99 protein-coding genes, 3 tRNA genes, 1 pseudogene and 2 riboswitches (2 of these 105 running past the window's edge) are annotated in these 115343 nt (G+C 37.4%); of the genes and pseudogenes, 50 read left to right on the top strand and 53 right to left on the bottom strand.

The annotated features are described in order from the left end of the window. The 19 genes from BW964_RS11110 to BW964_RS11020 form a co-directional block, all read right to left on the bottom strand. On the bottom strand, positions 1-186 hold the beginning of the coding sequence (locus tag BW964_RS11110; RefSeq protein WP_076507184.1) for an NAD-dependent epimerase/dehydratase family protein. Its footprint begins 483 nt before the window's first position; 186 of the gene's 669 nt are visible here — the first part of the coding sequence; its start codon is at positions 184-186; its stop codon lies beyond the left edge, outside the window. Between the two features lie 85 nt (positions 187-271). After that, positions 272-1198, bottom strand: coding sequence for a glycosyltransferase (locus BW964_RS11105; RefSeq protein WP_076507182.1), 927 nt, complete (start codon positions 1196-1198; stop codon positions 272-274). A 14-nt stretch (positions 1199-1212) separates the two neighbouring features. Next, positions 1213-2079, bottom strand: a complete 867-nt coding sequence (locus BW964_RS11100) for a glycosyltransferase family 2 protein (protein WP_076507180.1) — start codon at positions 2077-2079, stop codon at positions 1213-1215. After that, complete coding sequence (locus BW964_RS11095; RefSeq protein ID WP_076507178.1) at positions 2079-2933, bottom strand: glycosyltransferase family 2 protein; 855 nt, start codon at positions 2931-2933, stop codon at positions 2079-2081. Before BW964_RS11095 ends, BW964_RS11100 begins: the two co-directional genes overlap by 1 nt. Further along, positions 2926-4050 (bottom strand): glycosyltransferase WbsX family protein, encoded by a 1125-nt coding sequence (locus BW964_RS11090; RefSeq protein ID WP_076507176.1) that lies wholly within the window; start codon positions 4048-4050, stop codon positions 2926-2928. The genes BW964_RS11095 and BW964_RS11090 overlap by 8 nt, the downstream gene beginning before the upstream one ends. A gap of 3 nt (positions 4051-4053) precedes the next feature. Beyond that, positions 4054-4668 carry a DapH/DapD/GlmU-related protein gene (locus BW964_RS22885; RefSeq protein ID WP_076507174.1) on the bottom strand — a complete coding sequence of 205 codons (615 nt, stop codon included), beginning with the start codon at positions 4666-4668 and terminating at the stop codon, positions 4054-4056. A 12-nt stretch (positions 4669-4680) separates the two neighbouring features. Then, positions 4681-5832 carry a dTDP-4-amino-4,6-dideoxygalactose transaminase gene (rffA, locus tag BW964_RS11080; RefSeq protein WP_076507172.1) on the bottom strand — a complete coding sequence of 384 codons (1152 nt, stop codon included), beginning with the start codon at positions 5830-5832 and terminating at the stop codon, positions 4681-4683. Between the two features lie 66 nt (positions 5833-5898). Further along, positions 5899-6531, bottom strand: a complete 633-nt coding sequence (locus BW964_RS11075; RefSeq protein WP_076507170.1) for an acetyltransferase — start codon at positions 6529-6531, stop codon at positions 5899-5901. Positions 6532-6584: 53 nt separating this feature from the next. After that, positions 6585-7730, bottom strand: coding sequence for an ATP-grasp domain-containing protein (locus tag BW964_RS11070; protein ID WP_076507168.1), 1146 nt, complete (start codon positions 7728-7730; stop codon positions 6585-6587). Between the two features lie 3 nt (positions 7731-7733). After that, positions 7734-9056, bottom strand: a complete 1323-nt coding sequence (locus tag BW964_RS11065) for a glycosyltransferase (RefSeq protein WP_076507166.1) — start codon at positions 9054-9056, stop codon at positions 7734-7736. Continuing rightward, positions 9056-10291, bottom strand: a complete 1236-nt coding sequence (locus BW964_RS11060; RefSeq protein WP_076507165.1) for an ABC transporter ATP-binding protein — start codon at positions 10289-10291, stop codon at positions 9056-9058. Before BW964_RS11060 ends, BW964_RS11065 begins: the two co-directional genes overlap by 1 nt. 40 nt (positions 10292-10331) lie before the next feature. Continuing rightward, on the bottom strand, positions 10332-11180 hold the full coding sequence (locus BW964_RS11055) for an ABC transporter permease (protein WP_076507163.1): 849 nt from the start codon (positions 11178-11180) through the stop codon (positions 10332-10334). Positions 11181-11426: 246 nt separating this feature from the next. Continuing rightward, on the bottom strand, positions 11427-12527 hold the full coding sequence (locus tag BW964_RS11050) for a DegT/DnrJ/EryC1/StrS family aminotransferase (protein ID WP_076507162.1): 1101 nt from the start codon (positions 12525-12527) through the stop codon (positions 11427-11429). Continuing rightward, the gene (locus BW964_RS11045; protein WP_076507160.1) at positions 12520-13299 is read right to left on the bottom strand and encodes an acyltransferase; all 780 of its coding nucleotides are present in this window, start codon (positions 13297-13299) and stop codon (positions 12520-12522) included. The genes BW964_RS11050 and BW964_RS11045 overlap by 8 nt, the downstream gene beginning before the upstream one ends. A 32-nt stretch (positions 13300-13331) precedes the next feature. Next, on the bottom strand, positions 13332-13745 hold the full coding sequence (locus BW964_RS11040; protein WP_076507158.1) for a sugar 3,4-ketoisomerase: 414 nt from the start codon (positions 13743-13745) through the stop codon (positions 13332-13334). A gap of 200 nt (positions 13746-13945) precedes the next feature. After that, positions 13946-14809 (bottom strand): glucose-1-phosphate thymidylyltransferase RfbA, encoded by an 864-nt coding sequence (gene rfbA, locus BW964_RS11035; RefSeq protein ID WP_076507156.1) that lies wholly within the window; start codon positions 14807-14809, stop codon positions 13946-13948. A 3-nt stretch (positions 14810-14812) separates the two neighbouring features. Further along, complete coding sequence (locus BW964_RS11030; protein WP_076507909.1) at positions 14813-15265, bottom strand: hypothetical protein; 453 nt, start codon at positions 15263-15265, stop codon at positions 14813-14815. A 7-nt stretch (positions 15266-15272) separates the two neighbouring features. After that, positions 15273-16352, bottom strand: a complete 1080-nt coding sequence (rfbB, locus tag BW964_RS11025; RefSeq protein ID WP_076507154.1) for a dTDP-glucose 4,6-dehydratase — start codon at positions 16350-16352, stop codon at positions 15273-15275. A gap of 3 nt (positions 16353-16355) precedes the next feature. Then, on the bottom strand, positions 16356-17675 hold the full coding sequence (locus BW964_RS11020; protein WP_076507152.1) for a UDP-glucose dehydrogenase family protein: 1320 nt from the start codon (positions 17673-17675) through the stop codon (positions 16356-16358). Between the two features lie 514 nt (positions 17676-18189). Between BW964_RS11020 and rimP the strand changes: the two genes are divergently transcribed. From rimP to pckA, 11 genes are all read left to right on the top strand, one after another. After that, entirely contained in the window at positions 18190-18657 is a 468-nt protein-coding gene (rimP, locus tag BW964_RS11015; protein WP_076507150.1) for a ribosome assembly cofactor RimP, read from the top strand. A gap of 15 nt (positions 18658-18672) precedes the next feature. Further along, positions 18673-19908, top strand: a complete 1236-nt coding sequence (gene nusA / locus BW964_RS11010; RefSeq protein ID WP_073330266.1) for a transcription termination factor NusA — start codon at positions 18673-18675, stop codon at positions 19906-19908. A 79-nt stretch (positions 19909-19987) separates the two neighbouring features. Beyond that, positions 19988-22963 carry a translation initiation factor IF-2 gene (gene infB, locus BW964_RS11005; RefSeq protein ID WP_076507149.1) on the top strand — a complete coding sequence of 992 codons (2976 nt, stop codon included), beginning with the start codon at positions 19988-19990 and terminating at the stop codon, positions 22961-22963. Between the two features lie 629 nt (positions 22964-23592). After that, positions 23593-26391 carry a SusC/RagA family TonB-linked outer membrane protein gene (locus tag BW964_RS11000; RefSeq protein WP_076507147.1) on the top strand — a complete coding sequence of 933 codons (2799 nt, stop codon included), beginning with the start codon at positions 23593-23595 and terminating at the stop codon, positions 26389-26391. Between the two features lie 12 nt (positions 26392-26403). Next, complete coding sequence (locus BW964_RS10995) at positions 26404-27855, top strand: RagB/SusD family nutrient uptake outer membrane protein (protein WP_076507146.1); 1452 nt, start codon at positions 26404-26406, stop codon at positions 27853-27855. Between the two features lie 136 nt (positions 27856-27991). Continuing rightward, positions 27992-29929: a putative porin gene (locus tag BW964_RS10990; RefSeq protein WP_076507144.1), complete on the top strand. Its 1938-nt coding sequence runs from the start codon at positions 27992-27994 to the stop codon at positions 29927-29929. A 13-nt stretch (positions 29930-29942) separates the two neighbouring features. Continuing rightward, positions 29943-31529 carry a bacillithiol biosynthesis cysteine-adding enzyme BshC gene (gene bshC, locus BW964_RS10985; RefSeq protein ID WP_076507142.1) on the top strand — a complete coding sequence of 529 codons (1587 nt, stop codon included), beginning with the start codon at positions 29943-29945 and terminating at the stop codon, positions 31527-31529. Between the two features lie 38 nt (positions 31530-31567). Beyond that, entirely contained in the window at positions 31568-33502 is a 1935-nt protein-coding gene (locus tag BW964_RS10980) for a LysM peptidoglycan-binding domain-containing protein (protein ID WP_076507140.1), read from the top strand. A 70-nt stretch (positions 33503-33572) separates the two neighbouring features. Then, positions 33573-34448, top strand: coding sequence for an ACP S-malonyltransferase (fabD, locus tag BW964_RS10975; RefSeq protein ID WP_076507138.1), 876 nt, complete (start codon positions 33573-33575; stop codon positions 34446-34448). Between the two features lie 10 nt (positions 34449-34458). After that, complete coding sequence (locus BW964_RS10970; protein ID WP_076507137.1) at positions 34459-35364, top strand: GYDIA family GHMP kinase; 906 nt, start codon at positions 34459-34461, stop codon at positions 35362-35364. A gap of 127 nt (positions 35365-35491) precedes the next feature. Continuing rightward, positions 35492-37108, top strand: coding sequence for a phosphoenolpyruvate carboxykinase (ATP) (gene pckA / locus BW964_RS10965; RefSeq protein WP_076507135.1), 1617 nt, complete (start codon positions 35492-35494; stop codon positions 37106-37108). 103 nt (positions 37109-37211) lie between these two features. Here the strand turns inward: pckA and BW964_RS10960 are convergent, their stop codons facing one another. After that, complete coding sequence (locus tag BW964_RS10960; protein ID WP_076507134.1) at positions 37212-37622, bottom strand: type II 3-dehydroquinate dehydratase; 411 nt, start codon at positions 37620-37622, stop codon at positions 37212-37214. A 486-nt stretch (positions 37623-38108) separates the two neighbouring features. Between BW964_RS10960 and BW964_RS10955 the strand changes: the two genes are divergently transcribed. From BW964_RS10955 to BW964_RS10925, 6 genes are all read left to right on the top strand, one after another. After that, positions 38109-38603 (top strand): hypothetical protein, encoded by a 495-nt coding sequence (locus BW964_RS10955; protein WP_167369806.1) that lies wholly within the window; start codon positions 38109-38111, stop codon positions 38601-38603. Positions 38604-38709: 106 nt separating this feature from the next. Then, positions 38710-39966, top strand: coding sequence for a hypothetical protein (locus BW964_RS10950; protein WP_076507130.1), 1257 nt, complete (start codon positions 38710-38712; stop codon positions 39964-39966). Positions 39967-40068: 102 nt separating this feature from the next. Beyond that, positions 40069-40503 carry a transposase gene (locus BW964_RS10945; RefSeq protein ID WP_076507129.1) on the top strand — a complete coding sequence of 145 codons (435 nt, stop codon included), beginning with the start codon at positions 40069-40071 and terminating at the stop codon, positions 40501-40503. A 195-nt stretch (positions 40504-40698) separates the two neighbouring features. Beyond that, entirely contained in the window at positions 40699-41025 is a 327-nt protein-coding gene (locus tag BW964_RS10935) for a transposase (protein WP_076507127.1), read from the top strand. Positions 41026-41309: 284 nt separating this feature from the next. Further along, a riboswitch (SAM riboswitch) is annotated at positions 41310-41407 on the top strand. Between the two features lie 83 nt (positions 41408-41490). Further along, positions 41491-44424 (top strand): SusC/RagA family TonB-linked outer membrane protein, encoded by a 2934-nt coding sequence (locus BW964_RS10930; protein ID WP_076507126.1) that lies wholly within the window; start codon positions 41491-41493, stop codon positions 44422-44424. A gap of 19 nt (positions 44425-44443) precedes the next feature. After that, the gene (locus tag BW964_RS10925; protein ID WP_076507124.1) at positions 44444-45937 is read left to right on the top strand and encodes a RagB/SusD family nutrient uptake outer membrane protein; all 1494 of its coding nucleotides are present in this window, start codon (positions 44444-44446) and stop codon (positions 45935-45937) included. 62 nt (positions 45938-45999) lie between these two features. Here BW964_RS10925 and BW964_RS10920 read toward each other — a convergent pair whose 3' ends face one another. From BW964_RS10920 to BW964_RS10895, 6 genes are all read right to left on the bottom strand, one after another. Next, positions 46000-46599: a hypothetical protein gene (locus BW964_RS10920; RefSeq protein ID WP_076507123.1), complete on the bottom strand. Its 600-nt coding sequence runs from the start codon at positions 46597-46599 to the stop codon at positions 46000-46002. A 366-nt stretch (positions 46600-46965) separates the two neighbouring features. Continuing rightward, positions 46966-47604 carry a hypothetical protein gene (locus BW964_RS10915; protein ID WP_076507121.1) on the bottom strand — a complete coding sequence of 213 codons (639 nt, stop codon included), beginning with the start codon at positions 47602-47604 and terminating at the stop codon, positions 46966-46968. After that, positions 47601-48509: a hypothetical protein gene (locus BW964_RS10910; RefSeq protein ID WP_167369805.1), complete on the bottom strand. Its 909-nt coding sequence runs from the start codon at positions 48507-48509 to the stop codon at positions 47601-47603. Before BW964_RS10910 ends, BW964_RS10915 begins: the two co-directional genes overlap by 4 nt. 54 nt (positions 48510-48563) lie before the next feature. Continuing rightward, on the bottom strand, positions 48564-49136 hold the full coding sequence (locus tag BW964_RS10905) for an SEL1-like repeat protein (RefSeq protein WP_123912001.1): 573 nt from the start codon (positions 49134-49136) through the stop codon (positions 48564-48566). Beyond that, complete coding sequence (locus BW964_RS10900) at positions 49085-50092, bottom strand: hypothetical protein (RefSeq protein WP_076507116.1); 1008 nt, start codon at positions 50090-50092, stop codon at positions 49085-49087. Before BW964_RS10900 ends, BW964_RS10905 begins: the two co-directional genes overlap by 52 nt. 148 nt (positions 50093-50240) lie before the next feature. Further along, complete coding sequence (locus BW964_RS10895) at positions 50241-50756, bottom strand: hypothetical protein (protein WP_076507115.1); 516 nt, start codon at positions 50754-50756, stop codon at positions 50241-50243. A gap of 222 nt (positions 50757-50978) precedes the next feature. Here BW964_RS10895 and BW964_RS22540 point away from each other — a divergent pair, with 222 nt between their 5' ends. Continuing rightward, positions 50979-51134 carry a hypothetical protein gene (locus tag BW964_RS22540; RefSeq protein ID WP_165789201.1) on the top strand — a complete coding sequence of 52 codons (156 nt, stop codon included), beginning with the start codon at positions 50979-50981 and terminating at the stop codon, positions 51132-51134. A gap of 38 nt (positions 51135-51172) precedes the next feature. On the opposite strand, the gene BW964_RS10885 is transcribed toward BW964_RS22540, so the two are convergent. From BW964_RS10885 to BW964_RS10860, 6 genes are all read right to left on the bottom strand, one after another. Then, positions 51173-51559, bottom strand: a complete 387-nt coding sequence (locus BW964_RS10885) for a hypothetical protein (protein WP_076507112.1) — start codon at positions 51557-51559, stop codon at positions 51173-51175. A 1-nt stretch (position 51560) separates the two neighbouring features. Next, positions 51561-56093: an RHS repeat domain-containing protein gene (locus BW964_RS10880; RefSeq protein ID WP_076507110.1), complete on the bottom strand. Its 4533-nt coding sequence runs from the start codon at positions 56091-56093 to the stop codon at positions 51561-51563. Positions 56094-56105: 12 nt separating this feature from the next. Continuing rightward, positions 56106-58136, bottom strand: a complete 2031-nt coding sequence (locus tag BW964_RS10875; protein WP_084175807.1) for a SpvB/TcaC N-terminal domain-containing protein — start codon at positions 58134-58136, stop codon at positions 56106-56108. A 104-nt stretch (positions 58137-58240) separates the two neighbouring features. Beyond that, positions 58241-58711, bottom strand: a complete 471-nt coding sequence (locus BW964_RS10870) for a hypothetical protein (RefSeq protein ID WP_076507107.1) — start codon at positions 58709-58711, stop codon at positions 58241-58243. A 6-nt stretch (positions 58712-58717) separates the two neighbouring features. After that, the gene (locus BW964_RS10865; RefSeq protein WP_076507105.1) at positions 58718-59518 is read right to left on the bottom strand and encodes a cell wall anchor protein; all 801 of its coding nucleotides are present in this window, start codon (positions 59516-59518) and stop codon (positions 58718-58720) included. Between the two features lie 501 nt (positions 59519-60019). After that, positions 60020-60493: a hypothetical protein gene (locus BW964_RS10860; protein WP_076507103.1), complete on the bottom strand. Its 474-nt coding sequence runs from the start codon at positions 60491-60493 to the stop codon at positions 60020-60022. Between the two features lie 134 nt (positions 60494-60627). On the opposite strand from BW964_RS10860, the gene BW964_RS10855 reads away from it, so the two are divergent. The 19 genes from BW964_RS10855 to BW964_RS10765 all read left to right on the top strand — a co-directional run bounded on the left by BW964_RS10855 (position 60628) and on the right by BW964_RS10765 (position 84737). Continuing rightward, positions 60628-60951 carry a DUF6660 family protein gene (locus BW964_RS10855; protein WP_034723892.1) on the top strand — a complete coding sequence of 108 codons (324 nt, stop codon included), beginning with the start codon at positions 60628-60630 and terminating at the stop codon, positions 60949-60951. Between the two features lie 134 nt (positions 60952-61085). Then, positions 61086-65447, top strand: coding sequence for a CusA/CzcA family heavy metal efflux RND transporter (locus BW964_RS10850; protein WP_076507102.1), 4362 nt, complete (start codon positions 61086-61088; stop codon positions 65445-65447). A gap of 1 nt (position 65448) precedes the next feature. Then, positions 65449-66711, top strand: a complete 1263-nt coding sequence (locus BW964_RS10845) for an efflux RND transporter periplasmic adaptor subunit (RefSeq protein ID WP_076507100.1) — start codon at positions 65449-65451, stop codon at positions 66709-66711. 130 nt (positions 66712-66841) lie between these two features. After that, positions 66842-67723 (top strand): bestrophin family protein, encoded by an 882-nt coding sequence (locus BW964_RS10840; protein ID WP_076507905.1) that lies wholly within the window; start codon positions 66842-66844, stop codon positions 67721-67723. Positions 67724-67745: 22 nt separating this feature from the next. After that, the gene (locus BW964_RS10835; RefSeq protein WP_076507098.1) at positions 67746-68642 is read left to right on the top strand and encodes a cation diffusion facilitator family transporter; all 897 of its coding nucleotides are present in this window, start codon (positions 67746-67748) and stop codon (positions 68640-68642) included. A 15-nt stretch (positions 68643-68657) separates the two neighbouring features. After that, positions 68658-69077 carry a Fur family transcriptional regulator gene (locus tag BW964_RS10830; RefSeq protein WP_076507097.1) on the top strand — a complete coding sequence of 140 codons (420 nt, stop codon included), beginning with the start codon at positions 68658-68660 and terminating at the stop codon, positions 69075-69077. Positions 69078-69121: 44 nt separating this feature from the next. Next, entirely contained in the window at positions 69122-71083 is a 1962-nt protein-coding gene (locus BW964_RS10825; RefSeq protein ID WP_076507095.1) for a heavy metal translocating P-type ATPase, read from the top strand. Between the two features lie 405 nt (positions 71084-71488). Then, entirely contained in the window at positions 71489-71851 is a 363-nt protein-coding gene (locus BW964_RS10820; protein ID WP_076507094.1) for a hypothetical protein, read from the top strand. A 139-nt stretch (positions 71852-71990) separates the two neighbouring features. After that, positions 71991-72266, top strand: a complete 276-nt coding sequence (locus BW964_RS10815) for a YHS domain-containing protein (protein ID WP_076507092.1) — start codon at positions 71991-71993, stop codon at positions 72264-72266. Further along, entirely contained in the window at positions 72253-72936 is a 684-nt protein-coding gene (locus tag BW964_RS10810) for an SCO family protein (protein WP_076507091.1), read from the top strand. The genes BW964_RS10815 and BW964_RS10810 overlap by 14 nt, the downstream gene beginning before the upstream one ends. A 307-nt stretch (positions 72937-73243) precedes the next feature. Next, positions 73244-73918, top strand: coding sequence for a superoxide dismutase (locus BW964_RS10805; RefSeq protein WP_076507089.1), 675 nt, complete (start codon positions 73244-73246; stop codon positions 73916-73918). A gap of 2 nt (positions 73919-73920) precedes the next feature. Beyond that, positions 73921-74289, top strand: a complete 369-nt coding sequence (locus BW964_RS10800) for a hypothetical protein (RefSeq protein ID WP_084175804.1) — start codon at positions 73921-73923, stop codon at positions 74287-74289. Positions 74290-74699: 410 nt separating this feature from the next. Beyond that, a complete protein-coding gene (locus BW964_RS10795) occupies positions 74700-75527 on the top strand; it encodes an MbnP family protein (protein WP_084175801.1) in 828 nt (275 codons plus the stop codon). Further along, positions 75520-76566: a cytochrome-c peroxidase gene (locus BW964_RS10790; RefSeq protein WP_076507086.1), complete on the top strand. Its 1047-nt coding sequence runs from the start codon at positions 75520-75522 to the stop codon at positions 76564-76566. Before BW964_RS10795 ends, BW964_RS10790 begins: the two co-directional genes overlap by 8 nt. 11 nt (positions 76567-76577) lie before the next feature. Further along, entirely contained in the window at positions 76578-77519 is a 942-nt protein-coding gene (locus BW964_RS10785; RefSeq protein WP_076507902.1) for a transporter, read from the top strand. 236 nt (positions 77520-77755) lie between these two features. Beyond that, positions 77756-77940, top strand: a riboswitch (cobalamin riboswitch). A 109-nt stretch (positions 77941-78049) separates the two neighbouring features. Beyond that, complete coding sequence (locus tag BW964_RS10780; RefSeq protein ID WP_084175794.1) at positions 78050-80080, top strand: TonB-dependent receptor plug domain-containing protein; 2031 nt, start codon at positions 78050-78052, stop codon at positions 80078-80080. Further along, positions 80077-81210 (top strand): YncE family protein, encoded by a 1134-nt coding sequence (locus BW964_RS10775; RefSeq protein WP_076507085.1) that lies wholly within the window; start codon positions 80077-80079, stop codon positions 81208-81210. Before BW964_RS10780 ends, BW964_RS10775 begins: the two co-directional genes overlap by 4 nt. 14 nt (positions 81211-81224) lie before the next feature. Continuing rightward, entirely contained in the window at positions 81225-82433 is a 1209-nt protein-coding gene (locus BW964_RS10770) for a cell surface protein (RefSeq protein ID WP_084175791.1), read from the top strand. A 24-nt stretch (positions 82434-82457) separates the two neighbouring features. Further along, the gene (locus tag BW964_RS10765) at positions 82458-84737 is read left to right on the top strand and encodes a DUF5074 domain-containing protein (RefSeq protein ID WP_076507081.1); all 2280 of its coding nucleotides are present in this window, start codon (positions 82458-82460) and stop codon (positions 84735-84737) included. Positions 84738-84864: 127 nt separating this feature from the next. Here BW964_RS10765 and BW964_RS10760 read toward each other — a convergent pair whose 3' ends face one another. From BW964_RS10760 to BW964_RS10720, 9 genes are all read right to left on the bottom strand, one after another. Further along, a complete protein-coding gene (locus BW964_RS10760; RefSeq protein WP_076507080.1) occupies positions 84865-85638 on the bottom strand; it encodes a T9SS type A sorting domain-containing protein in 774 nt (257 codons plus the stop codon). Between the two features lie 190 nt (positions 85639-85828). After that, a complete protein-coding gene (locus BW964_RS10755) occupies positions 85829-87034 on the bottom strand; it encodes an MFS transporter (protein ID WP_076507078.1) in 1206 nt (401 codons plus the stop codon). Positions 87035-87089: 55 nt separating this feature from the next. Continuing rightward, entirely contained in the window at positions 87090-87746 is a 657-nt protein-coding gene (locus tag BW964_RS10750; RefSeq protein ID WP_076507076.1) for a FadR/GntR family transcriptional regulator, read from the bottom strand. Positions 87747-87919: 173 nt separating this feature from the next. Then, a tRNA-Glu gene (locus BW964_RS10745) sits at positions 87920-87991 on the bottom strand. 102 nt (positions 87992-88093) lie between these two features. Continuing rightward, positions 88094-88165, bottom strand: a tRNA-Glu gene (locus BW964_RS10740). Positions 88166-88175: 10 nt separating this feature from the next. After that, entirely contained in the window at positions 88176-88430 is a 255-nt protein-coding gene (gene rpsT / locus BW964_RS10735; protein ID WP_073330148.1) for a 30S ribosomal protein S20, read from the bottom strand. Positions 88431-88497: 67 nt separating this feature from the next. Then, positions 88498-88818 carry a hypothetical protein gene (locus BW964_RS10730; protein WP_047454243.1) on the bottom strand — a complete coding sequence of 107 codons (321 nt, stop codon included), beginning with the start codon at positions 88816-88818 and terminating at the stop codon, positions 88498-88500. Between the two features lie 11 nt (positions 88819-88829). After that, positions 88830-88904 (bottom strand) — tRNA-Glu (locus BW964_RS10725). A 58-nt stretch (positions 88905-88962) separates the two neighbouring features. Further along, positions 88963-90252 carry an N-acetylmuramoyl-L-alanine amidase family protein gene (locus tag BW964_RS10720; protein WP_076507075.1) on the bottom strand — a complete coding sequence of 430 codons (1290 nt, stop codon included), beginning with the start codon at positions 90250-90252 and terminating at the stop codon, positions 88963-88965. 53 nt (positions 90253-90305) lie between these two features. Between BW964_RS10720 and BW964_RS10715 the strand changes: the two genes are divergently transcribed. From BW964_RS10715 to BW964_RS10705, 3 genes are all read left to right on the top strand, one after another. Continuing rightward, the gene (locus BW964_RS10715) at positions 90306-92891 is read left to right on the top strand and encodes a putative LPS assembly protein LptD (protein ID WP_076507073.1); all 2586 of its coding nucleotides are present in this window, start codon (positions 90306-90308) and stop codon (positions 92889-92891) included. 139 nt (positions 92892-93030) lie between these two features. Beyond that, entirely contained in the window at positions 93031-93411 is a 381-nt protein-coding gene (locus BW964_RS10710; protein WP_076507072.1) for a RidA family protein, read from the top strand. Next, positions 93411-93866, top strand: a complete 456-nt coding sequence (locus BW964_RS10705; RefSeq protein WP_076507070.1) for a hypothetical protein — start codon at positions 93411-93413, stop codon at positions 93864-93866. The genes BW964_RS10710 and BW964_RS10705 overlap by 1 nt, the downstream gene beginning before the upstream one ends. A gap of 60 nt (positions 93867-93926) precedes the next feature. Here the strand turns inward: BW964_RS10705 and BW964_RS10700 are convergent, their stop codons facing one another. Further along, positions 93927-95456: a trypsin-like peptidase domain-containing protein gene (locus BW964_RS10700; RefSeq protein WP_076507068.1), complete on the bottom strand. Its 1530-nt coding sequence runs from the start codon at positions 95454-95456 to the stop codon at positions 93927-93929. Positions 95457-95866: 410 nt separating this feature from the next. On the opposite strand from BW964_RS10700, the gene trhO reads away from it, so the two are divergent. Beyond that, entirely contained in the window at positions 95867-97237 is a 1371-nt protein-coding gene (gene trhO, locus BW964_RS10695) for an oxygen-dependent tRNA uridine(34) hydroxylase TrhO (protein WP_076507067.1), read from the top strand. A 56-nt stretch (positions 97238-97293) separates the two neighbouring features. Continuing rightward, positions 97294-97869, top strand: coding sequence for a 5-formyltetrahydrofolate cyclo-ligase (locus BW964_RS10690; protein WP_076507897.1), 576 nt, complete (start codon positions 97294-97296; stop codon positions 97867-97869). Here the strand turns inward: BW964_RS10690 and BW964_RS10685 are convergent. Together BW964_RS10685 and BW964_RS10680 are read right to left on the bottom strand one after the other, a co-directional pair. Continuing rightward, positions 97818-98399, bottom strand: coding sequence for a hypothetical protein (locus BW964_RS10685; protein WP_084175785.1), 582 nt, complete (start codon positions 98397-98399; stop codon positions 97818-97820). The two genes, BW964_RS10690 and BW964_RS10685, sit on opposite strands and share 52 nt — an antisense overlap. Beyond that, complete coding sequence (locus tag BW964_RS10680; protein ID WP_076507065.1) at positions 98383-99564, bottom strand: hypothetical protein; 1182 nt, start codon at positions 99562-99564, stop codon at positions 98383-98385. Before BW964_RS10680 ends, BW964_RS10685 begins: the two co-directional genes overlap by 17 nt. Positions 99565-99747: 183 nt before the next feature. On the opposite strand from BW964_RS10680, the gene BW964_RS10675 reads away from it, so the two are divergent. Continuing rightward, a complete protein-coding gene (locus tag BW964_RS10675; protein WP_076507063.1) occupies positions 99748-100089 on the top strand; it encodes a hypothetical protein in 342 nt (113 codons plus the stop codon). Positions 100090-100202: 113 nt separating this feature from the next. On the opposite strand, the gene BW964_RS10670 is transcribed toward BW964_RS10675, so the two are convergent. From BW964_RS10670 to BW964_RS10630, 9 genes and pseudogenes are all read right to left on the bottom strand, one after another. After that, positions 100203-100970 carry a TrmH family RNA methyltransferase gene (locus BW964_RS10670; RefSeq protein ID WP_076507062.1) on the bottom strand — a complete coding sequence of 256 codons (768 nt, stop codon included), beginning with the start codon at positions 100968-100970 and terminating at the stop codon, positions 100203-100205. A 91-nt stretch (positions 100971-101061) separates the two neighbouring features. After that, complete coding sequence (locus BW964_RS10665) at positions 101062-101487, bottom strand: hypothetical protein (protein ID WP_076507060.1); 426 nt, start codon at positions 101485-101487, stop codon at positions 101062-101064. 4 nt (positions 101488-101491) lie between these two features. Then, entirely contained in the window at positions 101492-102994 is a 1503-nt protein-coding gene (gene rmuC, locus BW964_RS10660; RefSeq protein ID WP_394333900.1) for a DNA recombination protein RmuC, read from the bottom strand. Between the two features lie 97 nt (positions 102995-103091). Next, the gene (locus tag BW964_RS10655) at positions 103092-103847 is read right to left on the bottom strand and encodes a DUF5995 family protein (RefSeq protein WP_076507059.1); all 756 of its coding nucleotides are present in this window, start codon (positions 103845-103847) and stop codon (positions 103092-103094) included. A gap of 131 nt (positions 103848-103978) precedes the next feature. Then, positions 103979-104215, bottom strand: a complete 237-nt coding sequence (locus BW964_RS22350; RefSeq protein WP_123912004.1) for a hypothetical protein — start codon at positions 104213-104215, stop codon at positions 103979-103981. A 153-nt stretch (positions 104216-104368) separates the two neighbouring features. Then, positions 104369-104771: pseudogene (locus BW964_RS10645) on the bottom strand (isochorismatase family protein). Between the two features lie 153 nt (positions 104772-104924). Beyond that, entirely contained in the window at positions 104925-105395 is a 471-nt protein-coding gene (locus tag BW964_RS10640; protein WP_076507055.1) for a YciI family protein, read from the bottom strand. Positions 105396-105453: 58 nt separating this feature from the next. Then, a complete protein-coding gene (gene pncB, locus BW964_RS10635; RefSeq protein ID WP_076507053.1) occupies positions 105454-106632 on the bottom strand; it encodes a nicotinate phosphoribosyltransferase in 1179 nt (392 codons plus the stop codon). A 93-nt stretch (positions 106633-106725) separates the two neighbouring features. After that, positions 106726-107202: a Dps family protein gene (locus BW964_RS10630; protein WP_073330098.1), complete on the bottom strand. Its 477-nt coding sequence runs from the start codon at positions 107200-107202 to the stop codon at positions 106726-106728. Positions 107203-107651: 449 nt separating this feature from the next. Between BW964_RS10630 and rpsL the strand changes: the two genes are divergently transcribed. The 7 genes from rpsL to BW964_RS10595 all read left to right on the top strand — a co-directional run. Next, positions 107652-108065 carry a 30S ribosomal protein S12 gene (gene rpsL, locus BW964_RS10625; RefSeq protein WP_027383325.1) on the top strand — a complete coding sequence of 138 codons (414 nt, stop codon included), beginning with the start codon at positions 107652-107654 and terminating at the stop codon, positions 108063-108065. 23 nt (positions 108066-108088) lie between these two features. Next, positions 108089-108565 carry a 30S ribosomal protein S7 gene (gene rpsG / locus BW964_RS10620; RefSeq protein ID WP_028122161.1) on the top strand — a complete coding sequence of 159 codons (477 nt, stop codon included), beginning with the start codon at positions 108089-108091 and terminating at the stop codon, positions 108563-108565. 6 nt (positions 108566-108571) lie between these two features. Continuing rightward, positions 108572-110689, top strand: coding sequence for an elongation factor G (gene fusA / locus BW964_RS10615; protein ID WP_076507052.1), 2118 nt, complete (start codon positions 108572-108574; stop codon positions 110687-110689). A 17-nt stretch (positions 110690-110706) separates the two neighbouring features. Continuing rightward, positions 110707-111012, top strand: coding sequence for a 30S ribosomal protein S10 (gene rpsJ / locus BW964_RS10610; protein ID WP_002661363.1), 306 nt, complete (start codon positions 110707-110709; stop codon positions 111010-111012). Between the two features lie 329 nt (positions 111013-111341). Beyond that, on the top strand, positions 111342-113603 hold the full coding sequence (locus BW964_RS10605) for a TonB-dependent siderophore receptor (protein ID WP_076507894.1): 2262 nt from the start codon (positions 111342-111344) through the stop codon (positions 113601-113603). 18 nt (positions 113604-113621) lie between these two features. Further along, positions 113622-114239: a hypothetical protein gene (locus BW964_RS10600; protein WP_076507050.1), complete on the top strand. Its 618-nt coding sequence runs from the start codon at positions 113622-113624 to the stop codon at positions 114237-114239. 96 nt (positions 114240-114335) lie between these two features. Next, positions 114336-115343, top strand: the 5' portion of a protein-coding gene (locus BW964_RS10595) for a PepSY-associated TM helix domain-containing protein (protein WP_076507048.1). Its footprint extends 186 nt past the window's final position; the window shows 1008 of its 1194 coding nt (coding positions 1-1008); its start codon is at positions 114336-114338; its stop codon lies off the right edge, out of view.

Below are 115343 nucleotides of genomic sequence, written 5' to 3'. Positions count from 1 at the left end.
TGTAGAAAAATAGATCAGCTTTTTTTCTATATTGTCTGCAAGTACGCTTTTCAGAAGAGAAAATTCTCTTTCAAATTCTGAAGGTCTTGTTTCCAGCGAATTGGAGACTCCTGAAGCAAAGAAGACTATATTGTCTGTATCATAAGATTTTACAGCGTTGGCTATAATACCATTTCCAATAATCATGTTTTAAGTGTTTTCATTAATTGTGTCTTATAAAATTGTTGAACTCATTTCTTCATGATTGAAATGTAAACTCAACGGTTTTGTTTTATTTCAGGTAATCAAATATATGAAAATAGTATTTCATTTTTATTTGGTTGATCAGACGATCCAAAAGAGGGAGCTTTTTAAGATAGTCTTTGTATTTTTGATGACAGTATCGTATGTAATCTGCATCGAGTGTTGTATTTAAATTCAATCCTGAGATTACCTTTTTTACAAAAGGATATCTTTGGAATATTCTGAAAAGATCTTCCCGCGATAAGTTTTTTACTTCTGAAGGATTAAATTCGGAGAATGCTTTATATCCAATACTCTGTTTAGGATGGATGCGGTATTCGCCTAAAACGGATCTTTCTATCCGGAGTGAATTTTGATCAGCAGCAAGCAGCAGCAGCTCATAGTCATGGATGATTACAGAATTTACTCTTTTCAGAGGTAAATGGCTTTTAAGAAATACATTTCGAATGGCCATGCTCATTCCTGGAAATACATTTCCTTCATATAAAAGTCGCTTCAGGATATCCTCGGGTTTTGTAAAATGATCGGGATCAAAGGATTCCATATGCCAGTAAACCATTTCTTCGGAACTTTCAAGAGATGCTCCGAAAAGCTTGATGCTATGACATATTATGTTGGTGTTTTTGTCATTGATGAAGATTTCAGTAATCGCTTCGGTTTTATTGCTATACCAGCGATCATCCTGATCACATAAAAAAACAATATCCCCCGAACATAGACTCATTGCTTTTTCAAAATTACCAACATATCCTAAGTTTTCGGGGTTTCGATACACTTTAATGATCTCCGGATATCTTTCTGCATATTTTGAAAGAAGTTCTAAGGTACCGTCCGTAGAGCCGTCATCACATATGACGATTTCAGATACCGGCCTGGTCTGGTTCAGAATACTGTCCAGTTGTTCAGAAATATAAGTGTGGCCGTTATAGGTACAAAGTGCTACGGATGAGGTCATAAAGTATTGGTTTCTCAGTTTTTTTTCTGAAAAAGATGGTAATAATATTTTTTAAGGGCGAGATAGCTGGATACTACTTTGCCACCTGTCGCTTTATTGAATTCATGCTTAAGTTGTGAAAGCTGGGTTGTATGAACTTCGATCATGTGGTAGGCAAGTCTGTCGTGAAGCTGATCCCCGTATAATTTTTTCAATATAGGAAGTACCTTGGTTCTTTGACTGATCACTTTATACGCATCGGAAGACAAACTTTTTTTATTATCTTCTTTCCGGTAATGGGCGAGAGGTTCATCAACCAGACGGACTTCCGGATTATTTTTGGTAATGTAGATCCACATCAACCAGTCTTCATTAATACTTAAAGTCGTATCAAAGAGGAATCCCTCAAGAAGTTTCCTGGAAATTAAAGCACAATGTATAGGGATGGTGAATTTAAGGTTCCATCCGAATACGATATTTTCGAATGAGACAAAAGCCTTTTCAATGCGGTTGTACCCCTCATAATGAGTGTTGTTCTTATAGATTGTGAACTGGCTGATGATGAGAGGATATTCTTTATCGCCAGCAAGACTTTTGGTAAACTTTTCACGATCTATGGTATCATCAGAGTCCAGGAACTGAATATAGTCTCCTGAAGATTTTTCAAGTCCTGCATTTCTTGCGGAAGATATCCCGCCATTTTCTTTATAAATATACCGAAAGCGAGGGTCTTTTTTGATCCATTTTTCAGCTGTTTTTTCAGTGTCATCAGTGGAGCCGTCGTTCACGATGATACATTCCCAGTTTGGATAGGTTTGTTCCAGCACCGATTGCAGGCATTCATCTAAAAACTGTTCCTGATTATAACAGGCAACGATGACAGAGATTACTGTAGTACTCATTACAGATATTTATAAAATTTACAGAAACCTAGCTTATAGCCTAATTTTACCCACCGTGAATTTTTTATTTCTTTTTTTAGATTCGTATGGTGTGTTAATTCCTTATTGTATACTTTTCTACGGACAAAACTTTCCAAAAACAATTCTTCAATACTGATATTTCTCCGTTCAGACATTTTAATTAATGCCAGCCAATGCCAGAAATAGGCCTGGTCTTCGCTTTTATTGGATATTCCACCTTTATGGACTCTATAAAGATAAAGATTTTCATCAATGTATTTTACCGGAGCTACTTCACACATTTTCATGTACCAATCTTTGTCTTCCGCAATTTTCAGGGAAATATCGATGCCTGACGTTTTCTGGTAGATTGATTTTTTTAAGGTGGCAAAACTCGTGATTTCAGCATTGAAATTCAGATATTTTTCATCTAAAGCCGTAATTTGAGCTGCTTTATGAACTCTAACTTCGTTCAGCTGATCATCACAGTACACAAAATTTGAGTAGACTAAACCTACTTCCGGATTTTGCATATGTGCATTAAATACAATTTCCAGGGCACTGCTTATCAATACATCATCAGGATCCAGAAATCCGCAAATTTCAGACGTGCTTAATTCTATCAGCCTTCTTTTTGTGTATCCTATTCCTTTATTACTTTCGTTCGTATAAATTGTAAACCGGGAATCATTTTTTGTGATATTTCTGATAACTTCCAGTGAATCATCCGTTGATGCATCATCTAAAATAATAGCTTCCCATTCTACAAGAGTTTGCTTAATAAGGCTGTCAAAGCAATCTTTGAAAAAACGTCCGTTATTATAATTAGCGATTAAAACCGTTATTTTAGTCATTGCCGTTTTCTTTTGATACTATTTTTTTCAGGGCTTCCAGATATCCGTATCCATTTTTTCTGTCTGGTTCCAGGATATTTCCTTCTGCCCATTCATTCCACGATTTTACCACTAAAAATTTTTGTGAATAATTTTTATCTTTTAGGAAGTTGACTGCTTTTTCTACCTGTTTTTCGAAAAGGGCAGGGCTGTTGTTGCCTAAAATAATTCCACGATTTCCGCTTCTTGGTGTGTTGTCCCAATTGGAAATAAGACATGGAAAGGTATCTACATCTGTTTCATCAAAATGAAGATCGTTGATCACATCCGGTGCATTCTGAATATCAACAGGTTTTTTGAAATCAACAGTTTTAAGTCCTAATATTCCTTTTAATCTGTTGGTGTAATATTGTTTTGCTGAAATATAAGGTTTCTGATTCATATAAGGACGCCATGCTCTTAAAAAGGCATTTGATATCTTCGCCTGATATCTTAGTTCTTTATAGCCATGATCATCTTCTGTTTTATTACTGGCTATGAGATAAAGGCCATCAAAACCATTCTCTTTCGCAAGGTCAGTGAATTTTTCAAGATATTCCGGTGATTTTTCATTGATGTTGATAGGGTCATACACCACTAATACCGGCTTATTGTCTACTTTTATGTATCTTTTGTCCTTAAAAAAAGGAAGGAGGTAGTTGAAATGAGAGATCAGATCTTCATCCGTAGGATATACCTGTTCTGCCAGGATTTTATTTTCTAAACCATGCCAGACTCCGGACCATGTTTCATTAGCCCAGCAAAAGCAGAAAGGGAAATCGGGTTTTCCGGATTCCAGTACTTCGTTGGCAATACGTTCAAGCAGTTGTTTTCCATTTCCAAACCAGTAATGGTAATAAATAAAACCGTGTACCCCATAATCCCGTGCCATCTGAGCCTGCTGCTCCCTTACTTCAGGAACCCGCAGGTCATAGTATCCCAGATCTCCCGGGCAGATGGGTTGTTCATGTCCTTCAAATAAAGGCTTGGCCTTACCTACATTAGTCCATTCTGTAAATCCCTTTCCCCACCATTCGTCATTTTCAGGAATAGGATGGTATTGCGGAAGGTAAAATGCAAGTGTTTTTATCTGTTTCATAAATTATTTTTCTAGTGTTTTTATCAATCTGGCAGGTATTCCTGCAATAACAGAGTTTCTGGGAAAACTTTTATTAACCACGGAGTTAGCCCCTATAATAGAGTTCTCACCAATCGTAACGCCGGGTAATATACAGACTCCTTCTCCAATCCAGACATTGTCTTCGATAATAACAGGGCCTTTGGAAGAAAGAGGTCTTTCTGCGGGTACAATGTCCAGGTCTTCAGCACTGATGTTTCCATGATAATGGTCTGAAATATAGATTCTGCTCGCCATCAGTACATTATTGCCGATGATGATCTTATCAATAGCTCCGATATGAACATCAGAATTGAAATTCACATTATTACCGATCCGAATCTCCGGTTGGAAAGCTTTTCCCTGAAAATGATCCCAGGCCTCAAGTCTCAGATTGAATAATGCACTGAAGTTGTCTCCGATGCTTATATATTGAGGGTTTTTGATCCAGAATAGGTCGGGAAGACTTGATTGTTTCCCGAAATTTTTGAAATAATTTTTCCCCCACTCGTTGTTCTGCTGCTGCTTGTACTTTTTGTAAGCATCAGAATGCAAAACTCCGAATAAAAACTTAATGATATATTTTTTTATAAAGCTCATAGGTCTTATTTATTATTTTTCCAATAATGAATAATACTCATGGATCATGCTGTTGATGTTTTTCTGCTCCGCTTCTTCAAGTTCAAAATAGAAAGGCAGTCTCAGCAGGCAATCTGTAAAATGATCTGAATTAGGAATGTCTATAGGAGCGTTGTCTTTCAGGAAGAATTCACTTTTATTCAAGCTTAGATAATGGAAGACAGGGTGGATGTCTTTTGTTTTTAAATATTGGATCAGATTCGATCTTTCCTCATAGTTTCTACACGTAATATAGAACATATGGGCATTATTGGTTGCAAAAGCAGGGATTTCAGGGATTTTTATAAATCCTTTTTCCTGTAATGGTAAAAGGTTTCTGTAATATTCTTTCCAGATCCTGATTCTTTTTTCCTGAATGGCACCAAGGTTTTCAAGCTGTGCATATAAAAAGGCAGAAAGTATTTCTGAAGGAAGGAAGGATGATCCAAGATCTACCCAACCGTATTTATTGACTTCACCTCTGAAAAATGCACTTCTGTTTGTGCCTTTTTCACGAATGATTTCAGCTCGAACGTTGTATTCAGGATTGTTGATGACCAGCATTCCACCTTCTCCGCAAATAATATTTTTAGTTTCATGAAAGGAGAAAGCAGCGAAATCTCCAATAGATCCTAATGCTTTTTTTGTACCATCGGAAAAAGTATAGTAGCTGTCGATAGCCTGTGCTGCATCTTCCACTACAAAAAGATGATGTTTTTTAGCCAGCTCCATTATTTTTTCCATATCACAGGCAATACCGGCATAGTGAACCGGAACGATAACCTTTGTTTTTTCTGTAATATGTTTTTCTATTTCTGCCGGATCAATATTCGGATTGTCAGGATATGAATCTACAAAAACGATTTTAGCGCCACGCAAAACAAAAGCATTGGCAGACGAAACGAAGGTGTAACTGGGAACAATCACTTCATCACCTTCCTGAATATTACAAAGTATAGCTGCCATTTCCAGGGCATCGGTACATGAGGTGGTAAGCAGTACTTTTTGAAAGCCAAAGTTTTCTTCAAAAAAGGTATGGCATTTCTTAGTGAAAATTCCGTCACCTGAAATTTTACCGCTTTTTACCGCTTCCTCTATATACTTTAGCTCGTTTCCTACTATAAATGGCTTATTGAATGGGATCATAGTGTTTTAAATTTTGAATCTTACTTATCAATTTTTAAGATATGGCAATATAAAAATACATTTATTTTATCGTACATACCTTACCGGATTGCCTACATACAATCCTGGTGTATCAATATTTTTAATGACTACGCCACCGCCGCCTATCTGGGTTTGGGAAGCTATGGTGATATTATCTATAACGGTAGAATTAATACCAATAATACACTGTTCTTTAATTTTTACAAAACCTGCAATAGCGACAGAAGGTGATAAGAAAGAATGCTTTCCTATAACGGAATCATGAGCCACTGTACAGGAAATATTCATCAGTACATTGTCTTCAATACGAACGTTCTGATCAATGACGCAGCCGGGATAAATAACAGATCCCTGCCCGATGGCGGCAGAAGAATCCCTGTAGCACGAAGAATGAATAAAGGTATGAAAAGGAATCTTTCCGTCAAGTTTCTGAAACAGTTCTTTTTTCGCATCCATATGTTTATATCCAATAGCGATTAAGATGGCATCGAATTCATTTTGCTGATATTTTGTGATCACATCATCATTCCCGCCAATCACCGGAATATGATCTATCATGGTATTTACTGGCTGAAATTCATCAAAGAAAGCCACCACTTTATCGCCGGAATCATGATGAATATGATACGCAATCTGCTGGCCTAGATGGCCGGAACCTATGATGGCAATTCGTTTCATAATTGGGTCTGTTTTTATACGATGCAGAATTTTTTTATTTGATCACAGAATGTTTATTTCTCCAGAATTACTTTATGGTCAGACTTATAAATTAAATAACCGGATCTGTCGTTACTTGAATGGGCTGGTTTGAGATGATCTGATAAAAGTTCTCTTTTTACAATATAGTGTTCTTCTTTATCACTGCTGATGACAGGAAGAAGAAACTCCGTTTCTTTTGATAAAAAATAAACTCCTGAAAAGGCTGTTGACTGTATGCTCTCCGGCAGTATATACTGATCCAGTGCGATATCCAATACAGCTTGCATATAGTCCAACCCCGTAGATAAAGGAACAAGATCAGAGCCAATAAAATCACCGCCCATACGGCTTCCTATTTCTATAGGATACACCTTTCCCTGATCTGTAATCATAAGTTCTATATGGGAAGCTCCGTTTTCAACGTGTGTCGCCTTTAAAATACTGTAGCTGATCTCATGGATTTTATTCTTGATTTCTGCAGAAAATGCACTTGGCTGGTGATGGGCTAACTCTACAAAGTAGGGTTCCCTGGTTATTTCCTTATCTGTAATGGTAATAATCCTATGGTCTCCTTTAAAGCTAACGGTTTCTACGCTCACTTCTTTCCCTGCAACAAACTCTTCAACGACGCATGTTTTAGAAAAAGATGCACTGACGGCATTTTCTATTGCTTTTTTACATTCTTCAAGGGAAGACGCTTTTATAACCCCTAAGCTTCCTGATCTGTCAGATGGCTTAATGATCACAGGATAAATCAATGATTCGAAGTCTTCTGGCTTAAATTCAGAAACTGTGATGGACTTAGGAGATTCAATTCCATTCTCTTCAAAGCATTTCCTCATTAAAGATTTATTGGTGGTCAGTAATGAACATTCAATACTGTTTCCTGACAGTTTTAAATGGTTGGCTACATAGGATATTGTAGGAATACATATGTCTGTAGCTATTGTAAGGATACCGTGTATTCCGATTTTTTCGCATTCGGCAAGAATAAGCTCTTTTTCCAATACGGAAATGTCATAGAAGTAATCAGCAATATCTTTACAAACTGCGCGTCCGTCGTCCCATGCAAAACAATGAACTTCCAATCCGTTTTCCTTGGCCTTCTGAACAAGAGGCAACTGAAGGTAGCTGGCTCCCAGTATTGCAATTTTTTTATTATAGGATTTTTTGATCATATTCTATTCTAAAATTTTGGTAAAAATGTTTTCAGCATATTCATAGGAAGAAAACTCCTGCACCTGCCGTACTGCATTTTTTGAAAAAGCAGCATACTGGTCTTTGTTCAGTTCAAATATTTTTTGAATTCCCTCCGCCAGTTTTCGGCTGTCTTTCATTGGTATTTTATACCCGTTGTAATCATCGATGACCATATTGGTAACAACTCCCGTATCAAAACCTATAACAGGTGTTCCGCAGGCTAATGCTTCCGAAACCATCATAGGGCCGGAATCTTCAATAGATGTATTGATATAAACGTCTGTGGCCTGATACAGTAATGACAACAATCTGTAATCTTTTATATAATCTATTTTTTGCTTTTTAAAATGGATCCTGTCAAACTCTTCGTTGATACTATTGGAAACGACCAAAATGCATATTCTTTTTTTCAGCTCCTCAGGAAGTTGCCGATCAAGCACTTCCAATGCTTCAATAAGATATTTGAAGCCTTTTCTTGGGTCTTCCATATTCTGTGCTCCGGTAAGGATATAAAAATGGTCTTCAGATAAAGAAAAAACAGCTTTGGCTATATTTTTATTTTTATCATTCAGAAGGGTAGTATCTATTAAACTATTGACATTGTATATAATTTCCTGATCTCTGTAAATTTTTGATTTTTTAGCCTGTTCTAAAGTTAAACCGGATCCGGCGATAATCTGAAAAAAAGCCTTTTGGGCATTATCATATTTTCGCTGTAAATTATCTTTAGCTACCAACTTTTGAGATTCTTCGGGAATAGCAGGGCAATGATCACAATTGTTGACATAGCCTTCACAGCCCCATGAAAAATGACATCCCCCTGTGAAATGGTTCATATCCACGGTGATATTATACATTTTGGCTTGTGTAGCTGTATAAATATTGAAAAGATCTGTACTGTTAAGAAAATCAATAGTCATTCCCGTAAAAATATATTCAGGTATGAATCCTACTGATTTCAACAGACTGTCTACATGAATGTTTTCTGTAATTTCATCTTTACTTAGAAAAGAATATTTACCATCCGTGATCAGTTTTTTCTTAGCTGGCAGGTGAGGTTTTGACTGTGTGAGGCTTGCTTTTATTTTTCGAACAACTTTCTCTATAAAAGAACGCTTTTCAGGAGGTGGAACATTTTGTACATGAATGTATGGTTTTATAAAATCATCAGTTTTTGTTTTGTTTCTGACACATAGCACTACTTCATGTCCCATATTCTTTAAAATATGAGCTACTTTGTACATCGCCTCATATGCGCCATTTACATCCCCTGTCGATAAAACTAATATTTTTTTTTTCATCATTACATCCAAATTACAGGAGGATGAATTATCCCATTATCCGTATCTCCTGCAAGAAAGTTTTCATGTCCTGTTTCAATGATATTAATCTGTATGCCTCCTTTTATATAATCATAAAGTTCTACTCCGGGAGTGTCCAAAGCGACAGAGAGGATATAGGTATTAGGAATCAGTCTGTTTCCTTCAATCTGTAAGGACAGACTGTTTTCGTGCAGGTCTTCAAATCTTTTTCTTGTAATAAAGATTACATTTTCAAACTTGTCCAGTATGGCAATATTAATACGGACTCCCTTGTCAACACTCCTGTTGATGTAGTCTATCGTAATATTGATATCATCCATATGGCTGAACTCTGTCGTTTCAATATGTTTATTATTCGAAATTTTAATATTATGAATTTGAGCCTTTTTACTTAAATCTTCAATGTATTTGAATTCAGAATTGGGAGATAGCTCATTGATGATGTAGTTCTCCATTATTTTATTTACTCCTCCCTGATCTACAATATTGCCATGCTTCATGAGAATCCCGGTATTGCATAATTGCTTGACGGCGGCCATATTGTGGCTTACAAATAAGATTGTACGTCCTTCTCCTTTGGTAACATCGCCCATTTTTCCAAGACATTTTTTCTGAAAATCGGCATCGCCCACTGCTAACACTTCATCAACAATCAGGATCTCTGATTCCAGATGCGCAGCGACAGCAAATGCGAGACGAACATACATTCCGGAGGAATATCTTTTTACCGGAGTGTCTATATACCTTTCAACCCCCGAAAAAGCAACGATCTCATCAAATTTTCGTGTAATCTCTTTTCGGGTCATTCCGAGAATCGCTCCGTTGAGGTAAACATTTTCACGACCTGTCATCTCAGGATGAAAGCCGGTGCCGACCTCCAGTAGAGAAGCAATTCTTCCGTTGGTATAAATTTTTCCTGTGGTAGGTTTTGTTATTTTGCTTAAGATTTTAAGTAAAGTAGATTTTCCGGCTCCATTTCGGCCAATGATTCCTACTGCACTGCCTTGCTCAATTTCGAAATTGATATCACTAAGGGACCACACGTATTCGGAGTTTCCTTTCGTTGTTCTGTCATTGGTTTCACCGATTTTTAAATACGGGTCTTCCTTACCTCTTACTTTGTGCCAAAACCTGTTCAAGTCATGAGAAAGGGTACCTGTTCCCACTTGTCCCAGACGGTATTGTTTTGATATATTGTCTGCTTTTATAGCCAGCATATTTTTAATTGGAATTTAAAATTAATAAAGATTGCAAATGTTATACAGTGTCCATAAAGGTTTTTTCAACCTTATTGAAAACCACGATTCCGATCATCAGAAGAATCATAATGAGTACTGAGCTAATCCCTAGCATTACCGGTGAAAAATCTCCAACACCAAGCCATGCGTATTTAAAACATTCAAAAATACCTGTCAGGGGATTATAATAAGCCAAACTTTTAAAAATTCCCTTTAGTGCTGATACAGGATAGATTACGGGAGTCGAATACATATACAGACTGACTCCGAACCCTAATAGCATACTTAGGTCTTTATATTTTGTAGTAAGTGAAGAAAAAATCATTCCGACTCCCAAGGCGAAAAAAGCCATAAGGATGATGAGAAAAGGAGTTGCCAAGATCCAGATATTAGGGTGTACGGCTCCTTTACTGAAATAATATACCCAGCACACCAGAAATAGGAGGAATTGTACTCCAAATCGCATAAGATTGGACAGTACGATAGACAAAGGAGTTACAAGTCGTGGGAAATAGACTTTTCCAAAGATCGCGGCGTTTCCTGAAAAGGTAGAAGATGTGGCAAGAAGCGATGTTGAAAAATAATTCCATAGAGTGACGCCGGCAAGATAAAATAAAATGGGAGGCGCCCCGTCTGTAGGAAGTTTGGCAATCCTGCCGAATACCACCAGGTAAACGATTGTTGTAAATATGGGATTGATAAAAAACCATATAGGTCCCAGAATTGTCTGTTTGAAACTTGAAACAAAGTCTCGTTTTACAAACATATAAATAAGGTCCTTATATTTCCAAACCTCTTTAAGTTTCAGATCAAACAGAGAATGGCTCTCTTCAATCGTTTCTGTCCACTTTTGTTGTGGTTCATTCATTTGTGTAAGTTTATGCAAATTTAAAATATTTAATTTTTATTCAACCTTCCTTAATAGTGAATAATAATTCATATAAAGTGAAAAACATTGACTAATATAATAATATTTGTTATTATAGGCAAAAACTATTGACCATAAAGCCAATAGTTTTTAAAATTTACAATATTATATATTTATTTACAGTCCATTTTTTACATGGCTGTTTTTTTATAACTGAAATGGGAGTTTAAGTACACCTTATCTGAACTAATAACCATTGACCGCTTTAATAATAGTCTGGATTTCTTCTTCTTCTAAAACCGATGAAATAGGAAGGCTCAGTACTTCATCATGCATTTTTTCAGTAATAGGGAAGGAAAGGTGGCTATATTCCTTATAGGCTTCCTGCTTATGTGGCGGGATTGGATAATGGATAATGGTATGGATTCCTTTTTCCGTTAAATAAGACTGCAGTTCATCCCTTTTTTCAGTTCTTATTACAAAAACGTGCCATACATGTTCGTTTTCATCCGCTGGGTTTTCAGGGAGAATGATCTTGGGATTATTGATTTCTGAGATAAATCTTTTAGCAATTTCTCTTCTGGTTCCGTTTTCGTGTCCAATGTATTTTAGTTTTACATCTAAGACAGCGGCCTGAATTTCATCCAGCCTGGAATTTAACCCTTTATAAATGTTGACATATTTCTGATTTGATCCGTAATTGGCTATTGCACGGATGGTTTCAAATAGTTTTTTATCATTGGTCGTGACCGCTCCTGCATCGCCTAAAGCACCAAGGTTTTTACCGGGATAAAAACTGAATCCCGCAGCATCACCTAGATTTCCTGATTTTATACCCTTCCATTCTGCTCCGATAGCCTGTGCGTTATCTTCTACAAGTTTTAGTTGATGCTTTTGCGCAAGATCTTTAAGCTCTTCAGAAAAAACGATTCTTCCCTGAAGGTGGACGATGAGGATTGCTTTTGTTTTTGAAGTTATTTTTTCTTCAATTTTTGTAATGTCGATATTGTAAGTATTGACATCAGGCTCTACAAATACAGGAATCAGCCCATTATCAGATAAAGCCAGAACTGAAGCAATATATGTATTGGCCGGAACAAGAACTTCATCTCCGGCTTTCATGATCCCTAATTCAATATAAGCGCGGAAAATAAGACGTAAAGCATCCAGACCGTTGGCTACCCCTAAGGCATATTCCGAACCGATATATGAGGCCAGATTGGTTTCAAAGTTTTTAAGTTCATCACCCAAAAGATACCAGCCACTTCTGAAAACACTTAAAAGTTTGTCTTCAATTTCTTCCTGATGTTTAAGATTTATTTTTTTTAGATCTAAAAAGTTAATCATTTTCGTAACCGTTTTTTAATTTCCAATTTTCAAAACCTTCCTTTTCCCAAGGCATATTTCTTGAAAAGCTATAAGGCCATGGATAGTGAGACTTCTCTGCATTTCTTGATTTAAGTTCTCTTACATCCTTGATTTTTTTTGCAGGATTTCCAATAATTAAAGAATAATCATCATATTTACCGCCTACAAGAGACTGAGCACCGACCAGACAATGCTTTCCGATTTCTGCAGCTGGCAGAAGAACGGTACCTACCGCAATTTGCGAAAAATCTCCTACAGTAGGACCTACACAGGTATCTGAAGGCGGGGTAGGGTCATTTGTGAAAACAGCGTAAGGATAAATGAAAACAAAATTTCCTATTTTAGACTGTTGTCCTATGTGCACATTGCTGTGCAACCAGCAATTGTTTCCAAATTCTACATATCCCTGAATATCGGAAACAGTTCCAATTCTGCAGTTGTTTCCAAATTTTGAATGCTCTCTTATGGTTACACGATGTCCCGTAGAAAAATTTTCTCCAAAAACAGAGCCTGCATAAATAATACTGTGGCTTCTGATAAAAGCGCCTTCTTTTAAAACCGTCTCAGGATTTTCGTAACTGCTGGTAAAATAATAATCATTTACGGGTTCTCCTATCACGCAGTCGTTACAGATGATAGAATTATCACCGATGATCACATTATCATATATAACAGTGTTGTCGCCTATTCTGACATTTTTGCCTATTGTGGCTTTTTCACTAATATATACATTCCTATTATTGAATTTCATATATCTTTTGGTTATTATGATTTCTGACTTCTTTATTTTTTGTCTGTGGTTTTTTTAAATTCTTCATAGTCTCTGAAATAGTCTTCCTCATTATATATTTCTGAGGCCAGACATAGCAACACCGCGTTGTGTGAAAATTGAATGTCTCGCCATACGAGTTTTGGAATATATAAGCCTTTTGTGGGATGATCTAACGTAAAAGTTTCCTTTTTGCCATTTTCGTCTTCCGTATTAAAGATAATGGTTCCTGAAACAGCAAATATCATCTGTTGCAGTTCTTTATGCGCGTGGCCGCCTCTCGTTACATCATGAGGCGTATAGTAAGTCCAGTAGACTCGCTGTATCTCAAAAGGAACATTCTTTTGAGTCTCGGCTATCGTAATATAGCCTAGCTGCGATGATCCTATCTTATCAAATGTAACGATTTGTGGTGTGTTGTATTCCATTAATGTTTCTAAAGTTCTTTAAAGTCTTCAAAGTTAATTATAAAATTACTATTGAAAGAAGCTTGTTATTATTATATAACTTTATATAAAAGCCAACGGTAAATTATGTACTTCAGATTAAAATAGAGGACTAGAAGTGGTTGCATTAAAAAACTATTGGCCATAAAGCCAATAGTTGTTGAAATTATAATAATATATTGTTATTTACTAACGAGCTGCTTAAGGTATTCACCATAACCACTTTTTCCATATTTTTCAGCAGTTTCAAGCAGTTTTTCTTCGTTGATAAATTTGTTTCTGAAGGCGATTTCTTCTATACACCCGATCTTGAAACCCTGTCTTTTTTCAATAACGCTTACAAATTCAGAAGCATCATTCAGAGAGTCAAAAGTTCCCGTGTCAAGCCAAGCTGTGCCTCTGTCCAGGACACCTACTTCAAGCTTTCCTTTGCTTAAATACACATTATTAACATCCGTGATTTCAAGCTCTCCTCGTACAGAAGGTTGAATGTTTTTTGCGATCTCCACGACCTCATTGTCATAAAAATAAAGACCTGGAACGGCATAGTTCGATTTTGGCTGTAAAGGTTTCTCTTCAATAGAAATAGCTTTAAAGTCATGATCAAATTCTACAACACCATATCTTTCCGGATCAGAAACGTGGTAGGCAAAAACTACACCACCGTCAGGATTGGTTTTGTTTTTCAGTAAGGTACCCATTTCAGAACCGTAGAATATATTATCTCCTAAAACCAGGGCAACAGGATCATTGCCGATGAATGACTCTCCTAAAATGAAAGCCTGAGCAAGCCCGTCTGGATTTGGCTGTACAACATACTCTATGTTGCATCCAATCTGAGATCCGTCACCTAAAAGCTTAATAAACCCTGGTTGGTCGTGAGGTGTTGTGATGATCAGAATATCTTTGATCCCTGCCAGCAATAGCGTTGATAGGGGATAATAGATCATAGGTTTGTCATAAACAGGCATGAGCTGCTTGCTTACTGCGATTGTAAGAGGATAAAGTCTCGTTCCGGATCCACCGGCTAATATGATTCCTTTCATCGTTTATTTTTTTATGTTTTCTATAGCGTAATCGATCTGATTTTTGATATTTAGATCAATAGTGGGATTCATTAAAAGAGTAGAATTATTTGGCGATAGTTGGCCTCCTATATTCTTATGAAAATTAATCAGTTCCTTCAAATGTTCTTCTGAAATGAATGAAAAAGAACTGTATAAAGAACTTTTAAACCCTTCAAAATCAAAGTTTCTTATAATAGAACGGGCCTGTTCTTTGGTCAGCAATTCCTTGGGAGGATCTACATTATAGTCAAACATTTTAAGTTCAATATATCCTTTGGCATAATTCATAAGCGCTTCTTCATACCTGGAAACTTCTATAAACTGGTCGATAAGGCTTTTTTGAGCTAAATTAGCTGCAGCCGGAGGTGGTGGAGCTACCTGAGCGACTGCCAGAGTAGAAAATAGTATAGAAAGCAATAGAAGAAAACGCTTCATGATTCCGTTAATTATATTGATTTTCGTAGTATTTCTGGTAGTCACCGCTAGTTACATTCTCTAGCCATTCTTTGTTTTCAAGATACCAGTCAATAGTTTCTCCTAGGCCTTCTTCAAAAGTCACCGATGGTTTCCATCCTAAATTCTTATTGAGCTTGTCTGCATCTATAGCATAACGTTTATCATGTCCGGGTCTGTCCTTTACGAAGGTGATCAGTTTTTCAGAATACCCCTCAGGTTTCCCCAGTTTTGCATCCATTTGCTTAATCAATTCTTTCACAAGGTCAATATTCTGCCATTCGTTGAAACCTCCGATATTGTAGGTTTCTCCTGTTTTTGCTTCATTAAATATCTGATGGATTGCTCTTGCGTGATCTATGACATATAGCCAGTCTCTTGTGTATTTTCCGTCACCATAGATAGGCAGGGGCTTTTCGTTGATGATATTTGAAATACAAAGTGGGATCAGTTTTTCAGGAAAGTGATTGGGGCCATAGTTATTGGAGCAGTTAGAGACAATAAATGGCATTCCATAGGTATTTCCATATGCTCTTACCAAATGGTCAGAAGCTGCCTTTGAAGCTGAATATGGAGATTGTGGGTCGTATGCGGTTGTTTCCAAAAAGAATCCGGTTTCACCCAAGCTTCCGTAAACCTCGTCAGTAGAAACATGATAGAATAAATTATTTCTCTTTTCGTCAGGAAACCTTCCGTGGGTATGATCCTGATTGAGTGTCCAGAATTCTTTACATAAATTAAGAAGATTGGCGGTTCCGTTTACATTGGTATTAATGAATGCCATAGGATCTGTAATACTTCTATCTACATGGCTTTCTGCTGCTAGGTGGACTACCGCGTCAGGATTATATTTTTCGAATACTTTTCTTAATTCTTCAGGTTTTGTAATATCTGCTTTTTCGAAAACATAATTGGGCTCATTTTCAATGTCCTTAAGGTTTTCAAGGTTCCCGGCATAAGTAAGAGAATCAAGATTGATGATGGTAGTCTCGGGGTTATTTTTTACAAATTCTCTAACGACATGAGATCCAATGAATCCTGCCCCTCCGGTAATGATTATATTTTTCATCTGTTATTTTCTATTTTCTATTGTTTTTCTTCCTATACTTTTATAATAGAATCCATTTTGTTCCGGAGTTTCCAGAGGATACATATTTCTTCCGTCAAAAATGACTTTATTTTTCATTTTTTTAGCCATCAGTTCAAAATTAGGGTTTTTAAACTCTGGCCATTCTGTAGCGATGAACAGGGCGTCTGCATCTTCAAGCGCATCATACATTCCTTTTGCGTAATGTATTTTGTCACCAAGAAGTTTTTTCACATTACTTTCTGCTACCGCATCGTACGCAGCAATTTTTGCGCCCTTTTCTAATAAAAGTGCAATATTGTCCAAAGAAGATGCTTCGCGAATGTCATCTGTGTTCGCTTTAAAAGCTAATCCCCACATGGCGATTTTCTTTCCACTGATGTTTCCTCCAAAGTATTTCTCAATCTCTGAAACCAGAATTACTTTTTGAGTCGTATTGACTCTTTCTGTAGCCTCAAGGATCAGGAAATTGAAATCTTCTTGTATTCCTGATTTGATAAGAGCTTTTACATCTTTAGGGAAACAGCTTCCTCCGTATCCGATTCCTGGGAAAAGAAATCGCTGCCCTATTCTGTCATCACTTCCCATCCCAAGTCTTACCTTGTCAACGTCCGCGCCTACTTTTTCACAGTAATTGGCAATCTCATTCATGAAAGTGATTTTTACAGCCAGGAATGAATTGGATGCATATTTTGTAAGTTCTGATGATTTTTCATCCATAAAGATGATCGGGATTCCTGTATTGGTAAAGGGCTGATAGATCTGAGCCATGATGCTTTTTGCTTTTTCGGAGCTTGCGCCAACTACCACTCTTGAAGGATTCATAGAGTCTTCCACAGCAAAACCTTCTCTTAAAAATTCTGGGTTGGAAACGACATCGAAAGGGATATTTGTTTTCGAAGCGATTACCTCTCTCACTCGGTCTGCGGTTCCTACGGGAACAGTACTCTTATTGACAATGACTTTATAGTCGGTCATCATTGCTCCAATATCATTCGCAACCTGAATGACATACGAAAGATCTGCAGAGCCATCTTCACCCGGAGGCGTTGGTAATGCCAAATAAATAACCTCGCTTTTGTCTAAAGCTTCCTTAAGGTTGGTCGTGAAAAATAACCTTTCAGACTGAATGTTTCTTAAAAACATTTCTTCAAGATTCGGCTCATAGATGGGAACAATGCCGTTTTTCATACCTTCTACTTTCTTTTCATCAATATCAACACAGTAAACTGAATTGCCAAGTTCTGCCAGGGTAGTACCTGTAACCAGCCCTACATAACCTGTTCCTACAATTGTTATATTCAAAATGTATGTTTTTAAATTTTAGGACAAAAATAATAAAAATACTTTCACCTGCTTCTTTAATTTGCTTTAACCTGAGTTAGGGCTAAGGGACAAAATTCTAAATGTGAGATTTCAGACATCAGATATGAGACTTTAAACTAAGGCTGAGATTAAGATTTAGAAAGTTAAATAGTCAATTTTGCTTCGTAGTGAATGATGAATTTGGTGTTAATTTTAGGCATCAGATTTTAGGATGAGGTGAAAATTCAGACTGAGATTAAGATGGTTATTAGACAACAATCAAACGCTCTCATTTCCAAAATAAGCGCCTCGAAACCATCAAGCCCGGAATCTCTCCGACTTTCAAGCGCGAACCCGGGAGCTTTAATCAAAATTTTAAGGTATTTACTTGATACCTAAGTAGATTTTGCTTTTTTAGAAAAAATGCGTATATTTGCAGAGGATTTACAGGAAAAAATGAAAAGGCTTCGGAAGAAAGCCTTTTTTCGTACTGGTAAATCAAGATATTTAATGTATGGAGTTTAGAAAAAGAATCGAAGAATTATTAAACGAATTCCTTGATACCAGAGAGGATTTATTTCTTGTGGATCTTAAGTTTTCTGCAGGAGATGATATTACGGTGATCTTGGATGGAGATAATGGGGTGACTCTTCAGGACTGCCTTGATGCAAGCCGTGCTATAGAGTTCAATATGGATCGTGAAGAGCATGATTTCAGCCTTCAGGTAATGTCTTCAGGATTAAGCGAGCCGCTATCGGCTCCCAGACAATTCAGAAAAAATTTAGGAAGAGAAATTGAAGTATTGCTGAATGATTCTTCCGAAATTGAAGGCGAGCTGACAAAAGTGGATGATGAAAAGATCACACTTATTTTACGCTACCGGAAACCGAAAGATATCGGAAAAGGGAAAGTGGATGTGGAGGAGGAAAAAGAAATTCCTTACTCTGAGATAAAAAAGGCGTTAGTAGTAATTAAATTTTAAAAGAAAAAAGAATAGATGGATAATATAGCGTTGATTGAATCCTTTGGTGATTTTAAAGACGAAAAGGGGATCAGTAAAATTGATCTTATGGCGATTATTGAAGATTCACTGAAGACTCTTTTGAGAAAAAGATTTGATTCAGATGATCATTTTGATGTCATTGTGAACCCTGATAAAGGAGATTTTCAGATATTTTTAAATAAAACGATTGTAGAGGACGAGATGTCTGAAGATGATGATCTGGAAATCGAACTTTCTGAAGCGAAGAAAATTGATCCTACTTTTGAAGTAGGGGAAGATTTTACCATGGAGATTCCTGTTGCCCAATTGGGGAGAAGAAATATCCTTACTTTAAAGCAAATCCTGGCTACAAAACTTCAGGAGCATAATAATGCAATGCTTTATGAGCAGTTTAGAGATAAAATCGGAGAAATCGTTATTGGAGAAATTCACCACATCCGTCACAAACATGTGATCTTACTGGATGACGAGGAGAATGAATTTATTTTACCAAAAGAAAACCAGATTCCGTCCGACTTCTTTAAAAAAGGTGAAAATATCAGAGCTATTGTTGAAACAGTAGATTTTAAAGGCTCAAAGCCACAAATTATTATTTCCAGAACTGCCCCTAAATTCCTAGAGAAGTTATTAGAGCTGGAAATTCCTGAGATCCAGGACGGAACCATTATGCTTAAGAAAGTAGTGAGGATTCCTGGTGAAAAGGCGAAGATCGCAGTAGATGCTTACGATGACAGAATAGATCCTGTAGGAGCCTGTGTGGGGGTAAAGGGATCCAGAATTCATGGAGTTGTAAGAGAGTTGAGAAATGAAAACATCGATGTTATTCAGTGGTCTAAAAACCCTGAAATTTTGGTTAAGAGAGCTTTAGGAAATGTGACTATCAATAAAATTGATATCAACGAGGATTCAAACTATGCTTTAGTTTATACACCAGTTGAAGAGATTTCTAAAGTTATTGGAAAACAAGGGCAGAATATCAGACTGGCTTCTTGGTTGACAGGATATGAAATTGATGTGTATAGAGAAGCTAGCGAGGATGACGATGTTGATTTGAGAGAATTTAACGACGACATCGAGCAGTGGATTTTGGATGAATTTAAGAAAGTAGGTCTTACTACTGCGAAATCAGTACTGGATAAGGATACTGAAAGTCTTTTAAATATGGTAGATCTTGAAGAGGAAACTATCGAAGATGTGAAGCGTATTCTAAAAGAAGAATTTGAAGATTAAGATTTTTAATAAATTTTAATAAACAGTAAAAAAGAAATACTTTAATTTTAAGAATTAAAAAAAATAGTAAATAATATAGATGCCAAAAATAAGATTAAATAAAGCGGTTAAGGAATTCAACATTTCGATGTCTAGATTGGTAGAGTTTTTACAGTCAAAGGATTTCGAGGTTGAAAACAATCCTAACGCTCAATTAGAAGAAGCGGCATATTCTGCATTGGAGGCTGAGTTTGCCAAAGACGGTGAACAACGAAAAGCTTCCCATGAGGTGGTGATCACCAAAGTTCCGGAAGAAAAACTGGAAATTGAGGAAAAGAAAACCCCTGAAGTAATAAGAGCTAAAGCAAATAAACCAGAAACTAAGATTTTAGGTAAAATAGATCTTGAACCTAAAGCCCCTGAAGTTGAAGAGGTACCCGTTGCACCAATACCAGTACCAGTACCGGAGCCTGTAGTGGCTAAGGTTGAAGAAAAGAAAGAAGAAGTTGTGGCTGAACCGGAAGTAAAAGCTGCTCCTGAAAAGCAGGAATTTAAAGTTCTGGATAAAATTGACCTGTCCCAAATAGAATCTAGAAATAGACCTGTAAAAAAAGATAAACCCAAAATGGAGGAGAAAAAAGAAGAGGAAAAACCGGCACAACCTGTGAAAGAAACTCCAAAGCAGCCCGAGCCTGCTGCTGAAAAGAAGGCAGAGCCTCAAAAACCAGCTGAGCCTGAATCTCAGGAACCTCAGAAAATAGAAACTGTTTATCAGAAACTTGATGGTCCTAAGATCGTTGGTGAAAAGATAGACTTAACGCAATTTGCACCAAAACCTGGTTCAGGCGCTAAAAAGAAAAGAAAGAGAATTGAAAAGCCCGGAGGTCCAAACCAACAGGGTCAAGGGAATAATCAAAACTCTGGAAATAATAACAATAACCAGGGAGGACAAAACCGTCCACAAGGTCAGGGAGGTCCGGGAGGAAACCGTCCACCGGGACAAAGTGGTCCGGGAGGTAACCGTCCGCCAGGGCAAGGAGGTCCCGGAGGTAACCGTTTTGGAAACAACCAGGGAAATCGTCCACCAGGTCAAGGAGGAGGATTCAAGAAAGGTCCGGGCGGAAACAATAACACCAACAGACCTGGGCAAAGAACAATGCCTGTTGAACTTACTGACGAGCAGGTTAAAAACCAGATCAAGGAAACCCTTGAAAAGCTTACCAACAAAGGAGGTAAGTCTAAATCTGCAAAACACAGAAAGGACAAGAGAACTTACCGTAGAGAACAGGATGAACGTCAGCAAGAAATTGATGCTCAGGACAGAACATTAAAGGTAACTGAATTCATCACAGTAGGTGAATTGGCGAGTTTAATGAACGTTTCTCCAACGGAAGTTATTTCTGCTTGTTTCTCACTGGGAGTAATGGTGACAATGAACCAAAGACTGGAAGCCGATACCTTATTATTGGTTGCAGACGAATTTGGTTTTAAAATTGAATTCTCAGATGCTGATTTAGAAGAAGTAGAGTCTGAAGAAGATATGGATACTGAGGAAGATCTTTCTTCCAGAGCACCGATTGTAACCGTAATGGGTCACGTTGACCACGGTAAAACGTCCCTACTTGACTACATCAGAAAGACCAACGTTATTGCTGGTGAATCAGGAGGTATTACCCAGCACATTGGAGCATACAACGTAAAACTAGAAAACGGACAGAGAATTACATTCTTAGATACACCAGGTCACGAAGCGTTTACCGCGATGAGAGCCAGAGGTGCTCAGATCACCGATATTGCCATTATTGTAATTGCAGCGGATGATGATGTGATGCCACAAACGAGAGAAGCAATTTCTCATGCACAGGCTGCAGGAGTACCAATGATCATTGCATTAAACAAAGTGGACAGACCAAGTGCTAATCCTGATAATATCCGTCAGCAACTTTCTGGAATGAATATTCTGGTAGAAGAATGGGGTGGAAACGTTCAGGCACAAGAGATCTCCGCTAAATTTGGTAACAATATGGACGTTCTATTGGAGAAAGTATTACTTCAGGCAGAAATGCTTGATTTAAAAGCTAATCCGAATAGAGCAGCTCAGGGTGTTGTTATTGAAGCTTCTTTAGATAAAGGTAGAGGATATGTTGCTACAATGTTAGTACAGACTGGTACCCTGAAAGTAGGTGATTACGTAGTCGCTGGTAAAAACCACGGTAAAGTAAAAGCAATGCTTGATGAAAGAGGTAGAAACCTTAAAGAAGCGGGGCCGTCAATTCCTGTTACCATCTTAGGTTTAGATGGAGCGCCAACAGCTGGTGATAAATTTAAGGTATATGCAGACGAAAGTGAAGCTAAAACCATCGCTAATAAGAGAGAACAACTACAGAGAGAACTTTCGATAAGAACTAAGAAGCATACAACGCTTGAAGAACTTGGAAGAAGAATTGCATTAGGTGAGTTCAAGGAATTGAATATTATCCTTAAAGGTGACGTGGATGGTTCCGTAGAAGCATTATCTGATCAGTTACAGAGACTATCTACTGCAGAGATCAACGTAAATATTCTACATAAAGGCGTTGGGCAGATCACTGAATCTGATGTTAACTTAGCTACGGCTTCTGATGCAATCATCATCGGATTTAACGTAAGAGCCGGTGCTAATGCTAAAGAATTGGCAGACAGAGAAGAGATTGAAATCAGAACTTACTCAGTAATTTATGCTGCTATTGATGAGGTGAAAGAGGCTATGGAAGGCATGCTTTCTCCTGAGATCAAAGAACAGGTGATGGGTAATGTTGAGATCAGAGAAGTATTCAAAATCTCTAAAGTAGGAACAATCGCAGGATGTATGGTTCTTTCAGGAAAAGTAACGAGAAGCTCGAAAGTAAGAGTACTGAGAGATGGTATCGTTAAATTTGACGGGGAACTGGAAAGCTTGAAGCGTTTCAAAGACGACGTAAGAGAAGTAACCAAAGGTTATGAATGTGGTCTGAACTTGAAAGGTTATAACGATATTGAAGTCGGAGATATTCTTGAAGTCTACGAACAGGTAGCGGTTAAGAAAAAATTGAAATAATAGTTTTAAACTATAAGATAAATGAAAGCCACTTTTTTATAAAGTGGCTTTTTTTGTTATTTACTCCGTATAATATTTAGTATACTGTAGCTCTATGAAATCTGTCTTTTTTACAGTTAATTGTCCTAAAATCCAAAGGGAATAATTATGAAGTTAGATTTTTAATTTAATAAAATAATCCTTAAAAATTTTTTATAAATTATGTTAATAAGGAAGTGAAGCGCTGTAATTCATGCCAGATTAAATATTATTATACTATCAAAACGTAATAATAGGGGAGTTATAAAATACAAATCTAAAAAATAATAATATTCTAATTATTTAACTAAATGCATGAAAATCAATTTTTTATAGACTGGTTTTTTGATCCTTTAATAATTTATTTTAATTTATATTGATTCTAAATAATATTTTTTGTAGTAATAATAATTTGTTAAAAAAAATGACATGCATGAAAATTAAATATTTATACAAATAAAGCTGGATATTATTGTTTAATCTTTATTATTTCACTTAATAGTTAAAAACAATATATATATATATAAGCTTTTGAATATATCTTTATAATACTTGTGAGTGTTAATATTTATTAACATATTTGCCAATTAAATATATTAAAATTTGTTAATATGAATGTTAAACTACGTGTATTAAGTGCTGGGGCGCTGTTCTTTTTAGGACAGGTTGCTTTCGCACAAACTGTAAAAAATGATAGTGTAACTAATGAGACTAAAATCGACGAAGTAATAGTTACAGGTTATCAAAGAAAAAAAGCTGATGAAATCAATCAGGCCCAAGCAGTTGTAAGCGGAGATGAGATTAGAAGAAACACACCTACTACATCTCTTGGTAACTCCTTACAGGGAAGAGCTTCAGGAGTATTTGTTCAAAGTGTAACAGGACAACCAGGTTCTGTTGCTACAATTTTAGTAAGAGGTGTTGCTGGTGTTGGAGGATCGTCAGAGCCTACTTATGTAGTGAATGGGATGTATATGACTGCTAGGCAGTTTAGTGCAATCAACCCGGCAGATGTTGAATCCATAACTATTCTTAAAGATGCTGCTGCTACAGCACAGTATGGAGCAAGAGGAGCTAATGGGGTAGTAGTAGTAACTACTAAATCTGGACGTTCTGGTAAAACGTTGTATTCATTTGAAAGTAAGTTCGGTTTTAGCGAAAAGCTAAAAGACAATAATTACAAGATGATGAACTCAAGCGAGTTATTAAATTTTCAAAATCAGTTAGGTTTCTTAGACTTTGATCCAAGAACACAAGATGAAATAAATACTTTGGCTGCTAATGACCACAATTGGCAAAAGGACTTATTGAGAACTTCTAGCATTCAATCTTACTTATTTAGTGCTCAGGGCGGTACTAAAGAAAATACATTTTATTATTCATTAGGGTACGATAAGGATACGGGTATTCTTAGAGATATCAACGGATTGGATAGGTATACAGGGAATTTCGGCTTCACAAATAAGCTGAGCGAAAAATTGAATGTAGGGGTTAATCTTGGTGTACAATATCAGGTTACTGATAACTTCTCTGACATTTTCAATACTCAGAACCCTTTTGCGGCAATGTATCTATATGCTCCCTTTGAGTCAATTTATAATCCAGATGGTAGCTACAACCAAACAATGAGTGCTGGATCTAATGTTGTAGAGCAGATACGTACATGGAAGAGACAAGATCAGAGATTGCGTATTCCTGTTAATTTATTTGCAGAGTACAAAATTATTGACGGACTGAAGTTTAAAACAAACTTTAATGGACTTTTTGATTGGTTCATGAATACAAGCTGGTTAAAGAAAGGATCAAACCTAGATTTAACATTTAATCAACAGGTACCTACAGGGCAAATAGCTAAAAATTCATTCTATGGGTTCAATTATACATGGAATAACTCATTAAATTATAAAAAATCATTTGGTCAACATAATTTTGATGTATTAGGTTTTGTTGAATACAATGATAATTTTAACGAAACACTTAATGCAAGCGCATATGGGTTAAAATCTCCGGTAATTAGTGTTCCTTCAATTACAACTCCATCTGCAAGAAATACATTCACAGGAACTAAAGTGCGAAATACATTATTTAGTTTAGCGGGTATTGTGAATTATGATTATGCTGGTAGATATTTATTAACAGGATCAATTAGAAGGGATGCCTCTTCAAGATTCGGAATAAATAACCAAAGTGGTATATTCTGGTCTGCAAGTGCAGCTTGGAATGTAGCAAAAGAAGATTTCTTAAGTGGAGGGTTTATTAATGACCTAAAATTAAGAGCATCTTACGGAACTACTGGAAATGATGGTTCACTTCCAGATTACTTTAACGTTACAAACGTAAGCTACGGATTGTATGGTACTGGTGCCACGCTTTATCCAGGAACTTTAAGTGGAGGGAACTTTGTTATTGGAAACGAGAACCTGAAATGGGAATCTAATGCAATTACTAACTTAGGAATTGATTACTCAATATGGAACAGAAGAATTAGAGGATCAGTAGAAGTTTATCAGAATAAAAGGAAAGACTTTGTACAAATGGTTCCTTTTGATAAACAACAAGGTGGATATTATCAGTATATCAACGCTGGAGACATGACTCAAAAAGGATTGGAAATGGAATTGAGTGTAGATGTGCTTAAAAAGCAAGATTTCACTTTGAATCTTCATGCTAATATTTCTTTCCAAAAAGCTAAATTAGATAAACTAGCAGGAGAGCAAACAGAGAGAAATTTAGGTTATACTTATTTAAAAGTTGGAGAAACTCCTTATATGTTCTATAATGTAAGATTTGCTGGAGTAGATCCAAGTAATGGAGATGCATTATATTATGATAAAAATGGCAATGTAACAAATGTTTACAGTGCATCAGATGCTGTTCCTCTTACAGATAAATCACCTTTTCCTAAAAGTTTTGGTGGATTTGGTACTACTGTTCAATATAAAGGATTGGATTTTAGTGCTGACTTCTCATTCAAGCTAGGAGGGTATACTTATAATAATATGTATCAAAATGCTGTTGATCCTACAAGTGCTGTTGGAGGATACAATGTAGCGCAGGCTGCTGCTAATTATTGGCAGAACCCTGGGGATACCGGAGTTTTCCAAAAAGTAGACGAAAACGGACTTCGTAGCTCAGATCAGTTTGTAGAAAAATCAGATTATTTAAGATTGAGATCTCTTACTTTGGGTTATACATTTGATAAGAGCTTTTTTGGTGACGGATTCCCAATTAATAAACTTAGAGCATATGTACAGGGACAAAACTTATTTACAGCGACTAAGTTTCATGGGGAACCAGAAGTTTCTTTAGGTTCAGCGAACTCTTCTTCATTGTTCGTTCCTGGATCATATAATCTTTATACTTATCCTGCTGTTAAAACTGTAATGGTAGGTATGCAATTAGAATTTTAATGTAATCGTATTATGAAAAGAAATATAATAAAAATAAGTTTTGCAGCCTTAACTGCTTTCGTATCTTTAACATCATGTGATAGAAATTTAGATCAATATTCTTCTATTAATGAGCCTGCGGACCAAGCAATGTCAAGACCAGAATCTTTTAGACAAGCTTTAGACGGAGCTTATACAGCTATGAAAACATCAGGCTATTATACTTCAGATGCAGGAAATCAGATAATAATGGCAGATCTAACCTCAGATAATTTAGTTCGTGGTTCTGCAGGAAGAAATAGTAATTTTGCTGCTTCTAACTTTGAATTTTCATCAGATAATGGTCAGACTACTGGACTGTTTTCTGCTGCATATTTTGTAATAAGTAGAGCTAATTTTGTCTTAAATTATGTAAATAATGGAGTCTTATCCGGTACTCAGAAAGCTAATGCAGAAGCAGAAGCAAGAGCAATTAGAGCAATGGTTCATTTTGATATTGTGAGAGCATACTCTAAAATACCTACTCAATCGGCAGATGCTAACTCTAGTATTGGTATTTATTACTCAGAAAAATTTGATCCTGCTAATACTACTGGGTCTAGAAATTTGACGGTGGCTCAGGTATATGACAAAATTATTGCAGATTTATTGTTTGCTGCTGATAATATTACACAGAATGATGCAGACAAAGGTAGATTTAGTAAAGCTGCTGTTTACGGTTTGTTATCAAGAGTATATTTATACAAGGGAGACTACGCAAAAACGATCCAATATGGTGAACTTTCATTGACTGCATCTCCAAGTATTACTACACGAACAAATTTTAATAGTATTTGGAAATCATCAGGTGTTGATGGAGTTTTATTTCAAATATCAAATTCTGCTACAGAAGCTGTTACAGTTGGAGTTGCATATAATCAATTATTTGGAGCTGGTTATAGATCTGAATTTGTTGTAGATTTTGATTTGTTTAGTGCATACCCTACTACTGATATTAGAAAAACTACTTATTATACTACAGCTGCATATAATGGTAAAACGTATAATCACGTCACAAAATACTCAACTAATGGAGGACCTGCTAATGTAGTGCCTATTAAATATTTAAGATCAGCTGAAGTACTGTTGAATGTAGCTGAAGCGGCTTATAAGTCGGGAGATTTTACTAAAGCATTAACTTTACTTAATTCTTTGAGACAACAGAGATACAGTGGATTTACTCCAGGAATTGAAACTGGGACTGCTCTTTTAAACGCGATCTACAAAGAAAGAAGATTGGAATTAGCTTGTGAGAATGACAGATGGTACACGTTGAAAAGATTAAATCTTCCTGTTCAAAGATCAGGTAAAGGAGATTTATTTGATGGTACAGGAACGGTACCTGGTAAGCAAACACTTGCGGCTGGAGATACAAAATGGCAATGGCCAATTCCTATTACAGCTATTCAGGCCAATCCGAATATTCAACAAAATGCAGATTATTAATCAATAATAATCCATATAATTAAACCCTTGCTTTTTGCAGGGGTTTTTGTTTCCTTTTATTTCTTATTTTTGCTGTACAAAAATGAATATAAAACCTCCAGGTTTCATATCACTTTTGAACAATATAAATAAACGCATGAAGTACATCCTCTTTATCATCCTCTTCTTCGGTTTTGTCTCGAAGGCTCAGGTCGTTAATAAAACAGATATTAAAAATCTACAGAAAGATGAAGATACCCTTGTTATAGACACCGGTAAAAAAGATTCTCTGAAAATTTTTAAACCTACCATTAATGATTATCTATACCAGACCCAGTTTTCTGAAAAGAAGATCTTTGATACCGTGATGACTTTTGATAAGACCAACATCTTTTCACAATACAATAACACAGACAATTTCGGGAGAGCCCAGGTTGCTAATATTGGAGCAGGATTCAATCCATTGGTCTATGAGGTCAATCCGGAACAGAACCTTTCCTTACTGCCTTCCAATAAGTCATACATGATCATTGGTGCTGATGATGTAAAATATTATGACGTCAAAACACCTACGGCTACTTTCATCTATCATACAGCAATGAAGAATGGAGCAGCACTGAAATCTACCTATACACAGAATATCGGCAAGCGGTTCAATTTTGCCCTTGAATATATGGGACTTCGTTCTCAGGGATTTTATAGAAATTCCTTAGCTTCAAATAATAACACTTTATTTTCAGGACATTATGTTTCCAAAAGCGGGAACTACGAATTATTCACCCATTATCTTCATCAGAATGTAAACAACCAGGAAAGTGGAGGAATTACGGACGATGATCTTTTTCAGAGCGGAGATAGCAATTATAAAAACAGACAGAATGCACAGGTTAATCTGGGGTCATCAAGTTCTCAGTATTCTTACAGGAGATATTATCTGACGCATCAGTTTACGCCATTTAATGCAGAAAAATTTCCTTTCAGTATAAGGCATACCTTGTCACATCAGGGTAATAAATATTTTTACAATCAGAGTTCAGTAGAATCTTACTGGTATGATGATGTGTCAGAATTAACGAACGGTTTTCCGCTAACCACAAAAAAATATTCAGATAACTTCAGCAATACCCTTAGCCTTGTTTTTAACAACGAGAAATTTAAGCTGGATGGTGGAGTGCGTTATCAGATGCTGAAATTTGGAGTGAGAGATCTGGCTATCGTTAATGGAACAGCCCTTCCAGGTGAACTTAAAGAAAACAGAATTGGGGCCATTGGAAATCTTCAGGTAAAACTTTGGGATAAGTTCCAGTTGAAATCTTTCCTTGAGTTTTCAAATGGAAGCCAGTTTGGAAGCTATCTTAGAACAGCCAATAATATCAAGTTTGAGCCGGTAAAAGATTATTTTGTGAATGCAAAAGTTAACTTCCAAAGTGCTTATCCTTCATTTAACTACCTTTTAAATACTTCCGTTTACAACAAATACAATTACTACCTTGAAGATGCCAAAAACCAGACGGTAACAGAGATCGGAGGAAGTGTTAATCTGAAATGGTTCAAGACAGAAATTTTCGCCAATTATTTCAGAATAGATAACTACACTTATTTCAATGCAGACGGAGCTCCACAACAGAGCAGCAGCTCGCTGAATATTTCTCAGATCGGAGGTGATGCTACATTCAGCTTCGGAAAATTCCATCTTAATACAAGACTTCATTTCCAGAATGCATTGACGAATAAAGAACTTCTGCCAATGCCAAGTTTCATCGGAAGAGCCAACTTCTTCTTCCAGAGCAAAGCCTTTAAAGATGCCGCCGAGGTTCAAATGGGAGTGAAAGTCTATTATTTCTCAAAATTTGCGTCAAGAGATTATTTCCCGATTCTTAATGAATATATTTTGCCTCGTGCAGATTCATTCTCTATCGGAGGACAGCCTATTGCAGATCTTTATATCAATATGAAGGTTAAAAAAATGTTTTTCTACGTAGAAGGACAGCAGATAGGAACGGTAATTTCCAGTAATAAAGCATATGCATTTGCCCATTATCCGGTTTATGATTTTAGATTAAACATCGGGATTGTGTGGTATTTGTTCAACTAAAAGCCAAACCAAGTTGAAAACAATAAATAAAATAGCATTTAACGATATAGAAAGCATTCCTCAATTGGTAAAAGACTTTCTGAACCAAAAAATTGAGGGCTTTGAAAACAATACCTTTTCTTTAGATCATTTTAAAGATCAGATCCATCTCAAACAAAATTCGTTTACACCAGATCAGAGGCAGATTTTGTCTGATGTCCTGGAACAACAGCTTTCAGCTCTTACGCTTTCCTCAAAGCAGAAAGAGAATCTGGAAAATCTGAAACAACTGAATACATTTACCATTACTACCGGACATCAGCTGAATCTTTTTTCCGGACCTGTTTTCTTTGTCTATAAAATTTTACAGACCATTAAAACCTGTTCTTATATGAAGGAGAATTTTCCGGATTTTAATTTTGTTCCCGTTTACTGGATGGCTTCTGAAGATCATGATTTTGCAGAGATCAATCATTTTAAGACGGAAAACAATTATTATGAGATCAATGAAAAATCTGGCGGTCCTGTAGGTAGAATTGAGATCAGTGATACCTTCTTTATTTCGGAATTTGAAAAAGAATTTAAAGATTCCGTATTTGGGACAGAGCTCATCCTCATGATGAAAGAAGCCTATAAAGTTGGAAATACACTGACGGATGCTATCAAAACTTTGGTGAACCGTCTTTTCTCTGAATTCGGATTATTGATTATAGATGGTGACTCTAAAGAATTTAAAAATCAAATAAAAGACATCTTCAAAGACGAATTATTAAATTTCAGTTTACAGAAGAATGCTCAAGAAAAAGTAGATTTCCTGACAGAGAAATATGGAAAAGTACAGGTAAATCCACGTAACATCAATCTTTTCTATCTTTCTGAAACCAGAGACAGAATAGACTTTGACGGAGAAAAATATACTGTAGTAGATACAGGTAAAAAATTTACCCAGCCAGAAATTCTTCAGGAATTGGAAAACTACCCGGAAAGATTCAGCCCGAATGCATTAATGCGTCCTGTTTATCAGGAAAAAGTACTTCCCAACCTTGCTTACATTGGAGGAAATGCCGAAATTATGTACTGGCTGGAACTAAAAGATTATTTTTCTGCGGTCCAGATTCCTTTTCCCGTTTTGATCCCCAGGAATTCCATGCTTTTCATTAAAGAAAAAACGGTTGGAAAAATTGAAAAACTTGATCTGAATATAGAAGACTTCTTTGGAAGCTTTACAGCCATTACCAATCAGAAAATTTTAAAAGACAGTAATGTATTATCGCTACTTGAAGAAAAAGAAATACTTTTGGAGAAAAGCTTCTCTGAATTGAAAGCTATAGCAGAGACTACAGAGCGTTCTTTCGGGAATATGGTAAAGGCAGAAGAAGTAAGACAGCTGAAGTCATTCAAGAGAATGAAAAAACGTTTGCTTCACGCCGAAAAAGTAAAACAGAGCGAGCTGCTCGAAAGGCTGGAGAATCTGTTTTTAGATGTTCATCCTGCAAAAACATGGCAAGAACGGGTGTACAATTTCAGTGTGTTCTTTTCAGACTATGGCTATTCATGGCTTGAAAATTGTTGGGAAGAAATGGTGGTTCAAGAATCCAAATTAATAATTGTTGCCATTTAATTTTAAAGAAGTATTTTTGTAAATTATAATTATCGAGTATGATAAAGAGGTTTTTTATTTTGTCCAGTTTATGTATGGTTTTGGGAGTATCTGCTCAAAACTCACACACCGTTGTAAAAGGAGATAATCCTTACAATATTGCAAAAAAATACGGGATAACTGTAGATGAATTGTTAAAGCTGAATCCAAAATTCAAAGACGGTAAGCTGGCAATAGGAGATGTGGTAACGGTGAAAGCTGAGAAACATACCACTGTGGTGTCCAAACCTGCAGTCGCTGAGAAAGCAAAATCAAATGCGCAGGTTGGAAAAATCATTCTTCAGCCTAAACAGACCGTTTACGGAATTACAAAACAATACCGGATTTCTGAGACAGATCTCAGAAAATTGAATCCTGAGCTTGATTCTCATATGAAAATAGGGGACGAGATCACTTTGCCACTTGACAGTATTAAGAAATATGGCGGAGACCAACAGGTTGCGCCGCTTACTGTAGATCCAAGACCTGCGGAACCTCATAGCGGGATCAATGCAGCGTCATCTGTGGACGCAGCAATGTATGTTATTCAGGCAAAAGATAATTATTACAGAATTACAAAACAGTTTGGAATCAGCCAGCAAGAGCTTTATGCTTTAAATCCTGGATTGGAAGAAAAAGGATTAAAGCCGGGTGAAACCATCAAAGTAAAAAAAATAAAAACGGATACCGCTTCAGTTGCTGAACCGGCCAATCCAAAAACCAAAATAGATTCAGGAAACGAAAGATCTACGGTAACTGCAACTACAGCAACCGCTGATGAATACGTAACCTATACCGTTCAGCAAGGAGACACCGTGTTCTCTATTGTTAATAAATTCGGAGTCTCGATTGATGAATTAATCGCTCTTAACCCGGATCTTTCAAACGGACTGAAAACAGGAATGGTCTTAAAGATCAAAAAGCAGGATCCGGCTTATGTAAAGAAGAATGGTGATGCGTTGAGCGTTGTATTGATGCTTCCTTTCGGATACAGTACCAACGAAACCCAGTACAGAGGAATGGCATTAGATTTCCTTACAGGAGCTAAGCTTGCTATCGAAAGAAATGCGAGAGGCGGACAAAAGCTTGATATCAAAATCGTAGATTCAGGTAACGAAGCCTCATTTAAAAATTCAATGGCCCAGATTAATCCGGATAATACAGATTTGATTATCGGCCCATTCTTTAAATCGAACGTTATTGATGTTCTTGATTTTACCAAAAACCAAAAAATACCGGTTGTTGCACCATTTGCCAACTCTCCGGAACTTTACAATTACAGCAATCTGATCATTGTTGAAACCAATGACCAGACCTATGCAGATAAAATCGTAGAAGAAGTAAGAGCTGTTTATTCAGATCAGAAAATATATGTAGTCGCAGACAGCAAAAAAGAGATTGCCAACTATATTAAAGGAGGTCTTGAAAAAGCCGTTAAAAATCCAAATATAATGATAGTCAATTCTCCTGCTGAAATTCAGCTGGACCAGAACATGATGACAGGGCAATCTGCTCCCGTTATTGCCATCCTGGCCAGTGATAATGATGCCGCCGGAGAAGCATTTGCTAATAAAATTATTGCTTTGTCTAAAGAAGTACAGGGGGTAAAAGGTTTCAGTATGTACTATTCTCCTGTTTTTGAGAAAAAAGTAGATGATCTGAGCCAGGCCAGCTTTGTCTACCTTATGGACAGAAAGATCAATGCAGACGGAAATTTTGAAAAAGAGATTCTGGCAGCTTATAAAAACAAATACTGTAAGACCCCTCCAAAATATGCCATCGTTGGTTTTGATGTGGTGAATGATATGCTGACAAGAGAAAATAAAAAAGGAGAAATCTTTAAACAAATGAATAAAGTTCAGACTCAGCTTGCGACCAAGTTTGAATTTGTAAAATCTAAGGCCAACGGAGCGTATGTAAATACCGGCTATCGCGTGATTAGATTAGTTCCTTAAACGATTTATGCTTTTTTAAAGGAATGTTTTTAACATTATCTTTATATTTGCATAATATTTAATTCATTACATGAAAGCACTTGTATTTCCTGGGCAGGGTTCTCAGTTCGTAGGAATGGGAAAAGAATTGTACGATTCTAGAAAAGACATTAAGGACTTGATGGAATCTGCCAATGAAATTTTAGGTTTTGATATCCTCACGTTGATGTTCAACGGGACGGATGCAGATCTTAAGAAAACAGAGGTTACCCAGCCTTCAATATTTATACATTCAGTAGCCGCTTTAAAAGCAGTGAACGGTCTTGGAGCCGAAATGGTTGCAGGACATTCTTTAGGCGAATTTTCAGCTTTAGTTGCCAATGGAGTTTTGTCTTTTGACGACGGTTTAAAATTAGTATTCGAAAGAGCAAAAGCAATGCAGGCTGCCTGTGATGCCAATCCAAGCTCTATGGCTGCTATTTTAGGCCTTGAAGATGCTAAAGTTGAAGAAATTTGTGCACAGATCAGGGGTATTGTAGTACCGGCTAACTATAACTGTCCTGGCCAATTGGTTATTTCAGGAGAAACTTCAGCAGTTGAAGAAGCTTGTGCAAAACTTAAAGAATCGGGTGCAAAAAGAGCAGTGATGCTTCCGGTAAACGGAGCGTTCCATTCGCCATTGATGCAGCCGGCGCAAGAAAGACTGGCAGCAGCCATTGAAAAAACGAAATTCAGAAAAGCAACAATTCCGGTATACCAGAATATTACGACTACAGCAGTGACCAATCCTGAGGAGATCAAACAAAATCTGATCGCTCAGCTTACAGGTCCTGTAAAGTGGACGCAGTCTGTTCAGAATATGATCAAAGACGGAGCCTCTAACTTTGTAGAAGTAGGTCCTGGAAAAACACTTCAAGGTCTGATCAAGAAAATTGACAGTTCTGTAGATGTTGCTTCAGCAATCTAATTAAAATACTATGAGCGGAATATTTTCACCGGGAAAGCTTATGCTTACTTCAGAATATTTTGCAATAGACGGAGCTCTTGTCCTGGCGGTACCTACCAAGCTTGGACAAGAGTTTTTTTTTGAAGAAAAAGATGATAAAAAATCCCTGATCTTTTGGGAAGCTTATCATCAGAACAAATTGTGGCTCAAAACTGTCATCGATTATAAAAACTGGCAGATCCTGGAGACCAATCTTCCTTCGGCCGCTGAATTTATTCTCAAAACATTAAAAAATGTTCAGCAGCTTTCTCTGATTAAATTCAAAGATAACCTTACCTACCATTTAAAGACCAACCTTCAGTTTCCTTCCAATTACGGACTCGGAAGCAGTTCTACTTTAATGAATAACCTTGCACAATGGTCTGATATCAATCCCTTTCAGCTTAACAGTATCAGTTTGGGAGGAAGCGGCTACGATATTGCTGTTGCCAAAGAAAAATCTGCGATCCTTTTCAGAAGCCAACCAGAGATCACCTATGAAAAGACAGATTTCAGTCCTTCGTTTAAAAATGAGCTGATATTTATTCATTTAAATCAGAAGCAGGACAGCAGGGAAGGAATCCATTTTTACAAGTCAAAACCCAAGTCTCAAATACTCGTGGATGAATTTTCGGATATCACAAAAAAAGTTTTATTATGCAGCGAATTGGAAAATTTTTCTGAACTGATGATGATTCATGAGCATAAAATTTCAGATTTCCTTGAAATTCCCACAGTTAAGCAGACATTTTTCACAGATTGTCCTGTTTTTGTCAAAAGTTTGGGAGCCTGGGGTGGAGATTTTGTGATGAGTGCTAAATTTGACGGCTATGAGGACTATTTTTGGGGAAAAGGTTTTAATACCGTTTTTCAATGGTCTGGTATAATTGATTTATAATCAATAATTTACAATCCTTTTTTTTTATTTGTCATTCTGACTTATATCATTATATTTAAACCACCTTTAACAAATAATTAATATTAATTTTGTTGAACCCAATAAAGAAATAGAAAATATAAGTAAAATGAAACACGCTAAAATCATCCAGGATTTAGAAAAATTAGGGATTAAAGGAAATTACGAATTAGTCTATAACCCATCTTACGAAGAGTTATATCAGGCTGAAGTGTCTCCTGAAAATCAAGGCTTTGAGGAAGCTGAACTTACAGAATCTGGTGCAGTATCAGTAAAAACTGGAATTTTCACAGGTCGTTCACCTAAAGACAGATATATAGTTCAGGATGATGTTACAAGAAACACAATTTTCTGGGATGGAAAAGTAAACCTTCCTACCACTTCAGAAACTTTTGATGCTTGTAAAGGATTAGTGCTGAACCAGCTTTCGGAAGCTAAGAAAATTTATGTAGTGGATGCTTTTTGTGGTACCAATACAGATACAAGGCTAAAAGTAAGGTTCATCGTTGAAGTAGCGTGGCAGGCGCATTTCGTTACTAATATGTTTATTCGTCCGTCTCACTACGAGCTGGAAAACTTCGGAGAGCCGGATTTCACAGTAATCAATGGTTCTAAAACCACCAACCCGAACTGGGAAGCTCAGGAATTGAATTCTGAAAACTTCATTATGTTCAATCTTACCCAAAAAATACAGATCATCGGAGGTACCTGGTACGGCGGTGAAATGAAAAAAGGGATGTTTGCGATGATGAACTACTATCTTCCACTGAAAGGAATGGCTTCTATGCACTGTTCTGCAAACGTAGGTGAAGATGGAGATGTAGCTCTTTTCTTCGGTCTTTCAGGAACAGGAAAAACAACATTGTCTGCAGATCCGAAAAGATTCCTGATCGGTGACGATGAGCACGGTTGGGATAACAATGGAGTATTCAATTATGAAGGTGGATGTTATGCTAAAGTGATCGATCTTTCTGAAGAAAAAGAACCGGATATTTTCAGAGCAATCAAAAGAGATGCGCTTCTTGAAAATGTAGTAGTGAACAATGGTATCGCTGACTATACTGACGGATCTATCACTGAAAATACAAGAGTATCTTACCCAATTTACCATATCAATAAAATTGTTCTTCCTTCCAAGGCAGGACATGCTAAAAAGATTGTTTACCTTTCTGCTGATGCATTTGGAGTATTACCTCCGGTTTCTATTTTAGATGAAAACCAGGCACAATACCACTTCCTTTGTGGATATACTTCTAAATTAGCAGGTACAGAAAGAGGAATCACTGAACCGGAACCTTCTTTTTCTCCGGCATTTGGTGAAGCTTTCCTTACTCTTCATCCTACCATGTATTCTAAAACATTGATCGGGAAGATGAAAGAACACGGAGCTAAAGCTTATTTGGTCAATACAGGATGGAACGGTACAGGAAAGAGAATTTCTCTGAAAGATACAAGAGCTATTATTGATTCCATCATCGATGGCTCTATTGAAAACGCTCCTAAAGCGCATGTTCCAATCATGAACCTTGAAATCCCTACACAGCTTCCAAATGTTTCTGAAGGAATCTTAGATCCTAGAGAAACGTATAATAGCGCTACGGAATGGGAAGAAAAAGCAAAAGATCTTGCGGCAAGATATATCAAAAACTTTGAACAGTATTGCGATACTGAAGAAGGGAAGAAATTAATTTCTTCAGGACCTCAGCTTCAGCAACAAACGATCTAATATAATAAAAGCCTCATCAACGATGAGGCTTTTTTAATGTCTTTATTTCTTACCGGATAAAAAATCTGATCTGTGTCAATTTTGATCTGATTGGGAAATGAAATTAAGCTTTTAAGCTTAATAAAGCCAGTCTGTATCCATTCATTCCAAACCCTGATAATACTGCATCTGTACTGGCTGCCGTTACTGATTTCTGTCGAAACTCCTCCCTTTTATAAATGTTACTGATGTGAACTTCAACCTTCGGTTTGCGAATGTTTTTTAAACAGTCCGAAATAGCATAAGAATAATGGGTATATGCTCCGGGATTAATGATCAAAGCATCAAAATTATCTTCTTGAAGTCTGTTGATGATTTCTCCTTCAATGTTGGACTGATAATAGCTGATCGCATCATGTGAAAACTCAGCTTCCAGTTTTTCCAGATAATCAGCCATCGAAACAGTACCGTACACTTCCGGTTCTCTTGTCCCCAGTAAATTAAGATTCGGACCGTTAATGATAAGTACTTTCATATGAAAAATTTATCCAAAGATAAATAATTTCTATACATCTCCATTATGATTCACTTGGAGATATGGCCACAATCTTTTCTAAAATAATTATTTCCTGATCTTCCTGAGGTATTGAACTATTTTGATCATCATTCAATGGATGATGTTCTGTTAGAATCTAGAATATTAATAAGTTTATCATCTGATGAGAAGGGTAAACAGAAACTTCAGTCATATCTATCTTATTGTATGTATGATCATAATTAAAATTTTAATTCTATGTTAAAAGTAGAGTTATTTTTTTGATTCATAAAAAATGACTGCCTTAATCATTTGATTATTAATGTTTAATAGACTTTAAGTTATTTTTCAAATTTTGATTTGAAGTATTGTTTTTTGACTTAACTTTATGTATAGTTTTGCAAAATGTTTGTTCCGGAATTAAAATATACACAAGTGATTTTGCTGTCCCTGGTAAAAAGGTTTTTTTGGGGGACAACGATTATCTTGTTTTCTTTTATACAGGCTGGAAATAAAAAAGACTCGGTTGACAGCAAAAATAACGAACATCCAATTAAAATATACATTCTTGAAGGGACTATTATTTCTGGAGCTGACAAGCTTTCCAATGCAGAAATAAAAACCATAAAAAAAAATACTATAGTTTGCAAAACTCTAGTAAAGTCCTCTTCACGAAAACCCGATACAGCAGAAAAAGAGAAAAAAGTAAAGGATAAGAAAATTCATCAAGAGCCTTCGATACAGAAGGTCGAAATATCAAGTATCGATGAAGGGAGAGCATACAGATCTTTGCTCTTTATTGAGCTTCAGGCTACAAAAATAAGTGATCAGCCTGCCTATGATTTTTCTCCTTTTTGCCTGCCTTTATTACTGATGGTTCCTTCTGAAAAGACAATTACTATTTTTTTCAAAAACTCCGGAAAAACATTTTCACCAGATCGGTATAGTCCAATCAGGCCTCCTCCTGTAATTTCTGCCTAAAATAAGACAAAACATAAATGCTTCTATAAAAACAAATGATGATACTTTGGTAAAAGTATTCCCAAAATCGCTTTTACCATTTTTTCTTAAAAAACAATTGAAACAAATGAAAAACACAATATTATTTCTTGCTATGATTGCTTCCGGGTTTATATATTCCCAGGTAGGAATCAACACTACAAATCCTCGTGGTATTTTCCATGTGGATGGTTCGAAAGATAATCCTACAACCGGAGCTCCGTCTGCAGTACAAGGATCTAATGATTTTACAGTAATTTCCGATGGAAGTGTTGGTATTGGTACTAGTACTCCTGCTGCATCTGCTATTCTGGATATCAATGTAGACGGTTTGGCAGTTGGCAGTAAAAAGGGAATGCTGGGCCCGAAAGCAGCATTAACATCGTATGTTGATCAGGCTACAATACCTTCACCGGCAGCTGGATTGCTTGTATACAACCTGGGAACTGGTGGACTTGTTTATGTAGGTTATGTATTCTGGAACGGAACAGAATGGAGAACTTTTGATAATAAATCTCTGGCTCCAGGAACGCTTTCTTCTCTGGATTGCGCGAATGCGACTTTTTCACCAAGTACATATACTGCCGGAAGTCCTTATTCCGGTACTTTGACTGTTCCTTATACTGGAGGAAATGGAGGGGTGTATTCTGCACAGACCATCACTGTGAACGGACTTACAGCAACCGTTACATCTGGAAATTTTGCTGTTGGTTCAGGAACGCTTATTTATTCTGTAAGTGGTACTCCAACTGTAAGTAGTCCAACAACGACAACTTTTCCAATAAATGTGGGTGGGCAAACTTGTAGTGCAGTAGTGGGCGCGGGTTCAACAATTGCACAAGGAGAATTAACCTACTATCATAAAAGCATTCCACGTAAGACAGCATCATTTCTATTAAGTCAGTTTCTTACAGATCTTCCTGTCATCGATGGGACCTTCAGAATTGATGCTTTTGTCACTGCTCCAAATGCATTTGATAGTGGCAGTACAGGATCTACTAATTTTGATCCGCGTCTCTACAATATATCTTCTTCAGCTGCAAAACTTTGGGTTTCTGAAGTTTCTACCTATACGGGAGACCATGCTGCCAACAGATTGCTGGGCCCTGGAAATTATGCCCAGTTTGACGATGGTGTATTTCTTTCTCAAGGATCTAATGAAACTGTAACAGTAGATATTACAACCACAGATAATAAGTGGTACAGAGTATATTATATTTTACGTATAGACAACAAATCTATGACAGGAACACCGGTAAATGGCAGAGACCGGACTCCTACTACGGATTCAAATACTTTAGATAATACATTGGAGGTTTATATTTCCATCCAGAGATTATATTAAATAGATGATCGGGAAAGAAGAGCTGCAATATGTTCTTCTTTCCTGTTTTAAAACGGTTAAAATTAAAGACGAGGTAGAGTACAATATGGTAAGAAAAATCTGATGAAATTTAATTTTAAAGAGATTTGTATAGGAGAATGTATAAGAAAAAGAGTGGAAGAGACTGGCGTTTCAATGGTCCGGATCTGCAATTTTCATCAAACCACAGAGGAGGAAATAAATACAATGTATGACCAGAAAAGTATGGATACAGAAGTTCTTCTTCGATGGTGCAAACTCCTAGAGTATGATTTTTTCAGGATTTATTGTCAGCATCTTATTTTATTTGCGCCTGAAAAGAAGTCAGGTGTTACAGTATCAAGCCAAGAGGGTTCTGTACCGGCGTTCAGGAAAAATGTATATACCAGGCAAGTGATAGACTTTATTTTGGAATTGCTAAATACAGGTCAGAAAACCAAACTTCAAATTATAGAAGAATATGGAATTCCAAAAACAACACTTTACAAGTGGATAAGTAAGTATAATAAGATGAAGTGAAAATGAAACACAAATATGATTATTTATTAAATCAAGGTAAAGCGCAGGTTTTAAAATTAATGGGGCACGAGTTTAATTTCTACCCATCAGATAAGTGGACTTATGTTGTTGAAACGGGGTGCTTCTATAGAAAAACAGTATTGTTTATATTTTTTGAAAATGAAAATGTGTCTAAAATAGAAATCAAAAAAATGTATGGGAAAATCAGGACCCAATTATAAAAAAATATATACCGAGATTATTGTCAAGAAGTATCCTGAAAAATACGAATCCTGTTATCCTATTTTGCAGAAGGAAGTTTTATCTGTTCTGGATGTGATCAAACTGAATCAGCTGATTTTTGCTTTTGAAGATCTGGAGACCTCGATATTCAATCAGAAACATAAGGCCTATGATAAGGCCACAATCTTGAATATTTTAGAATATCAAAAGAGAAATGGATATACAAATATGCGGATCGCAGATGAATTTAAATTAAGCAGAAACTCAATCGCAAAGTGGAAAAAAATATTTATGAAGTAGTAACCAAGAGATGATTTTTACTTCAAAATTCTAATCAATAGCCCAACTAATGTATGAATGACGTCATTGACGTCATTTTTTATTTAAAAATTCATAACCTATTCAAATCGTATTCTTTTACTGATATTTGTCATATGTGGTGAAATTGATAATGCTTTTAAACCTCTATTTTTGTGGTTTTTATAATTTAATTACGTTAATTTTTCAAAATCTATCATAAAAAAAATTAAAGTCTACTTGTTTTGTAGACTAAATGTTTTTAGCTTTGCAAACATATTTCGATCGGCTTATAAAGAAAGATGGAGGGAACTGACCCTGTGAAATCTTGACAACCTGCCCCTGTGCAAGGTGTTACATTCAGCCTTTAAAGGAAAAATAAGCATTTGGTTAATCGTATTTATCGATACCCTTTGCTGGATTTTCTGCAAAGGGTCTATTTTTTATATATGATAAATAAAATTGATTATGATTAGCAAAAAATTAAATAATTCTACAATCTGGCTTCCGTCCGTGGCTGTGTTTTTCCTGGGAATTGTCGCTGTACAGGGACAGGAAGTCAAGCCGAAAAAAGATACCATAAAAGAAAAAGAAATTGATGAAGTAGTGGTGATTGCCTATGGTAAAGCCAAGAGGACAAGTTATACCGGTTCCGTAGCGACTATCTCCAGCGATAAGATCAATAACAGAGCGGTTACCAATATTACAAAAGCTCTGGAAGGACAGGTAGCAGGAATCCAGGCTGTAAGTGCTTCCGGCCAACCGGGATCTACAGCCTCCATCAGAATAAGAGGAGTAGGTTCCATAAGTGCTTCAAGTGATCCTCTTTACGTTGTAGACGGAATTCCTTTTGACGGAAATATCAATTCCATCAGTCCTAATGATATTGAATCCATCAGTGTTTTGAAAGATGCAACGGCAAGTTCGTTATACGGTTCAAGAGGAGCTAATGGAATCATCATCATTACCACAAAATCCGGTAAAAAAGGAGAATCCAGGGTTAATTTTAATATCAGCCAGGGGTTTTCTGGCAGAGCAGTAAAGGATTATAAGCAGGTAACGACAGATCAGTATTTTCAATTGTACTGGGAAGCACTGAGAAACGGTTACCAATCCACTCAGATATCTTCTCAGCAGGCAGGGCAGATGGCAAGTGATAATCTTGTTTCCGCACTTGGAATCAATCCTTACGGAACTGCCTATCCCAAACCTGTAGGAGCAGACGGAAAGCTTCTTCCCGGAGCAAAACCTTTATGGAATGATGACTGGCGGGATATTCTTCAAAGAACAGCTTCCAGAAGTCAGGTAGATTTTGATATCAGCGGAGGGAGTGAGAAAAGCAATTACTTCTTTTCATTAGGCTATCTGGATGACAAAGGAATCGCCATTGAATCAGGATTTCAAAAATTCGCAACCCGACTGAAGATTAATTCAGAGGTTAAAAGCTGGCTGAACGCTGGGGTGAATTTAAGCTACACCAACAGTATTCAGAACGCACCGCCATCTTCAGATTCCAGACAGGATAATATCATCCAGGCCGCAAGAGTAGTTCCTTCATTTTATCCGTATTACGAAAGAAATGATGACGGAAGCTACAGGCTGAATGCAGATGGAAACAGAATCTATGATTTTGGAAAGTACAGACCTACCAGTGCATTGCAGAATCAGAATGCAGCAGCAACTTTGCCTTTGGATAAAAATGAAAATAAAGAAGATAACTTTTCAGGAAAAGGATTTTTAGAATTTACTTTCCTTCCGGAACTTAAATTTAAAACCAGTTTTTCTGTTGATTTAGTGAATTACAACGGACATTATTACTCAAACCCGCTGATCGGAGAGGGAAGTGAAATTGGGGGTTCTGTCACAAGATCAAACACAAGAACCCTTTCTTATACGACCAGTAATATTCTGACTTATGACAAGAAATTCGGGAAGCATCATATCAATGTTTTAGGAGGGCAGGAATTTTATAAATACGATTATCAGACGATTTCCGGTTCCAGAAGCCAGTTCTCCCTTCCTTACTATTATGAGCCGGATGCCGCAGCATTATTGGGGAGTTTTAGTGGAAACAGCAATCAATTTTCACTTTTAAGTTTCCTGGGAAGAGCAGAATATGATTTTAACAATACCTACTTTTTATCTGTTTCAGGAAGAGCAGACGGGTCTTCAAGATTCTATGCGGATAACAGATGGGGGAAATTCTGGTCTGTGGGAGGTTCATGGAAAGCTTCAAACGAAGATTTCATCAAGGATTTGAACATCTTTGATCAGTTAACCTTGCGGGCAAGTTATGGAGGTCAGGGAAATGATAAACTCTTAAGGCCTAACGGATCTTCACTTTATTACGCTTATCAGGAATTATACAAATTTTATAATAACCTGGGAGAGCCGGGAACGGTTCTTGAAAAAGTACAGACCAATGATGTGAAGTGGGAAACCAATCTTAATTTAAATGTAGGTTTAGAGTTTGCCATTCTTAACAACAGAGTGAAAGGGAATATCGAATATTTTAAAAGAAAAAGTCAGGATCTTTTATTTAATATGCCAGTTGCTCCTTCCCTGGGAATCAGTGATTTTCCTTTTAATGTCGGAACGATACAAAATACAGGTTTTGAATTTTCATTATTCACAACTCCGATCAAAAATGATAATTTCCAATGGAATGTAGATCTGAACCTGAGCACTTTAAATAATAAAATTACGAAGCTTCCAAAAGGTGCGGTAATCACCGGAACCAAGCGTTTGGATGTAGGAGGCTCTATTTATGATTTTTATATTCAGGAATGGAAAGGCGTAGATCCTTCCAACGGAAAACCTTTATGGAGATATATTTATCAGGATGCCAACGGAAATACAGTAGACGGAACCACTTCAGAATACGCAAAGGCGACCCGAACGTTTCAGGGCTCTGCACTGCCTAAATTAACAGGGGGGCTTTCCACAAGTATTGCGTATAAAAACTTTGATCTGTCAGGATTGCTTACATTCAGGATTGGCGGAAAGATTCTGGATACGGATTATACCTCATTGATGTCTAACGGAAATTCCGGCGGACGTGCCTGGAGTGCAGAAATGCTGAACAGATGGACTCCTGAAAACCCTAACACAGATGTTGCTGCACTAAGTACAACCACGAATAACTGGAATTCCTCTTCTTCAAGATTTTTGTATTCCGGGACTTATGCACGACTTAAAAATGTGAGTCTGGGATATACCCTTCCTTCTGATTATTTTGAAAAACTGGGGTTGAAGAAGTTTAGAATTTATGTTCAGGCTGAAAACCTTCTGACTTTCTATAAACATAAAGGAATGGATCCGGAGCAGTCACTGGATGGAACTACGTATTACAGATATCCTGCGATGAGAACGATCACTTTTGGTCTTCAGGCGACTCTTTAAACTTTTAAAATTTGAAACAATGAAAAAATTAAAATATATAGCTTTTGCTTTAATTACTTTCTGGTCATTGACGAGTTGTGAAAACGAGCTGGAAACTGCTCCTACAGATCAGGCCAACGGAGCGGAGGTTTTCAAAACGGCAGAAAGTGCAGAAACCGTTATTAATGGAGCATGGGCAAAATTTAATGATGACGGACCCACCTATGCGAATATTGGCTATTCAACGGTGTTGAGAACCAGTGATGCTATGGGAAGTGATGCGGCTATCCTTACCAATAAATATGGTTTTCCTTCAGCTTATGCATTTACAGAAATGGTGAATAATACCATCTCAAGACCACAATTTATTTGGTCTACATTGTATGCAACCATTAATAATATGAATAATGTGATCGCCCGTATTGATCAGACCGAGGGAAGTCAGGCAAAGAAAGATCAGGTAAAAGGACAGGCTAAAGCATTGCGTGCTTTCTGTTATCTGAATTTAGCCAGCTTTTACCAGTTCAGTTATCTGAAAGACAAAACAGCTTTAACGGCTCCTATTTATACGAAACCCTCAACGATCAATTCTGTTCCAAAGAAAAGAGCTAGCCTCGAAGAAATTTATGCATTGATTAAAAGTGATCTGACGGAAGCGGATAATCTTTTGACCAATTACACAAGAAATAATAAAGATAAGATCAATAAAGCAGTCGTCAATGGACTATTAGCAAGAACCTATCTGAATACCGGTGAGTGGAGTAAGGCAGCTGCAGCAGCTAAAATAGCCAGAGCAGGTTATCCGTTAATGACTCCGGAAAAATATAAGGAGGGATTCAATGATATAAGCAACGGAGAATGGATCTGGGGTCATGGGCAGACTCAGGAGCAATCGGGAGCGAGCTATGCTTTTCATTATCTGGATGTATCTTCCTCGGGAAGTTATTACTACAGTTTTATGGCAGATCCATTTTTCAAAGATCTGTTTGATACGAATGACATCAGATACCAGCTGTTTCAATGGGATGGTCTTCAGGGTAGGGAAGGCCTGCTGAGGTATTCCAAGTTTAAATTTAAAACAGGACTTATCGCAGATATCGTATTAATGAGAGCCGCAGAAATGTACCTGATCGAAGCTGAAGCTGAAGCCAGAAACGGAAATGTCGCCAATGCGGTTACAGCATTAAACCAATTGAAAGCGGCCAGAAATGCCAATCCTTACACAGGATCTCATGCTCAGACTGATGTCATCACGGAAATTCTGCTTGAAAGAAGAAAAGAACTTTTCGGGGAAGGATTCTCCCTTTCAGATATTATCAGAACGCAGGGAACCGTGGTAAGAAAACCATTCGTAGATACCAGCGGACAGCCGATAAAGGTACAGATTACCACGCCTGACGGAACGGTAAAAACAGTGAACGGAAGAGGACATTCGGTCTTTAATTTTCCGGATCAGACTGCTTTTGCACCGAATAGTAAGTATTATTTGTTCAGTATTCCGCAGAAGGAGATTGATAATAATCCGAGCCTGTAGTTTTATTTAGATTTGATTTTTAAAGCCACGATATCACAATATCGTGGCTTTTGTTATTAATGTTAGTTAGTATAAAGAATTTGTTGGAGTTTCTCATAATCACCATCTTGTCCAAAATTTTCGGTATTTGCTTTTGTTCCTGCTATTTGCTTCTGATGACAGTCGAAACACATCTTTGCCATTCCGATAATTTTTTCTTTCTTCTTAAAAATCAAAATATCTCTATAAATAGGAGCGCAGGCATATTCAATATTTTCACTTACGGTTTTCTCAACAAATATCTCATTGATCTTTTTGAATTTGTGAGATATTATTACTGTTTTTTTGAAACCGATTTTCTCCAGGCTTTTTATAAAGTCCGTATCATTTATATTCTTAGGAATTTTGTCAGTAATTACATCAAGTTTTAACTGATCTTCTTTTGAACGATTCGGAATAGTATCTAACGCCATGACTGAACTTTCATTTGTACTGACATGATAATGATCTATTCCGTCATAATCAAAGTAGGGGTTTCCGTATTTGGGAATGAATTTCTGTTCAACAGATTTATTTGATTGCTGCCCGTTATTGTTGCTTTGGTCCGGATTTTTACAACCTGAAAGGAAGAAGATAATAGTTACCAGCAGAAATCTTAAATTTGATATTGTGTAGTTTTTCATTTGTTATAAGTATACTCCATTTCCTGATATTGAAAAGTAAAATGATAAGTTTTATATGATCAAAAGAGAGCAACAAAATAAGACTTTTTTCCTGCTTCATTGCTTAAAAGGTGTTTGGATTTCATCGATACTTAACGATTTTTTATTTTACCCAAAAATAATAAAGTATAAACTCTTCTAATTTATAAGTATCAATCTTCTCATTTTGCCAAAAGCGTTCAATTTTAATAAGTCTATCCAGATCTTTCCATATGATCATTCTTCCCAAAACATTAGAATAATATGAAGCGATATCTACTCTTAGTTATTTAACATCGTTTTTATGAATTTTTTGTAAAAGACCTTTAATAAAGGGAAGTCTATTGCTTAGTCAGTAACATCTTTTTCGGATAGTATTAGAAACAAACTATCTTCTATCACTGGTTGTGCTACAAACTTTGCTTTTCTAAAATTGAGCTTTGAAAATCTTCTTAAGTATTCTCCTTCAGGATATTCTCCTTTTAATACTTTATTATAAGGATAATAATTTTGTTTAAATTTTGATGAATAGCCTTGTTTAAACATTACCATCATTGATTTAATAATTAAATCATACTTAATTTTTATTTTTGTTTTACTTTTTAAATAAAAAACTGAATTTCCATCTCCTGGTCTTTCATCTCCTATAAAATCACTATTTCCAATTTCAGTTAGATAAGCATTATGGATACTATCTAGTTTTCTCTGATATACTCCTGAAGACTGTTTAGGTTTTATTATTGCATAGACATTTATAGGATAATCCTCTTCTCTACTTCCTCGTGTAGAAAAACTTTTATAATTTTCATCTCCAAACTCCAAAGAGTTGGGTAATAAAAATATAATGTCTTGCTTTGTGCTATTTTCTATTTGAAGATATAGGGAATGATTATCTTTTATATACTTTAAATTAAATGTGTTTTTGTGTTCTTCTTTACAAGACAAAAGAAACATAATACCTATTGAAAGAAACAGATTATTTATCATTTCAGTGTACTTTTTAAATAATTATTGAATATTGGTTTTATCTTATTCATTAATGGTTCTAAATCTTCAAATGTACTAATTGCTGTATTAAATGCCCCCATATTTAAATTAAGTTTTCCCCAGCCCCTGAATATAATATATTCTTGTTCCCATCTTGAAGTGTAATATTCATGAACGCTTACAGTACTCTGATTCCATATAGTTCTAAATTCATTAAAAAGTCTAGCATTATTTAAAATAGAATGAAAAATCTCATGTCCCATCGTTAGATCTAATTGTTCTAAACTTACAAACGTTCCTTCAGGAAGATATATTCTTTGCCAAACCAGTTTTCCTTTATGGGTAAGACTTTCTGTGACGCCCCAAGCTTTTCCTCGAGGACCATCTAATAAGCCAGAATTATTATCAAAAGTGTAGCCGTTTGCTCGTAAAGATTGACTTAAGTTACTTGTCTCATCGACAATTTTGTAAGAACCTCTTATAAATTGATTTTTATAATGTAATTTATCTACTTTTTTCACTGTATCATAGGAGAAATCGACTCTAGTACCTCCCTGTAATGTATTATCATCGCTTACTAACATTTCGTTAATTCTATATTGGTATGAATTACTTAATTGGTTGACTACCCAACTAATCCCACTTACAATTCCAGCAGTGGCAGCACCAAAGATAGCTCCTCTATACATTCCTGTAAAGAAATTTTCTTTATTAAATAAAGCATCAACTCCTCCAGAAATAGCACCATTCATACTACCCACAATAACAGCTCCTTGGAAGCCACTGGCGGACATTCCTCCAGTCAATCCTTCCGTTGCAATTCCTGTGACAGCTCCTAAGAGTAAACTTTTAGCAAAACCATCCCAATACCATGTTGCATTGACTAAAGATTTAACAATGAACATCTCTTCACCCACAACTTCTCCCGAACCCCATGATGCTACATGTACTAAACATTATTACATTTCTTCTATTTTTTTCTTAAGCTCATCTGCTTTTTTTATATCTTTTTTTACACCAATACCATTTCTGTAAATTTCCTGAAGCATAGAGGCAGAGTTAATGTCATTTAACCTAACTCCTTTTTCTAAGTATTTTAAAGCATCTGACTTTGCTTTTTCATCAATCTTTGCAAAATCAAGAATATCCCTATATAAATTTTTATTGTTCATAGCAACAATACATATAAAAACCTGGCTACAACCATCCCCTTTATTGTATTTATCAGCCATAATTAAGGCATACTCGTATAATTCTTTATAATTCTTATTTTCTTCGTAGTGAATCGCAAGTCTATTAAATGAATAAAGATCTCCAACAGTAACTACTTCTCTTTTAAATTCTTCTAAATTTTTGTTATTTATAACAGTATCAGAAATTTTATTGTTTTCGAAAATTGCTAATGTGTCTGAAACCTCTTTAACAGAAGAGATCATCTTTTGTTCATTTTTATTTTGGCATCCGGTTGCGAAGAATAAAACTATCGACATCCCACCCCACAAACTGTATCTTGAATTTTTTTCTGTTGCCATATATTTGGTTGTATATATCTATATTTATCTAGTAATCCGGTTATATTTTGTCCATTAATGAAATGGTTCCATCTTCCCGGATTGAAGATTTTGTTTCGTCCTGCAATATCACTATAGGTACCACCAGTGGAAGTTGGTCCCGCATAGAATTTAGTACTGGGAGCAATAAATTCAGAGCTTTTAAAAGCTTTAGACAGCTTACTAGCAATACCGTTTCCCCATCTTCCTGTCTGGCAAGACATTAATTCAACTTTAATGTTTCCTCCCAATTCTCTATAACTCCTCCATGCTTCACTTCGCTGCATTAAAACTTCATCAAATTGTTTAGGTGTCATAATTTTTTGTCCATCGGGACCAAGAATACGATCAGGGGAACCATGAGTATATATTCTTACTGTTCCTTCCGGAACGTTTGTATCACTTTCTGCAAATTTATAAAGATACCCATCCTTATCTTTATTAAACCAGTTCAATCTATCTCCTGGGTTGTCATTTGATGCTATTCCTCCATTTCCATCAGCGTAATCCACATCATCAGCAATACTATTATTTACAGTAAATAAAGAACTAATTGCATATCCAATACCTCCAATTGTAGCCCCCATTACTGCTCCTTTATATAAACCAGTAAAGAAGTTCTGCTTATTAAATACAGCATCAATACCACCTGAAATGGCTCCATTCATACTATCAACTATGACGGCTCCATTAAAGCCACTGGCTGACATTCCTCCGGTGAGCCCCCCTGTAGCAGCTCCAGTGACGGCTCCTAATAATAAACTTTTGGCAAAACCACCCCAAGACCATGTCCCGTTAACTAAAGATTTTAATATGTACATTCCTGCAGCTACCATTGTTCCTACAACAGCTCCTGCAACCCATGATGCCACCAGTACACCAAATAAAGGCACCAAACATTCTCCATTAGGATCATTATACAGCAATGGATTATTCATCACATATCCATACTTATTAATCGTTTAGTAAATTAGCTCTCATTGTGAATTATATAAATCCAGTATTAATCAATGTTATATAATTCACAATAGGTATTAATCGATGCTCCCATTACTAAGTATTGTCTTTGACTATCTCAAAACAATATTATTTCTTTATAAATTCCCAATAAAATGCCTTTCTATATTCTGGAGACTTCATTATTAAATCGTAAACTAAGGTTTCAATTTTAGAATATTTTTCATTTTCTTTTTTGTCATTAGAACACTCACTAGATTTTAATGTTTCATCTTTTGCAGCATTTACATTGAAAGCGATTGTGGATTTATACAAAAGCTTACCATCCATATATGTACATTCACTAAGATATTTTGGATTGAGTAATAAATATAATTGATAGATATTTTGTAATTCCTTTTCACTTAATTTTATAGTTGTGCTTATATTTTTGTCTTCTCCGAAACCAAAATTATATTCTTTATATTGATACAGCCCAGTATAACTATTATACATGTCACTTTCTACAACAACTGAATCTTTATAATACAATCTACTATATTTAAAATTAATGTTGTCATTGTTAAAATTACTATTGTTTCTTTTTTGAGATTTACATCCCGAAAAAGAAAAGATAACAAAAAAAGCTATTATCAAGGATTTCATAATTTATCTTATTAACATAAAACGATTAAAAACTGGATGAATTTTATTAAAAGTATTATCTGTTCAGTATTCCGCAGAAGGAGATTGATAATAATCCGAATTTGTAATTATTTGGATTTGATTTTTTTTTGCCATCGTGTAGTGCGGTGGCTTTTTTGTTATGGAGATTACAGATGGTGTATAATAAAAAAAGCAGGCCTGCAGTCCCAAATGAAATATAAATTGTCATCTAATTTAGTTTCATTAGCGGTTCTGGAGCAAGTGGAACTTATCCAACAACTGGAAGAAAAAGAAAAAAATGTAGTTTACACAATTATCGAATCTTTTATCTCTAAGAAAAAAATTAAAGAATTCGTTCAGCAGAACGTCGCACTGTAAAAAATATCCCCCGAAGATTTTCGGGGGAGTGATTATTTTTATTCCCAAGCTATACCTTGAACTTGTTCTATTTTATTGATCTTCTTACAGCGTAAAAAACCATATTTTGTCTTGAAATTGAATTTTTTTAGTTCTTTATTTTTCCATATGAATTTGGAATATAACAAACTTTCATTATTACAATAATATTTTATTGTATAATCGCCCTTGAAAAAATTAAAAAAAATATCTTTAACATTTTCAAAATAATAATTTTCATTCAAATTAAATTGAATTTTGATCGACTCTTTTTCTAAATCTACTACAACTAAATCCTCACTAATTACTTTTTCTAAATGAATTAACTTCTCATTTAGGATATCATCTTTGCCTAGGCTATATTTCGATGAGATAAGTTGTTGACGTATTTTTTCTATATCCTCCATATTATCTAACCTTATATTTACCCCAGTCTTTAGGATTTGGAAAAATATGTTTATTAAATTTTCCTATTTTTTCAATATTAAAATGTATTGGATATCCTCTTCCTCCACCAATTTTTGGAAGACTATGTTTCTCAAATCTAATCATAAATTTTGTAGGCTTGTCAAGGTATCCATAACTAAATTGTCCTGCTATCTTTGTTTTATAAAAAAATTTTGCACCAGATACAAATCTAAAGAATCCCGCTCCGGTAAATTCAAGAGCCGCCGCACCCAAACCTTCACTCACTGAAAGACCAGTTCCCTCGGTATGAAGTCTTAATCCGTAGGTAGAATAATCAGCAGACATATTATCACCAGCTTCAAGAACAGTTACAGATTTACTACCAATTAATTTTCCTTTTGCATCATACAAATAATCGGTTGTATCACCTCCCTTTTTTCCTCCTGTTGCTGTAATAGTACCATCTGCATTTCTCCTAAATTCATCATCATCAGCTAAAGGAGAGTCTATCTGATGCTCTAAATGGTTGAAAGCTGTTACAAAAAATCCACTCATCGCTCCCTGCCAGAAGTTTCCTCCGGCCAGTACAGAACCTACACCACCCGATATAATACCAGTGATTAACATTCCTGTATTACTTCTAAGTGGGTTAAAGTCAAAAATACCATCGCTGGGAGCTTTCAAGAAGTCTCCTGCTAAACTTGCAAATGCACCACTTGCTGCACCACTCCAAAAACTACCTCCTGTAACGGAAGAAAGAACACCCATACTTACGGAATGTAATCCCGCTCTTGCCAATACAACACCAGTAGTACCCAAGGAATTAGCAATACTTGCGACCTGAAACAGTGTTCCTATTCCAAAAGACAATGCCCCGCTTACCATTCCGGTAATCGCTGACGAAGAGATAGATCTAAAAAATCCGCTAACCGTCCAATTACCTTTTATTAATGCTGTAGCAGTATAGGTTGCAGCTGTTATCGCGATTGCGGAGAAAGCTGCTTTAGCCATTACTGCTACCAAAACAGCAAATGCAAATTCTCCACTCGGGTCATTGTACATCAGAGGGTTGTTCAGTACGTACCCATACTTATTATAGTTCTGGGTATTGGTAGGATCCTGTATATTTTCATCAGCATTTAAGAACCTTCTTAAGAGCGGATCATATAGCCTACCATTCATGTGAATAATTCCCACTTCTGCAAAATGCTCATGGCTGGTATATCCTCTTTCTACTAGTAACGAAGTAGCATCAATTATATTTTTATCGGTGACAATGGCTCCGTTTCCTATTTGCAGATGGGTGAAATTACCCCAGGCATCAAAATGTCTCTGTTCCAGTTTATTTCCTGCTTCATCGCTGATGGCTAGGATACTTCCTAAATAATCCTTGTGCAGAAATTTATAAGAGCCATTATTTTCTGTAAAGTTTTTTAAATATATAATATTACTTTCATAAGGAGTTCCGCCAATATAAAGAATGTGTTTTTCCTTTCCGGTTATATTATCCTTAAGAACTTCAAAGCTTCCATCTTCACTGTAGTACTTGGTGAATTTTCCTTCCTGATCAGGATCAAAGTTCCCTCCATAGCTTACTTTCTGTCTCATGCTGGTAAGCCCGTACTGAAATGCTACATCCCCTTTTTCACCGTCAATGAAGACAGGATCATTATTTTCGTTATAAGCAATGCTCTGGATGAGGTCATTGTTATAATTTTGACTTCCTTCTGCGTTCAGGGTCATCCCGGTAGGTTGGTAGATCTTAGTTGAATTTTCGTACTTCATTGTTCCTACCTGATCATTTTCCATGATCCTGCCTTTAATGTCATAGACATTTCTGTTAGTGGAAGGTTTAATGCCTGTTAAAGGATTCGTCCAGTTGATCAGTCTGTTATTGTCATCATAATCAAATGATTCTACAATATTAAAATCTCCTCCGGTTGTTCTAACCTCTAATTCATTTTTGATAGCATTGAAATTATACGAAAGTTGTAGAATGCTTGGTTTAACAGCTGAAGAGTGATTGACCTGGCTCAAAGTTCCATCATTCTCATAGCTTTGATTAATTTCAGCCGCTCCCAATTGAGCTTTAAGAACCTGACCTTTTGAATTGATCTCCTTCAGTTCCCAAAGAATTTTCCCTGAATTTTTATCCTTAACCTGATACAATTCTCCATTCCATGCACTGTATACATTTTCAACTTCAACTTTAGTCAAAGTTCCGGAAGAATATAATTGTTTTTCGTAGGAAATTAGCCTTGCCTTATCATCATAGGTCATTCCTTTTTGGATAAAGTATTTTCCGTTACTATTTTCGGATGAAGATAATATTCTTCCCTGAGGATCGTAAGAAACATTAGAACTGTATGCTTTTTCTTTTGATGTCCCCGATTTGGTAATTATTCTTCCTTTATCATCATATGAATAGGAAATCATCTTATTAGTAGCCTGACCAGCATCTGTTGTAGAGAGCTCTTTCTGGTAAATAAGCTGGCCCGCAGTATTGTAAGTGTACTCTTTAGTACCTTTGGGGCTTATTATTTTCTTAGGCTGTCCGAATCCGTCATATTCGTATTTGTACAATCCGTTGGAAGGATCATTGAACTCAGATTTTCTACCCCAAGAATCGTATTTTGTAGTAACAATATTTTCGGCATACTGAGCCTTTATTTGTTCTCCGGCAGCATTGTAGGAGAATTGGATAGTTCCTCCCGGATCATTTGAAGATAGAACATTACCTAATACATCTTTGGTTTGGGAATTTGTTCTTCCGTAGCCATTGAGTTCTTTTACCGTCGTTGTTAAGCCTGAAACAGAAGTCACAACCTCTTTTCCATTGAATGATTTTGCCGTTATTTTTGTTGGAAAAACAGTATCATCATAAGTGATTGTATTCCATTGGGTGGGATTACTTCCTTCAAAGAAAGGCTCACTTTCTGCAGTTTTTCTTCCCAGTATATCATATTTGGTTTGTTTTGAAACAAACTTCCCCTGTGTAAATGCTTTGGTTAAAATTTCAGATTTCTGTCCCAGTTTGTTGGTGTATGTTTTTGATACATCACCATTAGGGGCATATTGTATAATTGTTATGCTGGAAATGGCATCTCTTACATACTGATAAGTTGTTGTACCTTCCACATTGGTTTTGGAAGATAGAAGTTTACCCCATTCGTCATATTTATTGATGAGTATATTGCCAAGCGGATCGGTTTGTTTTTCAATTTGTCCCAAATTATTGTGAATAAGGTGAGTTTCCAGACCTAAATTATCGGTTTTCTTTTCTACAAATCTTCCTTTAGGTTCATATACCGCTTTGTTAGTTAGTACCTGAGAATCTATACTATTATTGATTGTTTTTTGAGTAAGGTTTCCAAAACCATCATAATTATATGTTTCTAAAAGATAGCCAGTATTGTCTCTGTTCCAGGTTTTGAGTGTTTTTAAAAGGTTATTGTCATAAGTATATTCCTCTTTGGAAGATTTCGTATCACCATAAGCCTGCACGATATCGGTTTTAGATTCCGGACGGCCAATATAATAATCTGATCCGGAACCTGCTGGATTATGGATGTAATTGAATGTGGAAGTTGTTATAGCGTAACCATTATTAACATTTAATATGGTTTGTACCGGAAGATAATAACTATTATAAGATATTGTGTTACTTGTTATGGTATTTGTTAAAAAATCTTTTGTCCTTGTGCTTTCCGGAACAATAGCGGTAACAATTTTCGGCTTGTCTGTAGTATAGATCGAATAAATGTCTACAATCTGACCGTTTAATAGACTGATGGTTTTATAAATGGTTGATTTTAAGCTTAATAGTTGACTGTTGTTCTCCGAAATATCTGTTGGGAAAATTTTCGATTCATCATTAGTTCTGATGCTCCATTCTTTTACTGGAACGCCTTCATTCAGAAGGTCTATTTCTGTTCCGGACCAGATTTTTGTATTTTCCAAGCCATCAGCATACCAGGAAGAACGTGCGGTCTGATAATATCCTATCACTCCCTTTCCCTGCATATGTATAGTCATCCCTCTGTATCGGAAGTCCTGCTTTCTGCCTGCCTGTTGAAGTTGAGAGACAGCATACCCCCTGTTTATTCTATTTAAGGAGAAATAGGGATACAGTTCGCTTTTTGTATTTTTATAAAAATTAGGAGTAGTCACATTATCAGGAACAATTTCCAAATAGGTAGCAGATGTGGTAATTCCCCCTTGAGTAACAGACTGTATTCTTTTTAATTCATCTACCCCTGTAGGTGCTTTAATTTTAAGGACATTATTTTTCCTGAATAAGAAAACATTATAATAGTTATTATTTGATCTTATCACATTGGTTATCGGCTGATAGATGGAAAGATCGTCATACGGCTGAACTATAGTATACTGAGGTGGGGTAGGAAAAGTATAAATATTCTGGGTTACAAAATCTATGGCCCCGAACGTGGGAGTTCCTTTCGAAATCAGCCCATTCACAGCAACCCCTATTGTTCTCGTATTTGAAGTTAATGAGTTGGAATAGGAATGCACTTGAACAATATCTCATTTTCCATCTGCATTAAGATCCGAAATGGAATACATCGTTCGGCTAAATCTTAGCCAAGCCCCATTATTTTGTGTGGATTCATTTTTATACATTAAGAAATTAGGTTTGAATGCTGTATTAAAGCTTTTTCCTGTTCCTATGTAAAATTTCCAGTCATCTTTACCCACTTTTCCTTCCGTAAGAGGAAGGGTAAAGTCAAGCTTTCCATCCCCGTTGAAATCTCCAAATAATACCGGAAACTCATTCCCTTTGGTTTCTTCTAAATTTCCGGAAAACTTAATCTTTTTTATGTACACATTGGGTGCTGTCTCTACAAATTCAAATATAGTGTATGCAGTGTTGGATACATTAATGATATCCACCTTTCCATCACTGTCAATATCCATATATTTTTGATCCGTATATAAACTTTCATTAATCCCATTATCCAAAGTATAAGTAGAAACAGAATTCCTTGAATTGCTCAAATCTATGATATATCTTTGTACAGATCCTGATCCTGATAAAGTAAGAAAGACATTAGATATGCCATCACCATTGAGATCCCCTTCATTTAGTATAGCTGTACATGTTGTACATATTGTTTCAGAAACCAGTTTTTCGAATACCTTGACAAAGGTATTGTTTCTAAAAGCATATACATAAATCTTACCGCCTTCATACTCTGCAATCCCATTACCATTAACCACCTTTTTTGTTTCATCCAGGAATGTGTTAACAACTACAGAACTTGAATTAAAGATTTTATTAGTCTGAATAACATTAAAATCATCATTAAAAACCCCCAATTTAATAGTCCCATCAGTCATTACAAAATCCAGGTAAGCATCTCCATTAAAATCTCCTGTAAATTTAATTTTATCAAATAAGGCCTGGCTGTCTATATTCCAGCCACTAATAGAGGTTGGACTTTGAGCTGGATAATCAAACTCAATTGGATTCGCCGACTGGCCTGTCGAGTTAGATTCAGTAATCTTTTTAACGTACTGATAACCCGTAGAGTCGGTTATATATTCTGGTGCATATTTCTTGAAGATTTGTCCATTTGTTTTTACTGTAATATCCTTTAGAATCTTTGTTTGGGTAAACAAAGTTCCGGAACCATTGATATATGCACTTTCCGGAATATTCCTATTACTATAATCAAATATAATTTCATTGAAAGAAGCAGTTCCTAGCTTCTCGTTTCCTCCCCAAGTTATCGATTTAATGACGTTGACATTCTCTTCCTGATCATAGCTGTAATTGATAACATTTCCTTGGGCATCTTTCCATTTTACGATACTAAATCCCAAGCGATTGGTAGCATTACTCCAGCCAGGAGCTGTTCCTCCATACCAAGCCTGAGAGCCATCTTCAAAGGTTATCTCCCAATATTCGGGCTGTTTCCAGTTAGGCATATTTCCAAGGGATTTAATTTTGATGTTGGAATATTTCTCTGTAATGTATTCAGCACCATCTTTACCATATTCGCCTGACTTTAAAATAAGCCGTTGTCCATTGAAACTGTAGTAGTCCGAATAATCAATCTGGATACTTTTTACCTCACCATCTTTTTCTATGTTTTTTCCAGTTCTGGAAATAGAGGTTATACCAGATAAATTCCAACCATAGCCGGCAATCCCATTTCCGGAATCACTGGAATAGACAAGGTTAATTTGAGGGGCTACACTTTTTACTCCCGGAGGTAAGGCAATGGGTAAAGTAAATTGCAACTGGCCTCCACCTGCAACTTCAATATTTCCCTTTGTATCATGGAATTTTTGGTTACCAGAAACAGTGGTTCCACTTGGATTATTTGTTCCTGCATTTGAATCCACAGGTCCTCCTCCCGGATTTCCTGTATTGGGTCCAATTTTAGCAACAAAAGGATTGGATACATTAGATGTTGCGTGAAATCCCTGTGCAAGCACCACGGTTTGTGGATCCTGAACCGTCCGTGATGTATTTTCTGCCTGATAAAGTATGGTCTGTGAAAAGCCCAGTACTGAACACAAGGACAGTATAAATGATAAAATAAATTTCATTTCTATAATATAATTATAAGTGATAATTGTTGATCGATAAAGAAAAAATAGCAGTATCTGAAAATTTTAATCTTTCAGTGCTTCAGCCTTTTAATCCAAAAAATCTACCTTTTGGTTAAATTTCTACCAAAGATTCTTCCGTCTTTCAGGGTAAATCGTAGAATATAAACACCCCAGTCATACCCAGTCATATTGATCTTCAGCTGACGGTTCAGCCCCGGGATATTCTGTTGCTGGAATTTCCAGTGCACGGTGCTGTGCTGATAGAGTGAAACGGATTCTATAAGGTTATCTGCTTCTTCGGTCCAATCGATGGTAAGAACATCATTCACAGGCACTGGATAAAGTCGTATCTGTTTCCAGAATGTTTTTTCATCCATAGCAGGAGCTTGTTGCACTGCGGCTACTGTTTTAGTCTCTTTTTTTGCAACTTCTGAAGGGGTATTTTTTCCAGCAGCATTGGGACCTCTGTATCTCTGGTTTCCGGCTTCGTCATATTTGAAATAGACTTCAGTTTGAGAAAACCCGAAAAAGCCTATAAACAAAGAAAATATCGAAAGTAATTTTGTTTTCATAATCGGTTATTTTTTTTCAGAAAGAAGTTGTTCCAGTTGCTTTTCTATCTTCTCTACCTTTTCAGATTGAATCTTTAACTTTTTATTCTGCTCGATAGAATATAGAGTCAGTTCCTCAATTTTTTCAAGAAGCTTTACGTTCATTTCTGCTACGTTGATGCCGTCTTGTAAAACCTTTTCTGCCGAAGGGATATTGGGAAGATGACCTTTCTCCTGAATGTGTTTTTCCACCTCTTCCAAGCTGATCAGTTGATAATCTTTTTTAAATACGTAATCTGCCCATACGTTTGTTTTGACTTGAACTTCCTTAGCAAAAATTTTCCCGTCAAATCTTGCAGTGGCATTATTAAAGAATTTTACCCAGGTACCATTGGCGCCATCTTGAATTCCAATGTAATATCTTCCGTCATTATAATTACTAGGCATCGCAAAAATCATGTTATGGGTTCTGCCTAAGTTTCTAAAGACAGTATCTCCAGTTTGGGCTCCAAAGCATCCGTCACAGGTGGATTTTGCAATCTGAAATGAGCTAAGTGAACTGGCAACTTCTAAAATTGGATTTTCAGCCTGATAAATTCTGAACGCTGAATCATTATTGACAGGATCATTGGCCCCTATTTTTACCTTTCCATTTGGAAATATACGCATAGCTTCGGTACTGTTGGCTTTAAATACCAAAGGCTGATTATCAGTTGTTCCCAGAAAATGATTCGAAGGATTGGTTCCGGAGTTCCCTGTAGTATTCCAGGATTGTGCAAAAAGTGAAGAAGCCGAGAGGCTTAGAATAAATAATAAAGACTGTTTCATAATTTCTATCAGTATATAAGTAGTTTATAAAAAATGTTTAATGGAAATATTTTGTAAGGAATAGACAGTTTGCTTTTTTCACTTGCTGAGGAGATTTGTGTTTTTTTTTCGAAAGTAAATAATATCTGAATTAAATCCACATAACCTTGATACATATCATTTAAAAGAGATTTATTTGGTTTTAAAGCGAAGAAAAAAAGAAAATATTTAATTAAATTTTCTGAGTGGATGAAAAATATTAAACATGAAAAGTGGCTTCTAAGTCTTTCTTAAAAGTATATTATATTTCATTATCCTGAAAAAGGGAATTGAGAATAATACGAATTTGTAATTATATAGATGTTTTTTTTGTCATCGCTTGGTACGGCCGTTTTTATTATAGAAAGAGGAAAAATAAAATATTTTGAAAAGATTGATTGTAAAAAAATAGAGGAAAATAGAGGAAGATTTTTTTACTATTCAGTCTTCAATTGCTTTTTATCAGTTTAAGACTTGTGTGTTTTATCTCTTCTGAACAAAATAAACAACCTTTTCATTTTTATTTCGGTCTTTAAAACCGATCCTGATGCTATCCAGGCTTTCTCTTTTACTGATGTCATCATAGTAGAGCACAAGATTATCATTGTTAATTCCTCCACAGAAATTACAATAGAAATTGAGGAATTGACTATGGTCACTGTCTTCAGAAGAAAGGCCTATCTTGCCTGTTTTAAGATTTTTAATCCTTACACTGAAGGCAAAGAAACTTTTATTGATCGTCTGATCTTTTTTTGAATTGAATTTAAAAGTGGTAAATGCTTCCACAATCTCATATTCTCCCTGATTGATGATCACCTTATTTTCCGTAGGGCGATATTCTTTGATTAAAAGTTTTCTGCTCTTGGATTCTGAAACAGTTTGGGGCAGAAATTCTGTATCAGAGCCTACACAGGCGAACAGAGTTAAAAATAAAGAAATTAAAAAAAGTTTTTTCATAAGCTGTATCAGGCAGATCCTACTCCAAAAATAAAGAAAATATACCTCCCTTTCAAAAACACTGCAATGTCAGGAATATATTAAATGACCCATATAAATCTCCGGTTTTAGAAAAAATCTTTACCTTTGTCCATATGAACCTGTTAAGATGGATACTTGCATTCTATTTCATGGCATTGTCACTGATGCCCTGCGAAGATGTGCACCGTCCTGCAGGGCCTTCAGAAATTAAACTATCATTTAATATTCAGGAATCCCATTCAAAAGACAAAGGAGATATCTGTTCACCGCTGTGTACTTGCAGCTGTTGCCAGATGACTGTATCTTCTTTCAAAATGGATCCTTTATTTGAAATTCCGAGCCACGTTCAGGCTTACTTTTCAAAGAAAATTCTTTTCCAGAAAAACAATTTCGCTTACCAGATGTACGACCATATCTGGCAACCTCCTAAGATTTAATTTTTATTGATTATTAGAAAGTTAGGCTTTCTGTCTATTGAACTTTGCAATACCATTGCAGAGGTCTTCGTGATATTTTTGCAACGGCGTTATAGCCGCATGCAGTTATTACCAATAAAAATTAAATACAGATCGTGTTAGATAAAATCATAAAATTCAGTATCAAAAACAAGGTGGTCGTTGGTATCATGACCCTGCTTCTCATTATTTGGGGCGTATGGAGTGCTACAAAACTTCCCATAGATGCAGTTCCTGATATTACCAACAATCAGGTGCAGATCATCACGGCTTGTCCTACACTCGCAGGACAGGAAGTAGAGCAGCTTGTTACCTTTCCCATAGAACAAAGTATTGCCAATGTCCCAGACATCGAAGAAACCAGAAGTATTTCAAGATTCGGGCTTTCCGTGATCACTGTAGTTTTCAAAGAAAATGTAGACGTGTATTTCGCCAGACAGCTGATCAATGAACAGTTGAAGCTGGCCGTAGAAGAAATTCCTAAAGGAGTGGGAACTCCCGAACTTGCCCCTGTAAGTACAGGTCTTGGGGAAGTATATCAGTATATTCTCCACCCGAAAAAAGGTAGCGAAAAGAAATATTCCGCCAAAGAACTCCGCACCATGCAGGACTGGATTGTCCGCAGACAGTTGAACGGGACGCCGGGTGTTGCGGAAATCAACAGTTTCGGAGGAGAATTGAAACAATATGAAGTAGGAGTAAATCCTGACCGCCTTAAAGCGATGGGCGTAAGCATTTCCGACATCTTTACAGCCTTAGAAAAAAACAACCAGAATACCGGTGGAGCTTATATAGACAAAAAACCAAATGCCTATTTCATCCGTGGAATCGGTTTTGTAACCTCATTGGAAGACATTAAAAATATCTCCGTAAAAAATGAAACAGGAAGCGTTCCCATTTTTATAAAAGACGTTGCAGATGTTCGTCTCGGAAGTGCTGTACGTTACGGAGCATTGACCTACAATGGAAAAGTAGATGCCGTAGGCGGTGTTGTTATGATGCTGAAAGGAGCCAATAGTAACGACGTTGTCAGCCTGATTAAAGCTAAGATCCCAACCATTCAGAAATCCCTTCCCGATGATGTGGTGATAGAACCTTTCCTGGATAGAACAGATCTTGTCGGAAGAGCTATCAATACCGTAGAAAAAAACCTGATAGAAGGTGCCCTGATCGTTATTTTCGTATTGGTGGTTTTCCTTGGAAACCTGAGAGCCGGACTTATCGTAGCTTCAGCCATTCCATTATCCCTTCTCTTTGCTTTGGGAATGATGAATGTTTTCGGAGTCAGTGCCAATTTAATGAGTCTTGGAGCCATAGATTTCGGATTGATTGTGGATGGGGCCGTAATCATTGTGGAAGCGACATTGCATCACCTGGGCGTAAGGAAATCGGTACGGAATCTTACCCAAAGCGAAATGGACGAGGAGGTTTTCCTTTCTGCCTCAAAAATCAGAAGCAGCGCGGCTTTCGGAGAAATTATTATCCTTATCGTTTACATTCCGATCCTTACACTGGCCGGGGTAGAAGGGAAAATGTTTACGCCAATGGCTAAAACAGTAGGATTTGCCATTTTAGGAGCATTGATCCTTTCACTGACCTATATTCCAATGATGAGCGCTCTGTTCTTGTCTAAAAAGATTTCGCACAAAGAAACCTTTTCAGATAAGATGATGAACTTCCTGCAGAAGATTTATCAGCCGATGTTGCACAAAGCAATTAAAGTAAAATATATCATCGTGTCAGCCACGATTTTCGTTTTCGTCATCAGCGCCTTTATTTTCAAAAACATGGGTGGCGAATTTATTCCGCAGCTGCAGGAAGGAGATTATGCATTCCACTGTATTCTGCCGCAAGGAAGCTCACTCAGCCAGAGTATCGAAACCTCCATGCAGGCTTCAAGAATTATTAAACAGTTTGATGAGGTGAAAATGGTCGTAGGAAAAACCGGTTCCGCTGAGGTTCCTACCGATCCGATGCCTCCCGAAGCCACCGACCTGATTGTCGTTTTAAAACCACAAAAAGAATGGAAATCAAAAAAATCATATACAGAACTCGCCGATGAAATCAGTGAGAAATTGGAAACCATTCCCGGTGTGTTTTTTGAAAAGAACCAGCCGATTCAGATGCGTTTCAATGAGCTGATGACAGGGATCAGACAGGATGTTGCCGTTAAAATTTTCGGTGAAAACCTGGATTCACTGTCTATTTATGCCGATAAAGTAGGAAAGATCATCCAGACGGTTGATGGTGCGACGCCTCCTCAGATCGAAAGGATAAGCGGACTTCCCCAGATCAATGTAGAATACGACAGAACAAGAATGGCCAATTATGGTTTAAATATAGAAGACGTAAACAATGCCGTAAGTACAGCCTTTGCCGGAAAAGCAGCCGGTCAGGTTTTTGAAAACGAAAGACGTTTTGATCTTGTAGTGCGTCTCGACAGCCTTCACAGGACGAATATCGATGATGTGAATAATTTAATGATCGCGACCGGAACAGGAGCTCAGATTCCGCTTTCCCAGGTAGCCAATGTCAGCTATAAACTGGGTCCTGCACAGATCAGCCGTGAAGAAGGAAAAAGAAGGATCGTGATCGGTTTCAATGTAAAAGACCGCGATGTACAAAGCGTGGTAAAGGATATTCAGACCAAACTGGATCAAAAGATCAAGTTACCTTCCGGATACTATTTTACCTATGGCGGACAGTTTGAAAATTTACAGGAAGCCAGCAAGCGTCTGATGATCGCGGTTCCGGTTTCCCTGTTTCTGATTTTTATGCTGCTCTATTTCACCTTCCACTCATTTAAGCAGGCTGCATTGATCTTCACGGCCATTCCGATGAGTGCCATCGGAGGGGTGTTTGCCCTTCTTTTAAGAGATATGCCGTTCAGTATCAGTGCCGGAATCGGGTTTATCGCTCTTTTCGGTGTCGCAGTTCTTAACGGAATTGTTTTGATCGGAACCTTTAATCAACTTGAAAAAGAGGGCGAAACGGATGTACTGAAAAGAGTATATGAAGGAACGAAAACCAGATTAAGACCCGTTCTGATGACTGCAACAGTAGCTTCGTTAGGATTTTTACCGATGGCGATTTCTACAGGAGCCGGAGCTGAGGTACAGAAGCCTTTGGCAACCGTAGTGATCGGGGGATTGGTAACGGCTACATTCCTGACATTATTTGTTCTGCCGATGCTCTATATTATTTTTAATTCAAAGATTCCACGAAAGATGAATAAGATTAAGCCCATTACAACAGTTATTGTTCTTGGATTTCTGATGTTCGGACAGACGTTCAATGCTCAGGCCAGACAGATTTCCGTAGATCAGGCAGTAGAAATGGCCGCCGAAAACAATTTGGTTTTAAAATCAAAAGATCTGAATATAAAATCTGCAGAAGCTTTGAAAGGGACGGCAAAAGAACTTCCCAAATTAAACTTTGAAGCACAGCTTGGACAGTACAACAGCCCGAAATTTGACCAGTCATTTGCCATTTCGCAGAGTATTCCTTTTCCTACGCTCTTCAAAGCAAGGAGAGAATTGATCACTGAAAATATAAAAACCAGACAGATCGATAAAGAAGTTTCGGCGAATGAACTGACAAAACAGGTAAGAACCTATTATTATCAGATCGAATATCTTCAGTACAATCAATTTAAACTGAAAGATCTTGACAGCCTTTATCAGGATTTTATCAGAATTGCAACGGTAAGATTTAAAGCGGGAGATATCAAGAAGATTGAAATTAATACAGCAGAAACCCAAAAAGGAGAAATCAATCTGCTGCTGAAACAGAATGAAGTGTATTTAAACAATGCCTATAAAAATCTAAAGACATTACTGAATACCTCCGAGAATTTCGAAGTTCCGTTTAAAAGCGATTACGAACCTTTGAAGACCGAAAATATTCTGGACAGTTTATCGGTAGCCAACAATCCTACGGTCAAAGCTTTTTATCATGAAATGGAAATTGCCGAAAAGAATAAAAATGTGGAAAAATCACAGGGACTTCCTGAGTTTAGCCTTGGTCTGACGAGCCAGTCACTGATAGGTTTGCATACCAAAAACGGACAGGAGAAATTCTATAATGCCGGAGACCGTTTCAATTCATTTTCTGTGGGCGTTGCCATTCCATTGACGTTTGGAGCGACAAAAGCGAGAATGCAGTCTCTGGAATACGAAAAATACGCCGCTGAAACCAATGCGAAGATGCAGCAGAAACAGCTTTCGACACAGCTTGAAAATGCTTTCGGACAGTATCAGCAGGACATACAGCAGTATGAATATTATGTCAATCAGGCTATTCCGAATGCTGAAAAAATTGTCAAGGCAGCTCAGTTAGGCTACAAAACAGGAGAAATCTCTTACGTAGAATATCTTTTTGCCCTGCAGACCGCCACCAATATTCAGTTGAAATATTTACAATCCATTCAGCAGGTCAATCAATCTGTAGTTACCATTAATTCAATCATCAATAAATAACATGAAAATAAAGCACAATATCATATCTCTGACCGTCACGGCACTTTTACTTTTAAGCTGTGGGAAAAAAGAAACGCCTGCAGAAAAACCAGAAGTGAAAACTGAAAAAGCTGAAGCAGGTCATGAAGAAGCACCACAAACTATCGCTTCACTAACGGAAGATCAGATCAAGTCCGTCGGGATATCTTTAGGTCCCATCGAAATGAAGGAACTTACTTCCACCGTGAAAGCCAACGGTCTTCTGAGAGTTCCCAATAATAATAAAGCGACGATCACCTCTCTGTACGGAGGAGTGATCAAAACGCTGAACGTACAGGTAGGAAGCATTGTAAAAAAAGGACAGGTCATCGCAACTATTGCAAATCCTGAATTTATCCAGTTGCAGGAAGAATATCTGACGACAAACAGCAGAATTACCTATGCAGAGCAGGAATACAGAAGGCAGCGTGAGCTTTTTGATAATGATGCAGGCGCCAAGAAAAATCTGCAGAGTTCAGATGCTGAACTTAAAACCCTGAGAACGAAAAAAGCTTCCCTTTTGAGACAGCTTCAGATGATGGGAATCAGCCCGGGGAAAGTAAATAATGGCAATATGAGATCCGGATTGGTTATTACTGCACCAATCAGCGGAACTGTAAGCAGTATTTCGGCACAGATCGGAAGTTATGTAGATGTTTCATCGCCTGTGGCGGAGGTTATCGACAATAATTCTATCCACCTTGACCTGCAGGTTTTTGAAAAAGATCTTCCTAAAATGCGAGTTGGGCAGATTGTGCATTTCAAGCTAACGAATAATCCTGAAACTGAATATGACGCTATGGTGTACAGCGTAGGATCTTCTTTTGAAAACGAAAGCAAGACGGTTTCAGTACACGGCACAGTAACCGGAAATAAAGCAGGTCTCATCGACGGAATGAATATCACCGGAATTGTCAGTCTTGATAAAAATACAACGCCAGCTGTTCCTAATGAAGCCATCGTAGAAGCAGACGGAAAATACTACGTCTTCATCCGTACCGATAAAAAACCGGAGGAGCATGAAGAGGAAGAAGGTGGAGACGATCACAAAAATGAAAAAGGAGAAGCTGCCGAACATAAAAAGACTTTGAATTTTGAAAAAGTAGAAGTGATAAAAGGGACATCAGATATGGGCTATACAGCCATTACGCCTGTTAAAGGAATTCCTGCTGATGCCAGAATCGTAGTGAAAGGAGCTTTTTTCGTGAATGCTAAACTTTCCAATTCCGGCGGGCATGAGCATTAAAATAAGGAAATGATAATCGATTTATAGAAACTGGCCGGAAGAACTACCGATTTTTATGCCTAAATTAGAGGTGTTTACGGTACATTTTCAGGGTAAGAATATAAAAAACATTCTAATATATCATTCAGTTATGCTGTTAAACAAGAAAATATCCATCTGGTATTTCATCCGTGAAATAAAAACCCAGATCCTGTATATGGGAATATTTGCTGTATCCATAGGATTATTAGACCTTCTCCCATGGTTCCGGAAAATTTCACTTCCCCTTAATATTCCGGCTCTTTTGGGAACGGCTGTATCATTGCTGCTGGCGTTCCGTACTTCCCAGTCCTACGAAAGATGGTGGGAAGCCCGAACCGTCTGGGGTGCCATAGTGAATGACTCAAGAACGCTGATGAGGTTGGTCATCCAGTTTTTCCCGGCAGGAGAAGATAAGATCATCAAGGAATTTGCAGAAAGGCAGATCATCTGGACGTATGCTCTTGGTGAATCACTGAGAAGACAACCTTTTTCAGACAGAGTTCGGAATTATCTGGATCAACATCAGATCAAAGCCACCAATGTTCCGAATGCACTTCTGGATGCCCATTCTCAACAGCTCAGAGATATCGCTTCTTCGAAAGGTTTAACAGACTTTCAGCAGATGCAGCTGAACGATATCATCACCAGACTCTGCGACAGTATGGGAAAATGTGAAAGGCTGAAGAATACAGTATTTCCAAGGTCGTACAGTATTTTGCTGCATACCTTAATCTATGTTTTTGCGGCCATCCTTCCTTTTGGACTGGATGATGGACAGCTGGCTGTTGAGATTATCATTACGTTCCTGATTCCGGTGATGTTTCTTGCGATCGAGAAAACATCTATTATCATGCAGGATCCTTTTGAAAACGGACCTGTAGATACACCTGTGACCTCATTGGCACAGACCATCGAAATTAATATTAAACAGATGACAGGAGATCAGAACATTCCTGTCAAAAAAGATAATTCTTTGTATTACGAAATGTGATCCACTAAAATTTCAGAAAAACATGGAAGAAATAAAAGCACAGACAGGTTCACCGACCAGCAGACATAAGAAGAATCTGCTTTTTGTCCTGGTGCTGAGCGGAACCTATATGATCGCTGAGGTAATCGGCGGCCTCGTTACCCAAAGTCTTGCCCTTATGGCAGATGCCGCCCATATGCTGACCGATGTGGTGGGCTTGTTTTTGGCATTTATTGCCATCAAAATAGGAGAGCGGAAGGCAGATGCGTCTAAAACATTCGGGTATTACCGGACAGAAATATTGGCAGCCGTAATCAACGCTGTGGTATTACTGGGTATTTCCGTGTATGTATTGTACGAAGCGTACCAAAGATTTCAGAATCCTCCGGCAGTCCAGAGTAAAACAATGTTGATTGTAGCAGGAATAGGACTTGTAGTCAATATTATCGGAATGATGATCCTTAGAAAAGATTCAGAAGGAAGCCTGAATATGAAAGGTGCTTATTTTGAAGTGCTCTCAGATATGCTTACTTCCATCGGAGTCATGATCGCCGGAGTTATTATGCTGACAACGGGTTGGTACTATGCAGACCCGATCATCTCCGCTGCTATTGGTCTTTTGATTTTTCCGAGAACCTGGCGTTTATTGAAAGAAGCAGTTAATGTATTACTGGAAGGGACTCCCAAAGATGTGGATATTCATCAGCTGCGCCAATCACTCGAGGAAGTTCCCGGGGTGAAAGATGTTCATGATCTTCATGTATGGTCATTGACGTCCAGCGTAAACGCGATGAGTGCGCACATTGTAAGAAATAACAGAACGGCTCAGAATCCATTGCTCAAAACTTTGACGGAAGTGACCACTGCAAATTTTAAAATCAGTCATACTACCTTTCAGATTGAAGAGGAAGGCTATGAAGAACAGGAAATGCATCTTTAAAAATTAATTGAAGAAATGAAAAAAGATATAGAAACCAAACTCATCGATAAAAATACCAAGCCTACCAGCATGCGAATTCTGGTGTATGATTTTTTGAGTACCCAAGAAGCTGCACTCTCCCTTTCGGAAGTGGAAAATCATTTTGACAATGCAGACAGAACGACGATTTACCGGACATTGAAAACGTTCGAAGAAAAAGGAATTGTCCACAGCATACAGGAAAATACCACCACAAAATATAAATTATGCGATGAGGGCTGCGATGAGAAAACCCACAAAGACTGGCATCTGCATTTTTATTGTAAAATATGCAAACAGACCACCTGCAGAGAAGATATTTCCTTCCCGGAAAATGTTCAGACCAATTTCAGAATAGATGAAATAAGACTTTTTGCCAAAGGAATCTGCGAAAACTGTCTTGAAAGTTTGCAATAGTATTGCATCGTGTATAACTCTAATTTTACATCAAAATAGTATTTATGGAAGAATGTTGCAGTACAAAACCGAAAAAGAAAGAACAGCATACGCATGATCATTCAGAAGGAGACGGGCATGACCACTCTCACGATACAGGAGACAAAACACCTTTCCAGATGTTTCTTCCTGCCATCATCTCATTTGCGCTGTTGCTGATAGGAATAGCATTAGACAATTATATAAAAACAGAATGGTTCACAGGTTGGGTACGTTTAGTCTGGTATCTGGCAGCTTATGCTCCCGTAGGTCTTCCGGTTTTAAAGGAAGCGTATGAAAGCATTATCAAAGGAGATGTATTCTCAGAATTTTTTCTGATGGGAATCGCTACAGTAGGTGCATTTGTGATCGGGGAATATCCCGAAGGTGTGGCCGTAATGCTTTTCTATTCCGTAGGAGAAGTATTCCAGGGAATGGCGGTTTCAAGAGCCAAAGGAAACATCAAAGCCTTGCTGGATCAGCGTCCTGATGAGGTGACGATCATTGAAGCCAGTCAGCCAAAGACCATTAAAGCCAAAGAAACCAAAATAGGAGATATCATCCAGCTGAAGCCGGGAGAAAAACTGGCCCTTGACGGTGAACTGATAACTGAGTCAGCTTCATTCAATACCGCAGCGCTCACCGGTGAAAGTAAACCGGATACTAAAACAAAAGGAGAAGCTGTATTGGCCGGTATGATCAATATGAACAGCATTGCTCTCGTAAAAGTAAATACCGCTTACGAAGACAGCAAGCTGAGTAAAATTCTGGAACTGGTTCAAAACGCCACCGCGCAGAAAGCCCCGACCGAATTATTCATCAGAAAATTTGCAAAAGTATACACCCCGATTGTTGTATTTCTGGCCATAGGAATCTGTCTTCTGCCTTATTTCTTTGTTGATGATTATCAGTTCAGAGACTGGTTGTACAGAGCCTTGATCTTCCTGGTAATCTCATGTCCTTGTGCACTGGTGATCTCCATTCCTTTAGGATATTTCGGGGGAATTGGAGCAGCAAGCAGAAATGGAATTCTGTTTAAAGGAAGTAATTTCTTAGACAGTATCGCAGAGATCCAGAATGTGGTGATGGATAAAACCGGAACCATGACGGAAGGCGTTTTCAAAGTGCAGGAAGTAAGCATTCAGCCTGAATTCAATAAAGACGAAATCCTAAAACTGGTTAATGTACTGGAAAGCAAAAGTACACATCCGGTAGCCACCGCAATTCATAATTATGCAGGTGAGATTGATCATGCTATTCCTCTGGAAAATGTGGAAGAAATTGCAGGACATGGTTTAAAAGCTTCAGTCAATGGAAAAGAATTACTGGTTGGTAATTTTAAGCTGATGGATAAATTCAATATCAGCTACGATACCAACCACGCCAATATTGTCTACACACTTATTGCCATAGCTTATGATAAAAAGTTTGCAGGGTACATCACCATTGCAGACAGTATAAAAAGCGATGCCAAAGAAACCGTTGACAACCTGCACAGAATGGGCGTAAAAGCCACTATGCTCAGCGGTGATAAAAGTACGGTTGTTAAATATGTGGCAGACCAACTGGGCATCGACAGTGCTTTTGGAGATCTCTTACCGGAAGATAAAGTGAATAAAGTAAAAGAAATCAAAGCGAAAAATCAAACCGTTGCTTTTGTCGGTGATGGGGTGAATGATGCTCCTGTAGTGGCACTCAGCGACGTAGGAATTGCCATGGGAGGACTTGGAAGTGATGCTACGATTGAAACCGCAGATGTCGTTATCCAGGATGATAAACCAAGCAAAATCCCAATGGCGATCAATATAGGTAAACAAACCAAAAGGATCGTTTGGCAGAATATTGTTCTTGCCTTTGCCGTAAAAGCAGTCGTCTTAGCACTCGGAGCCGGAGGTCTGGCAACGATGTGGGAAGCCGTATTCGCTGATGTAGGAGTAGCGATGCTGGCGATTTTAAATGCGGTGAGGATTCAGAGGATGAAGTTTTAATTAGGGATAAGGGTGTAGATTATAGGTAGCAGGTAGCAGGTGCCAAACAATAGCTTCTAGGATAAAGCGATCCAATATTAGAATTCCAGAATTTTATCGGAGATAAAATCCTTGCGCCTTAAAACATCCTTTTTGTAATCCCTTTTGCGTCTTTGCGATAAAAAACACAACATCATCCATTTAAAAATAAAAACACCCAAACCTTATAGGTTTCCAAAACCTATAAGGTTTTTTCATACACAAAAAAGAATCTGCAAAATCACCACAATCCGCGAGAGCAAACTATCATAACAATAAGAAACCTCATTTTCCCTAATCCCTACTTTCCAAAATAATCAATGACATTCATCATAAATAATCCATAAACCCAATTTGAGTAGTATATTTGTACAACAGAACTGATCATTGAGACTTTTTATATCCATATTCATCATTTTTACCATTGCATTACGACCTGTTTTGCCATTGGTGAACTATGCCGTGAACTATGATTATATTGTAAAAAATCTCTGTGAGAATAGAAATATTCCTCAGTCTACGTGTAAAGGGAAGTGCTACGTAAGCAAAGAACTGGCGAAAACTGAAAAACAGTCCAACAATTCCCAGGTCATCAAAATATCCGTTCTGGATGTTTTTGTTTCTTACGATACCCTTTCATTTTTAGGTCAGAAAGAATCTGAGCCTGAAGATGAGGCTATACATTCTGATTATAGTCTTGATCATCATTCGGAATATTTTTCCAGAATATTTCATCCTCCTTTAGCTTAATTATTCAACTATTCTTTTAGTTTTTTTTCTCAAAGTGTCTTCGTTTTTTATGACCTGATGTTGTAAAAGCGGTGCTGATCTTTGTGTTAAAAATTAATTTACACATTCATAATACTATCAATTTCAATCGACCATTACAATGAAATCAAAAATTATTTTGACTGCACTATTGTCAGTTTCATTATTCGCCTGTGGCCAGGAAACCCCTAAAGTAAAGCATAAAAAGAGCACGGCCTCTTCAAAATCAACGGTTAAAAAAGTAAAATTTGCCAATGCGGAAGACCCTATCTGTCACATGAAAACAGAAGATGATATGAAAGATACGGCAGTCTATAAAAATAAAACGTACGGTTTTTGCAGTAGTCTATGTAAGGACGAGTTCAAAAAAAATCCTGAGAAATATGTCCAAAAATAATAAGACCAAAAACGGAGCCAAGAGAAAGGTAATCATTCCGATTGCGATTTTCGCTCTGCTGTTTCTGGGAATAGGGGTTGGAATGGGATATTTCAAGAAGAATCTGTATACCGTAATGAAGGTTCCCGATTTTGAACTCACCGACCAGAATAATAAAAAAATCACCAATAAAGATATGCTGGGAAAGGTATATCTGGTAGAGTTTTTCTTTAGCAGATGTCCCACGATTTGTCCTGTGATGAACCGGAATATGAGATTTATTGAAGATGAGGTCAACAGTCCTGAATTCGGGATCATTTCAATAAGTATAGACCCGGAAAATGATACACCTGCCGCATTGAAAGAACATGCTAAAAGTGTCGGTGCAAAATCTCCGGACTGGCATTTTCTTACCGGAGACAGAGATTATATCGGAAAACTGGCAGACCAGTTCAATATCTACGTGGGAGATAAGGAAGACGACAGCGAAAGTCTTAACCACAGCGGAATGATCGCTTTGGTGGATAAAGAAGGAAATATCCGTTGCAGATACAATAAAGACAATATGCCCATCCTGTATTACTCAGGATTGAATTATGAAGATCCGGAAGGGAAAACTCCGAAACTTAACGGAAAGTATCATCCCGACAGAGAGATATTGATCGAGGATATTAAGAAATTATTGAAATAGAGTAGGGAAAGGAAGATGGAAGAATGAAGCTGAAAGTTAATGATGAGGATAATGATCAATGATGGTCATTGATGTCAATGATTAAAAGACCAATGAAATTGAGATCATGGAGTAGAGGAGTCTTCATGCAGAAGATAATGACAGGATAATGATCGATGGAACTCATGAATGCAGAGGGTTAAAAAGATGAGATGAAGAAATGTAGATGAAGTATAGTCGTCTTCAAACAGAAATGTCTTCGCGCTTCCATCGTCCTGCTTCCCTTCTATAAATAAAAAAATATTGTTAAACCATAAAACAAAACGTTATGAAGATTTTGAAAGTAGCAACTTTAAGTGCCGTAGTGGCAGCGCAATTTGCCTTCGCGCAGTTTAAGCAGAACCCGCTTCCTTATGCCTACAATGCACTGGAAGGTTCGGTAGATGCACAGACGATGGAAATTCACTATTCTAAGCATGCTGCAGCCTATGTTGCCAATTTGAATAAAGCGATTGCCGGAACGCCACAGGAAAAACAAACGCTTTTCCAGATCCTTTCAGGAGTTTCTAAACTTACACCAGCGGTAAGAAATAATGCAGGTGGACATTACAACCACGAGCTTTTCTGGACGGTTCTTACTCCTGTAAAAAATACGCAGCCTTCTGAGAAACTGGCTAAAGCGATTACGGAAACTTTCGGAAGCATGGACGCATTCAAAGAAAAGATCAGCAAGGCAGGTGCAGACCGTTTCGGTTCAGGATGGGCTTGGCTTTCTGTGGATAAAAACGGAAAACTATTCGTGTCCTCTACAGCCAATCAGGATAACCCTTTGATGGATGTAGTGGAAGAAAAAGGAACTCCAATCTTAGGAATTGATGTTTGGGAGCACGCTTATTACCTGAAATACCAGAACAAGAGAGCAGACTATCTTACTGCCATCTGGAATGTGCTGAACTGGAAAGAGGTAAGTAAAAGATATGATGATGCGATAAGCAAAAAATAAAGATGAATTTAATTTGCAGCATATTCCTCACGCTTTATATGGTGTTCAGGCCTCTGATCCCACTGGTGGAGTATGCTGTAAATTATGATTATATCTCCACCACTCTTTGTATCAATAAAAGTAAACCGGAACTTCACTGTAACGGAAAATGTTACCTGAGCAAAGAACTCGCAAAAACAAATGATTCTGATTCTTCGCCTTTAAACAAAACCAAAAATTCAGGACAGAAAATTCTCGATACCTGCACACTCCCTGAAATTACAGAAATCAATAAAGCGGAAAGTTTCCTTTCTGTACACTTCAATTTTCCCTACGAAACAGCCTATTCTTTTCTGTTTCTCAAACACATTTTCAAACCACCGGTTTTTTAAGTTCAATTTTAATCTTTACCGACCACAAAAACATAAGAACTTTCTTAAGAAATTCGTCATACCTGCTATTTTAAAGTTAGGATGTAAAATCGAAAATTCTAAAAAGCTTAAGTGTTCTTCTATGCAGTTTTTCAATTCACTTTAAATAACTGAAGTGTCCAATAGCTTGTGTCTTAGGGGTGATATTTTTCACCAAAAACTGCACAGATTTTCACAGATATTTGCGCCTCTTATTCGGGATCAAAAATCTTTGATTTTTTTTAAAAACTTAAGTGAACTTCTTATTCAAAAGTCTTTCAACTCAAATAACTAAAGTGTCAAAAAAGCTTTTGAGCCTTTTGTGGTTAAAAAATGAATGTTCATCCATTCAAAAACCTTTCTATTTTAAAAATTCAATTTAAAAAATCAAAATGAAAATTTATAAATTTTTATCATTACTCTGTATTGCGTTTAATTTATTCACTTTATCATCATGCCGAAATAGCGATGATGACGATTCACAGGATACTTCAACCGGAAACCTTCAGATCAAATTTGAAAACGGATTCAATAACCTGGGGAATATCGTACTTAACCAAACTGTACAGACTTCAGCAGCAGGACAGAAACATAATTTCTCCGCTGTAAAATATGTTATCAGCAACATCACACTGATTGACGAAGGCGGAAATGAATTCAAATACAATGAAAATAATCCTGATAAAGGGGCTTTCATCGTTGATCAGGCAGATGCCTTTGCTGGAGTTGTTTACCTTGATCTGAACGGAATTCCGAAAAATAATTATAAGAAAGTAAAATTCGGACTGGGGATCAGTCAGAAGGCTTATCTGTTGGGACAAAACGGTCAGGCAGAATTCTGGACGAAAGCCAAGCAAAAAGGAATGTCATGGTCATGGGCAGCCGGTTACGTTTTTGTAAAACTGGAAGGGAAATATGGAACGGCTTCCGCAGATACAGAATTTATGAATCACACCGGAAATATGGGGAATGTAACGGCTAATAATACGCCGGATCTTTACCGGGAAATTACGTTGAATCTTCCGACAACCGCCAGAGTAACGGCTCAGGTAAGACCTTCCATTCACATCCTTGCAGATTTCAACCAGTTTCTGAGCGGAAGTAAAATACTTTCCCTTACTACAGAAAATAATATGATGATGGGATCAAGTCAGCACTTGGTGGATGTTACCAATAACCTTACTGCAATGTTTAAAGTAGATCATGTTCATAATGATTAGGATTTTATTAAAAACAATGCTGCTGGTCATTACTTTTCTGAGCTGTTGGTCCTGTTCAGATGAGGTAATGCAGCCGCTGGAAAAAGATGAGGCCTATTCATTGCAGTTCCCGTCGTATTTTCCGGAAATGACGTTCGATGCATCCGGTAATCCGGTGACTAAAAACGGAGTAGAGCTGGGTAGGAAATTATTTTACGAAGGCAGGCTTTCCAGAAACAATACCATATCGTGCGGTTTCTGTCATATTCAGGAAAATGCTTTCACGCATCACGGCCACACGGTTAGTCATGGAGTGGACGACAGAATTGGAATCCGTAATGCACCACCCATTCAAAACATGGCCTTCCTGAAAAGATATATGTGGGACGGCGTGATCCATAATCTGAATGAACAGCCCATTATTCCGATCACGGATGCCAATGAAATGGACAGTTCAATGCCGGAAGTACTTTCTAAATTAAAAGATGATCCGACGTATAAAAAACTCTTCATGGCAGCTTATGGTGACGAAAATATGACTGGTGAAAGAGTTTTAAAAGCGCTGTCACAGTTTATGGTCAGCATGATTTCCGCAGATTCCAAATATGACAGGGTTAAACAGGGAATAGAAAATTTCACTTCTGAGGAATCCCAGGGATTGGCTCTTTTTACCCAGAAATGTGCTTCCTGCCACAGCGGAGAATTATTTACCGATGAAAGTTTCAGGAATACGGGGATGTATTACAATGCCCAGTTCAAAGATGCGGGCCGTCACCGCGTGACCCTTGACCAGAATGATTGGATGAAATTCCGGGTACCAAGTCTAAGAAATGTAGAATATACCGCACCCTATATGCATGATGGGAGATTTTACACGCTGAGTGCAGTTCTTAATTTCTATTCAGATAGTGTGGAAGACAATTCGAACCTGGATCCGCAGCTGAAACAGAACGGACATATCGGAATTGCTATGAATACGCAGGAAAAGCAGTTTGTCATCGCCTTTTTAAAAACCTTATCCGATAAAAACTTTATTTCTAATCCAAAATTTGCAGAATGAGCATCATGAACATGAAAAACATAATTTTTATACTGAGCCTGACATTATCATTAGCCTGTCACGCTAAAACAATCAACGACAGTCTGTATATCGCAGATCCTATAAATAAAATTGTATTGGATGATTGCGATGCGTGTGGCTGTGCAGCAGGAAACGGATCTTCCGGTTTTGAATCTTTACTGAATCCTCAGTTTATCGGGATCAAATATTTTGCCCAGCATTATAAAGCTAAAGAAAACCTTTTTGTAAAAGATCTCACACAGGATCAGTACTTCAATACCCTGCAGGTTTGGGGGAAAATTCCACTGACAGAAAAGCTGAGTGTATACGCCAGCCTGCCATTTCATTTTCATGAGAAGAAAACCATGCAGGGCGATATCAACATTAATGGGATCGGAGATCTGAACCTGATGGGAATCTACCGGATCATCAGTTCTAAAGATAATTTTCATCAGCTCAACGGTGGTCTGGGAGTGAAAATTCCTTTGGGAAAATTTGATGAAAAAGGTGCTTCCGGCGTCAACCCAAGTTTTCAATTGGGAACCGGAAGCTGGGACTATCAGGCCGCTTTGAATTATAAGTTTCAAAAGAATAAGCTGGCTGTGCTGATCAACACAGATTATACCGTAAAAACTGAAAACAAAAAGAACTACCGTTTCGGAAACCAGTGGAATTATGCTGCAACGGGTTTTTATCAGCTCGCAGGAAATGAAAAAACTATTTTCTCTGCCAAAGCCGGACTTCAGGGCGAAGTCTATGATAAAAACAAACAGTTTGACGAAGTATTGCCCAAAACAGCAGGAAGCGCTTTATATGGAAAACTCGGTTTCGAAGCTTCCTATAAGAGGTTCAGCCTGGGTGGGGAAGTCATGCTGCCTGCTTATTCCAATCTGGCAAGCGGTGACATTGAAGCAAAATCCAGATTCAGTGTCTTTATCAATTTTGGCATTTGATCTCATTGATGTTGAAATCCGGATGACGCAGGATGCAGAAGCCATCGGTTATTATTGACAATAATTTACCGTTAATCAACCTTATAGATTTCTACAATCTATAAGGTTTTTTATAATTTAGGTTTCACTAATAAATGAGGGACGAGGTCTCTTGCACGCATAGATTTCAGTAGAATTATTTTTATGATGCTGGAAATTAATTCATTATGTAGTGTATTGCATGTGTTAATAATTTTCTATCTTTGCCGCAATCTGGTGCGCTGTAAAAAGCACTTAAAAGGGAATCCGGTGAAAATCCGGGACAGACCCGCTGCTGTAAGCTCCACATCAAAGTTTTTGAAGAGTATATCCACTGTTTTTTAATGGGAAGGATTTCAAAAATGGAGTAAGTCAGAAGACCTGCCAGAGGATGAACGTTTGATGCTTTCGTGGAATAAAGCTTAGGACAACAAGGATGCTGTACAGTAGAAGCTGTGCTTTATCTTTGCTATCTTATATCCATTAGCGTCAATATTATTCTCAATGAGCTAATGGTCAGAAAATTTACGGCTTCACAGTTTAAAAAAGGCGTTATCACATTATTTGTGGCAGCATCTCAACTTCTATTCTCGCAATCCGGAGATACCATCCGGGAGAAAACGATTCTTCCTATCCAGCTTTACAAAAAAGATTTTAAAGAAATTCTTCCTGCACAGGTACTTTCCGGTGAACAGCTTGAAAGGCTGAACAGTCAGTCGGTGGCTGATGCGTTACGGTATTTTTCAGGAGTTCAGATCAAAGATTATGGCGGGATGGGCGGCCTGAAAACGGTGAATATCCGGAGTATGGGAAGCCAGCATGTGGGTGTTTTCTATGACGGTATCCAGCTGGGAAACGTTCAGAACGGAATCGTGGATCTTGGAAAGTTTTCACTCGATGATCTTGAAGCTATTTCTTTATACAACGGTCAGAAAAGTGAAATTTTTCAGCCCGCAAAGGACTTCGGATCTTCCGGATCAATTTATCTGCAACCTAAAATACCTGTTTTTAAAGGAGATCAAAAGACCAACTTAACGGTAAAGCTGAAGTTAGGCTCCATCAGTTTATTGAATCCTTCCTTCCGTGTGGAACAGAAGCTTTCAGAAAGAATTTCGGCAAGTTTCAGCTCAGAATTTGTACAGAGCGACGGACTATATAAGTATCAATACGAAAAGAAAAACTCTGACGGATCTGTTGCCAATGATACGATTGCCAGAAGATATGATTCTTACATCCGGGCTAAACGTTTTGAAACCAGCTTTAATGGTTCTGTTAATAATGGCAGCTGGAGCGTACGAGGTTACGGCTATATTTCGGATCGAGGAATTCCTACCGCCGTTGTCAATAATGATTTCGGGCCTAAAGGACAGCAGATGCTGGATGAAAACTATTTTGTCCAGGCCAGTTTCAGGAAAAAGCTCTTTCCGAAGTTTGAAACTCAGGTTAAAGCCAAGTTTGCCTATGACTACACAAGATTTTTAGATACGGTGAATGTGGCGACAACCGTTCTGCCGATAGATAATTCTTATGTTCAGAGAGAGCTCTATTTTTCCACTTCCAATATTTATTCTATTGCTCAAAACTGGGATGTAAGTGCAAGCTTTGACTTTCAATATAATAATCTCAATGCCAGTCTAAGAGATTTTTCATATCCTACAAGATATACTTCACTCGTTGCTTTTGCTACGACCTACCAGTGGAACCGTTTTAAATTTTTAGGAAGCCTTCTCGGAACTTTTGTTCATGAAAATGTAAAAAAGAACGCGAAATCTCCTGATAAAACCGAATGGACTCCTTCTGCATTCCTGAGCTATCAGCCTTTTGAATCAAATGATTTTACGATAAGGACTTTTTATAAAAGAGTTTTTAGAATGCCGACTTTTAATGATCTGTATTACACGATGATCGGAAATACGATGCTGAAACCTGAGTATACCAATCAGTATGATGTGGGTTTTACGTATCAGAAACTCTATGATAACAGGGTTTTTAAAGGAATTTATTTGAAAGTGGATGGTTATTATAATGAAGTCGAGAACAAGATTATTGCGGTACCTACCACCAATCTTTTCAGGTGGATGATGGTGAATCTGGGTGAAGTGAAAATCATTGGGGCAGACGTGAATGTTCAGGCAGAATTTGATATCAATAAAGTGAAACTGAAACCTTTGGTAAGCTATACCTATCAGCGTGCCGGAGATTATACGGATAAAAGTGATGACTATTACGGCGACCAGATTTCCTATGTGCCATGGCATGCATTAACCTTTACTATGATGGCAGACTATAAAGACTGGAGTTTCAATTACAGTTTTATGTACACCGGAGAGCGTTATGATGCACAGCTGAATAACATCAGAGCCAATTATCTGCAGCCGTGGTATACCCATGACTTATCTGTTCAGAAAAAATTCAACTGGCATTCCCATCAGGTCAAAGCCGGTTTTGAAGTCAATAATGTCCTTAATCAATACTATGATGTGGTCCGGAATTATCCGATGCCCGGAAGAAATTTTAAACTTATTGTAAGCTTTACATTATGAAAAAACTCAACTTTTGCCTGCTGGCTTTTACCCTTTTATTCCTGTTCTCCTGCCGGACAGATGATTACGTAGTTCCCTCGGAACAAAAAGAGGTAAGTACCGGAGAAGATACCCCCATCAAAGGTTTTTATCTTCTGAATGAAGGAAATATGGGGAGCAACAAGTGTACACTCGACTATTTCGATTATGCAACAGGAACGTATCACAAAAATATTTACGCAGAGATCAATCCAAGTGTGGTTAAAGAGCTGGGTGATGTAGGAAATGACATCATGATCTACGGAAGTAAAATGTATGTAGTGGTCAACGTTTCCAATAAAATTGAAGTACTGGATGCCAAAACAGCCAAACGAATCAAAACCATACAGCTTCAGAATTGTCGCTATATGTCTTTTAAAGGAAATAAAGTGTATGCAAGTAGCTATGCGGGGCCTGTTGAATTAAATCCAAATTCTCCCCCCGGTAAAGTAGTAGAAATTGATACCACTTCACTGACTATTCAAAGACAAGTTGTAGTAGGATACCAGCCGGAAGAGATGGAAATTATAGGCGATCAGCTTTTTGTAGCCAATTCCGGAGGATATATGTTTCCGAATTATGATAAGACCGTTTCTGTTATCAATCTCAACAGCTTTACAGAGACCAAAAAAATTGATGTAGCTATCAATCTTCATCGCCTTCAAAAAGACCATTACGGAGACCTTTATGTGAGTTCCAGAGGTGATTATTACAATATTCCATCCAGCTTATTCCTTGTGGATGCCGCTACCGGAACGGTGAAAAAAGACTTTCATGTGGCAGTGAGCGGAATGACGATCGTCAATGACAAGCTGTATTATTACGGAAATGAATTTAATTACAATACCCATACTTACGTCAAGACCTTTGGAATCATCGATGTAAAGACCGAGCAGGTTATTGCCAATAAAATGATCGACCAGCAATATGTGGACGAGATCAAAGCACCTTACGGAATTGCGGTAAATCCTTATTCTGAGGATATTTATATTACAGATGCCAGAAACTATGTCACCACCGGCTACGTATACTGCTTCGATAAGAGCGGAAAATTCAAATGGAAAACCGAAGGTGGGAATATTCCTGCTCATTTTACTTTTTTATATAAATAATCAGATTGGAAAAAATGGAAAGAAAAACCAGATCTATTGTAAAAATCAGCCTTTTCTCTGCTGTTCTTTTAGGGAGTGCAGCTTGTAATAATGATAGTGAAGAGGTGGCGGAAGAAGTGACTTTTCCTGCAGAAGTTCTTAAAGAGTCCTATACCATAGACCGACTCAGATTATTAAATATAGATCCGAAAATTGAAGGCAAGCTTACCTGGAGCATTAATGATTCTATTATTTCTGATCATTTGCAGCTGGACTTTGTGAGTCCCGTGGTAAAAACCTATCCTTTGACATTGAAGGTGGAAGTAAAAGGAACTGTGAAAATTTACCAATCTTCGATCATCGTCAACAAAGAGCTGACACCTTATAGCAAATACATTACTAATGTCTTTGAATTCCGTCCTGCTGTGGGCCAGTTTACCAATGAAGTTCCGGAATATATAAACGGAAATACAGAGGCTGATATGATCAAAACAGCAAAACAATCTTTGGTTGGCGGAAATTCCACGATGATTACACTGGGCGGATTTGGCGGTTATGTAGCTTTTGGATTCGACCATACCATTCCCAATCTTGAGGGAAGAGATTTCAAGATTCTGGGAAATGCTTTTTGGGGAAATGACGCGAATGTCACCAGATCAGGATCATGCGAGCCCGGAATCATCATGGTGGGATATGATAAAAATAAAAATGGCCAACCGGATGAAGATGAATGGTACGAGATTGCCGGCAGCGAATATTTTAAAAGCTCAACAACTAAAAATTATAGTATAACCTATTTTAAACCCAACGAAAATAAGCCCCCCATTCCCGGAAGTGAGTTTTGGCAAACTGATGTGGAGTACATCAAATGGCAGGACAATATTGGGAATTCAGGATTTAAAACTAAAAATACCTTCCATGCACAAAGCTATTATCCTTTATGGCTCCCGAATGCTTCTTATAGCCTGACGGGAACACGCCTTAAGGATAATTTTCATGACCAGAGCGGATTGGGGACTTATTGGGTGGGGACATCTTATGATTATGGCTATGCCGATAATGCTCCGAATACTGATGAAGCTTCCAATATTGACATTTCCTGGGCTGTAGATAAAAACGGGAATTATGTGAAGCTCCCTGGTATTGATTTTATTAAAGTTTATACAGGAATCAATCAGGAAGCAGGCTGGCTTGGAGAAGTCTCTACGGAAGTGGGAGGAGCTTATGACCTGCATCTCAAATAAAATTTAATCTATATATATCGAAAAATGAAAAAGTTTTACCTTTTAACGATGCTATTTCTATTTGCACTCTTTACGAATGCACAGGTAGCAGTACAAGGGGTGCCCAGAAATGACATTCAGGGGACCAGCAGCAATCAGCTGAATACCACAGTTACCACCAATGTGAATTTTTCAGACATTCAATATTGGGTGGGAAGCGGAACCAACGAAGCTGCCTTTGTTGTGCAGTGGAATGACAGTAAAAATCCTGATGCTTTGGTGTGGGGATTCAGATGGAATGGAACCGCTACAGGAGAGGATATGATGAAGGCGATTGCACAGGCAGATCACAGGTTCTTTACCTTACTTTATCCCGGAACACAATTCGGGACCGCAATAGGAGGAATGGGGTTTGACCTGAACGGGCAGAATACCAATGCTCTTTACAAAAACGGAAATATTACCTACCCTTATTATCCTGTAAACGGTATTGTAAACACAGCTGCCTATGATTTTGATGATTATACTGCAGCGGATACAGGGGATCACTGGGGATCAGGATGGTATAATAGCTACTGGTCGTATTGGGTAAAAGATCCTGCAGATGCTGGTTTCGGATATTCCGGAGTGGGGGCCAGCTCTCGTGTACTCGAAAGTGGTTCATGGGATGTGTGGAATTTTAATGCAGGAATGGCTTCTTTTCCTATTTCTTCAACATTAACCCCGGTATCTCCGTATGTGGCTTCAACCAATTTTACGAATGGATATTTCATGGTAAATGAAGATTGGTATGGGCACACCAACGGTTCTGTTAACTTCATTGATAACAACGGACAGATTAATTACCGTGTTTACAGCAATGCCAATAACAATCATGCATTTGGAGCTACCACACAATATGGAACGATCTATGGAGATAAATTCTATTTTATTTCAAAGCAGGCGGCAGACGGTGGCGATACTCAGTATACTCCCGGGGGAAGACTTGTGGTAGCCAACGCGCAGACAATGCAGAAAATCGCAGGATTTAATAACATCGGAGGCGGTGACGGAAGATCATTCGTTGGAGTTAATGAAAATAAAGGATACATCGGTGCTTCTAACGGTATTTTTGTATTTGATATCGTGAATATGCAGGTGGGGAGCCTGATCACCGGAACAGGTGGTGGTGGCCAGTATGCCGGCCAGATCGGAAATATGGTCCGTTCTTCCAAATATGTATTTGCAGTAAAACAATCTGCTGGAATTTTAGTGATTGATCCTGCCACTGATACTTTGGTGAGCACAATTCCTGGCGCATTCCATTCTGTTGTTCAGGCAAAAGACGGAAGCATCTGGGCTATCCAGGATCAGAAAGTGGTGAACATTAATACAACCACATTTGCGACAACTCCATATAATATTCCTACCACAAAATATTTGGGATCTTGGGGAGCATGGAACGCAGGAAGCTTTACAGCGAGCAGCAAGCAGAATGTTTTGTACTGGAATAACTCGGTCAACAGTTTTGTATCGGGGGCACAAATTGTAAAATTTGATGTAACGACAAAAACATTTAACGAAAGCTTTGCTACCATTCCAGGTCAGACAGGTACGTACAAGCAGATTCCTTACGGTGCAGGACTTCGCGTTAATCCTTTAACTGATGAACTTATCCTGAATACTACAGAAAGCGGTTACGGGGCACATTACCAGAAAAACTGGATCCATACGTATGATGCAACCGGAACCCTTACCAATACAAAAACGCTTAATGATTATTATTGGTTCCCTGCTGTAACCGTATTCCCGGATAATACACTTCCTACCGTAAGCAGTACGTTTCCTTCACAGGTTAGTGTGAACAGTGCCTCTGTAATTGATCTGAAAACAATCGTTTCTGATGAGGATAACCTTTCATCAGCTATTGTAAAATCAATTAAATCCAATTCAAATCCGGCAGCTGTATCTGCAGTGATCAACGCAAATGATGAACTTGTTCTGACGCCAATTGCTCCAGGAACTGCTGATATTAAAATTACGTTTAATTCAAATGGAAAAGTAGTTGAGAAAACACTTACCATAAACAGTACAACTTCTACTTTAGCCACAGCAGAAGTCAAGAAAATAGAATTCAGCATCTATCCGAATCCGGTTACTGATATTCTTACCATTAAAACGCAGGAGAAAATCCTAAACGTTTCCGTTTATGATGCTTCCGGAAAAGCGGTGAATACACAACTTAACAATGGCCAGATCAATGTAAGTATGCTTCCGAACGGAGTATATATTCTGAAGGCAGTAACTGATAAAGCTGTATACCAACAGAAATTAATCAAAAAATAGTTTTCACAGTCTATTTTATTTCAATGAATCGGCGGCCCATTCGGGCCGCCGATTTTTTTGCCGTTAAAGAGGCAAAAAAATTCCGGCAGGCTGAAAGCCTGCCGGAATCCTTTATATGTACTATTATTTAGTTGGTCATTCTGATCTTACGGGTGTAAGTTTTTTTATCTTTTGCTTCCACTGTCAGAATGTAAATGCCTTCTGGTTGTGGAGTAGACAGTTCAAAAGTATTTGATTTCAGGGTAGAACGGTGTACTTCTTTTCCTGAAGTAGTTCTTAGGGTAACTTCGGCACCTTCTAATGGAACGGTACCCCCTAAAGTAATCTGTCCGGCTTTGCTGTAAGCCATAATTGTAGCAAGAGGATCCTGGTAAGCATAATACACTCTGAATCCACCTCCAAGACTTAGTACACCTCCGCTCAGTCTTATTTTAACTGCGTTATATGAGCTGACAGGAATAAATTCAATAGTAGCTCTGTTGGGAGTGTCTGCAAGCTTTAGCAAACTGGCGGTGATCATTTGGCTGTCATTATTAGCGGTAGCGCCGCTCATCGTTTCTATATATACACCGCTTAACAGCTGAACGGTTAATGGAATATTATTGGTCCCGATACCGATAACTAATTTAGTATTCGTTCTCACTTCAGGGAACCTCAAGGTCTGTTCAACACCGCCCAATAAAACGGTGCCCATGACCATAGTAGAATAGTTATCTTCATTATCTCCCACTGCATTCAGAGGATTCTGTACAGCACATCCCAGACATACACCATACACATTTGAATACTGATCGTTTGCGTAGATTCTGCTTTGTGCCTGTGTATTGGCCGACTGGAACAAGAATACTGATAATAAGGCGGCCTGAAAAAGGCGGCTCTTTGAAAGTAGAATAGATTTCATACTATAGAGATTTAGGGTTAATGTTTTAATCAAATTTAAGCATAAAAGCATATGTATGCAATATTATCTCTATTAAATGTGAATTATGTAATAATTCTGTAATCTTGAGTTGAACTACTTATATTGTATGGGATTAGAAATGATGAAAGAATCAGAATTTCCGGTTTTATATGATCTTCAGATTTGGAATTTATTTTTTCCTTCCTTTAATGTTGGGTAGAAAAGCAGTGATAATCCCGATAAGAGGAAGAAAAGCACAGATTTTAAATACATATTCTATCCCGGTATCATCAGCTACTGCTCCTAACACTGCAGAACCAATTCCGCCCATCCCAAACATGAATCCAAAAAACAATCCTGCTACCAATCCGATTTTATTGGGCATAAGATCTGTTGCATAGACCAGAATGGCTGAAAAGGCAGAGGCGATAATTAAGCCGATTAAAACAGCAAATACAATCGTCCATCCCAAAGGAAGATAGGGAAGGCAAAGGGTGAAAGGCGCGGCTCCCAGAATAGAAATCCAGATAATTTTCTTCCGGCCATATTTATCTCCCAACTTTCCTCCTAAAATGGTTCCGATGGCAACGGCCGCCAGAAACATGAATAAATAGAGCTGTGAATCTTTTACAGAAATATGAAATTTATCAATGAGAAAGAAAGTGAAATAATTAGTCATTGAGGCGAGATAGATGTATTTGGAAAATACCAAGGCCAGAAGTATGGTAATAGAAAAAATTACCTTTTTGCGGGAGAGTTGTATCTCCATAATGTTATCCGGATGTTTAGCTGATTTCTTAAGCGAAAGTCTTTCTGCATACCAGTTTCCGATTCTCCATAAGAGGATGATTCCTATAAAAGCGGCAATTGCAAAAAGAGCGACATAGCCCTGTCCCAGAGGAAGTATAATTAATGCAACCAATAAAGGCCCGATAGCGCTTCCCGAATTTCCGCCTACCTGAAAGATCGATTGAGCCAGCCCTTTTTGCCCGCCGGATGCCAGTTGGGCCACTCTCGAAGCTTCAGGATGGAAAATAGATGATCCCATACCAATCAGTCCAACGGCAATCAGAATCACATAATATTGATGAGCAGCGGCCAGAAGTAATAAACCGGCCATTGAAAGTCCCATTCCTATGGCCAGAGATCTTGGATTGGGCTTTTTATCGGTGTAAATTCCAACAAACGGTTGTAAAATAGAAGCCGTAAGCTGAAAAACCAGCGTGATGATCCCGATCTGCGCAAATGATAAACTGAATTCGCCTTTCAGAATAGGGTATAATGACGGAATAGTAGATTGGATCAGATCATTCAGCAAATGAGAAAAACTGATCATAAATAAAATAGGATAAACAATTTTAGTGGTATCAATAGTTTGTGTCTGTACCTTTTCCATAATGTAGTATTTAATTCATCAGGTCATCTGATGAATTTTGTTATAAATTTAATAATTAGTATACTTTTTCAACAATCAGCTGGGCAATACGCGCAGCAGTATCGGAATCTTTATTTTCAATAGCATGATAAAGATCAGTATGTATTTTTTGAGAAAGTTTGAATGAATCTGTATGGTTATTATGACTGGCTTCAAAAGTTCTGAGAATATGCTTACTGGCAATTCGGTAGATTTCTTTCAAAAGAGTATTGCCACAGGCTTCAGCAATAGATATATGGAAATTAATGTCTGCCTGATAGCATTCCAGTGCCTGGTTGTCTTTTGCAGACTGATCTCTGAGATCCAGGTACATTTTAATCGTCTCCAATTCCTTCTCAGTTCGTTTAGCCGCGGCTTTCGCTGCTATCTTTGAATCTAAAAGCGAACGAACCTCATACACTTCATTGAATTCAGCATTATTAATCTGGTCTTCCAGTGATTCCTGGATATTCTTAGAAGTCACAAAGGTACCTACGCCTTGCTGCACACTCAGAACCCCTTTTATCGATAAGATTTTTATAGCCTCACGGATGCTGGACCGGCCGACACCATATATTTTCATCAATTCCGGTTCAATCGGAAGCTTATCACCTACCGCATAGTCTTCATTCGTAATTCCCTGAATTAATCTTTCTGCGACTTCCTGAGCTAATGTTTTTCTTTGAATTTGCATATACATCTTATCATCTGATGAATACAAAGGTACTATTTTTTTTATATATTTTGCTATAGCCCGGTTTCTTTTGTATCAGTTAACACGCAAAACCTTTCAATAAAGGAATAGGGAAGAATTCATCTATTGGAAATAAAAAAGAGAGATTCTAAAAAATAGAATCTCTCTTTAAGTAGCCCGTAGGGGAGTCGAACCCCTCTTACCAGAATGAAAATCTGAGGTCCTAACCGATAGACGAACGGGCCATCTACCAAACTGTAAATAAAATCTACAGGGTTAGTTTTTTTTGTTTTTATAAGTTTCAACTCTTATTTTATAATCACCCGGTTAGTAGTGATTAAGTTTTGTAGCCCGTAGGGGAATCGAACCCCTCTTACCAGAATGAAAATCTGAGGTCCTAACCGATAGACGAACGGGCCTACTATACTTTTACGCTAATTTATTAACGTGCTTAGTTAATTTGCTTTTCAAGTTAGAAGCTTTGTTCTTGTGGATAATATTTTTCTTTGCTAATTTATCCAACAAAGCGATAACTTTTGGCAGTTGCTCTGTAGCAGCAGCTTTATTTTCTTCATTTCTCAAAACCTTAAGAGCAGTTCTTGCAGTCTTGTGGTAATATCTGTTACGAACTTTTCTAACTTCGTTTTGTCTAATTCTCTTTAATGCTGATTTATGATTTGCCATATCGTTCAAATGTGAGTGCAAAACTATAAACTTTTTTTTAATCTGCCAAATTTATTTTTAAAAATTTTTAATTTTCTTCTGACAGGTATTTTCTGAGTTTATCTATTGCTTGTTCTATTTTTAAATTCTCTTGTTCTCGTTCTATTTTCTTGATTGTGCTACTTAGCATAATCATTGCGTTGTTCCATTCTCCAGTGGTATTGGTGAAGGTAAGTCCATCAATTGTTACTTCAAAGGCGACCCTTTCTCCAGTCCTGTAAAGTCTGAAACTTATTTTATCATCCCTGCCTGTAATCCCGTCTTCATTGATTTGTAAATCGTAACTTTTTGGGTTAGAGTGGATTTTCTTAAAAAGAAGTTTTGCTTCTTGTATTTTTAAATCCGGCATGATATCAAATTTGGTAGCCTATAGGAGAATCGAACTCCTGTTGCAAGGATGAAAACCTTGAGTCCTAACCACTAGACGAATAGGCCAAATTTTGAGGTTGCAAAAGTAGTGATTAACTTTTTAACTTCAAAATTATTTTTCAAATTATTTAAAAACTTTTTGAATAATCGTGTTCTTGATTCCCTTGGATTCAAGGTCTTTTTGAAGCTTTACCGCATCCTCCAAAGTGAAAACTTTACCATAGGTATAGTAAAAAACTCCGCTGTCTTTATTCCTTTCCACATCCTTAAGTGTCTGAAGGATAAATGAATTTCCATTCAGCTTTTCGCCAGTATAAACCTCAATGGTATAATAGCCTGTCAACAGTTTTTGATTAGGCATAAATCCTACTGCATACGCATTTCTGAAACCTGCATCTTTAGCTGTTTTTAAATTGATATCTTTTACAGAAGCCATATTGGTCACCCCATAATAATACTTGTACTGTCCGTTGTCTTTGATTGGAAGAATATAATTTAATCCTTTTAAAGCGGGATCTCCATCGTTGTATTTGGTAGGAGAACTTAGCAGTAAAATCCTGAAATCATTTTTCAATGGGGTTTCTGCCGGTTTCTCAGGTTCAGGTTTTCTGGTTGCTATGGAAGAACCTCCTGTTTTTCTGTCAATCGCTTTTTTATAATCGATGATAGCGTTATAGATACTTTCAGAAATTTCTTGCTGCCCCTTTTCAGACGCAAGGTAATGGCTTTCTTCAGGATGATTGATGAAACCGGTTTCTATCAATACAGATGGCATCGCATTCATACGAAGTACGTGAAGGTTTTTCTGGAAAACGCCTCTTGAGAATCTTTTATCTTTATTCACGAAATTACCTTCCACCAGTCCGCCAAGCAGTAAACTAGACTCCAGATATTTGTTCTGCTGAAGTTTCAGGGCAATAAGAGATTCCGGAGAACTCGGATTATAAGAGCCGAAGGTCTGCTTATCTTTTTCATCAAGAAAGATTACATCATTCTCTCTTTTGGCCACTTCAAGGTTTTCATCATTCTGGTTAGGTCCCTGTACATACGTTTCTGTTCCGTAGGCTGTAGGGCGCTGTGAGGAATTACAGTGGATGGAAACAAAAAGGTCAGCTTTACTTCTGTTGGCCAGATTGGTTCTGTCCGAAAGTGAAGGGTATTCATCAAACTTACGGGTGTATATTACTTTGAAATCTCTGTTTTTCTCCAACATTGCCCCTACTTTTAAGGTAACGGCAAGCGTAACGTCTTTTTCTGCAACCCTTCCAATATCCGCATAAGACCTGTTCGCTCCATGATCACTTCCCCCATGTCCAGCATCTAAAACGATCGTAAATTTCTTTTGCGAAAAAAATAAAGTGCTTGAAAGAATAAGGAAAAATGATAAAATTATTTTAAATTTTTGTTTGTACATCTTACAGTTTTAAAAATTATACTAATTTTGAGCCTTAATTATATATAACAAAATTGGCCAAAACCGTCCTCAAAAATATATTACAAATTTTAATTATCCTAATTTTTAACAATTTTTTAGCACAGAAAACCCCTGAAAAATTGCCTAAAAATGTGGTTAATGATACTATTTCCAAAAAGGATACCATTGTTGTAAAAAAGGAAGCTTTAGATGATATTCTCCGTACAAAAGCGGACGATCAGCGAAGAGATGTTCCCAAAAAGATGACATTCCTGAATAAAAATGCCCAGGTAAAATACCAGGACATGCAGATTGATGCAGATTATATTTCTATCGATGATAATAAAAATCTGATCTATGCCCGTGGAAAATTAGATTCTTTAGGAAAAATTATTGAACCCGTGATTACTACCCAGGCGGGTAAAAAGTATGAAACCAACGAGTTCAGCTACAATACAAAAACCAGACAAGCAATCGCTTTCAATGCCAGAACGGAAGAAAGTGGCGGGGTCATTACGGCACAGAAAACTAAAAAGTATAGCGACTCTGTCTTTGCCATGAGAAATGCAGATTATACGACCGACGAATATTATATCAAGAAAAAAGATACCGCGTCGGATTATTTTATGCGTGCCTCCAACATCAAGCTGATCAAGACCAAAAATAAATCACAGATTGTCACAGGACCTATTCAGATGTACATCGAAAAGGTTCCCACTCCTCTTATTCTTCCATTTGCGATCCTTCCGTTTTCAGAAAAAAGAGCAGCAGGTATCCTGATCCCGAGTTTCGGGGAAAGGGAAGATGTAGGGTTTTTCCTGAACGGGCTTGGATATTATCAGCCGATAGGGGAACATTTTGACCTTAAAGTTCTCGCTGATATATATACCAAAGGGAGCTGGAATTTAAGACCGCAGATGAATTATCTGAAGAAATACCGGTATTCCGGAACCTTTACGGCAGATGTAGGAACAATGGTAAGAGGAATCAAAGGTCTGGATGATTACACGAAAAACAGTACGTACAGAATTGCCTGGACCCATACTCAGGATTCAAAATCTAACCCTTTCCTGACGTTTAGTGCTTCAGTAGATATTGTAAGTACAAAGTTTTACAACAATCCACTAAACAACAACTATATTTTCAACCAGAATGTCCTGAATACGCAGCAGAGCTCAGCGGTAACGGTGACCAAAAGATTTTTGAAACTGCCTGCCACCATCACCGGATCGGCATCGTATTCTCAAAACTTTGCAACCGGACTGGCAGATCTTCGTCTTCCTCAGATGAATGTGGCAATCAACCAGTTCTACCTGTTTAAATCAAAAACAGGAGTAAGACAGGGACTTCTTGAAAACATTACGGTAAATACAGGTTTTAATCTTACCAATTACGTCAGCACACAGGAAAATGAGCTTTTTACCAAAGCTATGTGGGATAAAATGCAAACTGGACTTAAAAATAATATTGCTTTAGGAACCAATACCACATTAGCCAAATATTTTACCTTCAGCTTAACAGCGAATGTTGATAACGCTTTAACGACAAAAACTCTTAACAAGTATTATGATCCTGTAAAGGGAGCGGAGGTAGACGAAATTCAGAAAAATGTAGCAGGGTACTCCACGTTTTCATCATCAGCGAGTCTTCAGACAACGCTTTACGGAATGCTGAAGTTCAAGAAAGGATCTGTAGTGGAAGCCGTAAGACACATGATGACGCCAAGTCTTAGTTTTACCTATTCACCGGATTTCTCAAGTCCTGGCTTTGGGTACTATAAGAATTACTATAATGCACAGGGGGCTCTGACACCTTATTCTATTTTTGAAAAAGGAATTGTAGGAACTCCTTCAAGTGGTGTTGTAGGAGCACTAGGTTTCAATATTGGAAACAATATCGAAATGAAGGTGAAATCTAAAAGTGACTCTACCGGGGTGAAAAAAATAAAGATCTTTGAATCTCTTAACCTTTCCGGAAATTACAATTTTGCAGCAAAAGATCACCCGTGGTCTGTATTCAGCATCAATGGACAGTCTTCTTTCTTTAATAATAAACTAAGCGTTAACACAAGTCTTGCGCTGGAACCGTATAAAATCTATTTTGCTCCGGGTGCTACCCAGGGAATCAGAACAGAGGAGTTCGGTCACTTCAGTGTGCAGGGATTCAACGTACAGCTATCCTATCCTTTGAGCAGTGAGATTTTCGGCGAGAAAACAGATTACGCCAAGAAGTATCCGTCGAAAGGAGAAGTGAGAAATGAAAATTATTATTTTGATGATGATAATTATGCCCATTTCGATCAGGCATGGACTTTAAATATCAACGCAAACTACGCCTATTCTAAAGGACTTTCAGCGCTTGGCAATAAAATTGCTTCTGTAGGTCTTGACGGTAGTATCAAGCTTACTCCTTACTGGAATATCAACGGGAGTACACATTTTGACCTAGTAACGAAAGATCTGGCATATACCAGAATCGGGTTCTCCAGAGATCAGCGAAGTTTCACGATCAACTTTAACTGGGTTCCTTTCGGTCAATATAAGGTGTATGACTTCTTTATCGGTATCAAGGCCAATATCTTAAGCGATGCGCTGAAATACAAAGACAGAAGTTTTACGCAGCCTAATGCACCTTTCTAATATCAAATTGACAATTGTCAATATAAATTTTATATTTGCAACCAAAATAAAATCTAATGAAATCATTATTGACGGAATTGGCTTACAAGGCAATTAAAGGAAATAGTGATGATGACCTTGGAAAAATAAATATCTAGATATGAAACAAATAATCAACACAGTTAACGCACCTGCAGCAATCGGGCCTTATTCACAAGCTAATATGGCGAACGGAATTTTATATATTTCCGGGCAGATTCCTGTAGATCCGGCGACTGGTAAATTGGTAGAGGGAATTGAGAAGGAAACGCATCAGGTCATGAAAAACCTTGAGGCTATTCTTACAGAAGCAGGAATGGCGTTTAAAAATGTTGTCAAAGCGACCATCTTCCTTAAGAGCATGGATGACTTTGCCGTAATGAATGATATTTATGCTTCATATCTTGATGCAGACAGCTATCCGGCTCGTGAAACTGTACAGGTTTCATGTCTGCCTAAGAATGTTGATATTGAAATTTCTATGATTGCACATCAGGATTAATGAATTTTATTAGAAATACAATTGCGGTTCTGGTGGGCCTTGGTATAACAGGGCTTATGATCACTCTTGGTATAAGGGTTTTTCCGCAATGGATCACTTTCGAAGCTTTTGCCCCTTTTGAGCATTGGCAGAGATTCCTTTTCAGTATGAAAGATGATAATGCATTTTTCGGATTTCTGCTGTTTATTTCCGGGCTGGGCTCTACCATAGGAGGAGTAGCTACTGCTCTTATTGTGAAGTATGCGAAAGTAGCCTATGCTATTCTTATCGGCTTCATTATGCTTTTCATCGCCATGCTGGATGTTATTATATTTCCATACCATCCTACGTTTTATAAGATTTCTATTTTCCTCACGTTTTTCCCGTTTTCGTGGATAGGAGGAAAGATCGTAGAAGTTATTTATGAGCGGAATAAGAAGAAAAGGATTGCTGAAAAAATGAATAAAACAAAATAAAAAAACGCTGCAAATTTGCAGCGTTTTTTATTGATATGAAAAGACGATTGTCTTTGTTTATTAAGGCATTTTGAATCCTTTGGTATAGATTCTACCGTAGTCATCTACAAATTTCACCTGTACATTACCCTGGTATTTCTCAAGGACCTTTTCTACATCTTTCTGTGAATTCACAGGCTTCCCGTTGATCTCAATAATGATATAATTATCTACAATTCCGATCTTAGCCATCTCGCTTCCTTCACTTACATTTTTAGCAACCACCCCACTGTTTAATCCATATTCTGTTTTGAATTTTTCAGTAAGCGGATCAAAGTCTGCTCCAATTTTTTCAGTGACGCTTAGGTCAGCCTTTGTTCTGGTCGTTGTACCTCCTTTCTGGTCTTTCAGCGTTACTGTAGTAGTACTTTCTTTCCCGTTTCTGGCATAAGTTACCTGAACTTTATCACCAGGACGTTTGCTGCCGATAGACATAGAAAGATCGGCAAAGTCGGTAATGTCATAGCTGTCGATCTTCGTAATGATATCACCTTTTTTCAGACCTGCATCTTCTGCGCCGCTGCTATCTCCAAATCCTGTTACATAAACTCCAGCACCGGATTTAATATTGGTTTTGAACTGCTTGTTGTATGCCGCTACCTGCTGGTCATTGGAAAGGTCTAATGATGATACCCCTAAGAATCCTCGTTGTACAATTCCGAATTTCTTGATATCCTCCACAATCTTTCTTGCCAGGTTAGCCGGAACTGCAAATCCATATCCCTGATAATAACCTGTAGTAGACTGGATCGCAGAGTTGATTCCAATAAGATCACCGTTGACATTAACCAATGCTCCTCCTGAGTTACCCGGGTTGATGGCGGCATCGGTCTGGATAAAGCTTTCAATAGGGTTTGTCGCTTTGCCCTGTCCTCCAAGAATACCGATTCCTCTGCCTTTGGCAGAAACAATACCTGCTGTTACCGTAGAGTTTAATCCAAGCGGGTTACCTACCGCAAGTACCCACTGTCCAACTTCAATATTATCAGAATTGGCAAAATTTAAATAGGGAAGACCTTTTTCTTCAATCTTCAATAAAGAGATATCCGTGTTTGGATCGGTTCCTACAAGAGTGGCTATATAAGATTTTTTGTTGCTTAATACGACTTCCAGTTTATTAGCCCCTGCTACAACGTGGTTGTTAGAGATGATATATCCGTCCGGCGAAATGATCACTCCCGATCCCATTCCCGATGGCATATTGTCCGGAGCCTGCTGCTTCTGTCTCTGCTGTCCTCCTCTTCCGCCGAAAGGATCTCCGAAGAAGAAATCAAACAGATCCTGTTCTGAAGCTCTGCTCGTCGATCTGCTTTGGTAATTTTTAATGGTTACCACCGCAGGAACGGTAGTTTTTGACGCCTTTACAAAATCGTCGCCTACAGTTCCGGTATTCATTCCTACAAATGATGCATTGGGAGCTGCTGATGTAAAGTACGACTGGTCGCCATTATTAGAGTGATGACCGAAATATTGTAAGGTGCCAACGGTAGTAGCTCCGGAGATCACTCCGACTACCGCAAATGGTAATAGTTTTTTTAAAGTACTCTTCATTGTATATCTTTCTTTTTTTATTTATTGATTTTTTTTGTTTTATCGTAAACAAATTTAATGCTAAATAAGTAAGCAATTAGCATGCTATGTTTCAATTTTAACTAAAATTTAACGGCTATTATGTCATTTTATGCATTATGTCGTAATCTTCAATGGTGTATTAACACAACTTAAAAAAATATTAAAGGAAAAATGTGACATTTTGTAAGCCGGAAAAAGAAAAAAATGTCAAGATTAAGGTACGACAATTAATTGAAATGTCTTCTATCTGCCAATTGTTCACGCAATAATACACTGATGATGTAGTATTCATTGGTCATTTGTATATGACATGATGTTCCCAAAAAGGAACTCAATTGAAAAATTACTATATTTGCAGAAATATTTTTCTCACTTAAAACGTTTATAGCATGCAACTGTATAACACCTTAAGCGCAGAAGAAAGAGCTCAACTTATTGATGAAGCTGGTAAGCAACGTCTTACATTGTCTTTCTATGCGTATGCCAAAATTGAAGATCCCAAAAAATTTCGCGACGAATTATTTATAGCCTGGAATGCACTGGATGCATTGGGTCGTATTTATGTTGCTCATGAAGGAATCAATGCTCAGATGAGTATTCCTGCAGATCAGTTTGAAGCATTTCGCGATACCCTTGAAGGGTATGAATTTATGAAAGGAATTCGTTTAAATGTAGCGGTTGAGCAAGACAACCATTCCTTCCTGAAATTAACGATTAAAGTAAGACCTAAAATTGTTGCCGACGGTTTGAATGATGATACCTTTGATGTTACCAATAAAGGAGTTCACCTGAAAGCACAGGAATTTAATGATTTACTGGAAGATCCCAATACCATTGTCGTTGATTTTAGAAACCACTACGAAAGTGAAGTAGGGCATTTCGAAGGAGCAATTACTCCGGATGTAGAAAACTTCAGAGAAAGTTTACCGATTATCAACGACCAATTACAGGATTTTAAAGAAGATAAAAACCTTTTGATGTATTGTACCGGTGGAATTCGTTGTGAAAAAGCGAGTGCCTATTTCAAACATCAGGGTTTTAAAAATGTATTTCAATTGGAAGGCGGGATCATTGAATATACCCGTCAGATCAAAGAAGAAGGGATAAAAAGCAAATTTATCGGTAAGAACTTCGTATTCGATCATCGTTTGGGAGAACGAATTACAGACGATATTATTTCGAAATGCCATCAGTGCGGGAAACCCTGCGATAACCATACCAACTGTTCTAATGATGCCTGTCATTTGTTATTTATTCAGTGTGACGAGTGTAAAGCGGTGATGGAAAATTGCTGTTCTACAGAATGTCTGGATATTACTCATTTACCTTTAGCTGAACAGGTGAAATTAAGAGAAGGACTGAAGGTAGGAAATAAAGTATTTAGAAAAGGAAAGTCTGATGCTTTGAAATTTAAAACTTCGGGTGACTCTTCCGTTCAACCTTTAGCAAAAGCTCAAACCAAAAATATCCGCAAAAAAATATCCGTAAAAAAAGTACTGCTTGGTAAGGCAGAACATTATTATACAAAATCAAAGATTGCACAGTTTTTGATTGAAAATAAAGAACTTTCAGTAGGAGATAAGGTATTAATTTCAGGTCCGACAACCGGTGAGCAAGAAGTAACCATTACTGAGATTCATGTAAATGGAGGGCCTTGTGAAACAGCAAAAACCGGAGATCAGATTACTTTTGAACTTCCGTTCAGAGTTCGTTTATCCGACAAATTATATAAAATTTTGCCACCTTCTGAAAACGCATAATGTAAAAATTACTATTGTGAAAAATGACAAGCTTGTCTGATAAAAATGATCGAATCATGATAAAAGCAGAGCTTAGAAAAAAATATATGCAACAGAGAAAAGCCTTGTCAATTGATGAGGCTTTCTTGTTATCAGAGAGAATACTTGAAACGTTTTTAGATTATTTTAAACCTGTTGCAGGGCAGAAGGTGCATATTTTCATCCCGATCAGAAAGTTCAATGAGATCGATACAAAAATCTTCATTCACGCTTTTTTAGAGAATAATATCCGCGTTTTTGTGCCCAAAGTGATCGCTGAAGGTTTGATATCCGTCGAGATCAATGAGGATACACTATTTGAAACCAGCAATTGGGGAATTGAAGAACCTGTTTCCAATGAAGACTCCGGAGAGCATCATTTTGACTATGTAATTACCCCTTTACTGTATGGTGACCATAAAGGCAATAGAGTAGGCTACGGAAAAGGATTTTATGATACATTTTTCCAAAGCATTTCACCCACATCAAAAAAAATCGGGATTAACTATTTCAGTCCGGATGAGCAGATTGATGATGTCTGGGAAAATGATATTCCTCTGGACTATCTGGTGACTCCTGCTGAAGTGCTGTCTTTCTTTAATGGACTCGAATAGAAATCCAGGAAATAAAATTTAAATTCTTTTTTGATCATGGGAGTTGAAAGTAAAATGTACTGAGCATTTTTCTCAAATGTTCCCAGAGACTTATTTTTAGCATCGAAATATTCCAGATTGAATTTGGCGTAATCCAAAGTATCCTTTTTATAAAACTCTTTGTACACGTTCAGGCTATTGACTTTAACGGATTTTACTTTCAGGCTGTCCAGTTCTCTGAACAGTTTTCTAAACGTCATGGAGTCCGGCTTATGGAAATAGCTTTCCATTTGTGAAAAAATCACCGTGTCGATCTCTGTATTTCTGTTGCCGGATAAGTAAAGGGTAGAAAGATCAAGAAGTTCCTGTACTTTCTGTTTGGTAATGGAATTAATGGCCTGCATGCTGTCCATCTGTACGGCAGGGTAGCTTTTTATATTGGTACTGTTTCTTAGTTTATCCAGATCGCTTACTTCAGTCTTTTTGTTATTGCAGGAAACCAATGCTAAAAAAACAACGGTGAACATTAAAAATTTATTTATTCTCTTCATCTGTAGTGGCAATTTTAAATTTGATCGATACGATTTTTCCTTTGATATCCTTTTTCATCTCTATTACATTAAGATTCTTAAGAGAAGTGGTAGGGGTCGTTACCAGGGTGATATATTTTTGCTTATCCAGTCTTTCTATACCATATGTTTTGTTGTCATATACCTGATAAATAACGGCATTGTTGCTGATCAGGTTTTCCAGTTGGTTTCTTTTCTGCTTGATGAGCGCTACCTGCTCTTCAGGATTACCGCCTTTGACATCTTTAATGGAGAAATAATAAGCGGCCATCTTATAATCATCAGGCTTCAGTTCTATCATTTCCTCATCCGGAGCATTTTCCAGATTTCTGTTGACCTCCAGATACTCATAGAAAGGAGCACTGATCTGCATTTTAAGATTTTTATCCTTGGTAGAATAGTAAAAACATTCTCCCGGTTTTATTTTAAACAAAAGCGGCGATTCGTTTTCTTTGATCACTCTTATCTCAAGGGTATTGATAGCAGCAACGCCACGGTCTTTGTCCGTAAAACAATATTTGTAGGTTTTTGAAAAAATTTCATCCTTAAATCCAAGAATTCCGGTAATGGTAATTAATATAGAGGTAATAATAGCCCAGGCATTCTTTTTAAAGAAATTTTTCCTTGGTGCTGATGCTTGTATTTCGGTATTTGCAGGGATAATCGTTTTTTGTGTAATGGCTTGATTATCAGTATTTGATTTTTGTAAATCTATATTTTCAGTGGGAGAATATTCGATATTTTTCGCTGGAATTTCAGTTTTTGGTAAATCCAGAGCCGCAGACACCGTTTTTTCCAATTCGTTAATTTCTTCTTCCTCAAGATCTTCATTTTCCTGCAACAATTCTCCCGCAAAAAGATGCTGTTTCTTAAAGTCATACCATGAATCGTAGCCTGCATAAATACTCAATAAATTGAGCATATCAATCCGGGGTAATTTGGTGACCGGCGAAGTTTTGAAATAGGTGTAAAATGACTTTTCACTGATGTTGCCTTTTGCCTTTTTGCGAAGGTCTTCCTGAAAATATATGATATCTATACCCTTCCATTTTGAAATATCATCATGGGAAGAGCTCGATTCTTTTAAAAATTCGGTCTGAACATCCTTTTTTAGCTGCTCAAAATGTAATAGATCTAAATCTGTCAATTTTTATAAAATAATTAAATTGTTGATTATCAGTACTGTTTTTTTGTAAAACTATTTTACAAATGTATTACAATTATTTTTCATAAACAACTTTTCTATCTGGTCTACCTTTGTCTTGTTCAAATAACAGAACAGAAGAAAATTTATATAAAACAATATTAACAAAATTAAATTTAATTTATTATGAAAAAGTCATTATTCGTAGCTGCTATCGCTGCAATCTCTCTAGTTGCTTGTAAAAAAACTGAAGCTACTTCTACTGAAGGAGCAACTGATTCTGCTGCTGCTAACGTAGCTGATTCTGCTGCTGTAGTTTCTGATTCTGCTGCTAAAGTAATTGATTCAGCTGCTAACGTTGCTGTTGACGCTACTAAAGATGCTGCTGCTGCTACAACTGCTGCTGGTGCTGACGCTGCTAAAGCTACAACTGAAGCTGCTGCTGACGCTGCTAAAGGTGCTGCTGATGCTGCTAAAGGTGCTGCTAAAGATGCTGCTAAAGAAGTTAAAGACGCTGCTAAGAAATAATTCTGGCAATAGCTTAACAATAAAAGAACCGTTTCACTTGGTGAGACGGTTTTTTTATGCTTTATATTTTAGAGAATCAGGCTTACTATTAATCCTGTAATTTTTTAAAAACCTTACCCTTTCTTTTGCTTTAAAGATTCATAGCAGGTAATGGCCACAGCATTACTCAAATTTAAAGAATCAATACTTCCGGCCATAGGAATCAAAGTGTTTTTTCCCTTGCCTGTCCAGAAATCACTTAATCCTGAATGTTCAGTTCCGAACAATACTGCCGAGCGCGCTCTGAAATCTCTTTTATAAAGATCTTCAGCGGTCTCATCCATAAGAGTAGTGTAGATATTGAACTTATTTTTCTGAAGAAATTCAAATGTTTCATCATTACCAGCATCAAAAACCTCCATTCCAAAGAGACATCCTACACTTGAACGGATGACATTCGGGTTATAAAAGTCTGCTTTTCCATCCGCGACAATCAGAGCATCTATTCCAAAAGCTTCACAACTTCTGAGAATTGCCCCTAAATTACCGGGTTTTTCGACCCCTTCCACAATAATAACGGTAGCGTTTTCTTTAGGAATAAATGATGAAAGAACATTTTCTTTGGTTTGATAGATTCCGATAATCCCTTCAGAACTTCCTCTGTAGGCTATTTTTTCGTATACTTTTTCGCTTACATAATGGATTCTGCCTTCAGGAAGCTTTCCCTTAAAGATGTTTTCACACAAAAAAAACTCTACAGGTTCAAAGTCATACTGTAAAGCTCTTTCGTTCTCCTGCTGCCCTTCAACAACAAAAACTTTTGATTTTTTACGGAACCTGTTGTCAGCCAATAGTTTGGTGACGTTTTTTACTTTTTCGTTTTGGAAGCTTTCTATCAACATCCTGCAAAATTATGCAAAATTTGTGATTAGGCTTGTTTCGTTTTAGAGAAAAGGGATTTTCTAACGACGGTAAACCGTATTTTCTTCTGAATTAATCTTTAGAAATAGGTTGAGTCTCTGGCTTAGATCTTAACAGAAGTAAACTTCCGATAAACATGGTGACACAGCTTGCAATCCAGACATAATATCCTAAACCATAACCCGTAATAGGGTATTTGTGGCCTGCTTCATCAACGATTATTTCTGTTTCTGTTACATAGTAAAGAGCTACGGCTATAGAAAGGAAACCTAAAAAAGCGGCAATTTTTGGTTGTTTAACCAACAGGAAGATCCACGAAAAAAGCAATATCGGATTGGCCAGCCATGAAGTTCCGTCTCCCGTGAGATCTGTCCATCCAAACAGGAAAAGGGTAAGACCATACACTTCACTGCCTTTTTTGGTGAAAACTGCTGGCAAAATCAGAGAAATCATGAAAATGACGATACTGATGATTAAAATAATGTAACTTTTTTTCATAGGATTATTGGTCTGTTTCTATAAAGTTGCCATTGTCAATAAGACTTTGAGGCAGGTCTTTTTTGTTTTTAATGCCGAGAGATTTCAGTTTCTGAGTCTGGATCACCAGATTGTCATTTCCGGTATACAACTGTTTGTAAGCATCGTTGTAAACATTTTTAGCCTGATCCAGGTTTTTCCCGACCTTTTCCAGATTGTCTACAAAACCTACAAACTTATCGTACAGTTTTGCTCCACGCTCAGCGATCTCCATAGAATTTCTGTTCTGGTATTCACGTTTCCAGAGATCTGCGATGAGCTTCAGGGAAGTGATCAGGTTGCTCGGATTCAGAAGCAGGATTCTTCTTTCATAAGCAAAATTCCAAAGATTCGGGTCAGCCTGCATGGCAGCGATATAAGCCGGTTCACTTGGGATAAACATCATGACAAAATCCAGAGATTTCCCATAATCATCGTACGCTTTCTGACTCAATTGCAGAATGTGATTTTTGATGGAACCTAAATGCTGGCTCAGTTTTACCGCGTAAATATCCTGATCGGTCTCGTCTACCAGTTCCGTAAACGCGGTTAATGATACTTTGGAATCAATGATCACATTTCTTTCGTCCGGATATTTTATAACGGCATCAGGACGCATTTTCTTGCCGGAAAATTCAGAAAATAAAGCTTTATTATCTTCATCACGAAGTTCATGTTCCAGGAAATATTCTCGTCCTTTTACAAGTCCGGATTTTTCAAGGATACTTTCAAGGATCATTTCTCCCCAGTTTCCTTGAGTTTTGCTTTCTCCTTTTAAAGCCCGGGTCAGTTTTTTGGCATCTTCAGAGATTTGCTGATTCAGTTCTGCCAGTTCTTTTACCTTTTCCGCGAGAGAAAAGCGTTCTTTGTTTTCCTTTTCGTAAGCCTCATTCACTCTGTTTTTCAGATCAGTGATCTTTTCCTGGAATGGCTCAAGGATATTTTTTAAATTACTTTGGTTTAAGGTCGTGAATTTCTCTGTTTTTTCATCTAAAATTTTATTGGCCAGATTTTCGAACTGCAGCTTTGATTCATCCTGAATTTTCGTAATTTCCTCTTTTTGGGTGTCAAGGGAATGCTGCAGGCTTTCATTTTTGGCAGAAAGTTCAGAGTTTTTCGCGAAAATATGCTGCTTCTCCGATATCAGATTCTCTATTTGAGACGTTTGTTTTGCATTAAGCTGTTTTTGTTCCAAAAACTGGGAGTTTATTGAAGTGTATTCAGCAGAGATCTTGGCATATTCATTTTTCAGATCGTTTAGAAGGTCTGTTTGCAATTGGTTTTGTTCTTTTTCTCTGTAGATATTTTCATTCAGTTCCTGTATTTTCAAATGCATATTTTCCAGATCCGAATGATTTTTGATATGCAGATTATTCAGTTCATCATAAGAACTTCTTGAAACCATAGATGATTTTAAGGCAAAATACAAAATCACGGCTCCCAGAACTCCGCCGGCAATACATCCAATAATTAAATAGGTCATCTCCATGTTTCAAAATTACAAAAAGAAAAATTAATTGATGTTTAAAATAATGCGCCGGAAGCTGGGAAAGGAAGGCTGGAAGTTCTCCGATAAAAGATAGAATTTAAACAGTCTTGGTTAAAGATAAAATTTCAATATTCTTTACTATATCTGTGCTTTCGCATTTTTTCAGTTCTTTGGTTAGTGCAGGGGTCAGTATTTTGGGATTTAAAATCTGTGAGGCGACTTTTGCGGCAGCATAATCTACAATGTTGATGACCGATTCTCTTAAGAAGCTGGGCGTGTTGGTAACAATGACGGCTGTTGCCCAGGAGGTTTCCCTTGCTTTGGAAATCGCAAAATCCAGAACGGCGTTATCTTTTCCGTTGGAAATTTTGTCGACGAGATCCACGGGATAGCATATTTTATTCAGAGCGTCCTGAACCTGTTGGTTGATGGAGGCGATGACTGTATTGATGGTTTCAAAATCTTTTTTGAGCGGATTTATTTTACAATAGGGCATCACTGTGGCTGCAGAAATCCCGAGATCCAGATTAATGTGGGCATTCATTCCCAGAAAAATGTGTTGTAAGATCAAAAGGTTTTTATTTTTCGAAGCTTCAAAGGCGGTGTACCACGATTGGGTGCATTTTTTTCCTTTGCTGTAATTTTCCCATGCTTCCAGATATCTTTGGGCAAAAGCAATATCCAGGGAAGTCATTCTTGGGTTGTCTTCAAATTTCTTCTGTTGAATTCCTTTTAATACCTGGGCTGTCATAATCCGGTACGTGCAGGCAAAATATCCGGCCGGACTTTGGTTTTCTTTGCACCAGATGATGATTGTATCCAGTTTTTGCAGAACTTCTTCAATAGTTTTCATGGCGGGTTTTGTTTATTTAAAGATAATAAAAAACCGAAGATCATTGATGTACAGCTTTGAAAACGAGTAGGGTGACCTTTTTAATAACAAAAAAGTGAGCCGGAAAGCTCACTTTATTTTTATGGATCAGATTATGGAGTGATGATAATCGGATCTGGAAAAGGTTCAAGTATCAATGGTTTGCACATGGCAGCCGGTTCGCATCTGTTCCCCATGCATATAAAATTAGTCATCGTGGTGGAGCCGTCAGGACATCTGATCATGGCTTCGCCAGGGCATCCTCCCGGACATGGTGCCGGATATAAATACCCGCCGAATACTTCTTTCAGTTCTGTTCTTGAAAGTTTTGATAGGTTCGTTTTTTTCATGGAATTAATTTTTTTGTTGGTTTTAATTTGTATAATTCTGAAAATGAATGCCTAAGATAGTAAAAAATAAATCACTATGTAACGTTATAGTGATTTATTTAGGTTTTATTCAATTTTTTTGTGAAAGATGAATATTGGAATACTGTCTGTTTCTTACAATTCATTCAATAGTTTTTCCGAGGTCCATACAGTTGCAAATTCATCATTTAAATTGGCAAGACTCGTCAGGTGTATTAATTCCGAATCATATTTTTCTCCATGTATTCCAATTCTGTCGAAGGTTGCCGTGGCATCTGAAATTACATAGGTCTCGTATCCGAAATTTCCAGCCATTCTGGTGGTTGTGGAAACACAATGATTGGTGGTTATTCGGATTTAACGAACTGTGTCTGATATGGAATAGAGGCAGTTTTAGCGATCTCCACTTTTCTAATAGTTTTCCGCTGATTTTTTCTGCGGTCTTATTATTTCTGTTTCCTCCCCAATATACTTCGTCAAGAAATCCCTTTTGAATGTCAATTAAAAGTAGGGCTGGCTTTTGATCTCGAAGTTTTATATCCATTGATTTAAGTACTTTCTTTATATGGTAGAATAAATTGCATTAGCTTCCTAAATACATAAAGTAGAGAGGGAAACCATTCTTTTGTTATTCGGCGTCGTTTGGAGAGAGGCGTTCAATGTTTCGGGGATATTTTTCCAACAATATATTTTATGGATTTCCTTTAGAAATTTCGTCATGATGTTTCAGGTATAAAGGCAAAGCTGCAGATCCGTACCACGGAAAAATTTCATAACTGAAAACCCCGGCTTGTACTGCAGGGTCTCTTTTTACCCATTGCTCAGCTTCCTCTTTAGATTTTGTATTGAAGATGAACATACCGCGGTAGTTTTCTTTGTTTTTCTCCAAAAACGGTCCGGCAACTACGATTTTTCCTTCGTCAGCCAGCTTCCCGATATTGGTCATGTGACCTTTCATCAGGTCTCCCATTTTGGCTTTATCTTCAATTTTTGTGGCACCGGTGGTCAGCATTACGATGGTGTAGGCTTTCATACCATATGGGTCGGCACCAAGAGAAGTTGCCAATTCCTGATTGAATTTTGCCTTTTCTTTTTTCTTTTCCTGAGCAAAAGACAAGGTGGCAATCAAAACGCTAAGCGATAAATAAATTTTTAATTTCATGGTATGGGTTTTACAAGTTTACCATCTAAAATCTGTTATCTGATGTCTAAAATCTAATTTAATCTTTTATTCTCAGAAATTCTTTCGCCAGTTCAATCATTTTTGGATCACCCGTGTATTTTCCATGTTCGTCGGAAAGTTTTACGGTTGGGATCCATTCTTTATTCTGGGCCTGGACGCCAATTAATTTCATGACTATATTCATAGGTTTTAAGCCTACGTCATTGGTAAGATTGGTCCCGATTCCGAAAGATACGCCAATCTTTCCACGGCAATAATTGGTAATTTCTTCCACTTTTTCCAGATTCAGAGCATCGGAGAAAATAATGTATTTAAATAAAGGATTGATTCCGTTGTTTTGGTAATGCGCGATTGTTTTGTCTGCAAATTCCAGAGGATCACCGCTGTCATGACGAACGCCGTCAAACAGTTTTGCAAACTTCTTGTCAAACTGCTGAAAGAAAACATCCGTAGTATACGTATCGGAAAGGGCAACTCCAAGATCACCTCTGTACACATCTACCCAGTGTTCCAGAGCAAGTTCGTTCGCCATTTTGAATCCATATTCTGCTGCATGGAACATAAACCATTCGTGAGCGTGCGTACCTATTGGCTTTACGCCGTATTTCATCGCAAAATGAACGTTGGAGCTTCCGATGAAAGTGGAAGGTTTGTTTTGCGTTAAAGCTTCCATCACCAGATTCTGTACCTTATACGAATGTCTTCTTCTGGTCCCGAATTCCGCGAAATTTACACCAAGTTTTGCCAGCGAATCTGCTTTTTCAAGAGTTCTGCTCATGACGATATCATTAGAATCCCTTTCCATATGGTTCATTTCGTAATGAAGCTCACTGATTAAAGCTAATAATGGAACTTCCCAAAGGATTGTTCTGTACCAGAGTCCTTCCACCGTTACAGATAGCTCGCTGCCTTCCTGATGAATTTTTACCTCGGAAGGATCATAATGATAGCCTTCCAGAAAGTCAAGATAGGGCAGGTCGATATAAGGACAGGTTCTTGCCATGAATTTTTTTTCATCCTTGGTAAGTTTCAGCTCGGCCATTTTGTTGACGGCTTCTTTTAAAGCAGCATCAAAGCCTTCAGGAAACTGGTGTTTTCCTCTGTTGATGAATTCATATTTTACAATAGAACCTGGAAATAATTTCACCACCGCATTCTGCATGGTTATTTTATAGAAATCGTTATCCAGGATAGAGTTTAATCGAACGTCGTACATAATATGTGTAATTTTAACGCAAATATAGGTATTTAAAATAAAAACCGCCTAAATGTAAGGCGATTTTTTTATTTATCAGTGGATTTCTGTAGGTTACTTCCCTAAATAAGAATTGTACATCCATACTTCTTTTTCCTGTTCTGTGATGTAGTCGCTCATCTGGGAATTCGTTCCTTCATCTCCTGCTGCATCCGTGATGTCCAGAAGTTCTCTTTGTAAGTCGATTACCACTTTGAAAGAGTTCAGAATAAGTTCTACGCTCTTATTGGCATCAGTAACTTCTTTACTTTCCTTAATCGTTGATACTTTTAAATAGTCTGAGTAATTGTGGGCAGGAGTTGCGCCTAGGGTCAAAATTCTTTCTGCAATTTCATCAATCTTCAGGACCAGGCTGTTATATAATTCTTCGAATTTCGGGTGAAGGGTAAAAAACTGTTCCCCTTTAATATTCCAGTGAGAACCTCTTGTGTTCTGATAGAATACTGAATAGTTGGCTAAAAGGACGTTAAGTTTTTCTGAAATGTTTTTACAGTCGGCTTCTTTCAGGCCGATAATGCTTGCATTTTTCATATGTTTATTTTTTTATACTAACAAATTTAGAAAATATTGTGCCGAAAAGCTTTCAAGGCTGATAGAAGATAACTATCAGAAAGTTTTTTAAAATAGTTTGGAAGTATAATTAGGGGTGGCTGGAATTCATTAGTAATCATTATTCGTATGTAAGTTTTGTATAAAATGATCATTTCACGATACCTTATTATATAGGAATTAGTATACCGATTCAAAAATAGGATAGTTAAAATTATAGAATAAAAATTTTACAATTATTTAACAGAGAGTCTCTCAGGAAAAATACTTTTCTTTTTTTTGCTTTTTCTCAATGCACATCAGGGGTCTGTAAATTATCTCATCAGAGGCAACTTCTTTTTTATGTAAGTGTTTGATTTTAATTTTTATATAAGTTTTTGTAGATTGGAAAAATATTCCTATTTTTGCACCCTAAAATAAAAAGCAATTAAATGCCTACTATTCAACAATTAGTAAGAAAAGGAAGAGTCGCACTCACCAAGAAGAGTAAATCGGCTGCCCTTGATTCTTGTCCACAAAGACGAGGTGTATGTACGAGAGTATATACTACCACTCCTAAGAAACCTAACTCTGCACTTAGAAAAGTTGCAAGGGTAAGACTTTCTAACGGGAAGGAAGTCAACGCCTACATCCCGGGCGAAGGACATAATCTTCAAGAGCACTCGATAGTATTGGTACGCGGCGGAAGGGTGAAAGACCTACCGGGAGTACGTTATCATATCGTAAGAGGAGCATTAGACACTGCAGGTGTTAGTGGAAGAACGCAGAGAAGATCTAAGTACGGAGCTAAGAGACCAAAACCAGGTCAGGCAGCAGCTGCACCAGCTAAAGGAAAGAAAAAATAATCATTAAATAAGGTACAGAAACAATGAGAAAGACAAAAGCGAAAAAAAGACCGTTGTTACCAGATCCGAAATTTAATGATCAATTGGTAACAAGATTTGTAAACAATTTAATGCTAGACGGTAAGAAGTCTATCGCATTCAAAATATTCTACGATGCATTAGACCTTGTAGAAGCTAAAAAAGGAGAAACTGAGAAAACAGCCCTTGAAATCTGGAAAGATGCATTAACTAACGTTATGCCTCACGTAGAAGTACGTTCTAGAAGAGTAGGTGGAGCTAACTTCCAGATTCCTATGCCAATCAGAGCTGACAGAAAAATTTCTATGGCAATGAAATGGTTAATTCTTTACTCTAAAAAGAGAAATGATAAGTCAATGGCTTTGAAATTGGCTAACGAAGTAGTAGCTGCTTCTAGAGAAGAAGGTGCTGCTTACAAAAAGAAATCTGATACTCACAAAATGGCGGAAGCTAACAAAGCTTTCTCACACTTTAAATTCTAATTAGAAATGAGTAGAGATCTTAAATTTACAAGAAATATTGGTATCGCTGCCCACATTGATGCGGGGAAAACTACCACTACAGAAAGAATCTTATTCTATACTGGGGTAAACCACAAAATTGGAGAAGTTCACGATGGTGCTTCTACAATGGACTGGATGGAGCAGGAAGCAGAAAGAGGTATTACCATTACTTCTGCTGCTACAACTTGTTCTTGGAATTTCCCAACAGATCAAGGTAAAATTTTACCTGAAAGTAAGCCTTACCACTTCAACATCATTGATACACCGGGACACGTTGACTTTACAGTAGAAGTAAACAGATCTTTAAGAGTATTAGATGGTTTGGTATTCTTATTCTCTGCAGTAGATGGAGTAGAGCCTCAGTCTGAAACAAACTGGAGACTTGCTGACAACTATAAAGTTGCAAGAATGGGATTCGTAAACAAAATGGACAGACAAGGTGCTGACTTCCTTAACGTGGTAAACCAGGTTAAGACAATGTTAGGATCAAATGCAGTTCCAATCGTTTTACCAATCGGTGCTGAAGAAGATTTCAAAGGTGTTGTAGACTTAATTAAAAACAGAGCGATCATCTGGGATGAAGCAGGACAAGGAGCTACTTTCGAAGTAGTGCCAATTCCTGAAGACATGAAGGCTGAAGTTCTTGAATACAGAGAGAAACTGGTAGAAGCTGTGGCTGACTACGATGATACTTTGATGGAGAAATTCTTCGAAGATCCGGATTCAATCTCTGAAGACGAAATCAACGAAGCTCTAAGAAAAGCAACTATTGATCTTTCTATTATCCCAATGACTTGTGGTTCTTCATTTAAGAATAAAGGAGTACAGTTTATGTTGGATGCAGTATGTAAATACCTGCCTTCTCCATTGGATAAAGACGATATCAAAGGTACTGATCCTAGAACAGATCTTGATATTACAAGAAAACCAGACGTAAATGAGCCGTTCGCAGCTCTAGCATTTAAGATTGCTACTGACCCATTCGTGGGAAGATTAGCATTCTTCAGAGCATACTCTGGAAGACTGGATGCAGGTTCTTATATCTTGAACACCCGTTCAGGAGATAAAGAAAGAATCTCTAGAATCTATCAGATGCACGCTAACAAGCAAAATCCTGTAGAATATATTGAAGCAGGAGATATTGGTGCAGCGGTAGGTTTTAAATCTATCAAAACTGGTGATACTATGTGTGATGAGAAACACCCGATCGTTCTTGAATCGATGGTTTTCCCTGATCCGGTAATTGGTATCGCTGTTGAGCCTAAAACTAAGGCTGACCAGGATAAAATGGGTAACGCTCTAGCTAAATTAGCTGAAGAAGATCCTACATTCCAGGTTAAAACTGACGAAGCTTCTGGTCAAACGATTATCTCAGGAATGGGTGAACTTCACCTTGATATTCTTGTAGATCGTATGAGAAGAGAATTCAAAGTTGAAGTTAACCAGGGTCAACCTCAGGTAGAATACAAAGAAAATCTTACAAGAGTTGCTCAACACAGAGAAGTTTACAAAAAACAATCTGGTGGTAAGGGTAAATTTGCTGATATCGTATTTGAATTAGGACCTGCTGACGAAGGTAAAATTGGTTTAGAATTCATCAATGAGATCAAAGGTGGTAACGTTCCTAGAGAATTTGTTCCTGCTATTGAAAAAGGCTTTAAAGCTGCAATGAAGAACGGTCCTTTGGCTGGTTTCGAAGTTGAAGGGATTAAAGTTGTTCTTAAAGACGGATCTTTCCACGCGGTGGATTCTGATGCTCTTTCCTTTGAAATGGCTGCTAAATTAGGATTTAAAGAAGCGGGACGTGCTGCTAAGCCAGTAATTATGGAGCCTATTATGAAACTGGAAGTTGTAACTCCGGAAGAATATATGGGTAACATCATTGGTGACCTTAACAAGAGAAGAGGGACAATCAGTGGTCAGGAAGAGAAAAATGGAGCTGTTGTAATCAAAGGTTCTGTTCCACTTTCTGAGATGTTTGGATATGTTACGACTCTAAGAACACTTTCATCAGGAAGAGCTACTTCTTCTATGGAATTAGAGAAGTATCAGGCTACTCCACAAAACGTTGCTGAAGAAATCATAGCTAAAGCAAAAGGTTAATTTTTTAAATTAGAAAAATGTCACAAAGAATCAGAATAAAACTAAAATCTTACGATTACAACTTGGTAGACAAGTCTGCTGAGAAAATCGTAAAAACGGTAAAGGCTACTGGTGCTGTTGTAAACGGACCAATTCCATTGCCTACCAATAAGAGAATCTTCACAGTATTGAGATCTCCGCACGTAAACAAGAAAGCAAGAGAGCAGTTCCAGTTATCAGCTCACAAGAGACTAATGGATATCTACTCTTCTTCTTCTAAAACGGTTGATGCTCTAATGAAATTAGAGTTACCAAGCGGTGTAGACGTTGAAATTAAAGTGTGATAAATGCATACTTTGCAATGATAATAGAATCCGTCCCTTTTTAGGGGCGGATTTTTTTTGTAGTTCCTTCAAGTAAAAATGAAGAAAAAGACTATTTTTTCTTTCAAAAATAAATAAGGATTGACTTTTTTTTCATTTCGTTATTTCTACCCATAATTCCAATTTAGAACCGGACCTCTAATGATGCTCCGGTATCGTTAATGGATCCTTATAGCATCTGTAGAGCCATTTGTAATCTGATAATGATTAATCAAATTGACGTGAGATATGTCAGCTGCTTTTATTTATTTAGAATCATTAAAAATAATAATTTTGCAAAAAAGTATCAGATGAATAAAGTAGTATCCTTTTCTCTGCTTGTATTAGGTGGGGTTTTTGTAAGCGCACAGCAAGTGAATGATTCTATTAAAAAATCAAAAGAAATTGATGAAGTAGAATTATTTGGTGAAAAAAAGAAACAGCCGGTAGGCTTAGAAGCCATTACCAGACTTCCTTTAAAAACCAGAGACCAGATCCAGAGTATTTCCGTGATTTCCCATAAAGCGATTGAAGAGCTGGGAGGTCTTACCGTTACTGATGTAGCCAAAAACGTACCGGGTGTTACCCTGTTTTCCAGCTATGGGGGAGGAAGCGAAAGTATGTCTATCAGAGGGTACCGTGGAGTACCGGTACTGAAAAACGGAGTTCAGATGGATTCGGACTTCCGTACTGCAGGAATGATTACAGATATGCAGGGAGTAGAAAGCATCCAGGTTATTAAAGGATCTGCGGCGGTGAGCCAGGGAATCGGAAACGGTTTAGGTTCTGCCGGGGGAGTTATTAATGTAGTGACCAAAAGACCACAGTTTATTGACCAGACCAATGTAGGATTCCGTTACGGAAGCTGGGACTTTTACAGACCTACGGTAGACTTTCAGAGAGTCTTGGATTCTCAGGGAAAAGTAGCCGTAAGATTCAATGGGGCTTATCAGAAAAACAATTCATTCAGAAGCCATGTAGAAGGAGAGAGAATTTATGTTAATCCTTCCATAACCTATCGTCCGGATGATAAAACGGACATCAATGTAGAGATGGATTACCTTCATGATAACCGTACCCCGGACAGAGGAACCATTAATACCGCACCTGGTGATGTAGAAGCATTGTACCATATGCCCAAAGGTAAATTTTTAGGATATACTTCTGATTATTCAAAAACAGAAACATTTAACTTTGCCACTACGGTAGTGCGTAAGCTTAATGATCAATTGAAGGTAAGAGCCGCTTTTATTAATTCAAACAGCAGTTCAGACAGCGAAGCATCGTCTATATCATTACCTACCGGAGAAACGAATTATAATATAAGACAACATACGATAGGGAAGTCTCAGGGAGAAGATATCAACAAAGTTTTACAGTTAGACTTTATTGGGGAACAGATCAAAACAGGTTTTATCAGTCATACTTTCCAGGTTGGATTTGACTGGAGAGAAACAAAAACCTCTACTGTGACTTATGAAGCATACAAAAATTCCATTGCACCTGAAAACTTAATTACTGCCCGCCCGACCAAAATCGGAGGTATAAATTATGGCGCTAATCCTCTGGATATTTTTGATGTGGTGAACGGAACAATACCTAACCAGATTCCTACCAACGTAGTTTATAAAAACCTGGGACGTTCGAATCCAATCCTTACTCCAAGCATCGGTGCTATGGCACAGGATGTAATGTCTATCGGAAAATATGTGAAAGCCCATTTGGGATTAAGATACAGCAGACTGAACGGATCTGCCAATGCAACCGTAGATACCTGGAATCCTTCCTTTGGATTGATTGTTTCACCATTTCAGAATGTTAATGTTTTCGGATCGTATACTACGACGACCTCTTTAAGATCTTCGAACAATATTCTTCAGGCAGGAGGACTGGTTGGAGCATCGCATACCAAACAGTGGGAAGCAGGGATTAAATCGGACTGGTTTAATGAGCGTCTTAGATTCAATGTTACCTTATTTGATATTAATACAGATAACCTGTCATTCCAGATTCTGGATAAAAATTATCAGCCAATAAAAGATAATCAAAACAATATTCTTTACGGACTTGCTGGTAACCTGAAAAGAAGAGGAATGGAAGTAGAGCTTATCGGAAGAATTCTGCCAAACCTTCAGATCATGTCCGGATGGGCGTATCTGGATGCACAATATCAGGACAGCCCTGCGTACATCAACGGTTCTGCTCCAATGAATGCTCCAAAACATACCGCAAACGGATGGTTGAACTACAAATTTATTACAGGCGCTTTAACAGGTCTTGATGTAGGAGCCGGAATCTATTATGTAGGAAAAAGACCAGTGGATGAATGGACTCAAAAGACCTTTACCGCAGGCCATCTGAATAGTGTGGAGGCAGGTAAGAAACCTTTTGATATGCCAGAATATACCACAGTAGATGCTCAGGTAGGATACACCCTTAAAAACGGAATGGGTCTAAGAGTATTTATGAATAACATCTTCGATTCAGTAGGATACAGCTCTTATTTCAGAGGAGGCTATATTGATCAGATTCAACCAAGAAACTTTGCCGTACAGGTAAACTATAAATTCTAATCAGCAAAATTATTCATTATGAAAAATGTAAAAACAATATTCTTAGCCCTTGCTCTTGGTGTAGTATCCGTGGCATGTTCAGGAGACAAAAAGAGAGGCATTGATTATAATCAGTTCAAAACTGAAGTGCAGCTTACTCCGGATCAGACGAAAAGCTTTGATGAAATCACTAAAAAATACCAGGATCTTCAGGAACAAAATTTCCAGGCTGCCAAAGCACAAGGTGGAAATATGGACCGTGTGGCATTGGGAATTAAAAGTGAAGAACTGAGAGCACAGCAGTCTGTTGAAATGTCAAAAATTCTGGATGGACCACAGATGGAGAAGTTCAATACCTTCGTGGATGAAAATTCAAGAAAAAGACCGAGATACGATAATGCCCTTCTGGAAAGAATCAAAACTGAAGGTCAGCTTTCGGAAGAGGAGTTCAAAGTAGTGAACGCAGCCAACGATGCATTTGAAAAAGCCTTTAACGATGCCCACGATGTATACCACGGAAATAATGATCTTGCCAAAGAATACTGGGAGAAATTTGATGCTCAGAGGAAAGCAGCGATCAAGACCGCACTTACGCCAGAACACTATACGAAATTTGAAGAGATCGTAAAAGATATCAAGTTTAAAGGAAGAAAATAATCAGGTTTTAAACTTTAAAGAAACATTCATATCAATTTTAATTAGAAAACATTAAGGCAGTTATTCCTGTCTTAATGTTTTTGCTATTAAGCCCTAATGAAATCATTATTTAAAAGCCTTTACAGGAAGCGTAGAAAAAATGAATCCCTCATTAAATATCTCATGTGGATCATCCACCTCTGGCTCGGACTTCTATCAAGTATCATTGTGTTCGTGATGTGTCTTACCGGATGTCTCTATGCTTTCAAAAACCAAATGATAGACCTTTATAACAAAGACAAGGTATATATCACTTCCGGCTTACAGATGGCCAAAACTCCGGACCAGATCCAGGCTGGATTGTTGAAGAATGGAAAAGAGCTTACTGCGCTGCTGATTCCTGAATCTGAAAGCAGAAGCTATGTGGTTTCCTACCGTGAGCATCAGTTGGATAAAAGTTCATATTATAATCAGTATACCGGTCAGATTCTTGGCCAGGCAGACACAGGAGCCAATCAGTTTTTTGAAGTCGTTCTCGATATTCACAGGAATCTGATGATGGGAAATGCAGGTCGCCAGATTGTAGGAGCATCTGTATTGATGTTCTGTGTGTTGATTATTTCAGGATTTGTTTTATGGCTCCCTAAAAAACTGAAATTTCTAAAGCAGGGATTAACGGTAAAGTTCAAAGCAAAGTTTCAGCGCGTGAATTATGATCTGCACAATACACTGGGCTTTTATACCTTTTTGATCCTTTTCTTCATCGCTGTTACCGGGTTGTACGTGACCTATCCGTGGGTGAAAAACGGTCTCATTGTAAGTTTAGGCGGCTCATCAATTGATCGTATCGCCGAAGAGAACAATGCCGACGATCCTTTTGGAGGCCTCCTTGAAGATATGCTTCAGAAGCAGGACGAAAAAAAGAACCTTAAAAATACAGAGGCAATATCTATTGATAAAATTCTGGAGCTTTCCGATAAGCAGCTTCCTTACCATGCTGTTACCAGTATTGAGCTTCCCAACAAAGAAAATCCAAGATACGTAGTCATCAAGACCAATACCCAAAATTTTCTCGGGATGATGCTCCCGGATGAAGTGACCTTCGATAAAACCGGAGTTTTTAAA

Origin of the sequence: Chryseobacterium shigense (genome assembly GCF_900156575.1) — a bacterium.
In the GTDB taxonomy this organism is placed as follows: Bacteria; Bacteroidota; Bacteroidia; order Flavobacteriales; family Weeksellaceae; genus Chryseobacterium; species Chryseobacterium shigense.
Note: the sequence above shows the minus strand (reverse complement) of the source record. Positions and strands in the feature narration are given on the sequence as shown.

Bases quoted from the DNA above. Each gene is read 5' to 3' on its own strand.
- BW964_RS11105 (WP_076507182.1), bottom strand. From the start codon at position 1,198: ATGACCTCATCCGTAGCACTTTGTACCTATAACGGCCACACTTATATT.
- BW964_RS11100 (WP_076507180.1), bottom strand. From the start codon at position 2,079: ATGAGTACTACAGTAATCTCTGTCATCGTTGCCTGTTATAATCAGGAA.
- BW964_RS11095 (WP_076507178.1), bottom strand. From the start codon at position 2,933: ATGACTAAAATAACGGTTTTAATCGCTAATTATAATAACGGACGTTTT.
- BW964_RS11090 (WP_076507176.1), bottom strand. From the start codon at position 4,050: ATGAAACAGATAAAAACACTTGCATTTTACCTTCCGCAATACCATCCT.
- BW964_RS22885 (WP_076507174.1), bottom strand. From the start codon at position 4,668: ATGAGCTTTATAAAAAAATATATCATTAAGTTTTTATTCGGAGTTTTG.
- rffA (WP_076507172.1), bottom strand. From the start codon at position 5,832: ATGATCCCATTCAATAAGCCATTTATAGTAGGAAACGAGCTAAAGTAT.
- BW964_RS11075 (WP_076507170.1), bottom strand. From the start codon at position 6,531: ATGAAACGAATTGCCATCATAGGTTCCGGCCATCTAGGCCAGCAGATT.
- BW964_RS11070 (WP_076507168.1), bottom strand. From the start codon at position 7,730: ATGATCAAAAAATCCTATAATAAAAAAATTGCAATACTGGGAGCCAGC.
- BW964_RS11065 (WP_076507166.1), bottom strand. From the start codon at position 9,056: ATGATGAAAAAAAAAATATTAGTTTTATCGACAGGGGATGTAAATGGC.
- BW964_RS11060 (WP_076507165.1), bottom strand. From the start codon at position 10,291: ATGCTGGCTATAAAAGCAGACAATATATCAAAACAATACCGTCTGGGA.
- BW964_RS11055 (WP_076507163.1), bottom strand. From the start codon at position 11,180: ATGAATGAACCACAACAAAAGTGGACAGAAACGATTGAAGAGAGCCAT.
- BW964_RS11050 (WP_076507162.1), bottom strand. From the start codon at position 12,527: ATGATTAACTTTTTAGATCTAAAAAAAATAAATCTTAAACATCAGGAA.
- BW964_RS11045 (WP_076507160.1), bottom strand. From the start codon at position 13,299: ATGAAATTCAATAATAGGAATGTATATATTAGTGAAAAAGCCACAATA.
- BW964_RS11040 (WP_076507158.1), bottom strand. From the start codon at position 13,745: ATGGAATACAACACACCACAAATCGTTACATTTGATAAGATAGGATCA.
- rfbA (WP_076507156.1), bottom strand. From the start codon at position 14,809: ATGAAAGGAATCATATTAGCCGGTGGATCCGGAACGAGACTTTATCCT.
- BW964_RS11030 (WP_076507909.1), bottom strand. From the start codon at position 15,265: ATGAAGCGTTTTCTTCTATTGCTTTCTATACTATTTTCTACTCTGGCA.
- rfbB (WP_076507154.1), bottom strand. From the start codon at position 16,352: ATGAAAAATATAATCATTACCGGAGGGGCAGGATTCATTGGATCTCAT.
- rimP (WP_076507150.1), top strand. From the start codon at position 18,190: ATGGAGTTTAGAAAAAGAATCGAAGAATTATTAAACGAATTCCTTGAT.
- nusA (WP_073330266.1), top strand. From the start codon at position 18,673: ATGGATAATATAGCGTTGATTGAATCCTTTGGTGATTTTAAAGACGAA.
- infB (WP_076507149.1), top strand. From the start codon at position 19,988: ATGCCAAAAATAAGATTAAATAAAGCGGTTAAGGAATTCAACATTTCG.
- BW964_RS11000 (WP_076507147.1), top strand. From the start codon at position 23,593: ATGAATGTTAAACTACGTGTATTAAGTGCTGGGGCGCTGTTCTTTTTA.
- BW964_RS10995 (WP_076507146.1), top strand. From the start codon at position 26,404: ATGAAAAGAAATATAATAAAAATAAGTTTTGCAGCCTTAACTGCTTTC.
- BW964_RS10990 (WP_076507144.1), top strand. From the start codon at position 27,992: ATGAAGTACATCCTCTTTATCATCCTCTTCTTCGGTTTTGTCTCGAAG.
- BW964_RS10980 (WP_076507140.1), top strand. From the start codon at position 31,568: ATGATAAAGAGGTTTTTTATTTTGTCCAGTTTATGTATGGTTTTGGGA.
- fabD (WP_076507138.1), top strand. From the start codon at position 33,573: ATGAAAGCACTTGTATTTCCTGGGCAGGGTTCTCAGTTCGTAGGAATG.
- BW964_RS10970 (WP_076507137.1), top strand. From the start codon at position 34,459: ATGAGCGGAATATTTTCACCGGGAAAGCTTATGCTTACTTCAGAATAT.
- pckA (WP_076507135.1), top strand. From the start codon at position 35,492: ATGAAACACGCTAAAATCATCCAGGATTTAGAAAAATTAGGGATTAAA.
- BW964_RS10960 (WP_076507134.1), bottom strand. From the start codon at position 37,622: ATGAAAGTACTTATCATTAACGGTCCGAATCTTAATTTACTGGGGACA.
- BW964_RS10950 (WP_076507130.1), top strand. From the start codon at position 38,710: ATGAAAAACACAATATTATTTCTTGCTATGATTGCTTCCGGGTTTATA.
- BW964_RS10945 (WP_076507129.1), top strand. From the start codon at position 40,069: ATGAAATTTAATTTTAAAGAGATTTGTATAGGAGAATGTATAAGAAAA.
- BW964_RS10935 (WP_076507127.1), top strand. From the start codon at position 40,699: ATGGGAAAATCAGGACCCAATTATAAAAAAATATATACCGAGATTATT.
- BW964_RS10930 (WP_076507126.1), top strand. From the start codon at position 41,491: ATGATTAGCAAAAAATTAAATAATTCTACAATCTGGCTTCCGTCCGTG.
- BW964_RS10925 (WP_076507124.1), top strand. From the start codon at position 44,444: ATGAAAAAATTAAAATATATAGCTTTTGCTTTAATTACTTTCTGGTCA.
- BW964_RS10920 (WP_076507123.1), bottom strand. From the start codon at position 46,599: ATGAAAAACTACACAATATCAAATTTAAGATTTCTGCTGGTAACTATT.
- BW964_RS10915 (WP_076507121.1), bottom strand. From the start codon at position 47,604: ATGATAAATAATCTGTTTCTTTCAATAGGTATTATGTTTCTTTTGTCT.
- BW964_RS10910 (WP_167369805.1), bottom strand. From the start codon at position 48,509: ATGTTCATTGTTAAATCTTTAGTCAATGCAACATGGTATTGGGATGGT.
- BW964_RS10905 (WP_123912001.1), bottom strand. From the start codon at position 49,136: ATGGCAACAGAAAAAAATTCAAGATACAGTTTGTGGGGTGGGATGTCG.
- BW964_RS10900 (WP_076507116.1), bottom strand. From the start codon at position 50,092: ATGAATAATCCATTGCTGTATAATGATCCTAATGGAGAATGTTTGGTG.
- BW964_RS10895 (WP_076507115.1), bottom strand. From the start codon at position 50,756: ATGAAATCCTTGATAATAGCTTTTTTTGTTATCTTTTCTTTTTCGGGA.
- BW964_RS10885 (WP_076507112.1), bottom strand. From the start codon at position 51,559: ATGGAGGATATAGAAAAAATACGTCAACAACTTATCTCATCGAAATAT.
- BW964_RS10875 (WP_084175807.1), bottom strand. From the start codon at position 58,136: ATGAAATTTATTTTATCATTTATACTGTCCTTGTGTTCAGTACTGGGC.
- BW964_RS10870 (WP_076507107.1), bottom strand. From the start codon at position 58,711: ATGAAAACAAAATTACTTTCGATATTTTCTTTGTTTATAGGCTTTTTC.
- BW964_RS10865 (WP_076507105.1), bottom strand. From the start codon at position 59,518: ATGAAACAGTCTTTATTATTTATTCTAAGCCTCTCGGCTTCTTCACTT.
- BW964_RS10860 (WP_076507103.1), bottom strand. From the start codon at position 60,493: ATGAAAAAACTTTTTTTAATTTCTTTATTTTTAACTCTGTTCGCCTGT.
- BW964_RS10855 (WP_034723892.1), top strand. From the start codon at position 60,628: ATGAACCTGTTAAGATGGATACTTGCATTCTATTTCATGGCATTGTCA.
- BW964_RS10845 (WP_076507100.1), top strand. From the start codon at position 65,449: ATGAAAATAAAGCACAATATCATATCTCTGACCGTCACGGCACTTTTA.
- BW964_RS10840 (WP_076507905.1), top strand. From the start codon at position 66,842: ATGCTGTTAAACAAGAAAATATCCATCTGGTATTTCATCCGTGAAATA.
- BW964_RS10835 (WP_076507098.1), top strand. From the start codon at position 67,746: ATGGAAGAAATAAAAGCACAGACAGGTTCACCGACCAGCAGACATAAG.
- BW964_RS10830 (WP_076507097.1), top strand. From the start codon at position 68,658: ATGAAAAAAGATATAGAAACCAAACTCATCGATAAAAATACCAAGCCT.
- BW964_RS10825 (WP_076507095.1), top strand. From the start codon at position 69,122: ATGGAAGAATGTTGCAGTACAAAACCGAAAAAGAAAGAACAGCATACG.
- BW964_RS10815 (WP_076507092.1), top strand. From the start codon at position 71,991: ATGAAATCAAAAATTATTTTGACTGCACTATTGTCAGTTTCATTATTC.
- BW964_RS10810 (WP_076507091.1), top strand. From the start codon at position 72,253: ATGTCCAAAAATAATAAGACCAAAAACGGAGCCAAGAGAAAGGTAATC.
- BW964_RS10805 (WP_076507089.1), top strand. From the start codon at position 73,244: ATGAAGATTTTGAAAGTAGCAACTTTAAGTGCCGTAGTGGCAGCGCAA.
- BW964_RS10800 (WP_084175804.1), top strand. From the start codon at position 73,921: ATGAATTTAATTTGCAGCATATTCCTCACGCTTTATATGGTGTTCAGG.
- BW964_RS10795 (WP_084175801.1), top strand. From the start codon at position 74,700: ATGAAAATTTATAAATTTTTATCATTACTCTGTATTGCGTTTAATTTA.
- BW964_RS10790 (WP_076507086.1), top strand. From the start codon at position 75,520: ATGATTAGGATTTTATTAAAAACAATGCTGCTGGTCATTACTTTTCTG.
- BW964_RS10785 (WP_076507902.1), top strand. From the start codon at position 76,578: ATGAAAAACATAATTTTTATACTGAGCCTGACATTATCATTAGCCTGT.
- BW964_RS10780 (WP_084175794.1), top strand. From the start codon at position 78,050: ATGGTCAGAAAATTTACGGCTTCACAGTTTAAAAAAGGCGTTATCACA.
- BW964_RS10775 (WP_076507085.1), top strand. From the start codon at position 80,077: ATGAAAAAACTCAACTTTTGCCTGCTGGCTTTTACCCTTTTATTCCTG.
- BW964_RS10770 (WP_084175791.1), top strand. From the start codon at position 81,225: ATGGAAAGAAAAACCAGATCTATTGTAAAAATCAGCCTTTTCTCTGCT.
- BW964_RS10765 (WP_076507081.1), top strand. From the start codon at position 82,458: ATGAAAAAGTTTTACCTTTTAACGATGCTATTTCTATTTGCACTCTTT.
- BW964_RS10760 (WP_076507080.1), bottom strand. From the start codon at position 85,638: ATGAAATCTATTCTACTTTCAAAGAGCCGCCTTTTTCAGGCCGCCTTA.
- BW964_RS10755 (WP_076507078.1), bottom strand. From the start codon at position 87,034: ATGGAAAAGGTACAGACACAAACTATTGATACCACTAAAATTGTTTAT.
- BW964_RS10750 (WP_076507076.1), bottom strand. From the start codon at position 87,746: ATGCAAATTCAAAGAAAAACATTAGCTCAGGAAGTCGCAGAAAGATTA.
- rpsT (WP_073330148.1), bottom strand. From the start codon at position 88,430: ATGGCAAATCATAAATCAGCATTAAAGAGAATTAGACAAAACGAAGTT.
- BW964_RS10730 (WP_047454243.1), bottom strand. From the start codon at position 88,818: ATGCCGGATTTAAAAATACAAGAAGCAAAACTTCTTTTTAAGAAAATC.
- BW964_RS10720 (WP_076507075.1), bottom strand. From the start codon at position 90,252: ATGTACAAACAAAAATTTAAAATAATTTTATCATTTTTCCTTATTCTT.
- BW964_RS10710 (WP_076507072.1), top strand. From the start codon at position 93,031: ATGAAACAAATAATCAACACAGTTAACGCACCTGCAGCAATCGGGCCT.
- BW964_RS10705 (WP_076507070.1), top strand. From the start codon at position 93,411: ATGAATTTTATTAGAAATACAATTGCGGTTCTGGTGGGCCTTGGTATA.
- BW964_RS10700 (WP_076507068.1), bottom strand. From the start codon at position 95,456: ATGAAGAGTACTTTAAAAAAACTATTACCATTTGCGGTAGTCGGAGTG.
- trhO (WP_076507067.1), top strand. From the start codon at position 95,867: ATGCAACTGTATAACACCTTAAGCGCAGAAGAAAGAGCTCAACTTATT.
- BW964_RS10690 (WP_076507897.1), top strand. From the start codon at position 97,294: ATGATAAAAGCAGAGCTTAGAAAAAAATATATGCAACAGAGAAAAGCC.
- BW964_RS10685 (WP_084175785.1), bottom strand. From the start codon at position 98,399: ATGAAGAGAATAAATAAATTTTTAATGTTCACCGTTGTTTTTTTAGCA.
- BW964_RS10675 (WP_076507063.1), top strand. From the start codon at position 99,748: ATGAAAAAGTCATTATTCGTAGCTGCTATCGCTGCAATCTCTCTAGTT.
- BW964_RS10670 (WP_076507062.1), bottom strand. From the start codon at position 100,970: ATGTTGATAGAAAGCTTCCAAAACGAAAAAGTAAAAAACGTCACCAAA.
- BW964_RS10665 (WP_076507060.1), bottom strand. From the start codon at position 101,487: ATGAAAAAAAGTTACATTATTTTAATCATCAGTATCGTCATTTTCATG.
- rmuC (WP_394333900.1), bottom strand. From the start codon at position 102,994: ATGGAGATGACCTATTTAATTATTGGATGTATTGCCGGCGGAGTTCTG.
- BW964_RS10655 (WP_076507059.1), bottom strand. From the start codon at position 103,847: ATGAAAACTATTGAAGAAGTTCTGCAAAAACTGGATACAATCATCATC.
- BW964_RS22350 (WP_123912004.1), bottom strand. From the start codon at position 104,215: ATGAAAAAAACGAACCTATCAAAACTTTCAAGAACAGAACTGAAAGAA.
- BW964_RS10640 (WP_076507055.1), bottom strand. From the start codon at position 105,395: ATGAAATTAAAAATTTATTTATCGCTTAGCGTTTTGATTGCCACCTTG.
- pncB (WP_076507053.1), bottom strand. From the start codon at position 106,632: ATGTACGACGTTCGATTAAACTCTATCCTGGATAACGATTTCTATAAA.
- BW964_RS10630 (WP_073330098.1), bottom strand. From the start codon at position 107,202: ATGAAAAATGCAAGCATTATCGGCCTGAAAGAAGCCGACTGTAAAAAC.
- rpsL (WP_027383325.1), top strand. From the start codon at position 107,652: ATGCCTACTATTCAACAATTAGTAAGAAAAGGAAGAGTCGCACTCACC.
- rpsG (WP_028122161.1), top strand. From the start codon at position 108,089: ATGAGAAAGACAAAAGCGAAAAAAAGACCGTTGTTACCAGATCCGAAA.
- fusA (WP_076507052.1), top strand. From the start codon at position 108,572: ATGAGTAGAGATCTTAAATTTACAAGAAATATTGGTATCGCTGCCCAC.
- rpsJ (WP_002661363.1), top strand. From the start codon at position 110,707: ATGTCACAAAGAATCAGAATAAAACTAAAATCTTACGATTACAACTTG.
- BW964_RS10605 (WP_076507894.1), top strand. From the start codon at position 111,342: ATGAATAAAGTAGTATCCTTTTCTCTGCTTGTATTAGGTGGGGTTTTT.
- BW964_RS10600 (WP_076507050.1), top strand. From the start codon at position 113,622: ATGAAAAATGTAAAAACAATATTCTTAGCCCTTGCTCTTGGTGTAGTA.